Source organism: Streptomyces sp. XD-27 (assembly GCF_030553055.1).
In the GTDB taxonomy this organism is placed as follows: domain Bacteria; phylum Actinomycetota; class Actinomycetes; order Streptomycetales; family Streptomycetaceae; genus Streptomyces.
In genome coordinates this window covers 6389522-6502545 of sequence record NZ_CP130713.1, presented here as the reverse complement: position 1 = coordinate 6502545, position 113024 = coordinate 6389522, and the positions used below count along the sequence as shown (strand labels likewise).

Sequence of the window (113024 nt, the reverse complement as noted above, 5' to 3'; positions counted from 1 at the left end):
TCCTGGAACTCACGGCTGGCCATCTGGCTGACCTTGGCCTGGTGCGCCCGGCGGTCCTGCGCTCGCTTCTTCGCCGGGCAGCACTCGGTATCGACATCCCCTGGGGGCTGATCGAACCGCTTCTCGGCACCGAACTGTGGCTTCGCACTACCGACACCGCAACCGCGAGGGTTCGATGGGAGAAGAGGCCGTGAGGGTACCTGTCCCTACTCGGTACACCCGTACCGCACTCGCCGCATCGGTGGGCGTGGTCGTCAACTACCGGACCGGCACGACGGTGGTCCTTACCGGCGACTCCCTGAGCCGCTGGCTCGATTCGCTGGAGCACAGCGAAGCCCCGGCACCGGTGACTGTTCGCGCCTCCGAGATCTCATGGGGAACCAGCGAGTCGTCCGCCCGTTTGGATACCCCCGCAGCGCCTCTGTGGCCATGGCGTGTCGCTGCGACGGCGCTTCTGGTCACCACCCTCGCGGCGCGTCAGCTCGGGAGAGAACGAACGCGGTTCGGCCGTCTGGTACGTCTCGCAGAAGCGGGCCGTAGCCTCCCGCCCCCGACCCGCGAACATGCGAGTCTGGCGGTGAGGTCGGTCAGATGGGCCGCGCGTGTTCTCCCCGCTCGCGTCGCGTGTCTGGAGGAGTCGGCGGCTGCCGCCTTGCTGTTGGCAGTAGGCGGTCGCGGGGGAGCTTGGCGCCATGGCGTCGCCACAGACCCGATACGCATGCATGCGTGGATCTGCGACAGTCATGGTCAGCCTGTCGAAGAACCCGTTCAGACTGGTGACTACTCGCCCATCAATGGGTCAGAGCCAACGCCGAAGAGGTATAGATGACCGACCCTCACATCCTGCTTCCAGGCAAGCGAGTCAGCCTGGCCATGACCAACCGCGATCACCTGCCCGACTACCACCGTTGGGAGAACGACCCGAGCACGATCCTCGGATTCGGTACGCAGGTCCCTCAGTCTTGGGAGGTCCGTGCCGGCGGTTGGGAAGCCGCAGGACGTAACCGGGACTTCCCGCAGTTCGAGGTGATCACCACTGATGACCGCGCACCGGTCGGCATCACGACTCTCCAGATCGATCAAGCCGTTCGGACTGCCGAGTACGTCATCCTGCTCGCGCCGGAAGCACGGGGCAAAGGGCTGGCCACGGAGGCGACGGCCCTGACGCTCCGGTGGGCGTTCGAGTACGCCGCGCTGCGGATGGTCTGGCTGAAGGTGCTGGAGCCGAACGCGGCAGGGATCACCGCGTACGAGAAGGCGGGGTTCAAACCCGCTGGCCGACTGCGGCAGTCCGGTTACTGGCGTGGTCGACCCTGTGATGAACTCCTGATGGACGCGCTTGCCGAGGAGGCTCCCGCCCCTCCGGTGTCCGGGAGCTGACTCGTCCCGGGACCCTGACTCGATCGGTAAGCCAGGGTCCCGGAGCACGTCGCACGCCCCTGTGCGCCTGTCTCAGGCGCTCTCTGCCAGGTGGCGGTCGTCGTCCATTACGGACGGGCGTCCACCGACGTTGCCCTTGCGGGCCGCAGTGTCCAGCCCCGGCGCGAAACCGTCTGCACTTGCCGGAGAACTTCCGGCTGCACGACTGGCAGGCGTCGAAGATCACGAACGATCTGGACGCCCACGAGAACCCGGTAGAGGTCTCGGCCAACGCCCGGCACCACTCGCCGGGCTACACCATGGCGCGCTACGGCAGGCGTCGCGCCGAAGGGGCGAAGAAGCTGGCCGCGTCCGGCGCCAGCCGGATCGGCCTGTCATCCCTGGTCTGACCAGGAGATTCGCTCGGCTGTTGGTCACGTGGTTGGTCACGCCACAGCCGGAGAAACAGAAAAACCCCAGCTCAGCTGGGGTTTCTCAGTGGTGTCCGAGGGGGGACTTGAACCCCCACGCCCGATAAAGGGCACTAGCACCTCAAGCTAGCGCGTCTGCCATTCCGCCACCCGGACCAGGTGTGCTCCGCGGGTCTTCCCCGCGGCGACATGGGTAACGATACCAAGGTTTTGGAGCGCGTTTCACCTGCGTATCCGTCTGGTTCGCGCCCATAAGGGCGGTTTATGGGGGAGGCGGCCCGGGGGGCCGGGCCGCGGGTGGGTGGGTGGGCAGGCAGGTGGGGCGGTGCTCAGGTGGGCATCAGGTGGTAGTCGGGGAAGTTGCCCGGCAGGCGTTCCCCCGGCGGGCCCTGGGTGACGGCGCGTACCAGGAGGTCTCCGCCGACGAAGGCGCCGCGCCAGGACGCGCCGAAGCCGCCGAAGAGCTCCTCGCGGTCGCCGCGGGAGCGGGGGGTGCCGTGGCCGATCTTGAAGGCGCGGATCTGGGGTGCCAGGCGGCGGTATGTGGCCTCGTCGTCACAGGAGAGGGTGGCGACCAGAGCGCCGTTGCTGGCGTTCATCGCGGACAGCAGCTCCGCCTCGGTGTCGACCAGCACGATGGAGTCCACGGGGCCGAACGGTTCGGCGTGGTGCAGGGGCGAGGTGGAGGGCGGGTTGAGGAGCGTCACGGGTGGGACGTATGCGGATGTGTCCTGGCCGGGGAGGAAGGGGGCGGTGGCCAGGTCGCCCCGGTGGAGGGGGACGGCGCCCCTGTCGATCGCCTCTGCCACCTGGTCGGTCAGCTCCTTGGCCTTGGCGGCGTTGATCAGGGGGCCGAAGTCGAGTTCGGGGAGGGGGTCCGTGGGGTTCTCGACGGCCAGGGGGTGGCCGACCTGTACGGAGCGCACGGCCGGGAGGTACGCCGCCAGGAAGGCGTCGAAGGCGGAGCGCTGGACGACGAACCTCGGATACGCGGTGCAGCGCTGCTTGCCGTAGTCGAAGGTCTTGCGGATGCGCCCCGCCAGGGTGGTCCAGTCGGTGTACTGCCAGATGCCCCAGGTGTTCAGGCCCTCCTGTTCGAGGATGTGCCGCTTGCCGAGGTCGGCGACGGCCGTGGCCACCCGGGCGCCGGTGTCGCGGCCGCCGACGAAGGAGACGCAGCCGATCTCGGGCGCGCGGACCAGGGCCTCGGACAGTTCGCCGCCACTGCCGCTGACCAGCGTGACGGGCAGCCCCTCGCGGGTGGCGAGCGCGGCCGCGACGGTGAGGCAGGCGACCCCGCCGTCGGTGGGCGTCTTGGCGATCACGGCGTTGCCCGCCAGGGCCTGCACCAGCATCGCGTGGACCAGGACGCTCATCGGGTAGTTCCAGCTCGCGATGTTGCTGACCGGGCCCGGCAGCGGGGTCCGGCCCGCCACCATGCGGTCGATCTCCGCCACGTACCAGCGGACGCCGTCGATGGCGCGGTCCACGTCCGCCTGCGCCAGCCGCCAGGGCTTGCCGATCTCCCAGACGAGGAGGAGGGCGAGGAGGTCGCGGTGCTCGGTGAGGGCGTCGAGCGCGGCGGCGACCCGGGCCTTGCGCTCGGGGAGAGCGGTGTGCCGCCACGCGCGGTGCTGGTCGAGGGAGGCGCGTACGGCGGCGTACGCGGCATCCGCGGCCAGGCGCGGCGGGCCGGCGATCGGGGTGCCGTCCACCGGGTTGGTGGCCGGCAGGGTGCGGCCGTCGGCGTGCCAGCCGCCGGCCCACAGGTTGAGCGCGCGGTCGTCGCGGAACGCCTCGGGCGCGGCGGCGAGGGCGCGCTGCCAGGCGTCGGCCCAGGCGGTACCGGGCTTGAGGGTGAGGGTGGTTGCCATCTGCTGTCTCCGCTCTCGTTGCACGGTCTCGTTGCCGGTCTCGTTGCACGGGCAAGGCGGGAAGGTGGCGCTTGTACGGGGAAGGTAGTGGCACCGGCGTCGGGTCGGCCGGGGTTTCCGTGCGCGTATGGCTCACATCACGTCCGCCCGCCATGCAGGACAATGAGACCGGCCAACCACCATCCGCGCAGACAGAGCAGACAGGACCGGTGCTGATCGATATGGGACGGGTCACCGAGCGGCGCCGCGTCATCCGCGTCCGGGACGGCGCGGTCGACACGCGCCCGGACACCCTGGTCGCCGAGGAGCCCCTGGAGATCCGGCTCAACGGCAGGCCGCTGGCGATCACCATGCGCACTCCCGGCGACGACTTCGCGCTGGCCGCCGGGTTCCTGGTCAGCGAGGGCGTCCTCGGGCGGGCCGACGAGCTGGCGAACATCGTGTACTGCGCGGGTGCGACGGACGAGGGCCGCAACACGTACAACGTGGTGGACGTGCGGCTGGCCCCCGGCGTTCCCGTCCCCGACATCACCCTGGAGCGGAACGTCTACACCACCTCGTCGTGCGGGCTGTGCGGCAAGGCGAGTCTGGACGCGGTGCGGACCACGGCGCGCTGGCCGGTGGGCGACGACGCGGGGGCGCCGGTCCGGGTCACACCCGCGACGCTGTCCGCGCTCCCGGACCGGCTCCGCGCCGCGCAGCGGGTCTTCGACCGGACCGGGGGGCTGCACGCGGCCGCGCTGTTCACGCCGGACGGCGAACTCCTCGACGTGAGGGAGGACGTGGGGCGGCACAACGCGGTCGACAAGCTGGTCGGACGCGCGTTGCAGCAGGGGCTGCTGCCGCTGTCGGGCGCGGTGCTGCTGGTCTCCGGCCGGGCCTCGTTCGAGCTGGCGCAGAAGGCGGTCATGGCCGGGATCCCGGTGCTGGCGGCGGTCTCCGCCCCGTCCTCGCTGGCGGTGGACCTGGCCGCCGAGACCGGGCTGACGCTGGTCGGCTTCCTGCGCGGCTCCGCCATGAACGTGTACGCGGGCGACCACCGGGTCGTCCTACCGGCCGCCGCACGCGGCTGAGCCGGGGCCGCGGGCTGGCGGCCCTACGGCCCCCGATCCCCGGCCCCCGGCCCGGCCCGATCCCGATTCTCCGGCCCCGGCCCCGGCCCCGGCCCCGCAACGCGACCATCAGCTCCGGGTGCCGCCCGGCGTCAGCTCCGAGTGCAGCCCCGCTCGGCTCCCGCGCGCACGCCTCGTCGGCTGCGACTCGCGGCCCGCGTCAGCTCCGCATCGGCTCCCCCGCGCACCCCGCTCCCGGATCGGCGATACGGGTCAGCAGGTCGATCAGCTGGGCGCGTTCCTCCGCGGTGAGCGGCGCGGTCAGCTCGTCGTTCGCCTCGTCCCCCAGCTGCTGGGTGCGGCGCAGCCGCCGCTTTCCGGCCGCGGAGATCGCGATGGCGTTCTTGCGCCGGTCGGCGGGGTCGGGGCCGCGGGTGACCAGTCCCTCGGCCACCAGGTCCGTGACGATCCCGACCATGTCCTTGGGGTCGATCCGCAGGCTGCGCCCCAGTTCCGCCTGGGAGACGGGCCCGAGTTCGGCGACCGTCGACAGCACCGCGTGGTGCATCATCCGCATGCCCTCGCGGGCCAGCGCCTCGGCGACGAGCCGGTGGCCGCGCGCGGCGGCGCGGCCGAGCAGCCAGCTGGGCAGCGCGCGGATCCGGGCGGGGGCGAAGGGGGTTTCGGCCATGCGCCCATCCTACCGGGAAACCATTGGACTTCCCAACGATCGAGGGGTTAGCGTTGGGGCACCCAACGATTTCCGTCGGGTGTTCCCGCGTTTTCTGGAGGTGCTGTGCGCCGCGTCCGGTTTCATGAGTACGGCGGTCCCGAGGTGCTCCGGGTCGAGGAGGCCGAGCCGCCGGTGCCCGAGGCCGGGCAGCTGCTGGTCCGTACCGAAGCCATCGGAGTGACCCTGCCGATGGTGCGGAAGGTACGCGACGGCGGGCTGCCGCTGCCGGGAGCGCTGAGCGGCGAGGTGGCGGGCCAGGTGGTCGCGCTCGGCCCGCAGGTGACCGGCTTCGCGCTCGGCGACCGGGTCACCGCCCTGTGCTTCCGCGACGCCTACGCCGAACAGGCCGTCGTCGCGGCCGCGATGGCCAGTCCGGTGCCGGACGGCGCCACCGCCACCGACGCGGTGGCCCTGGTGCGCGGCGGCCTGGTGGCGCTCGGCGCGTATGCCGCGGCCCGCCCGGAGCCCGGCGAGTCGGTCCTGGTCACGGCCGCCGCGAGCGGCGTCGGGCACCTGGCCGTGCAGCTGGCGAAGGCGCGCGGCGCCGCCCGCGTCGTCGCCGCCGTGAGCTCTCCGGCCAAGGCGGAGTTCCTGCGCGGGCTGGGCGCCGACGAGGTGGTGAGCTACGACGACGAGTCGTGGGGCGCGCCGGTGGACATCGTGCTGGACGCGGTCGGCGGCGGGCTGCTGCCCCGCGCGGTCGCCGCCCTCGCCCCCGGCGGCCGGCTGGTCGCGTACAGCTCGGGCGGCGGCACGCTCTCCGCGTACGACCTCCTGGTGGGCGGCAAGAGCGCCATCGGCTTCCAGATGGCACGGATCGCGGCGGAGCAGCCGGATCGGGTGGAACGGTGGCGGCGGGAGCTGTGGAGCCTGCACGCCCAGGGTCGGCTGCGGGCCGCCGTGCACGCGCGCCTGCCGCTCGCCGACGCCGCCGAGGCCCACGGGATCATCGAGGCGCGCGCCAACCTCGGCAAGGTCGTCCTGGTCCCGTGACCCGGTGTCCGCAGGGGCGGCAGCCCGCCCACTCCCCCAACCGGCCCATTTCTATGGAAATGTGACGCACGGTCCTTGTGGGGTCGCGCACCGGGCGGGAGACTTCGAAGCAGCGCACTCGGGACGTGGGATGTCTTGATGTCCATATGCCTTCGAAGGGTCGGTCGGACATGACGTCAGATCTTCGTGCTCACCCCAGAAGACCGTGGCGGCTCCGAGCGGCGGCGTTACTCACCGCCGCGGGGCTCGCTCTCCTCCCCATCCCGGTACGGGCCGTGGACGCATCTGACTCGGCGTCCGCGGCCCGTGCGGATTTCGAGCAGCAGGTGCTCTTCAAGTCTTCCCAGGAACAGGGGTATTCCTGCTTCCGTATCCCGGCGATCGTGAAATCCACCAACGGCACCCTATTGGCCTTCGCCGAGGGCCGGGTGGACAACTGCGGAGACGCCGGGGACATCGACCTGGTCCTCAAACGCTCCACCGACGGCGGCCGCACCTGGGGTCCGCTCCAGGTCATCGACGACGGCGAGGGCGACACCCATGGCAACCCGGCCCCCATCGTCGACACCCGTACCGGCCGGATCGTGCTGGCCAGCACGTACAACACGGGGCGGGACGACGCCGCGAGCTGCGACGTGCCCTGTGACCGCAGCCCGCACTTCCAGTACAGCGACGACGACGGGCGCACCTGGTCGCGGCCGCGCGACCTGAGCGACTCGATCATGCCGGCGCACTGGAACTCCTGGTACGCCACCGGGCCCGTGCACGGCATCCAGCTCACCCACGGCAGGTACAAGGGCCGGCTGGTCTTCAGCGTCAACACCGAGACCTTCGACGGCGTCCGGGTCACGCACAACCACGCCGGTCTCGTCTACAGCGACGACGGCGGCGAGCACTGGCGGATCGGCGCGGTCGACAGCTATCCGGTGGCCACCGACGGCACCTTCCCCCAGAAGCCGTCGGAGATGACGCTGGTGGAGCGCGCGGACGGTGCCATCTACGTCAACGGGCGGGAGCAGGACGGCACCGGCCTCGGCCACCGCGACTACGCCGTCAGCCGGGACGGTGGCGCCACCTTCGCCGCGCCGTTCCGCACCATCCCCGATCTGTACACGCCGCAGGTGCAGGGCTCGGTGCTGCGGCTGCGCAGCACCGAGCGGGACGGGTACAGCCGGCTGCTGTTCGCCGCCCCCGCCGACCCCGACCGGCGCCGCACCATGATGATCCGCTCCTCCTGGGACGAGGCGCGCACCTGGGACCCAGTCGACCGTGGCAAGGTGGTGACCACCGACTGGTCCGGCTACTCCGACATGGTCGCCGTCTCCCACGACGAGGTGGGCCTGCTGTACGAGGGCGGGACGGCCGACGCCCGCGACGAGATCCGCTTCGCGCGCTTCACCGAGGACTGGCTCGGTCCGCGCCGGGGGCCGGACCCCACCACCCAGGACCTGGCACCGTGGGCCCGCGCCGCCACGGTGGTCGGCGGGGCGCGGGAGACCGAGGGCCGGTTCGGCTCGGCGCTGGCCCTCGACGGCGTGAACGACGCCGTACGGCTGCCGTACCGGACCGCGCTCCCGCTGGGCGCCCGGGACTTCACCGTCAGCCTGTGGTTCCGCTACCACGCCACCTCCGGCCAGCACCCCTTCCTGTGGATGGGCGGCATCGGCAACCGGCAGCCGCAGATCTGGCTGCGCGGCGAGCCGGGGAGCAACCGGATCCGCGCCCTGATGACGACGGCGACCGGCACCGCCGCCCCGCGCACCGCCTCCGTCAGCACCGCGGGGGCGTACAACGACGGGCAGTGGCACCACGCGGCGCTGGTGCGGACGGGCGGACGACTGTCGCTCAGCGTGGACGGCGACCCGCCCGCCTCGGTCCTCGACGTGCCCGGCACGGTCAGCCGGACCTCCCCGTTCGGCGTCCACCTGGGGCAGGCCCTGGACAGCCGGTCGCACGCCGCGGGCGCGCTCGACGAGGTGCGGGTGTACGGGCGCGCGCTGACGGACACCGAGCTGCGGCACGTCCGCGAGTTCAACGCGCCGCTGGACGACGCGTACGGCGGCCTCGTGCTGCGGCTGCCGCTGGACAAGGTGCGGCGGGCGGGTGGCTGAGCCGTCCGCCGTCACCTCGGCCGGGGCCCCACCGCGGGCCCCGGCCCCGGTACGGCGGCCGGTGCCGGGGCCGCCTGGGCCGCGAACCGCTTGGCGAGCACCGCGCACACCATCAGCTGCATCTGGTGGAAGAGCATCAGCGGCAGCACCGCCAGGCTCGCGTCGGCCCCGAACAGCACGCTGGCCATCGGCAGCCCGGCGGCCAGGCTCTTCTTCGATCCGGCGAAGACGATGGCGATCCGGTCGGCGCGGTCGAAGCCCAGCCGTCGCGACCCGTACGAGGTCAGGGACAGCATCACGGCCAGCAGCACCGCTTCCACCCCGAGCAGCGCCAGCAGCCGGACGCCGGAGACCTGGTGCCAGACCCCGGCCGCCATGCCCGCGCTGAACGCGGCGTAGACGACCAGCAGGATCGACCCTCGGTCCACGCAGCCCAGGGGGCCGCGGTGCCGGGTGACGAACGGCCCGATCCAGCGGCGCAGCAGCTGCCCGGCCAGGAAGGGCACCAGCAGCTGGCACACGATCTTCACGACGGAGTCCGCGTCGAACCCGCCGCCGTCCTCCCCCAGGAGCAGGGCGGCGAGCAGCGGGGTGAGGACGATCCCGACCAGGCTGGAGAAGGACCCCGCGCAGATCGCCGCCGCGACGTTGCCCCGGGCGAGGGAGGTGAAGGCGATCGAGGACTGGATGGTGGACGGCACCAGGCACAGGAACAGCAGGCCGGTGTACAGCGGCTGGGTCAGCACGTACGGGACCAGGCCCCGGGCCGCCAGCCCCAGGGCCGGGAAGACCGCGAAGGTGCAGGCCAGCACGGTCAGATGGAGCCGCCAGTGCCGCAGGCCGTCCAGCGCCTCCCGGGTGGAGAGCCGGGCGCCGTAGAGGAAGAACAGGAACGCGACCGCGGCGGTGGCGGCCCCGTCGGCGACGGGGGCCGCGGCGCCCGTGGCGGGCACGAGCGCGGCCAGCCCGACGGTGCCGAGCAGCGCGAGGATGTAGCCGTCCACGGGCAGCCGGGCGGGTATCGGGAGCTTGACGCTGCGCATGCCACCAGCCTGCCGCGCCCGACGATCATCGGGAATCCCGCTCACCGTACTCACTGCCATCACGGATCGCGATGAGCGGCCTAGACTGGCGACGTGTTCGACCCGGTCCAGCTGCGCACCTTCCTCACGGTCGCCCAGACCCTGAGCTTCACGCAGGCCGCCCACCGGCTGGGCCTGCGGCAGTCCACGGTGAGCCAGCAGGTCCGCAAGCTGGAGGCCGCGGCCGGGCGTCAGCTGTTCGCCCGCGACACGCACGGCGTGGAGCTGACCGAGGACGGCGAGGCCATGCTCGGCTTCGCCCGGACGATCCTGGAGGCGAACGAGCGGGCGGCGGGCTGGTTCGCCGGGACGCGGCTGCGCGGGCGGCTGCGCTTCGGCGCCTCCGAGGACTTCGTCCTCACCCGGCTGCCGGAGCTCCTGGAGGGCTTCCGCCGCGACCATCCCGAGGTCGACCTGGAGCTGACGGTGGAGCTGTCGGGCACCCTCCACCAGCGGCTGGGTCAGCTGGACCTCGTGCTCGCCAAGCGGTCCGCAGGGGGGCCGCAGGGGCGGCTGGTGTGGCGGGACAAGCTGGTGTGGATCGGCGGGGAGCGGCTGCGGATCGACCCGGACCGGCCGCTCCCCCTGATCGTCTTCCCACCGCCGGCGCTCACCCGGGCCCGCGCCCTGGAGGTGCTGGAGCGGCATCGCCGCCCCTGGCGCATCGCCTGCACCAGCGGCAGCCTCAACGGCCTGGTCGCGGCGGCCCGCGCGGGGCTCGGGGTGATGGCCCACACCCGCGGCCTGATCCCGCCGGGCCTGGTCCGGGTGCCGGAGCGGGCCGGGCTGCCGGAGCTGGGGCCGGTGGACTTCGTCCTGCTGCACGGTGAGCGTGAGCGCGGCGGCCGGGACGCCGCCGGGGCCCAGGCCGCGGAGGCACTGGCCGCCGCGATCCTCGCGAGCGGCGACCGCCTCCAGCGACCGCTGGGCGGCTGAACCGGGCCCTGCCGGCATCCCGGAGCCACCCCCGGACGGGGGTACGCGCACGGCCGAAAACCGACGGAACATGTGCCGTGCCCGAAGGGATTCCGTGAAGAAACAGGACGCACGGGACGCCGCCCGCGGTCCGCGGATGCCCGGCGTTCCCCGGAGTAACCCGGTTTACCCGACTGGCCTGGGCATATGCCGTCCGTCCCGGACGCGGGTGACCCCTCCCGCGACCGTCCGGTATCGGGTACGGTCGCGGCCCTGTGCGGAAGCGCGTCGAGGAGCACGTCATTGCGCGAGATCACCGTCCCCCGTTGGCGACGGCCCCCCTGGTCGGCGGACTGGCGGACGCCGTCTACGACCATGCGGCGGATGACCCGGGCCGGGTCGTGCTCGCCCGCAGGACGGCGGACGGCGGCTGGCAAGACGTGACATCGAGCCAGTTCCGCGACGAGGTGCTGGCGCTCGCCAAGGGCCTGCTGGCCCAGGGCATCCGGTTCGGCGACCGCGTCGCGATCATGTCCCGCACCCGCTACGAGTGGACGCTGTTCGACTTCGCGATCTGGTCCATCGGCGCCCAGACCGTCCCGGTGTACCCCACGGCCTCCGCCGAGCAGGTCTACTGGACGCTGTACGACGCGAACGTGGCCGCGTGCGTGGTGGAGCACGAGGACCACGCCATGACCGTCGGCTCGGTCATCGACCGGCTGCCGCGGCTGACGAGCCTGTGGCAATTGGACGCGGGCGTGCTGCCCGCCCTCTTCGACGCCGGACGCCGGATCGAGGACGACGTGGTGGACCGGCACCGGATGGCCCTGACCCCCGACGCGCCCGCGACGATCATCTACACCTCGGGCACCACGGGCCGCCCCAAGGGCTGTGTGATCACGCACGCCGCGCTGATGGCCGAGTGCGACAACGTCGTCGCCCGCTACGAGGACGTGTTCCACACCAAACCGGGCGACGAGGCGGCGACCCTGCTGTTCCTGCCGCTGGCGCACGTCTTCGGCCGCATGGTGCAGGTCGCCGCCGTCCGCGGCCGGGTCAAGCTCGCCCACCAGCCCAATCTCAGCGCCGCCGCGCTCCTTCCGGACCTGCGCAGCTTCAGGCCCACGTTCATTCTGGCGGTCCCGTACATCTTCGAGAGGGTCTTCGCGGCGGCCCGGCGGAAGGCCGAGGCGGAGGGCAAGGCGGGGCCGTTCGACAAGGCGGTGGAGGTCGCGGTGCGGTACGCGGAGGCGCAGGAGGCCAAGGCGTTCGGCACCGGCCACGGCCCGTCCGCCACGCTCCGCGTCCAGCACCAGCTCTTCGACAAGCTCGTCTACAGCAAGGTGCGCGAGGCGATGGGCGGCCGGGTCCGGCACGCGATGTCCGGCGGCTCGGCCATGGACCGGCGGCTCGGGCTGTTCTTCGCGGGCGCGGGCGTCACCATCTACGAGGGCTATGGCCTGACCGAGACCACCGCCGCCGCGACCGCCAACCCGCCGGAGCGCACCCGGTACGGGACGGTGGGCGTCCCGATCCCCGGCACCACCGTGCACATCGCCGACGACGGCGAGGTCTGGCTGCGCGGCGGCCAGCTGTTCACCGGCTACCTCGGCGACCCCAAGGCCACCGACGCGGTGCTGCGGGACGGCTGGCTGGCCACCGGCGACCTGGGCGCGCTGGACGAGGACGGCTATCTGACCATCACCGGGCGGAAGAAGGAGGTGCTGGTCACCTCCGGCGGCAAGACCGTGTCCCCGGTGCCGCTGGAGGACCGGGTGCGCTCCCACCCGCTGGTCTCCCAGTGCGTCGTGGTCGGCAACGACCGGCCGTTCGTCGCCGCCCTGGTGACCTTGGACCCGGAGGCGGTCGAGCACTGGCTGCGGATGCGGGGCAAGCCGGACATGCCGCCCGCCGAACTGGTCCGGGACCCCGATCTGGAGACCGAGATCCGGCGGGCCGTCGTCGCCGCCAACACGCTTGTCTCGCAGGCCGAGTCGATCCGTACGTTCCGGATCCTGGCCGCGCAGTTCACCGAGGAGCAGGGCCTGCTGACGCCGTCGCTGAAGCTGAAGCGGAAGGCGATCGAGAAGGCGTACACGGCCGAGGTCGACGCGCTCTACCGGCCGTGAGGCGCCGCGGGACCGGCGGTGAGCCGACGCGCGGGAATGCGGCGGGCCCGCCGAACGTTGATCGTGGAGATGTCCGCACCCCCACGACGTAAGGACGACCTCTCGTGACCAAGGTCCCCTTCATCACCCTCAACAACGGCGTCAGGATGCCGCAGCTGGGCTTCGGCGTCTGGCAGGTGCCCGACGACGAGGCGGCGGCCGCGGTCGGCACCGCCCTGGAGGCCGGGTACCGCAGCATCGACACCGCGGCGGTGTACGAGAACGAGAAGGGCACGGGCCAGGCGATCGCCGCGTCCGGCATCCCGCGGGACGAGCTGTTCGTGACCACCAAGCTGTGGAACAACGAGCACGGTTACGACGCCGCCCTGCGCGCCTTCGACGCCTCGCTCGACAAGCTCGGCCTGGACTACGTGGACTTGTACCTGATCCACTGGCCGGTGCCCTCCCGCGACGCCTACGTGGACACCTGGAAGGCGCTCGAGAAGATCCACGCCGACGGCCGGGCCAAGGCCATCGGCGTGTCCAACTTCCACCCCGCCCACCTGGAGCGGCTGTTCGCCGAGACTTCGGTGGTCCCCGCCGTCGACCAGGTCGAGCTGCACCCTCAGTTCCAGCAGGCCGAGGTGCGCGCGGTCAACGCCCGGCACAACATCGTCACCGAGGCGTGGTCCCCGCTGGGCCAGGGCAAGGGCCTGCTGGACAGCCCGGTGCTGGCCGCCATCGGCCACAAGCACGGCCGGACCCCGGCGCAGGTGGTGCTGCGCTGGCACCTCCAGCTGGGCAACGTCGTCATCCCCAAGTCCGTGACGCCGTCGCGGATCCGGGAGAACATCGACGTCTTCGGCTTCGAGCTGGACGACGACGACCTCGCGGCGATCGCCGCGCTGGACTCCGGCAACCGGCTGGGCCCGGACCCGGAGACGTTCGACATGGCCTGAGCCCCGGCCCGGCCCCGGCCCGTCCGCCCTACGGCCGCACCGCCGTGTGCACGGTCTGCGCGCTCAGCAGGAACACGTCCGGGCGCCGCAGGAGCCCCGCCTCGTCGTCCGGGTCCAGGAGTCGGCCGAGAGTGGTGAGGTCCTCGGCGTCCAACCGGTCCCCGAGTACCTCGTGGAACCGGGTGAGTTCGGCGTGCAGATGGGCGCGGACCCGCGCGTCCGCCGGTGCCGGCAGGTCGAGCAGGAACGTACGGCTGCGGACGTGTCCCAGACCCGCCGCGCGGAGCATCGCGGGCCAGTCCTCGACGGTGTCCGCGGTCTCGGGCAGCGCGCCGCGCATCGCGGCGAACCAGTCCTCCATGACGGCGTCGAGCCGTGCTTCGAGACCGGGCCGGCCGATGCCGATGTCGCGCGGCAGTCGCCGGGTGGGCAGTCCGCCCTCGGCGACGGCCAGCAGGCCGCCGGGGCGCAGCCGTTCGGCCAGGCTCGCCAGGGCGGCCCGCTGGTCGCCCATATGGTGCACCGTCTTGCTGGTCCAGATCAGCTCCGCGGTACCGGCCCCGCAGAGCCCCCCGGGCAGGTCGGCGGTGTGGGTGCGCAGCCGGTAGCCGATGCCCAGGCGCATGGCGCGGGCGCGGGCCCGCCGCAGCAGGGCGTCCTCGCCGTCCACGGCCAGCACCTCGGCGGCGGGGAACGCCTGGGCCAGTCGGCAGGCGGCGACGCCCGGCCCGCTGCCCACGTCCCACACCTGGCCGATCGCGGCGGCCCGTTCGGAGCCCAGCAGGTCGTCCCGCAGCCAGGCGATGGCCTGGTCGAGGGCGGGAGTGTTGATCTCGGCGCCCTGTTCCAGGAGGGGGGCGAGCTCCTCCCAGTCCAGCTGCGTGTGGTCGTGGTGGTGGTGAGAGGCCATCAGAGGTCCTTCGCCGTCCGGCGGGCCCGGCGGGGCCGCGCGTGGGTGTGCGTCTGGTGCCTCAGAGCGTCTCCTCCCGCCGACGCGGGATCAACGTTCGTTGCCGGTTCGGCAAAACCCGCGGTCAGCGGCGCAGCGTCGGGTGGGCGGAGGCGGCCTCCTCCACGCGGTGGGCGAGGGTGAAGTCCAGCTCGGTGATCTTTCCGCCGACGCTGTGGGTGTTCACCGAGACGGTGACGGTGTCGTAGCCGAGCAGCACGTCGGAGTGGTGGTCGAGCTCGTCCTGGATCCGGGCGATCTGGCCGACCAGGCCCGCCGCCGCCAGATGGCCGTCGAAGGCGTAACGGCGGGTGAGCCGGTCCTCCTGCTCCGACCAGCCCGGAAGGTCGCGCAGGCGGCCCTCGATCTCCTCGTCCGTCAGCGGCTCGACTGTCATGCGCCGTCATCCCCTTGTCCATGCGCGTCGGGTACGGGTCGGCACCAGCCTGCCACGGGGGCGGCGGCACCGCGCGCGGACCGCGACACGCGTTCGGTTACCTTTCAGGTCATGACGACTGCCACGGTCGCCCCGGGGGTGGGCGCGCTGCTGCGGGAATGGCGGGACCGGCGCCGGATGAGCCAGTTGGAGCTGGCGCTGCGCGCGGACTCCTCGGCCCGCCACATCAGCTTCATCGAGACCGGCCGGTCCCGGCCGAGCCAGGAGATGGTCCTGCGGCTGGCGGACCATCTGGACGTCCCCGTGCGGGAGCGCAACGCGCTGCTGATGGCGGCCGGTTACGCGCCGCACTACCCGGAGACCGCCCTGGACGCGCCCGCGATGGGGACCTTGCGCGCCGTCATGGAGCGGCTGCTGACGGGTTTCGAGCCGTACCCGGCGATCGTCGTGGACGGTACGTACACCGTCGTGGCGGCCAACCGGGCGGTCTCGCTGCTGCTGGCCGACGTCGCGGACCATCTGCTCCAGCCGCCGATGAACGCGATGCGCCTCACCCTGCATCCGCAGGGCATCGCACCGCGCATCCGCAACCTGCGCCAGTGGCGCGGCCATCTGCTGGACCAGATGGAGCGGCAGTTGGCGCTGCTGCGGTCGGCGCCGCTGCGCGCGCTGTACGAGGAGGTCAGCGCCTATCCGGTGCCCGACGGGGCGGCCGACGAGACGGCCCCCGGCGGGGAGGACGCGCCGTTCGCGCTGCCGATGATGATCGAGCACGGCGGGCGGGTGCTGTCGTTCATCTCGACGATCGCCACGTTCAACACGCCGATGGACGTCACCGTCTCCGAGCTGGCCATCGAGACCTTCGTCCCGGCGGACCCGGAGACGGCGGCGTATCTTCAGCGGCTCATGTCCTGAGGGCGGCACGCAGCGCGCCGTACTGCAGGGTCGCGAAGCCCGCCACGGTGGCGGCCTGCATCGGGATCCAGACGGTTCCGGCGGTGGTCGGCGACAGCCACAGGGCCAGGGCGGCGATGCTGAGTGCCGCCCACAGCAGATTGGACTCGACGACGAACCGTACGCCCAGGGCGGGCGGCTGCGGCCGGGAAGCGAGGTAGCCGACCGCCGCGGCGAACGCGGTGAGGAAGGCCCCGAGGCCGACGAGCAGCGTCCGGTCGACGCCGAGCAGGTCGCCCAGCGGCCCGGACAAGGCCAGGTAGGCCAGGCCGTTGCCGCCGGTGACGACCGCGTCGAGGGCCAGGAAGCGGCGCAGCCAGGTCCGGGCGGCGGTGGCGTCGACGGACTGAGGGCGAGTGGTCAACTGCGTGGCGGACATGGCGGATCAACCTCCGGCGGCATGGGTGCGCTGGTCAGGGGCGGGTTCCGGCCGAAGTGAGCCGACCGGAACCCGATGCCTCCACCCTGCCGCCGATGACGGTGGGGGTCGATTACCGCACAGGTAATGCCGGATGCCGCCTCAGTTCGCGGTGGCCTCGGCCACCGCCGGACCTTCGGCCTCCACCGCGGCCGGGGCGCCGTCCTCGGCCGGCTCCGCCTGGGCCTGGCGGCGGCTGCGCGCGGCGATGACCGCGTAGACGAGGACGCCCGCGAAGAGGAACAGCGTGCCCTGGTAGACGGCGGCGTAGCCCGCGCCCGACACCAGCCAGAAGGAGAACCCGAAGCCGGCGAGGGCCAGCGCGGCGTCCCAGGCCAGGCGGCCTCGGCGGACCTCCTCGTGGCGGCCGGAGAGCAGGAAGTACAGCTGCGCGCCGCAGGCCAGCAGATATGGGACCGTCGCCGAGAAGGTGGTGATCAGGACCAGGGTCTCGAAGACCTTGTCGGAGTTCGAGGTGTAGTTGATGACGGTCAGCGCCGAGGCCAGCACGACGCCGACGAGGACGCCGTAGGTGGGCACGCCGCGCCGCTTCACGGTGAAGAGCGCCGGGAACAGGCCGTCCTTCGCGGCGGCGTACGGGGCCTGGGCGCTCATCAGCGTCCAGCCGTTGAGCGAGCCGAGGATGGAGATCACCGCGGCGGCCGCGATGAGGGTGCCCGGTTCCAGGCCGCCCCAGTGCTCGCCGAACATCGCGGTGACGGCGTCGGAGAACGGGGCGTCGGAGTCGACCAGCTTCTCGTGGGAGACGGTGCCGAAGACCGCCACGGTGCCCAGCAGGTAGACGAGCGCGGCGGCGATGGTGCCGAGGACGCTGGCGCGGCCGACGTTCCGCTCGGGGTCGCGGACCTCGCCCGCGCTCATCGCCGCGGACTCCACGCCCACGTACGAGTACAGCAGCAGGGCGGCCGCGGCGGACAGGCCGCCCATGGCGCTGCCGCTGCCGGCGTTGAACTCCCCGAGGTTGGCGGGGTCGAAGAAGAACAGTCCCACCACGGCGACGAAGAGCAGCGGCAGGTACTTCAGCACGGTGGAGACCACCTGGACGGCGCCCACCCAGCGGGTGCCGGCGAAGTTGGCCAGCGCCGGGAGCCACAGGGCGAGCAGCGCCGTGGCCAGCTTGGCGCTCTTGGACATCTCGCCGGGGAGCATGACGTCGATGTAGCCGACGGCCCCGAAGGCGAGGGCGGCGTTGCTGACCCACGCCATGGTCCAGAACGACCAGGCGGACAGGAAGCCGGCGAAGTCGCCGAACGCCTCGCGGGCGTAGATGTACGGGCCACCGGTGCGCGGGTCGCGCCGCGCCAGCCGGCCGAAGACCAGGGCGAGCGCGATGGCGCCGACGGTCAGGACGGCGAAGGCCAGCAGGCTGACGGTGCCGTACGGGGCGACCGAGGCGGGCAGCAGGAAGATGCCGCCTCCGATGATGTTCCCCGTGACGAGCGCGGTTGCTGTGGGCAGCCCGAAGCGACGGGTGGAGCGGTCGTGCATGGGGGTGGTGCGCCTTCCATTGTGCTGATCACTCGGTCACAGGGGTGGGTGCCGAGCGCCCAGACATGGTCACCGGACGGCGCTGACCGTACCAAATCACGGACTTTCCTCCGGTGTGAGTCTGGTCACGACAGGAAATGGTGCGGCTAGGGGTTGAGTTGGCGGGAATTCCTCCGCGGGGACCTGCGGGCCGTGGGTCTCGCGCAGCCAGCGCCGCAGCACCGTGTGCACCTGCTCGGCGCCCACCAGCTCCGCCCCGTCGTTGGTCGGCGGGGTGAGGTCGTTCGGCCACAGCAGGAAGGGGTGGCCCTGCGGGCCGCCGAGGCCGCCGTGCGAGCCGATCTGCTCCTCGAAGGCGTGCACCTCGCCGGTGTCGGGGCGGCAGGCGGAGTTGATCATGATGTCGGGGGCGTTGCGGAAGCCCGCGGTGCGGCTTACGGCGTCGGCGGCACCCGGCCCGAAGGGCTCCAGCGGGCTCGTCCCCCCGATGACCAGACCGGTCTCCAGGTGGTGCTCGGCGCCCGCCGGGCCCAGCGCGACGGCGCCGTGCTCGGCGGAGTGGACGAGCAGGAAGCCCACTCCGGGGTGGTCGGCGAGGGTGCGCAGCAGCGCCGGGTGGCGGGCGTCGATCTCCTCGCGGGTCATCCGGCCGGGGACGTCGGGGAAGGAGACCAGGCCCAGGTTGCCGGAGGCGAGGACGACGGGGCCGGTGGGGCCGCGGCCCTCGCGGGCCTTCCGGCCGTCGGCGCCGTCCTTCTCGGGGCGGTGCAGCGCGGCGCGGGCCGCCTCCCGCGCCTCCGCGCCGCTGGGGGTGCGGCCCGCACGCCGGGAGACGGGCAGTCCGCACCCGGCGCGCACCAGGTCCTCCAGGGTGAGCCCGAACCGCGCGGCGAAGGTCTCGCCGGGGCTCTGGCCGTGGTCGGACAGCAGCACGATGCGGTAGTCGCGGGGCGCGTGCTCGGTGATCTTGGCGATGAGCGCGACGGCGCGGTCCAGTCGGCGCAGTACCTGGTGGGTGTCGCGGCCGCGCGGCCCGCTGTGGTGGGCGACCTCGTCGTAGGCGACCAGGTCGGCGTAGACGGCGCCGCGGCCGGAGAGCACGTCGCCGAGGACGGCCGCGACGACGACGTCGCGTTCGACGACGGTGGCGAAGGCCCGCAGGAACGGGTAGAGGCCGCCGCGTGTGACGCGCGGCCGCTCGCGGCGCAGGCGGGCGCGGGCGGACTGGCCGAGCTCCCGGAAGACCTCGGCGACGAAGGACCCGGCGGTTCGGGTGGCGTTGGCGGGGTCGGAGAAGTAGGCGAAGTAGCCGTAGCGGGAGCGGTTGTGCCGACCGCGCCGGGCGGCGACGGACAGCACGAGCGCGAGCTGGTCGGCGCCGCCGCTGAACAGGTTGCCCCGGCTGGCCCCGTCGACGGTGAGCAGTCCGCCGTCGCGGGTGCGGGCGACGGCGCGGCGCTGGAGCTCGGCCGCGCTGGTGGGCCGGTTGCTGACCATGACCTGCCCGCGCTCCTTGTCGTACCAGCGGAAGGCGGGGACGTCGGCGTTGGTGCCGTGCAGGATGCCGAGCTGGCTGGCGCCGGTCTGGCTGGACCAGTCGGTGCGCCAGGGGGTGAGCGTGTGGGTGCGCTCCGCCCAGCCCGCGACGGTCTCCATCAGGGGCCGCTTGCCGGACAGGGCGTCGCGCAGCACGTCGTGGCCCACGCCGTCGAGCTGGAGGAAGACGATGCCGGGCGGCGGCCGGTGGCCGTCGGTGCCGCCCCTTCCGCGGCGCTTGCGGTCGGCCATGCGGGCGAGCCGCCGCCGGTAGGCGCCGTCGTCGCGGACGGTGAGGAAGGTGCTGGTGGCGGAGGACGCGGCCGACATCGCGGCGGCGACGACCACGGCGGTCTCCGGCTCGGCGGCACCCCGGCCGTCCGGCACCAGGCTGAGGGCGATCAGCAGCAGGGAGCCGTTGAGGACGAAGACCAGCAGGCCGAGGACGAAGGCGGGCATCAGCAGCAGCGCGCGCACCAGCAGCGGCCACACCAGGGCGCTGAGCACGCCGAACGCGCCGGCGCCTGCGGCCGCGGTGATGCCGATACGGGTGGCGCTGTCCCCGTCGGCGGACTGGAGCCGGAAGTCGGGGAGGAGCCCGGCGAGCACCAGCATGGTCAGCGTGCTCACGCCCCAGACGGTGACCACCCTCAGCAGGGCTGCGCCCACGGCTGTCCAACGAGGCATTCGCACGGTCCGTCCACCTCACGTCGCCGCGCCCGCGCGCGGGCTCGTCCACCAGCGTGTCACAGGCAGGACGGCCTAGGCTCGGGAGCCGGGGGTCCGTGTGGGGACAGGAGGGGTGCCGGTGCCGGTGGAGATCACCTGGTGGGGCCATGCCACCGCCACGGTGCGCGACTCGGGCGTCGCCGTGCTGACGGATCCGCTGTTCGTACGGCGGCTGGCGCATCTGCGGCGGCGCAGGGGGCCGGTGCCGCCGCCCGCCGCCGCCCGGGCGGATATCGCCGTCGTCTCGCATCTGCACGCCGACCACCTCCACCTGGGGTCGCTGGCCAGGCTGGCGCCGGGCACCCGGCTGCTGGTGCCGTGGGGTGCGGGGCGGGCGGTGCCCGGGCTGCGCCGGGTGGCGGGGGTCCGGGGGCTGCGGGTCACCGAGGTGCGGCCGGGCGACGAGGTCGCGGTCGGGGCGGTGCGGCTGCGGGCGGTGCCCGCCGCGCACGACGGCCGCCGGCTGCCGTACGGGCCGCGCCGGGTCCCCGCGCTCGGCTATGTGGTGCACGGCGAGGCCACGACGTACTTCGCCGGTGACACCGGGCTCTTCGACGGCATGGCCGAGGCCGTGGGGCCGTGCGATGTGGCGCTGCTGCCGGTCGGCGGCTGGGGCCCGTATCTGGGGCACGGGCACCTGGACGCGCGCCGCGCGGCGCAGGCGCTGGCCCGGCTGGGGGCGGTCAGCGCGGTTCCGGTGCACTACGGCACGTACTGGCCGATCGGGATGGACGCGGTACGGCCGCACGAGTTCCACGCGCCCGGCGACGAGTTCGTCCGGCACGCGGAGCGGTTGGCGCCGCTGGCGTCGGTGCATCTGCTGGGGCACGGCGAGAGCGTGCGGCTGGAGGCCGCCAGGTGATCGGTGAGCTCGCCGGGCTGGCGCGGAGCCTGCCGCCCGAGTCGACGCAGCAGGCGGTGGGCTATCCCTCCCTGTTCCTGCTGGTGGTGGTGGGCGCGCTGGTCCCGGTGGTGCCGACCGGCGCGGTGGTGAGCTCGGCCGCGGTGGTGGCGGTCCATCAGACGTCGCCGTTCTCGCTGCTGTTCGTCTTCGTGGTGGCGTCCGCGGCGGCGTTCCTCGGCGACGTCGGGCTGTACTGGCTGGGCCGCCGCGGGTTCCGATCGGCGAACGGCTCGCGCTGGTCGGCCCGGCTCCGCGAGCGCGCCGCGCCGGAGCGGCTGGCGGCGGCCCGCGCCCGGCTGGACGAGCACGGGGTGGTGGTGCTGGTGCTGTCCCGGCTGGTCCCGGCGGGCCGGATCCCGGTGATGCTGGCGTGCCTGCTGGCCCGGATGCCGCTGCGGCGCTTCGCGCGCGGCGCCGCCCCGGCGGCCCTGGCGTGGGCCGCTACGTACCAGCTGGTCGGCATCCTGGGCGGCTCGCTGTTCGCCGAGCCGTGGGAGGGCGTGGTGGCGGCGGTCGCCCTGGCCCTGCTGATCGGCGCGGTCCCGGCGGTCTGGCGCCGCCTGCGGGGCGCCCGCCGGGCACCGGCGGGCTGAGGCGGCGGGCTGAGGGACTGAGGCGGCGGACTGAGGGAGCCGCGCGCCGCTTCCCCGGACGCTCCCGGGCGCGCGGGGCGTCACCGCAGGCTCAGCACCGTCCTCAGCGCCCCGTCGAGCGTCTCCTCCGGGTCGGGTACGGCCTGCTCGGAGCGCCATGCCACGAAGCCGTCCGGCCGGACCAGGACCGCCCCGTCCTCGCGGGTGCCGTGCGCGCGGGCCCAGTCGGTGTCGGAGTCGGGGTCGGGGGTCAGGTCGTGGTCGGCGGTGGGGCCGATGCGATGGCTGGTCAGGGGCACGGGGAGGTGCTCCGCGAGCCGCGCCGCCGCGCGGTGCCAGGCCGCGCCCTCGGTGCCGGTCAGCAGGACGCAGGACCGTTCGTACAGGTCCAGGGTGGACAGCCGGGTGCCGTCCCGCCGCAGCCACAGGTGCGGGGCGCGGGTGCCGGGGGCACCGGTGGACTCGAAGCGGTCGGGTACGGCGGGGGCGGCGGGGTCGGCGCCCAGGACGGCGCCCTTCGGGTAGCGGTAGCCCATCGCGACCGCGAGCACGTCGCTCTGGCGCCCTCCGCCCGCGCCGGGCGGCGCGGCGTAGCCGGGGTGCCGGTGCTCGGCGGAGCGGGCGGCGGCGCGGGCGCTGGTGGCGCGGGCCACGGGGCGCCGTTCGGCCTCGTAGGTCCGCAGCAGTTCCGGGCCCGCCCAGCCGCCGAGGACGGCGGCGAGCTTCCAGGCGAGGTTGTGCGCGTCCTGGATGCCGGTGTTGGAGCCGAAGGCGCCGGTGGGCGACATCTCGTGGGCGGCGTCGCCGGCGAGGAAGGCCCGGCCGTCGCCGTAGGACTCGGCGACCCGTTCGGCCGCGTGCCAGGGCGCCTTGCCCGTGATCTCGATCTCCAGGTCGGGGATGCCGACCGCGGTGCGGATGTGCCGCACGCAGCGCTCGTCGGTGAAGTCCTCCAGGGTCTCGCCCTGTTCGGGGTGCCAGGGGGCGTGGAAGACCCATTCCGCGCGGTTGTCGACCGGCAGCAGCGCTCCGTCCGCCTCGGGGTTCGTCAGGTAGCAGGCGATGAAGCGGCGTTCGCCGACGGCGTCGGCCAGACCTTTGGCGCGGAAGGTGACGCTGACGTTGTGGAACAGGTCGCCGCGGCCGGTGTGTCCGATGCCGAGGCTCGCCCGTACCGGACTGCGCGGTCCGTCGGCGGCGACCAGGTAGGCGGCGCGTACGGTCCGGCGCTCCCCCGTCGCGCGGTCGCCGACCACGGCGGTCACCCCGTCGGCGTCCTGGTCGAACGAGATCAGTTCGGTGCCGAAGCGCAGGTCGCCGCCGAGCGCGCGGGCGGCCCGCACCAGGACGGGTTCGAGGTCGTTCTGGCTGCACAGGCACCAGCCGGCGGGGCTGATCCGCCGCAGGCCGCCGCCGGGATCGATCTCCTTGAACAGCCATTCCTGGTCGGTTCCGGTGAGCGAGCGGGCCTGCAGGATGCCGTGGTTGTCCGCGAGCACCGACGCGGCCTCGCGGATGGCGTCCGCCACCCCGGCGGTGCGGAACAGCTCCATGGTGCGGACGTTGTTCCCCCGGCCGCGCGGGTGGCGGGAGGTGCCGGCGTGCTTCTCGACCAGGACGTGGCCGACGCCCAGCCGGCCCAGGAACAGCGACGTGGACAGCCCCACGAGGGATCCGCCCACGATGAGGACCGGCGTTGACTCGTCGATCCGGGTGTCGATCTGGGTCATCTTGCAGCTATGCCCGGAATGCCCATTACCGGGGCACGGCCGCGGGGCTCGTTCACCCGAATGGACCACACATCTCGCGCCACCTGTGGGAGCGCTCCACGATCGGGAAGCGGGCGACGTTCCCCTTGTTCACGTTTTCAAGGAGATGTTTCCCCCTTCAAGGAGTGGTGGCATATGAGCACCCTGCCCGACTCGCGCCTGCGGGTCGTTCTGCTGCTGGAGGTCCGCAACGGAGCCCAGCGGCGCTTCCTGGACGCCTATGACCAGCTCTGCCGGCAGGTGGCCGCCGTACCCGGCCATGTGAGCGACCAGTTGTGCCAGTCCATCGAGAACCCCTCCCAGTGGCTGATCACCAGCGAATGGGAGAGCGCCCAGCCGTTCCTGGCGTGGGTGGACAGCGAGGCGCACCGGGAGATGGTCAAACCGCTGCACGGGTGCGTGAACGACACCAGGTCGCTGCGGTTCACCATCATGCGCGAGACCGGTCACGGGGCCGCGGGCGTGCGGACCTCGGACGGCCTGCTGGCGGAGCCGCGGGTCGGCGACGGTGTGGTGCGGCACGCGCTCACCTTCACCGTGCGGCCCGGCAGCGAGCAGGCCGTGGCCCGGATCCTGGCCGACTACGAGCCGCCCGAGGCGCGGGTGGACGACACCACCCGGCTGCTGCGCACCTCGCTGTTCATGCGCGGCAACCGGGTCATCCGGGCGGTCGAGGTCAAGGGCGACCTGGTGGCGGCGCTGCGCCACGTGGCACGGCAGCCGCAGGTCCGCGCCGTCGAGGAGGCGATCAACCCGCATCTGGAGGTCGACCGCGACCTCGACGACCCCGACTCGGCGCGCGCGTTCTTCATGCGCGCGGCGCTGCCCGCCGTATGGCACCGGGCCGCGGGCGGCGGACCGTACGCCGCGGGGAACGGCGCGGACGACGACGCGAAGGTGCGCCGGCACGCCCTGCTCTACCCCGTCAAGTACGGCTGCGGCGGAGCGGTCGCCACGCTGCTCAGGCGCCAGGACGAGCTGGTCGCGCGGGACCCGGCGAACCCGGTCCTGGCCGCCACGGTCTTCCACCGCGACGACCTCGTCATGCGGATGGTCGACATCACGGGGCCGCTGGAGCGGCACGCGGCGGTGGTGGCCGGAGTCGGTGGCGGCCGGCGCGCCCCGGCCGTGCTCGGCCGCCTGGTCGAGCTCGGCCCGGACGGCGCGCTGTCGGACGAGGCGGGGCTGCGCCGCTTCGTCGCGCACTGCGCGATGACCCCGGTCACCGACCGGCGGGCGCCCGGCAACTGAGCACCGGCCACGGCCGGCGGCCGAGCCGCTGACGTCACGTCAGCAGCCGTGCCGCGCCCGCCGGGTGGCCGACCGGCCCACGCCAGGCATTCACGGAAGGAACCGACATGAGCAGCCAGACCTCACCGTGCATCGTGAGTCTTGACGAGGTCCCGCCCAACCGCCGCAGAGGCGGTGATCTGCGCACCCTGCTCACCCCCGCCACCGTGGGCGCCACCAGCGGCTTCATGGGGGTGGCCCTGCTCGGCCCGGGGGAGCGCATCGGCGAGCACTACCACCCGTACTCGGAGGAGTTCGTGTACGTCGTCAGCGGCGAGCTGGAGGTGGACCTGGACGGCAAGGCGCATCCGCTCCGCACCGACCAGGGCCTGATGATCCCCACCTTCATGCGCCACCGCTTCCGCAACGTGGGGGACGCCGAGGCCAGGATGGTGTTCCATCTCAGCCCGCTGGCGCCGCGCCCGAACATGGGCCACGTGGACACCGAGGACGCCGAAGCGGCCCAGGTCCCGTCATGACCCGGCGGGTGTCGGTCACCGGGGTGGGCGTCGTCGCCCCCGGCGGCGTGGGGGTACCGGCGTTCTGGGACCTGCTCGCCGCGGGCCGCACCGCCACCCGCGGGATCACCCTCTTCGACCCGGCCGGCTTCCGGTCCCGGATAGCGGCCGAATGCGACTTCGATCCGGCCGAGCACGGCCTGTCCCCCGACGAGGTGGCGCGCGCCGACCGGTACGTGCAGTTCGCGATGGTCGCCGCCGACGAGGCGGTCCACGACGCCGGTCTGGACCTGCGCGACGAGGACCTGTGGCGGGTCGGGGTCTCGTTGGGGACCGCGGTGGGCGCCACCACCCGGCTGGAACACGACTACCGGCTGGTCAGCGACGACGGCGGGCACTGGTCCGTGGACCACCGCGCGGCGGGCCCGCACCTGGACCGCGCGTTCTCGCCCAGCGCCCTGGCCGCCGAGGTCGGGGGGCGGTTCGGCGCCCGGGGCCCGGTGCAGACGGTCTCCACCGGCTGCACCTCCGGGCTCGACGCGGTCGGCTACGCCCTGCACACCATCGAGGAGGGCGGCGCGGACGTGTGCATCGCGGGTGCCGCGGACTCCCCCATCTCGCCGATCACCGTCGCCTGCTTCGACGCGATCAAGGCGACCAGCGCCAACAACGCCGACCCGCGGCACGCGTCCCGGCCGTTCGACGCCTCGCGCGACGGCTTCGTCCTGGGCGAGGGCGGCGCGGTGCTGGTCCTGGAGGAGCGGGAGCACGCGCGCCACCGGGGCGCGCGCGCCTACTGCGACGTCGAGGGGTTCGCCACGTTCGGCAACGCGTACCACATGACCGGCCTGACCCGGGAAGGACTCGAGATGTCGATGGCCATCGACTGCGCACTGAGACACGCTCATGTCGAGGGCACCGACATCGACTACGTCAACGCGCACGGCTCGGGCACCCAGCAGAACGACCGGCACGAGACGGCGGCCGTGAAGCGCTCGCTGGGCGCGCACGCCTACGTCACGCCGATGAGTTCGATCAAGTCGATGATCGGCCATTCGCTGGGCGCGATAGGCGCCATAGAACTCGTCGCGTGCACGCTGGCGCTGCACCACGGCGTCATCCCGCCGACCGCCAACTACCGCGACCGGGACCCCGCGTGCGACCTGGACTACGTGCCCGTGACCGCCCGCGCGGCGGCCCTGCACCAGGTGCTCTCCGTGGGCAGCGGCTTCGGCGGCTTCCAGTCCGCGGTGGTCATGGGCCGGGACGACGGGAGGTCGCGATGAGCCTCGGCGGCGGGTCGGCCGGGAGCCGGCCCACGGGAAGCCGGCAGGCGGAGCGCCGGTCGGCGGTCATCACCGGCCTCGGCGTCATCGCGCCGAACGGCATCGGCGCCGAGGCGTTCTGGAAGGCGGTCCGGGAGGGCGTCGGCGTCCTGGACCGGATCAGCCGGGAGGGCTGCCAGGACTACCCGCTGAAGGTGGCGGGGGAGGTCAGGGCCTTCGATCCGGGGGCGGCGGTCGAGGACCGGTACCTGGTCCAGACGGACCGGTTCAGCCATTTCGCGATGGCGGCGGCGGACATGGCGCTGGCGGGCGCCGGACTGCGCTCCGACAAGGAGTCGCCGTACGCGGTGGGCGTGGTGACCGCCGCCGGGTCGGGCGGCAACGAGTTCGGCCAGCACGAGCTGGAGCGGCTGTGGGGGAAGGGGCCGCAGTTCGTCGGCCCGTACCAGTCCATCGCCTGGTTCTACGCGGCCAGCACCGGACAGATCTCCATCCGCGGCGGCTTCAAGGGCCCGTGCGGGGTGGTGGCCGCCGACGAGGCGGGCGGCCTGGACGCCATCGCGCACGCCTGCCGGGGCATCCGGCGCGGGGCGGACGCGATGGTGGTGGGCGCCGCCGAGGCGCCCCTGATCCCGTACTCGATCGTCTGCCAGCTGGCGTTCCCGGAGCTGAGCCGGGCCACCGAGCCCGACCACGCCTACCTGCCGTTCTCCGCCGGCGCCTGCGGGTTCGTGCCCGCCGAGGGCGGCGCGATGCTCGTGGTGGAGGAGGAGTGGACGGCCCGGCTGCGCGGGGCGCCGATCCGGGCCCGGGTCGCCGGGCACGGCGCGACGTTCACCGGGCCGCCGGGCTGGCCCGGCACCCGGGAGGGGCTGGCGCGGGCGGCGCGGATGGCGCTGGAGCGGGCCCGGTGCGCACCGGAGGAGGTCGACGTGGTCTTCGCCGACGCGCTGGGCGTGCCGGAGGCGGACCGGGCCGAGGCGCTGGCGCTCGCGGACGTCCTGGGGCCGCGCGCCGGGCGGGTCCCGGTGACCGCGCCGAAGGCCGGTTACGGCCGGGCCTACTGCGGCGCTCCCCCGCTGGACGTGACCTGCGCGGTGTTCGCCCTGGAGCACGGCATCGTGCCGCCGACCCCCCGGGTCACCGAGACCGCCTGCGACCTGGACCTGGTGACCGGCCGGGCCCGCCGCGCCGAGCTGCGGACGGCGCTGGTGCTCAGCCGGGGACTGATGGGATCCAACGCGGCGCTCGTCCTGCGCCGCGCGGAAGGAGATGACTGATGTCCACGCAACTCAGCTATGACTACGACGCGCTGGCCGCGCTGATGAAGAAGTGCGCGGGGGTCACCGTGGACCCGCAGGCGCTGCGCGCCGCCCCCGACACCCTGCTGACCGACTTCGGCCTCGACTCCCTCGGCCTGCTGGCGATCGTCAGCGAGCTGGAGCAGCGCCACGGTGTGGCGTTCGACGCGACGGCCGAGGGCTGCAAGACCCCGGACGACTTCCTGAGCGTCATCAACGAGACCCTGGCGATCGGAGCCTGACATGTCCGCACGCACCGACAACGAGATCGTGATCGCGGCGCCCCTGGGCGTCGTCTGGGACATCACCAACGATCTTGAGCACTGGACCGAGCTGTTCAGCGAGTACGCGGCCGTCGACGTGCTGCGGCGCGAGGGCGACACCACGACCTTCCGGCTGACGCTGCACCCGGACAAGGACGGCAAGGTGTGGAGCTGGGTCTCGGAGCGCGAGGCCGACCGGGACGCGCGCACGGTGTGGGCGCGCCGGGTCGAGACCGGCAACTTCACCTACATGAACATCCGCTGGGAGTACGAGGAGGTGCCCGAGGGCACCCGGATGCGCTGGACGCAGGACTTCGAGATGAAGCCCGAGGCGACGATGGACGACGTCGCGATGGCCGAGCGCATCAACCGCAACTCCAGGACCCAGATGGAGTTGATCCGGGACCGGATCGAGCAGCGCGTCCGCGAAGGCGTGGAGGCGTGAGCGACCAGGACCGCGGGAGCGGGCACCGCGCGCTGATCGTCGCCCGGATGCGGCCCGACTCGGCGGACGACATCGCCACGGTCTTCGCGGACTCCGACCGCGGGGAGCTGCCGGGGCTGATCGGCGTCACCGGGCGCAGCCTCTTCCAGTACGGCGAGGTGTACCTGCACCTCATCGAGGCCGAGCGGCCGCCGGGCCCGGAGCTGGCGCGGCAGTCCGAGCACCCGGAGTTCCAGGACATCAGCCGGCGGCTGGCCGTGTACGTGGACCCGTACGACCCCGCGACGTGGCGCGGCCCGCGGGACGCCGTGGCGCGGGAGTTCTACCGCTGGGAGCGGGGCCGGCGCACGTGAACCCGACCCGAGAAGGACACCGGAAGGAGGCCGCCCCATGACCGCGACGGATGACCGGTCCGCCGCCGCCCGGACGCCGGAGTGGGTCAGATGCGAGCGCTGCGCCGCCCTGATCTACGGCAAGCGTTTCCGCCGCACCCTGGGCGTCTGCCCCGAGTGCGGCCGGCACAGCCCGCTGACCGCGCCGCAGCGGCTGGAGCATCTGCTCGACCCCGGTTCCGCCTCGCCGATCGACGAGACGGAGCCGGTGCGGGATCCGCTCGGCTTCGTGGACGTCCGCCCGTATCCGGACCGGCTGGCGGCGGCACGGACCGACACCGGGCTGCGGGAGGCGGCGATCGGGGCCCGCGGCCGGATCGCGGGCCGGCCGGTGGTGGCGGCCGTGATGGACTTCCGCTTCCTGGGCGGCAGCCTGGGCTGCGAGGTCGGCGCGCTGATCACCGAGGCGGCGCGGACGAGCCTGCGGGAGCGGGTGCCGCTGCTGATCGTCACGGCGTCGGGCGGGGCGCGGATGCAGGAGGGCGTGCTGTCCCTGATGCAGATGGCCAAGACCGCGCAGGCGCTGGCCGAACTGGACGAGGCGGGCGTCCTGACGGTCTCCTTGGTCACCGACCCGACGTACGGCGGCGTCGCCGCGTCCTTCGCGACCCTCACGGATGTGATCCTGGCGGAACCGGGGGCCCGGATGGGCTTCGCGGGGCCGCGCGTCATCGAGCAGACGACGGGCGAGCGCTTGCCGGAGGGCTTCCAGACGGCCGAGTTCCTCCTGGCGCACGGCCTCTTGGACGACGTCGTCCCCCGCTCGGCCCTGCGCACCACGCTGGGCCGCCTGCTGTCCCTGCCCCGGAGCCACGGCACGGCGCCGGGCGGCGGCCAGGTGCCGGGCGGTGGCGAGGAGCCGAGGGTCGCGAAGGCCGCCGCGTCGGAGGCCGCCCCCGTGGCGGGGGCGGCGGGGCCCGCGGTGCTGCGGCGGGTCGAGGAGGTGCCGGACTGCGAGTCCTGGGACGCGGTACGGCTCGCCCGGCATCCGGACCGGCCCGGGACCCTCGACTATGTGAGCCATCTGCTGGAGGACTTCCACGAGTTGCACGGCGACCGGATCGGTACGGACTGCACGGCCATCGTCGGCGGGCCCGGACGGCTCGGCGACCGGACGGTGATGCTGATCGGGCACCACAAGGGCGGCCCCGACCTCGCCGAGCGGCAGCGCCGCAACTTCGGGATGCCCACCCCCGGCGGCTACCGCAAGGCCGCCCGCCTGATGCTGATGGCCGCCAAGCTCCGGCTGCCGGTGGTCACCCTCATCGACACGCCGGGCGCCTACCCGGGCCCGGAGGCCGAGCGCGGCGGCCAGGCCGTCGCCATCGCGGAGAGCCTGCGGCTGATGTCCCGGCTGCCGGTGCCGGTGGTGACCGTGCTGACCGGCGAGGGCGGCAGCGGGGGCGCGCTGGCGCTGGCCGTGGCCGACCGGGTGCTGGTCAGCGCGCACGGCGTGTACTCCGTCATCAGCCCCGAGGGCTGCGCCGCGATCCTGTGGAAGGACCCGCAGGCGGCGCCACGTGCCGCGGCGGCGCTGCGCGTCCACGCCCGGGAACTGCTGCGCCTGGGCGTCGTGGACGGCGTCGTCGCGGAGCCGCCGGGCGGCGCGCACCTCGACCACGCCGCCGCGGCGCAGCTCCTCGGTGCCGCCGTGACGGCGGCCCTCGACGAACTGGAGCCCTGGGGAACGGACCGGCTCCTCGACGCGCGGCGCCGCCGGTTCCACCGCTTCGGCGCCGCGGACCCCGCGCCCGCTCCGCACGGAGCGTCGTGACCTCATGTGACCTCGTATGTCCCAAGGACCCAAGGAGCATCGTGACTTCGGAGAGCACCACCCAGCACGAGCATCAGACCGAGCAGCACGAGAACGGGCACGTACCCGGCGCGGCGGCCCGCGTGCCGCTCATCCAGGTCAGCCTGGAGTCGGTCTGCCGTACCGTCGCCGAGCTGGCCGGCTCCTCGGCCGGACCGCCGCGCCGGGTCAGGGTCCAGCACGGGCAGACGACCGTGGAGGTGGAGTGGGCCGATCCGGAGGCCGGTCCGACCGCGGCGGCTCCCACCCGTACCGGCGCGGATACGGGCATGGGGGCGGCCGCGGTCCGTACGGCGCCGGAGGCCGTCCCCACCGGCGCGGAGGCCGTCCGCACCGGCCCGGAGCCCGGCGGGCCGCCGGAGGCCGGGGGCCACTTCGTGTGCGCCCCGACCGTCGGCACGTTCTACCGCTCCCCCGAGCCCGGCGCGCCGCCGTTCGTCTCCGTCGGCGACACCGTACGGGCGGGTCAGCCGGTCGGGATCCTGGAGGTCATGAAGATGATGAGCCGGGTCGAGGCGGACACCGCCGGGCGGGTGGTGGAGATCCTGGCCTCGGACGGGCAGCCGGTGGAGTTCCAGCAGCGGCTGGTCCGGCTCGAACCGCTGCCCGGGGACGCGGGCGCGGCCGGCAGGGGGTGATCCGGCGTGTTCTCCACGGTGCTGGTGGCCAACCGGGGCGAGATCGCCGTGCGCGTGATCCGCGCCTGCCGTGAGCTGGGGGTGCGGACGGTCGCGGTGTACTCCACGGCGGACCGCGACTCGTCGGTCGTACGGCTGGCGGACGAGGCCGTCCACATCGGCCCGCCGCAGGCCAAGGGCAGCTATCTGAGCGTGCCCGCGATCGTGGAGTCGGCGCTGCGCACCGGGGCGCAGGCGATCCATCCCGGCTACGGCTTCCTGTCGGAGGACCCGGACTTCGCGGAGGTCTGCGAGGCCCATGGGATCGCCTTCATCGGCCCGTCGCCGCGGGTGATGCAGCAGTTGGGCGACAAGGCGGCGGCACGGGCGCTGATGGCGGAGGCGGGGCTGCCGGTGCTGCCCGGGAGCACCGGCGCGGTGGCCTCGGCGGCCGAGGCCAAGGAGATCGCGCGGCGCACCGGCTATCCGGTGATCCTCAAGGCGGTGGCCGGCGGCGGCGGCCGCGGCATGGCCGTGGTGCGCGAGCCGGGCGGTCTGGTGCACGCCTTCGAGCGCACCCGCGCGCACGCCCGCGCGGTCTTCGGCGACGAGCGGCTGTATCTGGAGCGGTTCGTGGAGGACGCCCGGCACATCGAGGTCCAGGTGATCGGCGACGGGCAGGGCACCACGATCCACCTGGGCGAGCGCGACTGCTCGGTGCAGCGGCGGCACCAGAAGATCGTGGAGGAGGCCCCGGCCCCGAACCTGCCCGTGGCGGTGCGGGACGCGCTGTGCGCGGCGGCCGTGCGGGGCGCGGAGGCGGTCGGCTACGTCGGCGCGGGCACCTTCGAGTTCGTGCTGGCGCCGTCCATGGACTTCCACCTGATGGAGATCAACTGCCGGCTCCAGGTCGAGCATCCGGTCACCGAGATGATCACCGGCGTCGACATCGTGCGCGAGCAGCTCCTGATCGCCGCCGGGCAGCGGCTGTCGCTGCGTCAGGAGGACGTGGTGCGGCGCGGCGTGGCCGTGGAGTGCCGGGTCAACGCCGAGGACCCGGAGCGGGACTTCAGCCCGGCGCCGGGCCGGCTGACGGAGTTCGTCACCCCCGGCGGTCCGTTCGTGCGCGTCGACACGCACGCCTACCCGGGCTTCCTGGTGGGACCGCATTACGACTCGCTGCTGGCCAAGACCGTGGTGTGGGCGCCGGACCGCGAACAGGCGCTGGCCCGTATGGACCGGGCGCTGGGCGAGTTCCGGGTCGGCGGCGAGGGGGTGCGGACCACGGTGGGCTTCCTGCGGCGCACGCTCGCCCGCCCGGAGTTCCGGTCCGCCACCCACACCACCGGCCTCATCGGCGCCTGACACGCCGTAAGGCCACCCGAAGGGCGCACAGCATCCACCCGAATGCCGCTACACCGAGTGGCGGCCTGGTCACGGTTGGCTGACGGTGGGAGCGGTGGCTCCGCCAGATCCCCCTTATCTGACGGATGGTCAGTAATCGGCTGGAGCACCGAAAGGATGGATCATGCGTTCGACTCGCACTCTCATAGCCGGCGCGGTGCTGGGCACCGCTCTGACCCTGGGTACCCCTGCCGCGGCCCTCGCGGACGTCGTCACCGACCCGGGAACCGACGAGGGCTACACCCAGACCCAGCCCCGCGACCCGTCCAGCCCCATCACGGACCACGGTGCCCAGCCGAGTGGCGATGAGGCCGACGGCGCACTGCCGGACAAGGACAAGGACGCGGGCGACATGACCAAGGGTCAGTCGACCAAGGGCATGGAGCAGGATGCCACCGCGGGCCAGTCCAAGGGCGACGAGGGCCAGCACCCGGCCCAGCACCCGGCCCAGCAGCCGGCCAAGGGCCATGAGGGCCAGGTCCCCGGCAAGGGACACGAGGGCATGCCGCCCGACGAGGGCCATGAGGGCAGGGAGCCCGGCAAGGGACATGAGGGTGTCAGCCCGGACGAGCAGCAGCGGCCGCACGGCGGCGTGCAGACCGGTGGCGGCGGCATGGCCCTCGACAGCGGCGCGGGCATGGCCGCCGGAGCGGTCCTGCTGGTCGGCGGCGTGGGCGCCGGTGCCTACGTGCTGCGTCGCCGCACGCCGTCGGGCACGTCCGTCTGAGGCGACTCCCCCGCCGTATACCGATGTGCTGTGGCCATCGCCGCGCGGCGGCGGTGGCCACGGTGCTGCCGGCCACCGCCCCCGGCCCGAGAAAGGCGACGCTCCATGGGCAGAAGTCAGGACCCCGCACAGGACGCGGGCCCGGCGCCGGGCCCGCAGGGCGCCGACGGCGGCTCCCGCGCCCTCCGCTGGGCCGCGGCGGCGGCCCTCCTCGGCGCGCTCTTGATCTACAACCACGTCGACGCGCCCTCCGAGGCGACCGCGCCGCGGCCCGCGCCGGCGCCCGCGGCGTCCCCGCCGCCGGCGCCGGAGACACCGGGCATACCCCGGCACGGGCCCGCCCTGCCGCGTTCCGCGCCGGTCCGCCTGGCGATCCCCTCGATCGGGGTGAACGCCCCGTTCACCGAGCTGACCCTGGACGGCGCGGGACGGCTCAACGCGCCGCCCGCCGACGACGGCAACCTCGTCGGCTGGTTCCGCGAGGGGGCGTCACCCGGCGAGCCCGGCAACGCGATCGTCGCCGGGCATGTGGACACCCGGACCGGCCCCGCGGTCTTCTGGCCGCTCGCCTCCCTCAAGCCGAAGGAGAAGGTCACCGTCACCCGTGCCGACGGCATCGAGGCGACCTTCACGGTGGACGGCGTCGAGACGTACCCCAAGAACGCCTTCCCGGACGAGAAGGTCTACGGAGAGACCGAGGACGCCCAGTTGCGGCTGATCACCTGCGGCGGCAGCTACGACCACGCCGCCCGGGACTACACCGCCAACGTGGTCGTCTTCGCCCACCTGGACTCGTTCACGTGGGCCTGACGGGCCACCGAACAGGACCGTGACGTGCCGTCAGACGGAGCCGTGGAACGCGTGCAGATACGCGTTGACGGGCTGGATCTCCCCGACGTCCAGCCCGGCTTCCGTCATGTGCGCCACCAGGCTCTCCTTGGTGTGCTTGCGCCCTCCCACGTTCAGGAGCAGCAGCAGGTCCATGGCGGTGGTGAACTTCATCGACGGGCTGTCGTCGACGAGGTTCTCGATGACCACCACCCGGGCGCCGGGCCGGGCGGCGGCGACCACGTTGCGCAGCGTGCGGCGCGTGCTGTCGTCGTCCCACTCCAGGATGTTCTTGATGATGTACAGGTCGGCGCCGGCCGGGACCCGGCTGCGGGCGTCGCCGGGGACCAGCCGGACCCGGTCGGCGAGCGCGCCGCCCTCCCGCAGCCGCGGGTCGGCCTGGGCGACGACCTCGGGCAGGTCCAGCAGGGTGCCGCGGATCACCCGGTTCCGCTCCAGCAGGCTCGCCAGCACATGGCCCTGGCCGCCGCCGATGTCGGCGACGTGCCGCACCCCGGACAGGTCGAGGAGATCGGCGACGTCCTCGGCGGACTGCCTGCTGGAGGCGGTCATGGCCCGGTCGAAGACCTGGGCCGACTCCGCCGCGTCGTGGTGCAGGTAGCTGAAGAAGTCCTTGCCGTACAGCGTGTCGAAGACGTGGCCGCCGGACCGGACGGCCTCGGTGAGCAGCGGCCACGCCTGCCAGGTCCACGGCTCGGTGCACCACAGCGAGATGTGGCGCAGGCTGTTCGGCGCGTCCTCGCGCAGCAGCCGGGACATCTCGGTGTGCCGGAACCGGCCGTCCGGGGTCTCGGCGAAGACGCCGTGGCAGGACAGCGCGCGCAGCAGCCGGCGCAGCGCCCGCGGCTCGGCGTCCAGCGCGACGGCCAGTTCCCCGGCGGTGGCGGGGTCCTCGCCCAGGACGTCCGCCACCCCCAGCCGGGCGGCGGCGCGCACCGCTGCGGCGCGCGCCGCGCCGAAGACGATCTCCCGCAGTTCCATGGCCGCCCGGGGCGGATCCTGCCCGACCCGGGTCGGCGCGGTGGCGGTCACTGCTTGCAGCACCACCCCTCGGGTACGGAGTGGTCGCAGTGGTTGCCCCTGACCCTGTTCCCGGGTCCGCGGTCCTTGTCGATGATGTCGGCGGGCTTGTTGCCCATGACCTCGTTGCGGAAGATGGTGTTGCGGGCGTTGATGGCGCCCACGACGCTCGGGTACAGCACGATGCCGCCGGACATCGGCGACTTCCCGACGTTGCCGCGCACCCGGTTGCCCGCCACCCAGGTCTCCTCGGCGCCGGTGAGCAGGATGCCGGTGCCCTGGATGAAGGGGAGGCGGGCGTTCGGCCGGCAGTACTTGTTGTTGCGGGAGACGTCGTTGCCCCGGATGGACAGGGCTCCGGCGCGCGGCCTCGACTCGTCGCTGACCACGAACACCCCGCCGCAGTTGCCGCTGACGGAGTTGCCCTCGACCGTCATCCTCCGCAACCGCCGGATGGTCACCCCGATCCGGTTCCCGGTCAGATGGTTGCCGCGGACGATGGTGCCCCTGGTGTTGAGGGCCGCGCCCTCCTTGTTGACCACGTTGGCCAGGAAGATGCCGGACTGGCCGTTGTTCCGGGCCCGGTTCCCGGCCAGGTGGGAGCGGCAGGAGTGCTGCAGGCTGATGCCGTGGTCCTCGTTGTCCTCGGCGCGGACCGCGAAGATGCGCAGCCGGTCGGTGTAGTCGGCGTCGATGCCGTTCTTGGCGAAGCCGGAGACCGTCAGGGAGCTGATGGTGACGTCGGTGACGGGCCGTCGGGCCGTTCCGGTGACGCAGATGCCGTTCCCGGCGGCGGCGCACTTGTCGGCGTTGTGGCCCTCTCCGTTGCCCCCTTTCCCGCCCCCGCAGCCCGAGCCGCCACCACCCGGGGGTCGTCCTCGTCACCGCCGCCACCTCCACCGCCTCCGCCTCCGCCCCACCGCCGCCCCCACCGCCGCCTCCACCGCCTCCGCCCCCTCCGCCCCCTCCGCCTCCGCCGCCCCCGCCGCCGCCTCCACCGGGGCCGCCGCCCCGCCGCCCGGATCATCCCCGTCACCTCCGCCGCCTCCGCCGGGGCAATTGCCACGGCCCGGCTCCCGCCCGCCGGCCGGCTCGTCGGCCCCGCCCGCGTCCGCGTCCTGCGAGGTGTGCACGGTTCCGGGCTTCAGTACGGTGCCCCGGCCCACGCCGCGCAGGGTGATGTCGGAGTCCGAGATCTGGACGCTCTGCCGGTAGGTGCCGGGCATGACCAGGACGGTGTCACCGGGGCGGGCGTCGTCCACCGCCTCCTGGATGGACTGGCCCGGGCGGACGATGTGGGTCCTGCGGGGGGCCTCGGCGGCCGCGGCGGGCAGCGAGCCGGCCTCCAGCGCGAGGAGGGCGGTGAGGGCGGCAGCGTACCGAATATGACGTGTGTGCATGCCTGGAAGTTATGAGGGAATCTCACACACCGCCACTTATGCCCCGATTACGGGTGATGGCAACTACGGGATGCCCCCGGACGGGCGCGCGAGCTCCCGGAAGACCTCCGCGAACCGGTTCAACGCGTCGGCCACCCGGGTGAGTTCGAGCGGGTCCCCCGCCTGGAGGGCCTGCTCCCGCTCCTCGTCGTCCGCTCCCAGCAGCGGCGGTGTCGTCAGCCGTACGCACAAGGTGTGCGGGGCGTCGCCGAACCGGTCGCCGCCGGACACCGGCCACCCGAGCCGCCGGGTGAGATGGTCCGCCAGCTCCACCGAGTCGGTGATGCCCCGGGTACCGAGCGCCTCGCGCAGCTCGGACAGGTCCGCGTACAGATGGCGCCCGGCATGCGGGGGCAGGCAGAGCACCCCGACCCCGGTGAGCGCGTCGTGCGCCGCCGTGGCGACGGCCCCGTACGCCCGGGCCGCCGCCCGCGCGCGCTCCCGTGCGGGATCCGGTTCGGTGAGGGCGTACGCGGCCGCGGCGGCCACCGGCGCGGGCAGGTCGGCGCGCAGCGCGCCGATCGTGGTCAGCACCCGGTCGCGCAGCTCCATGCCGCGGCCGGTGGCGGGGAAGCGCGCGACGGCGGCGGGCCAGCCGGTGGGGGCGTGGCCGCCGGCGAGGTCGGCGAGCACGATGACGTGCTCGGGGAGCATCTCGGCGGGGCTGACCAGGACCGTGTCGTGCGGGTCGTGCAGGGTGTCCCGCCAGGTCTCGTCGCTCACGACCAGCAGCCCCTCCCCCACCGCCGCCTCGCACACCTCGTGCAGCAGCTCGGGCGGGGCGACGGTGCCGGTCGGGTCGTCGGCGACGGAGAGCACCAGGACGCGGGGCGCGCCGCCCTCGGCGCGCACCCGGCGGACGGTCTCCAGCAGCGCGAACGGGTCCGGGACGCCGCCGCACTCGGCGGGCGCCGGGGCGTGGTAGGCCGGGCGTCCGGCGAGCCGGGCCAGCGGCGCGTACCAGGCGGCGCAGGGGCGGCTGAGCAGCACGTCGCCGCCGGCCGCCGCGAGCAGCGCCAGCAGCAGCGGCTGCGCGCCGGGGGCGGCCACGACGTGGTCCTGGTGGGTCCACAGCCCGCGCCGCGACCAGTAGCCGCAGGCGGCGGCGCGCAGCCGCGGGCCGCCGCCGGAGGGCTCCGGCGCGGTGTCGGCGGCGGCCGCCGCGAAGTGTGCGGCGAGTTCCGGGAGCACCGGCAGACCGCCGTGCGGGTCCGCCGCGGCCGGAGCGGGCCGCTGCCGCTGCTTCGTCACCTGCTCAACGTCCCTTCGCCGCCGCGTACGGGGCCTCGTCCCACCTTCGCAGATCGCCCTGGCGGGGCGCCGGGCGACGCGCGGTTTCGTCGGGGCCCAGGGGGCAACCCGGCACTCGGGCGGAGTGTGCGCGTCTCGGGCGAGTGTGCTCGGCGCGGGCGGACCGTGCGCTCCTCGGGTGTGTGCGAAAGGACGTGAGGCCGTATGAAGGTGGCGTTTCTCGTCGCGCCGAAAGGCGTGGAGCAGATGGAGCTGATCCGGCCGTGGGACGCGGTCCGCAGCCACGGCGGCGACCCTTACCTGGTCTCCACCAAGCCGGGCACGGTCCAGGCGTTCCGCCACCTCGACCCGGCCGAGGCGTACGAGGTCGACCGGGTCGTCGGCGAGACGTCGGCGCGGGACTACGACGCGCTGGCGCTGCCGGGCGGGGTCGCCAACCCCGACGCTCTGCGGATGGACGCGCGGGCCGTCCGCCTCGTGAAGGAGTTCTTCGACGCGGGCAAGCCCGTCGCGGCGATCTGCCACGCGCCGTGGATGCTCGTGGAGGCCGACGTGGTGCGCGGCCGGACCCTCACCTCGTGGCCGAGCCTGCGCACCGACATCCGCAACGCGGGCGGTACGTGGGTGGACGAGCAGGTCGTGGTCTGCGAGCGCGGGCCCAACACTCTGATCACCAGCCGGAAACCGGCGGATCTGCCGGCGTTCTGCGAGACCTTGGTCCACGTGTTCTCCAGGGCCGCGCAGACGGCGCAGTCGGTGCTGTGATCGGTGCTGTGAGGGGGCGACGCAGGGCCGTGCCGGGGTGACGCGAGCCGCGGGCCCGCGTCAGACCCGGCGGCCCAGCAGGGCCAGCAGCTTGGTCTGGACGTCGGCCCCCGCCGGCGGTTCCACGGGGGACGCGAACAGCCCGCTCTTCTCCAGGTCGGCGGCGTACGGCGTGACCTCCCGGACCGTGAAGTCGACCAGGGCGGCGGGGAGCCGCTCGTCCGCGCCGATGCCCCGCGACAGGTCCCAGGCGTGCACCACGGCGTCGCTGATCATCTGCGCGCAGTAGTCGGACGCGGGGGTGTCGCCGTACGACAGACGGACGGTCCGCTCGATGGCGCCGGGGGCAGCGAACGCGGCGCGCGCCTCGGCGGCGGCGCGATCCCAGGCGGCGACCGGGTCGTCGCCCAGCACGTCCCCGTCGAAGGCGTCGCCCTGCTCCTCGATGGTCGACCCGTCGCGCACCAGCGGCGGCACCCACAGCTGCTCGGCGGTCAGGTGGTTCACCAGGTCGCGGACGGACCATTCGGTGCACGGCGTCGGAGCGTCCCACTGGTCCGGGCGGATCGCGTGGACCCGGTCGGTGAACAGGTCCAGCGCCTCGCCGTGCCGGGTCAGAAGCGGGTTCTTGGCGCTGCGGTCAGCCATGGCAGCCATTCTCCCCGCCTCGGCCGGACCCGGCGAGTGCTGAGCGGTATAACCGGTGTCATCCTGGTTTGACCGGGTATTCGAACAGTACGTGACACGGGGGCGACCAGTACGTGGCACCGGGGGGCGGCACGAGGAGGACGGCATGCAGCGAGGCAGCGACCGGGTGAGTGCGCACAAGGACGACGAGCTGAAGCACGAGCTGGACGGGCTCCTGCGCTCCGGGCACCCCACGCGGGCCGAGGAGTGGCACGACCCCAACCCCGAGCCCGCCGCGGACGACGATCCGACGGCGACCTTCGGCCCCCTGCCGCGCCGCGGCTCCCGCGGCGAGTACGAGGCGATGCGCTTCGAGATCGCCCGCCACCTGGCGCGGACCGCGTTCCCGGGCAAGCGCGGGGAGCTGCTGCGCACCCTGCACGAACGGCACGCCCCGGACCGGGTGATCGCGCTGGTGGAGTCGCTGCCGCCGGACCGCACCTACCGCACGGTCGAGGATGTCGCCTCGCACGTGCGGGTGCCCGAGTACTGAGACGCAACTCCCGCCATTCGAGACGGCGGCGTAGCGTGGGAACCGACGATCACCGGTCGGTTCGAGGGGGATTCCGCCATGCCGAAGGACACCGCCGTCTACACCCACGGGCACCACGAGTCGGTGCTGCGCTCGCACACCTGGCGTACGGCCGCGAACTCCGCGGCCTACCTGCTGCCGGAGCTGGAGCCGCACATGCGGGTCCTGGACATCGGGTGCGGGCCCGGCACGATCACCGCGGACCTCGCCGAGCTGGTCCCCCAGGGGCATGTCACGGCGGTCGACGCCGCCCCCGGCGTGCTGGAGCAGGCGCGTGCGGTCGCGGCCGAGCGCGGCCTGGCCAACCTCGACTTCGCCGTGGCCGACATCCACGACCTGGACTTCCCCGACGACTCGTTCTCCGTCGTCCACGCGCATCAGGTGCTCCAGCACGTCGGCGACCCGGTCCGCGCGCTGCGCGAGATGTACCGGGTGTGCCGCCCCGGCGGCGTCGTCACGGCCCGCGACGCCGACTACGCGGCGATGACCTGGTACCCGGACGTGCCCGGCATGGCGCGCTGGCAGGAGCTGTACGGGCGGGTCGCGCGGGCCAACGGCGGCGAGCCAGACGCCGGCCGGCGGCTGCTGTCCTGGGCCCGGCGGGCCGGGTTCACCGACGTGACGGCCACCGCCGCCGTCTGGTGCTTCGCCGCCCCGGAGGACCGGTCGTGGTGGAGCGGCATGTGGGCGGACCGCACCGTCGCCTCCTCGTACGCGCGGATGGCGGTGGACGGCGGGCACGCCACGGACCGGGAGCTGGCGGACATCGCGGACGCCTGGCGGGCGTGGGGCGCCCGGGAGGACGGCTGGTTCACCGTCCCGCACGGCGAGATCCTGTGCCGCAAGCCGGTCCCCTCCGCGGGCTGAGGAGCGTCGGCGAACCCCGCCGGGTGAGGATCGCCGGCAGACCCGCCACACGCCCGGAAGCGATCAACTAGGCTCGCCCGCATGGACATTCTGGGGACATCACTGCGGGTGTGCGTAGCCGATCTCGACGAGGCGATCACCGTCTACGAACGGCTGACCGGGGCCGAGGCGCTGCGCTTCCAGCGGGGCGGGGTCGCGGTGGCGGCGGTCGGCTGCTTCTTCCTCATGAGCGGCCCCGAGGCGGAGCTGTCGATCCTGCGGAAGGTCACGGCGACGCTCGCGGTGAAGGACGTGGACGAGGCCGTGGCCGATCTGCGGGCCGTGGGCGCGGAGATCATCGCCGGGCCCCTGCCCACGCCCATCGGCCGCAACCTGGTCGCCCGTCACCCGGACGGGTCGGTCTTCGAATACGTCGACCGGCAGGCGGCCTGACCGCCCGCGACCCGACCCTCCGCGGCCGGACCGCCCGGCCGCATCCGGTACTCGTAGGCCTCCGGCAGCGGGTGCGCGGCGCGCGCCCGCTGCCGTACCTCCTCGGTGACCGCTCCGCCCGGCCCCGCGACGAGCCGCTCGGCCGTCGCGAACCAGGTGTCGCTCAGGGACTCGTCGCCCTCGCGCAGGTCGGCCACCTCGATGCCGGCGTCGAGCAGCGCGCGGGCGGCGGGCGCGTCGCCGCGCGCCAGCAGCACCTGGGCGCGGAGCAGCCGGAACCTGCCGCGGTCGCGCACGGCGGGCCGCAGCGCGTCGAGGACGGCCCCGGCGTCGGCGGCGCGGTCCGCGGCCAGCAGCGCGCCGACCGCCTCACGCGCCAGGGCCGCCTCCAACGCGACGTCGTAAGGCCCCGCTGCGGCAGCGGGCGGTGACGGGGCGTCATACGGTGCCGCGTCGTCGTACAGGGCCCCGTCCAGCACCAGCCGTACGGCGCGCAGCAGCCGGTCCGCCGCGCGCTCGGTGTGCCCCGAGGCGGCGTCCGCGACGGCCAGGCAGCGCAGCGTCCACGGCGTCTCGGCGTGCAGCAGCGATCGCTCCCAGCTGCGCGCGGCCTGCGCCCGGTCGCCCGCGTGCCACTGCGCGACCCCCAGGTGGAAGTCGGCGGCGGCGCCGGACGGCGCGGTCTCCAGCAGCTCGCGCCAGGGCGGTGCGACCAGCGACGCGCCGGGTCCGGTCGGCGCCGTCCATTCCGGCAGCGCGCCGGTGCGCAGCAGGGCCCGCCAGGGCTCCTGCTCGGCGCCCTGGGTGGCCGGGTCGAACGGGGTGCCCGGCAGGTCGAACCCGGCGCGCTCGGCCTCCAGGGCGCCCCAGCCGGAGCCGGTCGCCAGCGTCTCCTTGGGCTCGTTGTCGGCGCACGGCAGCCAGGCGGCGTACGCCGCGTCGACCGCGGCGCGCGGCAGGTCCGCAGCGAGCCGGACCTCGACGGCCGCGCGGGCCGCCGCCCAGTCGGCGCCGTGCACGGCGGCCGGGTCGGCGGACACCGGGCCGTACGCCTCCAGCCAGCTCAGCTCCTGACCGGCCTCCAGCGGAAGGTGCTCCAGCTGGGTGCGGGCGAGCCCGGCCTGGATCTCGGCGTAGCCGCCGGTGCCCGGCTCGGTGAGCCAGCGTTGCCAGTGGCGGCCGCCCGCTCCCGCGCCCCAGGCGAAGAGCTTGCGGCCGCGCAGCAGGTCGGTGGAGGTCTGGACGAGGCCGTGCCCGTCGCCGTCGACCGCCGCGATCCAGCGGCGGGCGGTGTCGGGCACCTCGTAGAAGTAGTCGGCGGCGTGCTCGCCGCGCAGCGGGTACGTGACGTCGGCGCCGCCCCACTCCGGTACGGGCACGTGGCGCAGGTCGCGGCGGTAGCCGAAGTGCCAGGCGGCGTCGGCGGGCACGAGCACGCGGGTGCGCCCGGTCTCCGGGACGGCGGTGTTGGACCACCAGTAGACGGGCACCCGGTGGTCGTGCGGATTGCGGATCCGTACGCCGACATGGAGGAAGTCGGAGCCGTCCGGCAGCCACAGATCGACCTGGAAGGGCAGGTCCCGCAGCCGCTCCCACTCCCACAGCCGCACCATCTCCCCGCCGTCGGGGGCGGCCACCCGGGCGGCGTGCAGCGGGGCGCAGGACAGCGCGCCGTGGCCGGTGGCGCCGATGTTCCACTCGATGCCGCCGGAGAACCAGGCGCCGTTCAGCGCGAAGTCCGCGGGCTGGAACACCGGGTTGCGGTAGAGGAGTTCGCGGTCGGTCGGCTTGTGGTGGAGGGAGTGGATCCGGCCGCCGAGTCCGGGCAGCACGGTGGCGCGCAGCCGGTCGTTCTCGATGACGATCGCGTCGAGGTCGCAGGGGGCGCGGCGCCGCCCGTACCCGTCGCGCAGCCGCACCGGCAGCACCGACCGCAGCCGCCCGTAGCCGATCTGCCGGGCCGCCTCGGCGGGGAGCGCGGCGCGTGCGTCGTCGCCGACCCGGTGCACCTCGTCCAGGGGCCGCAGGGCGGGCAGCGGGTTCTCCGGCCCGAGCGGGGCGGCGGGGAGGGTCAGCACGGTACGTCGCACACTCGTGGCCACAGCGGCACTCAGTCCTTCGCCCAGGGCCACCTCGGCTGCGGCGACCGTCAGATGACCATGGAACAACGGCCGGGGCCGTGTGAACAGGGCCTCCGCCGGTCAGAGTTGCGCAAAGACGATCTACGACTCGTTCTGTGCGGAGGTGTTGACCATCTCGGCGTGATCGCCCAGCGGTTGTGGTCGCGCCAGGCCGCCACATCGGCGACGGGCCGCCCCCGGCCCACCGGGCACGTCGCCTAGCGGCGGCGGACCAGGAGGACGCCGCACAGCACACCGACGACGCCCACGGCGAGCAGGGCGAGCCACAGCGGCATGGTCACCTCGGGGACCAGCAGCCGGATCTCGACCTCCTTGGTGTTCTCGAAGACGAAGACGAGCGCGAGGACGGCGGCGGCGAGCGCGGTGATCCTGCGCGGGGTCAGCTCTCCCCTGAGGCCGCCCGCGCGGTCGCCACCGGTCTTCTTCGTGGTCGTGGGGCTCATGGCAGGACCCTCCCGTCGGGAGCCGGAGGTGCGGGCCGGGCGCCGGTGGGCCCGGCCCTCTCCCTCCAGGGTCCGGCATGGGCGGCCGGGCCGCCCGCGCACGGCCTACGAGGTCACTGGACCGGCCGCGCCAGGACCGCCCGGGCGGCCGCGTAGCCGGGCCGGACGTCGCCGACGGGCAGGTCGGCCAGCGTCCAGGAGCCCACCGGCACGGGGTGGGGGCCGGAGCCCACGTAGTCGATGGCCGGGTCGCGGGACAGGCCCGTGCCGAGCCCCTTCAGATAGGCCTCCTTGCGGGTCCAGCAGCGGGCGAACGCGGCGGGCCGGTCGGCGTCGGGCAGGCCGGCCAGCTCGGCGCGCTCCCTCGGATGCAGGCTCGCGGCGACCTGGTCGACGACGGAGACCGGCTGTATCCGCTCCACGTCGGCGCCCACCGGGGCGTCGGCGAAGGCGAAGAGCACCAGGTCCCCGGCGTGCGACATGTTGAAGTGCAGCGGGGTCCCGGTGACCGCCGGGCGGCCGTGCGGGGCCCCGCAGCCGGGGCACGGTTCGCGCATGAACGGCACCGCCGCGGGATCCAGGCCGAGATACGCGCCGAGCAGCCGGCGCAGCCCCGCGTGCGCGGCGCGATACCGCTGCCGGTCCTCATCCCGGACGAACGCGGCCGCCCGGTCGCGCTCCTCGGCGTCCAGGATCGTGTCGGCGAGCGCGCCGTCCGGTCCCGCGGCGTACTCGGAGACGCTCAGCAGCCAGGTCTGCGGCTCCCCCTGCCAGCCGTCGGGCACGGCGTCCGGCAGCGCGTCCCGGCCCAGCATCCTGATCTCGGTCATCGGTGGCTCTCCCCCTGTGTGTCGGCGACGACGTATCGCTGTCGATCACGCTACCGCCTCGCCGATACCGGCTCACGTGGTCAGGGTCAGCACCGGCACGTCCGGCCGGTCGAAGCCGAAAGCCTGCGCGTACAGGGAGAGTTCGGCCTCCAGCGCCCGGATCATCGTCTCCTCCTTCCGGAACCCGTGCCCCTCCCCGTCGAAGGTGAGATACGCGTGCCGGATCCCTCGCCCGCTGATCTCCTTGAGCAGGCGCTCGCACTGCTCCGGCGGGCAGACCGGGTCCGCCAGGCCCTGGAGCAGCAGGAACGGGGCGGTGACACGGTCGGCGTGGTGGATCGGGGACTGCTCCCGGTAGCGGTCAGGGTGCGCGTCGGCGGGGCCGAGCAGGCCGTCCAGGTAGCGCGACTCGAAGTCGTGGGTGCCGCCCGAGGCCCACTCGGCGGGGTCGAGCACCGGGTACTTGATCGTCCCGCAGGCGTACAGGTTGGTGGTGCCGAGGGAGACCGCCGCAGTCCAGCCGCCGGCGCTGCCGCCCCGGATCGCCAGCCGGGCGCGGTCGGCGGTGCCCTCGTCGGCGAGCGCCTCGGCGACGGCGGCGCAGTCCGCGACGTCCACCACGCCCCAGTTCTCCCGCAGCCGCTCCCGGTAGGCGCGGCCGTAGCCCGCCGAGCCGCCGTAGTGCACCTGGGCGACGCCGATCCCGCGCGAGGTGAAGTAGGCGATCTCCAGGTCCAGGACGAGCGGGTCGCGGCAGGTCGGGCCGCCGTGCGCCCACACGAGATACGGCGGCAGCTCCCCGTCGGGGCCGGTGCGGCCGGGGTGGTGCGGCGGGTGGACGTCGGCGTGGATCTCCCGCCCGTCGGGGCCGGTGAAGGTGCGGGAGCGCGGGCGGGAGTAGTAGGCGGGGTCGACCGGGTCGGTGTGCTCGGCGCCGATGACGCGGGCCCGGCCGGTGCGGGTGTCCAGTTCGACGACCTCGTATCCGCTGCGCGTGCTCGCCGCGACGCCGACCACCCGGGTGCCGGAGGCCGCGAGGGTGGCGTCCCACTCCGTCCAGGGCCCGGAGGCGTCGGCGAGCTCCCCCGTCCGCGGGTCGAGGATGCCCAGGACGGCCCCGCCCCGGCCGTGGAGGACCGCGATCAGTCCGCTGTCGAGCGGCAGGAACCAGCGCCGCCCGATGCGCCACAGGGGCCCGGCGAACTCCTCGGCGCGGGGGCACAGGCCGATCGACCCCGCGTCGTCGGCGTCGGGGTCGATCCGCCGCAGGTTCCACCAGCCGCTGACGTCGGAGACGTACAGCAGGGTGCCGTCGGCGGCCCATTCGACCTGTGCGACCGCCTCGCCGTCGCCGCCCACCAGCGGGCGGGCGCCCGTGAAGGTGCCGTCCTCGGTGACGTCGGCGAGCATCACGACCGTGCCGTCCCAGGGCATCCGCGGATGGTCCCAGGCGAGCCACGCGGCCCGCCGCCCGTCCGGGGAGAGCTTCGGGCCGGTGACGAACCGGTGGGCGCCGTCGGTCAGTTCCCGCAGCGCGGCGCGGTCGTCGGCGGCCGAGCCGTCCAGCGGCACGGCGGCGAGCACCCGGCGCACGTCCGTTGCGGCCTCGCCGGTGAACTCCTCCAGCACGCCCCACACCTCGCCCCGCTCCGGGTGCGGTCGCAGGTCGGCCCAGCGCAGTCCGCCGCCGACCGGGGAGAGCGGGGTCAGCGGCCGCGGCGGGGCACCGCTGTCGGGCTCGTACGCGTACAGCCGCTGGTCGGCGAAGTGCGCGAAGACGATCAGCGGGCCGCCGGCGGCCCGCGGCGTGCCGGTCCAGGGGGTGCCGCCGTACTCGATCACCCGGCTGCGGACGTTCCACGGCGCCGGCAGCGCGGACTCCTCGGTGCCGTCCGCGCGCCGCCGCACCAGGGTGCGGCGGCCGCCCTCGGCCGGGCGGGGCGCGGTCCACCACACCTCGTCGCCGACCACGCCCACGTATTCCGGGCGGCCGTCGCGCGACGCGGCGAGCGCGGCGCCGATGGGTGAGCTCCAGGTCCCGTACGGGGCCGTGGACACCATGGGTTCATGCCTCCTGCAGGAAGTGGTCGAGTACGCCGACGCCGAAGCGCAGGGCGTCGACGGGCACGCGCTCGTCCACGCCGTGGAAGAGCGCCTGGTAGTCGAAGCCCTCGGGGAGCTTGAGGGGAGAGAAGCCGTATCCGGCGATGCCGAGCCGGGAGAACTGCTTGGCGTCGGTGCCACCCGACATGCAGTACGGCACGACGTGGCCGCCCGGGTCGAAGTGCTCGACGGCCGCGCGCATCGCCGCGTACGTCGGGGAGTCCACCGGGGCCTGGAGGGCGACCGCCCGGTGATGGAACTCCCAGTCCACGTCGGGCCCGGTGAGCCGGTCCATGGTGGCCCGGAACTCCTCCTCGCCGCCGGGCAGCAGCCGTCCGTCGACATAGGCGGTGGCGCTGCCCGGGATCACGTTCACCTTGTACCCGGCCTCCAGGACCGTGGGGTTGGCGCTGTTGCGGACGGTCGGCTCGACCAGGGCGGCGGCCCGCCCGAGCTTGGCGAGCAGCTCGTCGACGTCGAAGCCGGGGGCGTCGAGGTCGGCGGTCACGCCCTCCAGCTCGGCGAGTGCGGTCAGCGCGGCCCGCACCGTCGGGGTCAGCCGCACGGGCCAGCGGTGGGCGCCGATCCGGGCGACGGCGGAGGCCAGCCGGGTGACCGCGTTGGCGGGGTTGTTCTTCGAGCCGTGGCCCGCGGTGCCGCGCGCGGTCAGCCGCAGCCAGGCCGTGCCGCGCTCACCCGCGGCGATCGGGTAGAGGCGGCGGCCGGGACCGGCGTGGAAGGTGAAGGCGCCGGTCTCGCCGACGCCCTCGGTGCAGCCCTCGAACAGGTCGGCGTGCCGGTCGGCGAGGAAGCCGGAGCCGACGGCGGCGCTGTCCTCCTCGTCGGCGGTGAAGGCCAGCACGATGTCCCGGCGGGGCCGCACCCCGGCCCGGGCCCAGGCCCGGACGACGGCGAGGATCATCGCGTCCATGTTCTTCATGTCGATCGCGCCGCGGCCCCACACCACGCCGTCGCGGATCTCGCCGGAGAACGGGTGCACGGTCCAGTCGGCGGGCTCGGCGGGCACCACGTCCAGATGGCCGTGGAGCAGCAGCGCGTCCGCGCCCGGATCGGTGCCCTCGACGCGGGCCACCACATTGGTCCGGCCCGGCGCGCACTCCAGCAGCGTGGGGGCGATGTCCGCCTCGCTGAGCTGCTCGGCGACGTACTCGGCGGCGGGTCGCTCGCGGCAGTCCCCGCTCCCCCGGTTGGTGGTGTCGATCCGGATCAGGTCGGAGGTGAACCGCACCACCTCGTCCAGCGCGGTCGCGTCCATGGCGTCGTACCGGTCAGCCATACTGCTCCTCCACCGCGGCGGAGACGACGGTGGTGACCGCCTTGAAGCAGCGGATCGCCTCGTACATGGTCGGCGAGGTGTACGCCACGCGGCGCTCACCGCTGCGCTCGACCCCGGGGACGACGGTCGCCGCCCCGGCCAGATGCTCGGCGTCGAACTCCAGCTCCAGGGCGAACGGGCCGCCGCGCGCCGGTTCGTGCCGCACCGCGAACGCCGCCGCCTCCTTCGCCGCGGACCGGATCTCGGCCGCCGTGGCGGCGGGGGTGCGGCACACCGCCGCGTACCGGGAGACGTAGTCCTTGACGGCGACGAGGCGGGCGTCCGGCGCGTACGCCCGCGCGTCCTGGCAGGTCCGGTCGTCGCCGGTCACGAGCACCACCGGCACCCCGTACTCGGCGACGACCAGCGAGTTCAGCAGGCCCTCGCTCGCGCGGACCCCGCCGACCCACACGCCGGTGACGGAGTTGGCGAGGTAGGTGTGGGCCAGGACGCCCTCGGTGCCCGCGCCGGTGTGGTAGCCGACGAACGCGACACCGTCCACGTCACCGTGCTGCACGCCCTCGACCATGCTCAGGCTCTTGTGCCTGCCGGTGAGCATCCGCGCCCGCTCGTCCAGCTCCTCCAGCAGCAGGTTGCGCATGTCCCAGTGCGCCTCGTTGACGAGCACCTCGTCGGCTCCGCCGTCGAAGAACCCGGTGATCGCGGCGCTCACGTCCGAGGTGAACAGCCTGCGGCAGCGCTCCCACTGCGGCGTGCCGGGCAGCACGTCCGCCGGCCAGGTCACCCCCGTGGCGCCCTCCATGTCCGCGCTGATCAGGATCTTCACGGGTCTCTCCGTTCCCCGGGCCGGCCGATCGTCTCGACATGACTATGCCCATGATGACCCGCGCGGCGCGGGGAGACCCGCGGTTCAGCGTCGTGTTGGCCCTGTCAGTACGTGAGTTGGCGCCGCCGGCGCGTCCGGCTGCCCGACCGGGTCCTGGGCCGGCTGCCCCGGCGCCTCCGCCGCGGCCGGGGCCGAATGCCGCCGCATGTCCTCCAGGCCCCGTTGCAGCGACCGCCGCAGCGCCCGGCCCAGCGGGCGCTCGACGCACCGGTGCAGGACCCAGGCGGCCAGCAGCATCACCGCGATGACCGCGAGCACCAGCACCGGCGCGGGCATGCGGCCCTGGAGCCAGTGGATCAGCGTCAGCCCGATGTACTGGTGCACCAGGTACAGCGGGTAGGTCAACGCGCCCGCCGTGGCGAGCCGGCGCCACCGCACCCGGTCGAACGCGCCCAGGGCGACGCCCGCCATGATCGCGAACATCACGGCGATCGCCAGCCGCGCGGGCCAGAACGGGATCGGGTCCTCGGTGTCGGTGAGGTTGTCGGCGATCCGCTTGCCCACGTGGTGCTCGGCCAGCAGCAGGGAGACGAGCACCAGCGCCCACAGCAGTGCGTTGGGCCGGTAGCGGTGCATGAGATAGAACGCGATGCCCGCGACGAAATAGGGGGCGAAGAGCGGCATAGCCCACATGTCGAGCAGTTTGTTGTCCGCCGTGGGTGCGATGACCGCCGCCGCCGTCCAGATACCGCAGAACATCACGCACCTACGGTAAGTGACCCCGGTGGCCACCACGATCGCGAAGAGCGCGTAGAACTTGAGCTCGATGAAGAGCGTCCAGTAGACGCCGTCGACATCGGATACGCCCAGGCCCTGCTGGAGCATGGTGAGGTTGGTGACCACCTCGTCCCAGCCGGCCACGCTGCGGACCTGCGGCCACAGCGTGACCACGGCAGCGGTCAGCAGGACCGCGACCCAGTAGGCGGGGTAGATGCGGGAGATCCGGGACACCACGAAGTCGCCCAGCGTCCTCCCCCAGGTGCTCATGCAGATGACGAACCCGCTGATCAGGAAGAACAGCTCGACGCCCAGCCAGGCGTACTGCAGGCCCTGGTGGAGGCTGGGGAAGATCGTCCGGGGGTCCTGGTCCCAGCCCCCGTACAGGGCGACGTAGTGGTACATCACGACCATGAGGGCCGCGAGGAGACGCAACAGGTCCAGAACATAGAGTCTTGGTGCCGACCGCCGGAGGGTCGCCCCGCCATCGAGATCGCCTCGTCCGGCGAATCGCATATCGTCGTCTCCTCCTCACTCGCGGGATGATGCACTCCCGCGCGGAATCATTTCCGGTGCATGCTGACATACGAAAGCCCGAACCGCCGTAACAGGGGTCTCCGAGGGCCTCATTGCATCGCTTCGCCGAAAATTCGGATAAAAATTCCGCAATAAGCGGAACCGAGCGGCCCGGTCCGTCATCTGAGGTCCTTATGGCGGCGAATGCGGCGCGATATTCAGGGCCGGGCGTCGATGGCGCCGGCGGCGTTCGCGGTGTCGTCCGCCGCCTCGGTGCGGAACGCCAGTCGGTCCTCCGCCACCGCGACCCGCACCCGCTGGCCGCCGGCGAGCCGGCCCTCGAGCACCATCTTGGACAGCGGGTTGTCGACCTCGCGCTGGATGGTGCGGCGCAGCGGCCGGGCCCCGTACTCGGGCTGGTGGCCGCGGTGGACGAGCCAGTCGACGGCCTCCGGGGCGAAGTCCACGCCGATGTCCTGCGCCCGCAGCCGGCGGCGGGTCTCCTCCAGCAGCAGGTCGGTGATCTGGTGCAGCTGCTCGTCCGCGAGCCGTCGGAAGATGACGATCTCGTCGATGCGGTTGAGGAACTCGGGCCGGAAGTGCTCGCGCAGCGGGCGCAGCGCCCGGTCCCGCGCGGCGACCTCGTCCGCCTCGGCGCCCTCGGCGCCGAACCCGAGGATGCCGCGGCCGCCGACCGCCTCCGAGCCGAGGTTGCTCGTCATCACGATGACGGTGTTCTTGAAGTCGACGGTGCGGCCCTGGGCGTCGGTCAGCCGCCCGTCGTCCAGCACCTGGAGCAGCAGGTTGAACACGTCCGGGTGGGCCTTCTCCACCTCGTCCAGCAGCACCAGCGAGTACGGGTGGCGGCGTACGGCCTCGGTGAGCTGCCCGGCGTCCTCGTGGCCGACGTAGCCGGGCGGGGACCCGACGAGCCTGCTGACGGTGTGCCGCTCCCCGTACTCGCTCATGTCGAGCCGCACCATGCGCTCCTCGCTGCCGAACAGCGCCTCGGCGAGCGCCCGCGCCAGCTCGGTCTTGCCGACCCCGGTGGGTCCGAGGAAGAGGAAGCTGCCGATGGGCCGGCTGGGGTCGGCGAGACCGGCCCGGGAGCGCAGCACCGCGTCGGCGACGACGGTGACCGCCTCGTCCTGGCCGATGACCCGCCGGTGGAGGTGATCCTCCAGGCCGAGGAGCCGGTCCTTCTCCTCCTGGGTCAGGCTGCTGGCCGGGATGCCGGTCTGCCGGGAGACCACCTCGGCGATGTCCTCGGCGGTGACCTCGATGACCAGCCCGTCGCCGGTCGGCTCGCCCAGCCCCGCCCGGATCCGCCCCTCCAGCGCGACGATCCGGTCGCGCAGCTCGGTGGCCTGCTCGTAGCTCTCGTCGGCGACCGCCTGGTCCTTGTCGCGCTGGAGCTGTTCGAGCTCGCGCTCCATGGCCCGTACGTCGGTGGCCGGAGCCTTGGCACGGAGCCGGACCCGGGCCCCGGCCTGGTCCATCAGGTCGATGGCCTTGTCGGGCAGGAAGCGGTCGGTGATGTAGCGGTCGGACAGCTCCACGGCGGCCAGCAGCGCCTGGCCGGTGTACCGCACCTGGTGGTGCGCCTCGTAGCGGTCCTGGAGCCCGCGCAGGATCTCCAGCGTGTCCTCGGCGGTGGGCTCGGGGACGAGGACCGGCTGGAAGCGGCGGGCGAGGGCCGCGTCCTTCTCGATGTAGCGGCGGTACTCCTCCATGGTGGTGGCGCCGATGACGTGCACCTCGCCGCGGGCCAGCGCGGGTTTGAGCAGGTTGCTGGCGTCCATCGCGCCGCCCTCGGAGCCGCCGCCCGCGCCGACGACCGTGTGCAGCTCGTCGATGAAGATCACGAGCTGGTCGGTGTGGGTGCGGATCTCCTCGATGATGCCGTTCATCCGCTGCTCGAAGTCGCCGCGGTAGCGGGTGCCGGCGACGACGCCGGACAGGTCCAGCGCGATGACCCGGCGGCCGACGAGCGTGACGGGCACGTCGGCCGTGGCGATCCGCTGGGCGAGCCCCTCGACGATCGCGGTCTTGCCGACGCCGGCGTCGCCGATGAGCACCGGGTTGTTCTTGCCCCGGCGGGAGAGCACCTCGACGGTCTGCTCGATCTGCAGCTCGCGCCCGATCACCGGGTCGATCTGGCCGGCCCGGGCCAGATCGGTCAGATCGCGGCCGTACTTGTCGAGCAGCGGCGTCTCGCTCGCCGCGGGCCGCTGCTCGGCTCCGGCGGGCGGCGTGCTCTTCGGCTTCGCGGCCGCGGCCGGGTCGAAGTGGGCCGCGTTGAGGATCCGGCCCGCGGCCGAGTCGGGGTTGGCGGCGAGCGCCCTGAGCACATGCTCCGGGCCGATGTAGGAGACGCCGTTCGCCTGCGCCAGGTCGTGGGCGGCGAGCAGGGCGCGCTTGACCGCCGGGGTGACCGATATCGCGGACTGCGGCGGCCCGTCGCCGACCGTGCGGTCGATCTCCGTGACCAGCGTGTCGGGATCGGCACCGGAGCGCGCCACCAGGCTTCGGGTCGGCTCGGTGGTGAGCGCCGCCCTGAGCAGGTGCTCGGTCTCCAGGTCGGTGCTGCCGTGCTCGGCCGCGTACGCGGCGGCACCCGCGACCAGCTGCCGGGCGGGCTCGCTCATCAGTCGGCCGATGTCGATCTGCCGGGGCCCGGACCGCGGCCCGCCGGGCACGCCCGTCGTGCCGCCGAAGAAACGCGAGAGGAACTCTTCGATCGGATCCCGGCCGGAGCCCTTCGGACCCATTGACCCGCTGCTCATACGTGTCCGATCCGGTGTCCCGACTCCCCGAGCGGGCTCCTGTCCGGCTGCCCCGGCCGGGACACACAGCGCTGATAGACGTGGTCTTCCCGAGCCGAGTGCCCCGGCCGATCTCGGTTACACCTACGGCTCGGGCGCCGGGCCGCTACCCGCCGGTTCGCGGTGGAAGTCGGCGAGGTCCAGGCGCCGGGTCCGACGCCGGTAGGCGAAGGTGAAGCCGGGCCAGTTGTTGGTGTTCCTGCCCGCCGCGTTCGTGTACCAGCTCATGCAGCCGCGATCCCAGGCGGTGGCCCGGATGCGTCGCCGCACCTCGTCGTTGAAGGCGCCCTGCACGTCGGCGCGCACCTCCAGCCACCGGGTCCGGCCCCGGCCGAGCTCCGCGACGGCCTGCATGACGTAGGCCATCTGGCTTTCGAGCATGAAGATGATCGAGCTGTGGCCGAGGTTGGTGTTGGGCCCGTACAGCATGAACAGGTTCGGGAATCCGTGCACGGTGAGCCCGAGATAGGCCTCGGCGCCGTGCCGCCAGGTCTCGTGCAGATCGCGCCCGTCCCGGCCGCTGATCCTCATCGGCGCCAGGAAGTCGCCGGCGTGGAAGCCGGTGCCGTAGATCAGGACGTCGAACGCGCGGGTCGTGCCGTCCTCGGTGACCAGCCCGGTCGGGGTGACCTCGGTGACGCGGTCGTCCACGACACGCACGTTCGGCCGGTCGAGCGCGGGATACCAGTCGTCGGACAGCAGCACCCGGGCGCAGCCGAGCGGACTGGTCGGGGTGATGCGCGCGCGCAGCCCCGGGTCGCCGACCTTTCTCCTGAGGTGGCGTCCGACGCGCAGCGCGTACGGCGCGGCGAGCTCCGGGAACCGGGTGAGTCCGAGCGCCCGGGACTCGAGCGTCCAGTAGGTGGCCCAGCGGCTGAGCCGTTGGAGGGCGGGGACCCGGGTGAGCAGCCGGGTGACCGCCTTCGGGTACCGGTAGTCCGGCTTGGGCAGCACGTGCGGCGGGTCGAGCTGGAACACCGTCACCGACGCCGCGGTCCTGGCGATCTCGGGGACGAACTGCACGGCGCTCGCGCCGGTGCCGAGGACCGCGATCCGCTTGCCGGCCAGCTCGGCGTCGTGCCGCCAGGCCGCGGAGTGGAACTGCGGGCCCGCGAAGGACTCCCGGCCGGGGAGCGGCGGGATCGCCGGCCGCGACAGCTGGCCGGTCGCGGTGATCAGGACCTCGGCCCGATGGACGGCTCCGTCGGCCGTGGTGAGCGTCCAGACGCCGTCGGCGAAGTCCGCCGCCGCGATCTCCGTGCCCAACCGCAGGTGCTCGCGCAGCCCGAAGCGTTCGACGCAGTCCCGCTGGTACGCGTGGATCTCCCGCTGCCCGGCGAACCGGCGGGACCAGCGGGGATTGGGCGCGAACGAGAACTCGTACAGATGCGAGGGCACGTCGCAGGCGGCGCCGGGATACGTGTTGTCCCGCCACACTCCGCCGACGTCCGCGGCCTTCTCGAAGACGGTGAACGCGGTGATGCCGGCCTGGCGCAGCCGGATGGCCGCGCAGAGGCCGCCGAAGCCCGCGCCGACGACGGCTATGCGGGGTGGGGCCGCCGATCGGGACTCCGTCACGGGCACACCCGGTCGTGCCGGCTGATCTCCACGACGGGGTAGCCGAGTTCGCGCACCTGCGCGACGATCCGCCCGGCCGCCGCGGGGCCCATGCCGGGGAGCATGTCGGGCAGCCGCTCGGCGAACTGTCCGGCGGCGGGGGACTCGGTGTGCGGCGCGAAGCCGGGCGAGAACCGCGCCCGGTCGCGACCGTCGCCGTCCGGGTCGACCCGGGCCGCGTCGACCGCGAGCACCAGCAGCCCCTCGGCACTCGGGCAGACCAGCGGATACGCCCACCAGAGCACGTCGACCGGGCCGCCCGCGCGATCGCTCATCCGGGCGCGGCCTGCGGTGGGGCAGTACGTCTCACCGTCCGGGCAGCCGTCGAGGTCCAGGCAGCGGGAGCCGAGGCCGCGCAGGGCTCCCGAGACCGGCATCAGATCGGCGGCCGGGAATCCCACGGCCGCCTCGCGGCTCGCCCCGAAGAGTCGGCGGGCGCCGCTGCTCCAGTGCGTCACCAGCCCGTCCGCGCCCACCACGACGACAGCAAGCGGAATCCGTCCGGACACCGGCATCAGAGGAAGGCTCCTTCGCACACGACGATCTGCGGCACCGCATACACATACACCGTACGGGGGCGACGGGGCGCGGCGGGAGGCATTACCCGAACTGACGACGCGCCCCCGCGCGCGCCCGCGCGCCGCGGCCCGCCACAGGGCGCGGGCGGCTGAAGCCTCAGTCCTCGTAGCCGAGTTGGAGGTCGCGTTCCGTGCGGCCGCCGCCCGCGACCTGGAGTACGGTCGCCACCGGCGGGTAGCCCGCCGCGATCACCGTGTACTCGCCCGCCGACAGGTCGATGAAGCGGAACGCGCCGTCGGAGCCGGTGGTGACCGTGTCGACCACGTTGCCCGCGGCGTCCAGCAGCGTGACCCGCGCGTCCTCCACCAGCCGTCCGCCGGTGGCGGTGACGACCCCGCGCAGCACCGCGCCGCCGGCCAGTTCGATGTCCTGCCGGGTCTCGCGGGCGGCCTGGACGGTCACCGGCAGGGCGGCGGGCCGGAAGGCGGGGGCGCTGGAGGCGAGGGTGTACTCCCCGGCCACCAACTCGCCGATCACGTAAGCGCCTTCGCGGCCGCTGCGGGTGGACGCCACGACCTCGCCGCGGACGTCGGTGAGGGTCACCATGGCGTCCCGTACGGGGGTGCCGTCGGCGGTGTGCACGGTTCCGGCGAGCCGCCCGGCGCCACCGAGGACCACGTCGAGCTCGACGGGCCGGTCGCCGACCGTGACGGTGACGGCCTGCGGCTGGTGTCCGCCCGCCGCCGCGATGAGGACGTAACTGCCGGCGCCGGGGGTGGCCAGCGCGTAGCGGCCGTCCTCACCGCTGGCGCCGCGCCCGATCTGCCGTCCACCCACGTCGATCAGGGTGAGCGCGGCGCGCGGGACGGTGCTGCCGTCGTGGTGCTGCACGGTGCCGCAGACCGGGATGCCCGCGACGTAGCCGGAGGCGGGCCCGGCGGCGGTGGCGGTCCCGGCGGCCGGGGCGGGCGCAGCGGCGACCGGGTTCACGGGGCGGCGACGGTGACGGTCGCGGCGGAGAAGCGGGCGCTCGGTACGCCCTGGTCGGCCGTGGCGGCGGGTTCGGTGGTGGACACCAACGGTTTCTCCTTGAGGAGGAAGGCGAGCAGGAAGCCCAGGACGAGCACCGGCCCGAGGTAGAGGAAGATCCGCGGCATGGCGTCGGCGTAGGCGGTGATGTAGCCGTCGCGCAGCGCCGAGGGCAGCGCGTGCACCATCTCCGGGGTGATCGACTTGGGGTCGGGCAGCCGTTCGTCGGCGGGGAGTTCGGCCGCCAGCCGGTCGGCGAGGCGGTCGGCGAGCAGGGTGCCGAAGACCGCGGCGCCCATGCTGCCGCCGATCTGCCGGAAGTAGTTGCTCGCGCTGGTGGCGGCGCCCAGGTCGGCGGGGTCCGCGGAGTTCTGTACGGCGAGGGTGAGCACGGGCATGACCATGCCGACGCCGAGCCCGAGGACGCCCATCGCCACGCTGTACTCCAGCCGGGAGGTGTCCTCGTCCAGCCGGGACAGCAGCCACATGCCCGCGGCGGAGGCGGCGCAGCCCGCGATGGGCCAGATCCGGTAGCGGCCGGTACGGCTGGTCAGGGCTCCGGAGACGCAGGACGCCACGACGAGGCCGCCCATCATCGGCAGCATCAGCAGCCCGGACTCGGTGGCGCTGACGCCGTCGACCATCTGCAGGAAGGTGGGCAGGTAGCTGCCGGCGCCGAAGAGCGCGACCCCGATCAGGGCACCGATGACGCCCGTGACGTTGAAGATCGAGTCGCGGAACAGCCGCAGCGGGATGACCGGTTCGGGGACGAAGTGCTCCACGAGGACGAAGAGCAGGACGGCGCCGAGCGCGCCGGCCGCCAGCGCGAGGATGACGCGGGACTTCCACGCGTACTCGGTGCCGCCCCAACTGCTCAGCAGCACCAGGCAGATGGTGGCGGCGGTCAGCAGCAGCGCGCCGAGGACGTCGAACCGGGCCCGGCGGACGGGCCTGGGCAGCTTGAGGCCGAGGGCGATGACGAGGAGGGTGGCCAGCGCGATGGGGAGGTTGATGTAGAAGCACCAGCGCCAGGAGGCGTGGTCGGTGAAGAAGCCGCCGAGCAGCGGTCCGGCGATCGAGGCGAGCCCGTAGACGCCGGTCATCAGGCCCATGAAGGGGCCGCGCCGGCGGGGCGGCACGATGTCGGCCGTGATCGCCTGGATGCCGATCATCAACCCTCCGCCGCCCGCGCCCTGGACGGCCCGCGCGACGATCAACTGGTCCATGGTCTGCGCCCAGCCCGCGAACGCGGATCCGGCGGCGAAGACGACGAGCGCGAAGAGGAAGACGCTCTTGCGGCCGAGGAGGTCGCCCGCCTTGCCGTAGATGGGCAGGACGACGGTGGTGGCGAGGAGGTAGGCGGTGACGATCCAGGACATCTTGTCCAGGCCGCGCAGATCGCCGACGACCTCGGGGAGGGCCGTGGCCACGATGGTCTGGTCGAGGGCGGCGAGCGACAGCGTCAGCATCAGGCCGACGAAGATCACCCGCACCCGGGCGGGGCTGAGCGGTGCCGGCGCCGACGGCACGGCGGCCCGCACCCCGGAGGGCTCGTTGACTGCCTGCTCGTGGACTGCCTGCTCGTGGACTGCGGGCTCGCCGACGGCGGCGTCCGGCTCGGCCGGGATCCGACCGTCGCGCGGCTCGCCCTCGGCCTCGGTGCCGTACCTCACGTCGTAGACGATGTGGCCCTGACCGCCGATCAGGCTGGTCGCGACCGCCTCCGCGGAATCCCTCGAAGCCCCCGAGACCTCAGGGGCCCCGGGTGCCTCCGCGGGCTCCGGGCCCTGTGCGGGCGCGGCCGGACTCCCGCCGCCGTTCACCAAGGTGGTCCCACCCACGTGCCTCTCCCCTATCGTCGCGCCTGCGCCGCCGCCCATTTCTCGCATTACGCGACAACAACGAGCAAGCGCGACGATTTATCGGAGAGAAGGACACAAACCGCCTTCTGGCCGGTCGGAGCGGCTACGACGGACCGCTGAGCCGCCGGGAAAACCACTCGAACCGGTGAGTCTGCCGGGAGTCCCGGCCGACGATCACTTCTCCACTTCGGCCGCCAGGTTGGCCAGCAGCGCGTCGTAGATGCGGCCAAGCCCCTTGGGCGCGAAGGTCCTCTCGAAGAATCCGCCGATGCCGCCCGCGCCGGTCCACGTCGTGGTGACCACCACGCGCGACCGCCCCTCGCCCGCGGGGGTGACCGTCCAGGTGGTGACCATCGAGGAGTTGCGGTCCTTCTCGACCAGCTGCCCGTCCGTCGGTTCGGTGACCTCCAGCAGGCAGTCGCGGACCCGCTTGCTGGTGGCCTGGAGCTTCCAGTGCACCAGCGTGCCCTCGCCGTCGCCGCCCTCGCGCACCTCGTACTCGCTGAAGTGCTCCGTCAGCAGCTTGGCGCGGGTGTCGCTGTAGTCGGCGAGGGCATCGAACACGTCCTCGGGCTTGCCCGTGACGATCCGCTCCGTGGTGGCCTCGACCTGGCCCATGTGCTGTTCCTCCTGCACGCGTCTGCCTGTGGCGTATTCGCCTCGCGGCAAGCCAACCACCTGACGGGCGACCGCCCAAATCCAGGGTTGACGCGAGACATGGGAACGTATGTTCTATTCTTTCGTACAGAGACTGAGGAGGTGTGCCATGCGCTGGGACAACCTGAACCCCGACGGCACCGCCGCCGCCCCCGCCCTCTTCGGCACCGACGGGGTCGTCACCCGCACCTTCGACACCCCCGAGTTCCGGGGGATCACGTTCCACGAGATCCGGGCGAGGTCGATCGTGAACAAGGTGCCCGGCGCCTCCCGGATGCCCTTCGAGTGGACGGTCAACCCGTACCGCGGCTGCACGCACGCCTGCGTCTACTGCTTCGCACGCCGGACCCACAGCTACCTGGACCTCGACACCGGGCTCGGCTTCGACACCCAGATCGTGGTCAAACTCAACGCCCCCGAGCTGCTCCGCCACGAGCTCGCCTCCCGCCGCTGGCGGGGCGAGCACATCGCGATGGGCACCAACGTGGACTGCTACCAGCGCGCCGAAGGCCGCTACCGGCTGATGCCCGGCATCCTCACCGCCCTCACCGAGCGCGCGAACCCGTTCTCCATCCTCACCAAGGGAACCTTGATCCTGCGCGACCTGGAGCTGCTGCGCCGCGCCGCGGCGGTGACCGATGTCGGCGTCTCGGTCTCCGTCGGCTTCACCGACGCGGAGCTGTGGCGCACCGTCGAGCCGGGGACCCCGTCCCCCGAGCGGCGGCTCGACGTCGTACGGACGCTCACCGACCACGGCATCCCGTGCGGGGTGCTGATGGCCCCGGTCATCCCGTACCTGGGCGACACCCCGGCGCACCTGCGCGCCACGGTGCGGGCCGTCGCGGCGTCCGGCGCCACGTCGGTGACCCCGCTGGTGCTGCATCTGCGACCGGGCGCGCGCGAGTGGTTCATGGCCTGGCTGACCCGGCACCATCCGCGTCTGGTGCGCCGTTACGAGGCGCTGTACGCGGACGGCGCGTACGCCCCGAAGTGGTACCAGCGGCGGGTGACCGGCCAGGTGCACGAACTGGCGGCGGAGTACGGCATCGGCCCGTGGCGGCCGGGGGCGGCCCGCGGCCTCCCGGAACCCGCGCCCGAGCCGCCGCCCGCCACCGCGCCCGAGGCCACCCAGCTGTCGCTGCTGTGAGTGGTGGTCAGCGCTGTGAGCGGTCGTCAGTGCCGTGGGCGGTGATCGTCCCGGGCCGTACGACCGTTGGGCGCCTGATCATGCGCGACGGCGTCCGGCTCGGCTAGCCGTCCAGGTCGTCGAGGGCGTGGGCGAGCCGGTCCCGGACCGCCGTCTGCGCGGCGATCCGGGCGTCCAGCACCGCGAGCCGGTTGCGCACCACCCGCAGGCCCGCGGGGCCGGGCGGGGCGCTGGCGAGGTCGCCGTCCAGGCAGGGCAGGAAACACCGCACGTCGTCGAGGGTGAGCCCGGCCTCCAACAAGTACCTGATGTTGCGGACACGCCGGACCGCCGCCTCCGGGTAGTCGCGGTAGCCGTTGTGCGCGCGGTCGGCGCTGATCAGGCCCGCCTCTTCGTAGTGGCGCAGGGCGCGCGGCGTTGCCCCGGTCGCCCGCGCCAGTTCTCCGATGCGCACCCCGTCCCACCTTCCGGCCCCGTCTCCGGGCCCTGTTCTAGCAGACTGGCCGCGCGGGACGGTCAGCCGACCACCGCGCCGCCGTCGACGGGCAGCACGACCCCGGTGACGAAGGACGCGCCGGGCGAGGCGAGTTCCGTGATGGCCCAGGCCACCTCCTCCGGGCGGCCGATGCGGCCGGCCGGGGTGTGCGCGAGCTGCCACGCCCGGGCCTCGGCCCGCTGCTCCGGTGTGAAACCCGAGTGGTCGGCGATCGGGGTCTCGATCGCCCCGGGCGCGACCGCGACCACGCGCACGCCGCGCGGCGCGAGCTCCACCGCCCAGCTGCGGGTGAGCAGGTCCACCGCCGCCTTGGTCGAGGCGTAGACCCAGCGGCCCGGCCAGCCGCGCTGGCCCACCGCCGTGCTGACGTTGACGATCACGCCGCCCGCGGCCTCCAGCGCGGGCAGCGCCGCCTGGGCCAGCAGGGACGGTGCGATCACGTTGGTGGCCATCTGGGACTCGTACAGCTCGCGGGTGACGGCGCCGAAGGTGCCGCCTCGCACGATGCCCGCGTTGTTGACCAGGATGTCGAGCCTGCCGTGGTCGCGCAGGGTGTGCCGGACGATGTCCTCGGGCCCGGTGGCGGCGGTGATGTCGGCGGGCAGCGCATGGATGCGCGGGTGGCCGTCGACGGTCTCGTCCAGGGGCTCCGCGCGGCGTCCGACGGCCACCACCTGGGCGCCCGCGCGCGCCAGGGACCGGGCGGTGGCCCGGCCGATGCCGGTGCCGGCCCCGGTGACGACGGCGACCTTGCCGTCCAGGGCGCCGCCCTCGTACTCGTTCTGCTGGGTGTCGGTGTCGTTGGCGTGCTTCATGCCGGCCATCGTCGAACCCTGCCGCTGGCGTCAAGGTCAAGTCCGAGCCCCGAAATCCGGTTGTACAGGCCCCCTATGGTGGTGCGTATGAGGGTTCGGGAGATGGCGGAGACGGACATCGACGCCGTGGCGGAGGTGCGGGTGCGCGGGTGGCAGTCCGCGTACGCCGGGCTGATGCCGCAGGCGCATCTGGACGCCCTGAGCGTGGCCGAAGACGCCGCCCGGCGCCGGGAGTTCTTCTCCCTCGGCCTGGGCGACGTGGTCAACCTCGTCGCGGAGCGGGCGGACGGCGACGTGGCGGGCTGGGCCTGCTTCGGCCCGTACCGCGAGCCGGACCTGCCCAGCGGGGACGCGGAGCTGTACGCCCTCTACGCCCGCCCGGAGCTGGTCGGCACCGGCGTCGGCCGCGCGCTGCTGGGCGAGACGCTCGCGCGGGTCGCCGAGCGCGGCTTCCCCCGGGTGCGGTTATGGGTGCTCAAGGGGAACGCGCGGGCGCGGCGCTTCTATGAGCTGGCGGGCTTCACACCGGACGGTGGGGAGGTCGCCTCCGACGTGGACGGCGTCGCCGTGCCCGAGGTGCGCTACGTGTTGGAGTTGGGGCGCTTCCCCGACTGAGGCCGGGCATCGGGGCGGTTCCGGGGCGCCGGGGGCTGGGCCTGCGACACGGGCTGCGGGCGGGCGCCGGGCACACGGCGGCCCGCCCCCGGCTGCTGTGCACGCTCCCCCGGCCCGGCGGACCGCTGGGGCCGCAGGCCGGGGCGGGCCCGGGCACCGGCCTCGGCCTCGCCCCCGGTCCCGGACTCGACCCCGGACTCGGCGCGGGCCAGTGCCGCCGAGGCCGCCGCCGTCAGCTGCGGATACTCGCTGGCCTTGGTGAGGACCGGGATGGCCCGCGGGTCGCCGAGCGCGCCCAGCCCCTCGACACACGCACGGGCGATCGGCCAGTGATGATCGTTGGAGGACAGCAGCCGCTCCAGGGTGGCGATCAGGGCGGGGGCCGACTCCGGGGCGCGCAGTTCGACCAGCAGCCGGATGGGATGCAGGGCGTAGTGCGTGCGCACCGGGTTGGTGGCCAGGGCCGCCGCCGCCCGCGCGGTGCGCGGGTCGCCGAGCCGGGCCAGCGCCCGCGCGGCGGTGACGCAGCGCACCGGGTCGCGGTAGTTGAGCATGAGCACGAGCGTCTCGAAGGCCCGGCGGTCCCCCGCGCTGCCGAGCACATACGCGGCGGTCTCCCGCGCCCACAGCGGCTGCTCCGGTGCGACCAGCACGCGGGCGAGCTCCTCGCGCGCGGCCGGGGTGCGCTCGCGGACGAGGCCGAGCAGCCGGACGTACGCCGCCGTCTCCTGCGGGGACGTGAGCGAAGCGCGCACCCTGTCGGCCAGGGCGCGGAAATCGTCTTCCATGAGCCGGTGCCTCCCCAGTGGCTGTACGCAGTGGCGCGCGCCACAGCGCTTGAGTTACGAACGAGCTCTGGCTTTCTCGGTTACCCGCGAGTTAAGCTCCGGGACACGAGCAGCACTCGTGCTCGGGCGGCCTGGTGACGCAGCCGCCATGAGTGAAGTCGGTTCGGCACTCGAAGTAGGGCACGGCCCCGGGACAGGGTCGGCCGCACATGTTGCTCGCGGGTTTCTACGACCAGTGGTGCCCGCCCAGCAGCGCCTAACTCCCTTTCCGTGTAACGCCGATGGCGTCTTCACGCGGAACCGGAGCTCCTTCAGTCGTCACCTCTCCCCATGCCCGGGGAACACCCTCTGGAGTCTCGCGATGGACCGTCAGTCCACCCCAGATCCCTCCTCCGCCCCCTCCTCCGCCCTGAACGTGGTCGCCGTCGTCGGCCTCGGCACGATGGGCACCGGTATCGCCGAGGTGCTCGCCCGCGCCGGCCGCCAGGTGGTCGGCATCGACATCAGCGCGGCCGCCGCCGAGCGGGCCGCCGCCGCCCTGGACGCCTCGACCGCCCGCGCCGTGCGCCGGGAGCGGATCACCGAGGCCGAGCGGGCGGAGATCCTCGCCCGTTTCCGCACCTCCACCGAGCTGGCCGCCGCCGCCGAGGCGGACCTGGTCATCGAGGTCGTGCCGGAGGACTACGCCACCAAGCACGAGGTCTTCACGGCCCTGGACGCGGTCGTCCGGCCCGACACCGTCCTGGCCACCGGCACCAACGCGCTGTCGGTGACCCGGCTGGCCGCGGACTCCGCCCGCCCCGAGCGGGTGCTGGGCCTGCATTTCTTCAACCCCGCACCCGCCATGAAGCTGGTGGAGGTCGTCTCCTCGGTGCTGACCGCGCCCGCGGCCGTCACCGCCGTCACCGAGCTGGCCCGCGAGCTGGGCAAGGAGCCGGTGGCGGTCGGCGACCGGCCCGGCTTCGTCGCCGACGGGCTGCTGTTCGGCTACCTCAACCAGGCCGCGGCGATGTACGAGTCGAAGTACGCCACGCGCGAGGACATCGACGCCGCGATGCGGCTGGGCTGCGGGCTGCCGATGGGGCCGCTGGCCCTGCTGGACCTGATCGGCGTCGACACCGCCCGTACCGTGCTGGAGGCGATGTACGCCGCGTCCGGCGACCGGCTGCACGCGCCCGCGCCGATCCTCGGCCAGCTCAGCGAGGCGGGCCTGACCGGCCGCAAGGCGGGCCGCGGCTTCTACACCTACGCGGCGCCGGGAAGCACGGAGGTGGTGCCGGACGCGGAGACGCCGGGGGACGCGCACGAGCTCTCGGCGGGCCGCACGGTGCGCAGCGTCGGCGTCGCCGGCTCCGGCACCATGGCCAGCGGGATCGCCGAGGTCTTCGCCAAGGCGGGCTTCACCGTGGTGCTCGCGGCCCGCACCCAGGAGAAGGCGGACACCGCCAAGGCCCGGATCGCGAAGTCGCTCCAGCGCTCGGTGACCAAGGGGCGGATGACCGCCGAGGCCCGGGAGGAGACGCTGGCGCGGATCACCCCGGCCGGTTCGCTGGACGCCTTCGCGGAGGTGGACCTGGCGGTGGAGGCGGTCGCCGAGGACCTGGCCGTCAAGCAGCAGCTGTTCCAGACCCTGGACAAGGTGTGCAAGCCGGGCGCGGTGCTGGCCACCACGACCTCCTCGCTGCCGGTGATCGCCTGCGCCCGTGCCACGTCGCGGCCGCAGGACGTGATCGGCATGCACTTCTTCAACCCGGCGCCGGCGATGAAGCTCGTCGAGGTGGTGCGCACGGTGCTCACCGGCGACGACGTGCACGCGACCGTGCGCGCGGTGTGCGCGGCGGTCCGCAAGCACCCGGTGGACTGCGGCGACCGGGCCGGGTTCATCGTCAACGCGCTGCTGTTCCCGTACCTGAACAACGCGGTGAAGATGGTGCAGGAGCACTACGCGTCGCTGGACGACATCGACGCGGCGATGAAGCTGGGCGGCGGCTACCCGATGGGCCCCTTCGAGCTGCTGGACGTCGTCGGCCTGGACGTGTCGCTGGCGATCGAGAAGGTGCTGCACCGCGAGTTCCGCGAGCCGGGCCTGGCGCCCGCGCCGCTGCTGGAGCACCTGGTCGCGGCGGGCTGCCTGGGACGTAAGACGGGGCGCGGCTTCCGCGAGTATGCGAAGGCCTGACGAGCTCCCGGGGTGGGGCGGACTGCTGGAGCCCGTCGGCGGTCCGCCCCGGCATACGCACTCGTCGGCGTGTTACGTTCCCCACATGTCCCAGCCCGTGAAGTCCGCACGTGTGAACCGCAGCACCTCCTCGGAAGGTCCGGAGAGCGCCGGTTCGCGCCGCGCCGCCGCCCAGCGGCTGTCCATGCGCCGCAAACTGGCGGCCGCCGCGATGGAGTTGTTCGCGACGAAGGGCTACGAGGCGACGACGGTCGACGAGATCGCGGCCGCGGCCGGGGTCGCCCGGCGCACGTTCTTCCGCCACTTCCGCTCCAAGGAAGAGGCGATCTTCCCCGACCACGACGACACCCTGGTGCGGGCGGAGGCGGTCCTGGAGGCCGCGCCGCCGCACGAGAACCCGCTGGACACCGTGTGCCGGGGCATCAAGGAGGTCATGAAGATGTACGCGGCCTCCCCGGCCGCGTCGGTGGAGCGCTACCGGCTGACCCGCGAGGTGCCCGCGCTGCGGGAGGCCGAGATCGCCTCCGTCGCCCGCTACGAGCGGCTGTTCACCCGCTATCTGCTGGGCCACTTCGACGAGGGCGCGCACCACGTCGGCGACGACGACCCGCTGCTGGCGGAGGTCGCGGCGTCCGCGGTGGTCACGGCGCACAACCATGTGCTGCGGCGCTGGTTGCGCGCGGGCGGCCAGGGCGATGTGGAGGCGCAGCTGGACCACGCCTTCGCGATCGTGCGGGAGACGTTCGGGACCGGCATCGGGGCGGGGCGGACGGCGCCGGGCGGCAGGGGTCCGGCTGCCACTGCCTCCGCCGAGGGCGAGGTGCTGGTGGCGGTGGCGCGTACGGACGCGCCGCTGGCGGAGGTCATGCGGACCATCGAGCGGGCACTCAAGCGCGACTGATCGATCAACTTATCGCACACAATCACACACAGACAGAAGCGGCCGCCCCGCCACGGGGCGGCCGTTTTGCTCATGCGAGCACGGCGAACGCCACCTGAGGGAAATTGTTGGCACCCAGTGTCTTGTCGGATGGCACGCGGTGCCATAGCTTGAGTGGTGTCCGGGCGGCCGGCGCGTAGAGAACCGTCGCGCGTCGGCTGTCCCCGCAACCGTTGCGTTGCGCGCCCGGACGCCTGCGTCACAGGCAATTCCACAGCGCCCCACCCCGCGCACCGCCGAGCACCACCTCCGCCGAACCGACGGCACCGTCAGCACCACCTGTCATCGACCCCAGCGTTCCCTCAAGCGTTCCCAGACGCTTCGCCGGAGGCCCCAAGTGAACGAGATCCTGGACGCGATCCTCGCGACCGACAGCACGCCAGCGGACTTCGCGGCACTGCCCCTGCCCGACTCGTACCGCGCGATCACCGTGCACAAGGACGAGGCCGAGATGTTCGCCGGCCTCCCCACCCGGGAGAAGGACCCCCGCAAGTCCCTCCACCTGGACCAGGTCCCGGTGCCCGAACTGGGCCCCGGCGAGGCGCTCGTCGCCGTGATGGCCAGCTCGGTCAACTACAACTCCGTGTGGACCTCGATCTTCGAGCCGCTGCCGACCTTCGGCTTCCTGGAGCGGTACGGCAAGCTCTCCCCGCTCGCCAAGCGGCACGACCTCCCGTACCACATCATCGGCTCCGACCTGGCGGGCGTCGTGCTGCGCACCGGACCCGGCGTCAACGCCTGGAAGCCGGGCGACGAGGTCGTGGCGCACTGCCTGTCGGTGGAGCTGGAGAGCGCCGACGGCCACGACGACACGATGCTCGACCCCGAGCAGCGCATCTGGGGCTTCGAGACCAACTTCGGCGGTCTGGCCGAGATCGCGCTGGTGAAGTCCAACCAGCTGATGCCCAAGCCGCGGCACCTGAGCTGGGAGGAGGCGGCCGCGCCGGGGCTGGTCAACTCGACCGCGTACCGGCAGCTGGTCTCCCGCAACGGCGCCGGGATGAAGCAGGGCGACAACGTCCTGATCTGGGGCGCCAGCGGCGGACTCGGCTCCTACGCCACCCAGTTCGCGCTCGCCGGCGGGGCCAACCCCATCTGCGTGGTCTCCAGCCCGCAGAAGGCGGAGATCTGCCGGTCCATGGGCGCCACGGCGATCATCGACCGCAACGCCGAGGGCTACAAGTTCTGGAAGGACGAGCACACCCAGGACCCCAGGGAGTGGAAGCGCCTCGGCAAGCGCATCCGCGAACTGACCGGCGGCGAGGACGTGGACATCGTCTTCGAGCACCCCGGCCGCGAGACCTTCGGCGCGTCGGTCTACGTCACGCGCAAGGGCGGCACCATCGTCACCTGCGCGTCCACCTCCGGCTACAACCACGAGTACGACAACCGCTACCTGTGGATGTCGCTGAAGCGGATCGTCGGCTCGCACTTCGCCAACTACCGCGAGGCGTGGGAGGCCAACCGCCTGATCGCCAAGGGCAAGATCCACCCGACGCTGTCGAAGACGTACTCTCTGGAGGAGACGGGCCAAGCGGCGTACGACGTGCACCGCAACCTCCACCAGGGCAAGGTCGGCGTGCTGTGCCTGGCCCCCGAGGAGGGCATGGGCGTGCGCGACCAGGAACTGCGCGACCAGCACATCGACGCCATCAATCGCTTCCGGAATGTGTGAGACGCACGCATGACAGAACGTCGTAAAGACCGTCCGTGGCTGATGCGGACGTACGCCGGGCACTCCACCGCCGAGGCGTCCAACGAGCTGTACCGGCGCAACCTCGCCAAGGGCCAGACCGGTCTGTCGGTGGCGTTCGACCTGCCGACGCAGACCGGTTACGACCCCGACCACATCCTCGCCCGCGGCGAGGTCGGCCGGGTCGGGGTCCCGGTCTCCCACCTCGGCGACATGCGGCGGCTGTTCCAGGACATCCCGCTGGAGCAGATGAACACCTCGATGACCATCAACGCGACCGCCATGTGGCTGCTCGCGCTGTACCAGGTCGTCGCGGAGGAGCAGGGTGCGGACATCGCCAAGCTCCAGGGGACGACGCAGAACGACATCGTCAAGGAGTACCTGTCGCGCGGGACGTACGTCTTCCCGCCCGGTCCGTCCCTGCGGCTGACCACCGACATGATCACGTACACGGTCAACCACATCCCGAAGTGGAACCCGATCAACATCTGCAGCTACCACCTGCAGGAGGCGGGGGCCACTCCGGTCCAGGAGATCTCGTACGCGATGTCCACCGCGATCGCCGTGCTCGACGCGGTGTTCGCCTCCGGCCAGGTCCCCGAGGACCGCAGGGGCGACGTGGTCGCGCGCATCTCCTTCTTCGTCAACGCCGGGGTCCGGTTCGTCGAGGAGATGTGCAAGATGCGCGCCTTCGGCCGCATCTGGGACAAGGTCACCCGTGAGCGGTACGGCATCGAGAACCCCAAGCAGCGCCGGTTCCGCTACGGCGTCCAGGTCAACTCCCTGGGGCTGACCGAGGCGCAGCCGGAGAACAACGTCCAGCGCATCGTCCTGGAGATGCTGGCCGTCACCCTCTCCAAGGACGCCCGCGCGCGTGCCGTCCAGCTCCCGGCCTGGAACGAGGCGCTGGGGCTGCCCCGCCCCTGGGACCAGCAGTGGAGCCTGCGCATCCAGCAGGTCCTCGCGCACGAGAGCGACCTGCTGGAGTACGACGACATCTTCGCCGGCAGCCACGTCATCGAGGCCAAGGTGGACGCCCTGGTCACCGAGTGCCTGGCCGAGATCGACCGGATCCAGGAGATGGGCGGCGCGATGGCCGCCGTCGAGTCCGGCTATCTGAAGTCGGAGCTGGTCTCCTCGCACGCGCAGCGCCGCGCGCGGATCGAGGCGGGCGAGGAGAAGATCGTCGGCGTCAACTGCTACGAGTCCACCGAGCCCAACCCGCTCACCGCCGACCTGGACACCGCGATCATGACGGTGGACGCGGCCAACGAGGAGCGCGTGGTCGCCGCCCTGCACCGGTGGCGCGACGACCGCGACGAGGCGCTGGCCCAGGAGTCGCTGTCGGCGCTGAAGAAGGCCGCGGCGGGCGAGGAGAACATGTTCGCCGCCACGCTCGCCTGCGCCCGCGCGGGCGTGACGACCGGCGAGTGGGCGTGGGCGCTCCGGGACGTCTTCGGCGAGTTCCGCGCCCCGACGGGGGTGAGCAGCGCCCCGGTCGCGGTCACCGCGGAGGCCGGCACGCCGCTGGCCGCGGTGCGGGAGAAGGTGGCCCGTACCGCCGAGGAGCTGGGCTCCGGCAAGCTGCGGCTGCTGGTCGGCAAGCCCGGTCTGGACGGCCACAGCAACGGCGCCGAGCAGATCGCCGTACGGGCCCGTGACGCGGGCTTCGAGGTGGTCTACCAGGGGATCCGGCTGACCCCGGAGCAGATCGTCTCCGCCGCCGTGGCGGAGGACGTGCACTGCGTCGGCGTCTCCATCCTCTCCGGCTCGCACGCCGAACTCGTCCCCGACGTCCTGGTGCGGCTGCGCGCGGCGGGGGCGGGTGACATCCCCGTCATCGCGGGCGGCATCATTCCGTCCGCCGACGCCGCCGCGCTGCGCGAGGCCGGAGTCGCGGCCGTCTTCACACCCAAGGACTTCGGCATCACGGAGATCATCGGCCGTATCGTCGACGAGATCCGGAAAGCGAACAAGCTCGACCCTCTGGAGGTCCCCGCATGACCGTCAACCGTCTGCGTCCGCGCCGCTCGTGCCTGGCCGTCCCGGGCTCGAACCCGCGCTTCCTGGAGAAGGCCCAGGGGCTCCCCGCCGACCAGGTCTTCCTGGACCTGGAGGACGCGTGCGCGCCGCTGGCCAAGGAGGGCGCGCGGCACACCATCGTGGACTTCCTGAACAACGGCGACTGGACCGGCAAGACCCGCGTGGTGCGGGTCAACGACTGGACCACCCACTGGACGTACCGGGACGTGATCACGGTCGTGGAGGGCGCGGGCCAGAATCTCGACTGCATCATGCTGCCGAAGGTGCAGGACGCGCAGCAGATCGTGGCGCTGGACCTGCTGCTGACCCAGATCGAGAAGACGATGGGCTTCGAGGTCGGCCGGATCGGCATCGAGGCGCAGATCGAGAACGCCAAGGGCCTGGTGAACGTCGACGCGATCGCCGCCGCCTCGCCGCGGCTGGAGACCATCATCTTCGGCCCGGCCGACTTCATGGCCTCGATCAACATGAAGTCGCTGGTCGTGGGCGAGCAGCCGCCGGGCTACCCGGCGGACGCGTACCACTACATCCTGATGCGCATCCTGATGGCGGCCCGCACCCACGACCTCCAGGCCATCGACGGCCCGTACCTCCAGATCAAGAACGTGGACGGGTACCGCGCGGTGGCGGGCCGGGCGGCGGCGCTGGGCTTCGACGGCAAGTGGGTGCTGCACCCGGGCCAGGTCGAGGCGGCCAACGAGGTCTTCTCCCCCACCCAGGAGGACTACGACCACGCCGAGCTGATCCTGGACGCGTACGAGTGGTGCACGTCCGAGGCGGGCGGCAAGAAGGGCTCGGCGATGCTCGGCGACGAGATGATCGACGAGGCCAGCCGCAAGATGGCGCTGGTGATCGCGGGCAAGGGCCGCGCCGCCGGTATGCAGCGCACCAGCAAGTTCGAGGCCCCGGAGGCGTAACCGATGCAGTTTGGCCGCACCTACGAAGAGTTCACCATCGGTGACGTCTACAAGCACTGGCCGGGGAAGACGGTCACCGAGTACGACGACCACCTCTTCTGTCTGCTCACGATGAACCACCACCCGCTCCACATGGACACCCATTACGCCGAGAAGACGACGGACTTCGGCAAGAACGTGGTGGTGGGCAACTACATCTACTCGCTGCTGCTGGGCATGTCCGTGCCGGACGTCTCCGGCAAGGCGATCGCCAACCTGGAGATCGAGTCGCTGCGGCACGTGGCGCCGACCTTCCACGGCGACACGATCTACGGCGAGACGACCGTGCTCGACAAGACGCCGTCGAAGTCGAAGTCGGACCGCGGCATCGTGTACGTCGAGACCAAGGGCTACAAGCAGGACGGCACGCTGGTCTGCGTGTTCCGGCGCAAGGTGATGGTGCCGACCGCCACGTACATCAAGGAGCGCGGCGGCGAGCAGCCGGGCCGCCCCGAACTGCGCGAACGGGAGAAGTGAGATGGGGCGTCTGGCACAGACCGACGGGCTGACCGAGATCCAGCAGGAGATCCTGCGCACGGTCCGTGACTTCGTCGACAAGGAGATCCTGCCGGTCGCCACCGACCTGGAGCACCGCGACGAGTACCCGGCGCAGATCGTCGAGGGGCTCAAGGAGCTCGGTGTCTTCGGGCTGATGATCCCGGAGGAGTACGGCGGCCTCGGTGAGTCCCTTCTCACATACGCGCTGTGCGTGGAGGAGATCGCGCGCGGCTGGATGAGCGTGTCGGGCATCATCAACACGCACTTCATCGTGGCCTACATGCTCAAGCAGCACGGCACGCAGGAGCAGAAGGACTATTTCCTGCCGAAGATGGCGCTGGGCGAGATCCGGGGCGCGTTCTCGATGTCGGAGCCGGGCCTGGGGTCCGACGTGTCGGCGATCAGCACCAAGGGTGAGCGGGACGGGGACGACTTCATACTCACCGGTCAGAAGATGTGGCTGACCAACGGCGGCACGTCGTCGCTGGTGGCCGTGTTGTGCCGGACGGACGAGGGCCTCTCCCCCGAAGAGGCCGCCGCCAAGCCGCACAAGTCGATGACCACGTTCCTGATCGAGAAGGAGCCGGGCTTCGGCGAGGTCAGGCCGGGCCTGACCATCCCCGGCAAGATCGAGAAGATGGGCTACAAGGGGGTCGACACCACCGAGCTCATTCTCGACGGACTGCGCATTCCGGCCGATCGTGTGCTCGGCGGGACCACCGGACGCGGTTTTTACCAAATGATGGACGGCGTCGAGGTCGGGCGGGTCAACGTGGCCGCGCGTGGCTGCGGCGTCGCGCAGCGTGCCTTCGAGCTGGGCGTTGCGTACGCACAGCAGCGAAGCACCTTCGGGAAGCCGATCGCCCAGCACCAGGCCATCCAGTTCAAACTGGCCGAAATGGCCACAAAGGTCGAAGCCGCTCATGCGATGATGGTGAATGCGGCCCGGAAAAAGGACTCGGGCCAGCGCAATGACCTCGAAGCGGGCATGGCCAAGTACCTGGCCTCGGAGTACTGCAAAGAGGTCGTGGAGGACGCCTTCCGCATCCACGGCGGGTACGGGTTCTCCAAGGAGTACGAGATCGAGCGCCTCTACCGGGAGGCCCCGATGCTTCTCATCGGCGAAGGTACCGCCGAGATCCAGAAAATGATCATCGGACGACGACTGCTGGAGGAGTACCGCATACTGGGCTGAATGTCTGCTTCGGGATGGTATCGGCGAGAAGAAGATCACATCCCGCCAGGGGACTTCGGCCACCGACTGGCCCCGGCGCTTGCCCAGTTACCGCCCGCAACCGATACCATCCCGGAAAGCCGCCGTCCCCGTTTTCGCTACGCGGCATCCTCCGCTACGAAGGTCATCCATGCCCCACAGCTCATCCTCTGCACAACGCGACAGCCTCTTCGGTGTACGCCTCGCGCGCGGAGCATCGCCGTGGCTCCTCCCGACCGTCGCCTCGGCGGCGGTCAGCCTCACGGCCGCCCGCGCCCGGCGCTCCGGGCGCTGGGCAGCCGTCGCCGTGCCCACCACCGCGCTGGCGGCGGGCATGCTGTGGTTCTTCCGCGACCCTGAGCGCGAGATCGCCCAGGGACGTGTCATCTCCCCGGCGGACGGCGTGGTGCAGAGCATCATGCCGTGGAAGGACGGGCGCACCCGCGTCGCGATCTTCATGAGCCCGCTGAACGTCCACGTCAACCGCGCTCCGCTGGCGGGCACGGTGACCTCCGTCGAGCACATCCCCGGCGGTTTCGTTCCGGCGTTCAACAAGGAGAGCGAGAACAACGAGCGTGTCGTCTGGCACTTCGACACCGAGCTCGGCGACATCGAGATGGTGCAGATCGCCGGCGCCGTGGCCCGCCGCATCGTGCCGTACATCCCGCAGGGGACCAAGGTGGAGCAGGGCGAACGCATCGGCCTGATCCGCTTCGGCTCGCGCGTCGACATCTACCTCCCGGAGGGCGTGGACGTCGCGGTCGAGGTGGGACAGGCCACCGTCGCGGGGGTGACTCGCCTTGACCGTGATTGATCCGGAAACACAAGCCCCGACCTGGGTGCCCGAGGCCGACGAGGACGAGGACACCGAGGACATGCCGCTGTCCACGCGGCTGTCGATAGCGGACACGCTCACGCTCGGTAACGCCACGTGCGGCTTCATGGCGGTGTACTTCACCACGACCGGCGTCCTCATCCCGCACATGACGGGCAACGAGGACGGCGGCATGGCGCGGCACAGCGCCGCCACCGCCGTGATGCTGATGCTGCTGGCGTCGGTGTTCGACCTCTTCGACGGCCTGGTGGCCCGCAAGCTGCGCAGCTCGGCGATGGGGGCCGAGCTGGACAACCTCTCCGACCTGATCAGCTTCGGGCTCGCCCCGGCGTACTTCGTCCTCGTCTGGGGCATGGTCGCCGACGGCGCGCACCAGCGGGTCTCGGCGGTGGCGGCGATCGTGGTGCTACTGGCGGTGGTGCTCAGACTCGCGAGATTCTCCTGCGTGACGCTCCGGGACGGCGTCTTCCAGGGCATGCCGAGCCCGTTCGGGGCGCTGACGGTGGTCTCCGTGGTCCTCTTGGGCCTGCCCTTCATCCCGACGCTGCTGGCGATCGTGGGCGTGGCGTGGCTGATGGTGAGCCGCGTGGAGTACCCGAAGCCGCGCGGGCGGCTCGCGGTGGCGATGCTCAGCTGGATCGTCACGAGCATGGGGCTGCTGGCGGCGTGGGCCTTCGAGGCACCGGGCGGCGAGCTGCTGCTCCAGACGGCGTGCTCGCTGCAGCTGGTGATGGGCGCGGTGATCCCGCTGTTCGCGACGGCGCGGCGGGTGAACGCGTTCCGCGACAACCGACGCGAGGCGAGGGCGGCGGAGGCGCCGTAGGCGCCTTTGGCTTGGCTACGGAGGGCCCGGGTGATCGTCAGATCACCCGGGCCCTCCGGCGTGTACGGGGCACGCCCTCCCGCCGGCCCGCACCCGGCGGCGGTGCGCCGCCCCCGCCGGGGCGTCCCGTTTCGCGCGCGACTGCGGGCCGGTGGCGGTTTGTGCCCACCCGTTCCGCCCACGGAACATCTGCCCACAAACCGGCGGCGGTGCGCCGGCCTCGTCAGGAAAGGCAGTCCGCTGCCAGCTGCTCCGCCGCGCGTTCCAGGAGGGGGCCTGCCTCGGCCATGCAGCGGGCCGCGTCCGGCTCCAGGTCCAGCAACGCGTACGCGCGCTCGATGCCCGCCGCCGTCAGCGCGGCATCGTCGATCGCCAGGCGGCCGCAGACCGCGACGACCCGCTTGCCGCGGGCCCGGGCCGCGGCGGCCACGCCCGCCGGGGCCTTGCCGTGGAGGGTCTGCTCGTCCAGCGAGCCCTCGCCCGTGATCACCAGGTCGGCGCGCTCCAGGGCGGGCGTGAAGCCCAGCACGTCGAGCATGACGTCGATGCCGGGGCGGAAGGCCGCGCCGAGCGCCACCAGCGCGCCGTAGCCGATGCCGCCGGCCGCGCCCGCGCCCGGGGCCTGGGCCCGGCCGGCCGCGCGCGGGCCGACCGCGGCCTCCAGGACCTGGGCGTAGTGGGCGAGGGCGGCGTCCAGGGCGGCCACGTCGGCCTCGGTGGCGCCCTTCTGCGGGCCGTACACCGCCGGCGCGCCCTTGGGGCCGGTCAGCGGGTTGTCCACGTCGCTGGCGAGGATGATCTCGGTGTCGGCGAGGCGCGGGTCCAGGCCGGTCAGGTCGGCGGTCGCCAGGTCGCGCAGCGGGCCGCCGCCCGGGGCGACCGGCTCGCCGTCGGCGGTCAGGAAGCGCGCGCCCAGCGCGCTGAGCATGCCCGCGCCGCCGTCGGTGGTGGCGCTGCCGCCGACCCCGAAGACGATCGTCCGCGCGCCCGCGTCGAGGGCGGCGCGCAGCAGCTCCCCGGTGCCGTAGGTGGTGGCTGACAGCGGCGCGAAGACGCCGGGCGGCAGGTGGCGCAGCCCGGAGGCCTCGGCCATCTCGACCACGGCGGTGCCCGCGCGCAGCGCGTACGCCGCGGTGACCGGTTCGCCGAGCGGGCCCGTCACCCGTTCCGCGCGCCGCTCGAACCCGGCCGCCACGGCCGCGTCGACCGTGCCGTCGCCGCCGTCGGCGACGGGCAGCGCCTCGACCGCCACGGTGCCGGACGCGCCACGCCGCAGTCCGGCGGTGACGTGCTCGGCGACCTGCACGGCCGTGAGTGAGCCTTTGAACTTGTCCGCGGCGATGAGCACCCGTGTGTCCGTCACCTTGCTACCCCTTGCTGTTTCCAGGAGTCGCGCCGCTGCGACCCTATACGGAGCGCCGCGTCCGGTACACCTGTGCCATGAGCGCACTCGCGGACCGGATCCTCGGCGGCTGGCTCGGCCGGATCTCGGGGAACATGCTGGGCAAGCCCGTGGAGCGGGGCGACTACTGGACGCGGGAGCGGATCGACCGCTATCTGCGGGCCACCGGCGCCCTGCCGCTGACCGACTACCTGCCCCGCCGCCGTCGGACCGGCTCGCGGAGTACGCGCTGCGCCCCGAGTGGCCGGAGTGCGTACGCGGCCGGATCCACGGCAGCTGCCGGGACGACGACATCGACTACTCGATCCTCGGGCTGCATCTGCTGGAGACGTACGGCCTGGGGTTCACCACCGAGCAGGTCGGCGAGCTGTGGCTGCTCCGGCTGCCGTACCTGCAGACCTTCACCGCCGAGCGCGCCACGTACCGGAACCTGGCGGCCGGGTTGAAGCCGCCGGTCTGCGCGACGGTCGACAACCCGTACCAGGAGTGGATCGGCGCGCTGATCCGCGCGGACGTCTTCGGCTGGGTGTGCCCCGGCGATCCGGGCCGGGCGGCGGCCCTGGCCCGCCGGGACGCGGTGCTCTCGCACACCGGCAACGGCGTCTACGCGGCGATGTGGGCGGCGGCGCTGGTCGCCGCGGCGTTCACCGCCGACGGGCCACGGGACGCCGTGGGGACGGCGCTGGACCGGATCCCACCGGGATGCCGGCTGGCGCGTACGGTGCGGCGCACCGTGTCCCTGTACGAGGCGGGGCTGAGCTGGGCCGACACCCTGGCCGAGCTGGACGCGGAGGCGCGGCGGCTGCACTGGATCCACGCGGTCCCCAACGCGGCCGTGATCACGGCCGGGCTGCTGTACGGGGAGGGCGACTTCACCGCGACCATCGCGCTGACCGTGCGCGGCGGCCTGGACACCGACTCCAACGGGGCGACGGCCGGGTCGGTGGCGGGCGTGCTGTGCGGGGCGGCGGCCATCCCGCCGCAGTGGACCGAGCCGCTCGAGGACCGGGTGCGCAGTGCGGTGTACGGCTTCGACGGGGCGCGGATCAGCGAGCTGGCGAAGCGCACGGAGCGGCTCGCCGCCGCGGGCGGCGGAGCCTGATCGGCACGCCCGGGCCGGGGCGCACCGGCGGCGGGGCCTGACCGGCGCGGAGAACCGGCGGCGGAAAAGGCAGTCGCACACCGCCCGGCACGCTGCGTACGCTCCCGCCATGAGCAGCGACGCGACGCGACGCCCCCTGGTGGCGATCTTCAGCGGCGCCGGGATCTCCACGGACTCCGGCATCCCGGACTACCGCGGCCCGCAAGGGCTCTGGCGGCGGGACCCGGAGGCCGAGAAGCTCGTCACGTACGACTGCTACATGTCCGATCCGGAGATCCGGCGCCGGTCCTGGCTGATGCGCCGGGACAGCCAGGCGCTGCGGGCCCGGCCCAACGCCGCCCACGAGGCGGTGGTCCGGTTGGAGCGCTCGGGCGTACCGGTGCGGGTGATCACCCAGAACGTGGACGGTCTGCACCAGCTCGCGGGGATGCCCGCGCGGAAGGTCCTGGAGCTGCACGGCACGGCCCGCGCGGTGCGGTGCACTCGCTGCGACCGGCGCTCCGACATGGCGGAGGCGTTGGAACGGGTGGCGGCGGGCGAGCCCGATCCGGCCTGCCGGGAGTGCGGCGGCATCCTGAAGTCGGCGACGGTGATGTTCGGCGAGAGCCTGGATCCGGTGGTGCTGGGCGAGGCGGTGGCCGTGACGAAGGCATGCGAGGTCTTCATCGCGGTGGGCAGCAGCCTCCAGGTGCAGCCGGCCGCGTCGCTGGCCGGAATCGCGGTCGAGCACGGGGCGCGGCTGATCATCGTGAACGCCGAGCCGACGCCGTACGACGCGCTCGCGGACGAGGTGCTCCGCGAGCCCATCGGCACGGCGCTACCAGAGCTGCTGGCCGGGCTCGCGGAGGGCTCTCTCCCCTGACCCTCGCCCAGCGCGCGCCTAGAACAGCCCCGCCTGCGCCACGGCCGCGCGCCGTTCGAAGTCCAGCAGCCGCCGCTTGCGGTCGATGCCGCCGCCGTAGCCCGTGAGGCTGCCGTCCGCGCCGACCACGCGATGGCAGGGGACGATGATCCCGATCGGGTTCTTCCCGTTCGCCAGGCCCACCGCGCGGGAGGCGGTCGGCTGGCCCAGGCGGTCGGCCAGCGTGCCGTAGGAGATCGTCTCGCCGTACGGGATCCGCCGCAGCCGCTCCCAGACGCGCAGCTGGAACGGCGTGCCGGACAGCTTCAGCGGCAGGTCGAAGTCGGTCAGCTCGCCCGCGAAGTAGGCGGCGAGCTGGCGGGCGGCCTCGGTGAACGGCGTGTCGTCGGGCGCGCCGAAGCTCTCCTCCGGGGGGGCGGTGCCGCTGGTCGGTCATGTAGAGCCCGGACAGGACGCCGTCGTTGGCGACGAGGGTGAGCGGGCCGTACGGGCTGTCGAGGACGGTGTGGACGCGGGGCATGAGGGTGTTCCGTATCGCTCGGGAGGCGGTGACGTGTGTGGTCACGTGCGCGGTCAGTCGGTGGGCAGGTGGTTGATCGGGTGGTCGTCGGTGGCCCACAGGTACTGCACGGCGTAGGCGCGCCAGGGCCGCCAGGCGGCCGAGTGCCGGATCAGCGCCGCCGGGGTGGCGGGCAGGCCCAGTTCCCGTGCGGCGCGGCGTACGCCGAGGTCGGTGGCGGGGAAGGCGTCGGGGTCGCCGAGCGCCCGCATCGCGACGATCTCCACGGTCCAGGGCCCGATGCCGGGCAGGGCGGCCAGTCGCCGGCGCGCCTCGTCGCGGTCGCCGCCGATGTCGAGGGCGAGTTCCCCGGTGGCGAGTGCGCCGATCAGGCGGGTGAGGGTGGCGCGCCGGGCGGCGGGCATGGCGAGGGCGGCCGGGTCGAGTCCGGCCAGCGCCTCCACCGCCGGGAAGAGGTGGGTCAGGCCGCCCTCGGGGTCGTCGACCGGTTCGCCGTGCGCGGTGGCCAGGCGTCCGGCGAGGGTGCGGGCGGCGGCCGTGGAGACCTGCTGGCCCAGGACGGCGCGTACGGCGAACTCGTCGGCGTCCACGGTGCGCGGCACCCGCCGCCCCGGCGCCTTGTGGACCAGGGGGCTGAGTCCGGGGTCGGCGGCGAGCGCGGCGTCGACTGCCTCGGGGTCGGCGTCGAGGTCGAGCAGCCGGCGGCAGCGGCTGATGGCCCCGGCGAGATCCCGCAGGTCGGTGAGGGACAGTCGGCACTCGATGTGGTCGGGGCGCGGCCGCAGGGCGGCCACGCCGTGCCCGTACGACAGCCGCAGGGTGCGCCGGTACGCGCCGTCGCGCCATTCCTCCACGCCGGGGACGGCGGTGGCGGCGAGGTGGCCGAAGAGGTTGTCCGGGCACAGCGGCGCGCGGAACGGCAGCCGCAGGGCGAGCACGCCGGGGGCGCCGGGCCCGGTGCCGCGCCCGCCGCGGGCACGCCCGCGCAGCTCGGTCGGGGAGAGCGCGAACACCTCCCGTACGGTCTCGTTGAACGCGCGGATGCTGGCGAACCCGGCGGCGAAGGCGATGTCCGCCATGGGCAGGGCGGTGGTCTCGACCAGGAGCCGGGCGGTCTGGGCGCGCTGGGCGCGGGCGAGCGCGAGCGGCCCGGCGCCGAGTTCGGCGCGCAGCTGCCGTTCGATCTGGCGGGTGCTGTAGCCGAGTCGGGCGGCGAGCCCGGGGACGCCGTCGCGGTCCACGACGCCGTCGGCGATGAGCCGCATGGCGCGGGCGACGGCGTCGGCGCGCTGGTTCCAGTGCGGGGAGCCGGGCGCGGCGTCGGGCCGGCAGCGCTTGCAGGCCCGGAATCCGGCCTGCTGGGCGGCGGCCGCGCTCGGGTAGAAGGTCATGTTCTCGACCTTGGGCGGGACGACCGGGCAGCTGGGACGGCAGTAGATGCGGGTGGTGAGGACGGCGGTGAAGAACCAGCCGTCGAAGCGGGCGTCCTTGGACTGCACGGCGCGTACGCACCGGTCGTGGTCGGTGTGCATGGCATCAAGCATCGGGCACCGGGCGCGCGGGCGGCTGGCGGAAATCCGACATGGCCGTGCCGAGCGTCCTGCGGATCTTGCCGCAAACCGGGGCCGGGCGGGGCGCTCTTCCGCGATGATGGCGTGCGTGACCGACTACACCGAGCTGTCGCTGTCCGACGGCACCTCCGTACGGCTGGAAGTGGTCCCGGCGCCGCCGCCTGACGGCGGGTTCGGGGGCGTGTCCCCGGTGGGCCGTGGACCGTCGTCCGCCGCGCTGCGGGCCGCCGAGGCGGCGCGTACGGTGCTGCGTCCGCTCGGTCCGCTGCTGCAGGAGGTGCACGACGCGGTGTCGTCCGGCGCCGTGCCGCCCGACGAGATCAGCGTGCAGTTCGGGGTGCAGGTGGGCCAGGATCTGAAGCTGGGGATCGTCGGCGCCAACGGGCAGGCCAGCCTGACGATTTCGGCGACCTGGCGCATGGGACCGGACCGTACCGGACCGGCCGACCGCGCGGGCGCAGGCGCCGTGCCGGGCACGGGCACGAGCGCGGGCACAGGCGGCAGCATGGGCGCCGCGCCGGGCGCGGGCCGAACGGACTGAGCGTATGGGGTGGTTCCGGCCTCGTGGCGGCGATTCGCGGCCCGCCGCCGTGTCCGTGCTCAGCGACCTCGACGGCAAGCCGGTCGGCTCGGCCGTCCTGCTGCCCGAGCAGCACCTTCTCACCTGCGCACACGTCGTCAACGGCGCCTTCGGCAAGGACGAGTTCGCCGCGGAGGACCCCGGACCGGTGCGTTTACGGGTCCGCGTCCACGGCCCGGACGACACCGTGGAGCGCGTGGCCCGGCTGACGACGTGGATAGCACCGCGCCTCGGCGGTGGGGGCGTCGGGGCGTACGAGTGGCAGGGCGATCTCGCGGTGCTGCTGCTCGACGAAGCGCTGCCGGAGGCCATCCAGCCGCCCCGCTGGCACCCGATGGCGGAGCGGCAGGTGGTGCGGGCGTGGCACGGTACGGGTGAGCGCGGCTGGTTCGCGGATGCCGAAGTGACCGAGTGCAACGGCCGGTTCGGCTACGTCGACGGGCTGCGGGACAAGCTGCCGGTGGAGCGCGGGTTCAGTGGCGGCCCGCTGTGGTCGCGCCGGGACCGGGCGGTGGTCGGGCTGGTCACGGCCAAGCTGGAGGCGCGCGGCGGGCTGCACCGCGCCTGGTGCGTCCCGTGGCAGCGCGTCCGCGCCGAGCTGGCGGCGACCGGGGCGGCGCGGCTGACGGCACCGTACGACGACGGTCTGCGGGACCGGACCGAGTACACCGACCTCGTGGCACTCCTCGACGGCCTGCGGTTCTCCGGGGGCGCCGAGGGATGGGCGCGCTGGGCCCGGTCCGTGGCGCGCGAGTGCGGACTCGACCACCCGGAGGGCGGGGGCCCGTCCGCCGAGGAGTTCGCCCACCTGCTGCTGACCCGGGAGCGGGCGCTGCCCGCCCTGACGGGCCTGGTGCGCCGCGGCGCGGACCCGGCCGCCGCCGACGCGCTGCTCGACATCGGCCGCAGGGCGGGGCTGCGGCGGCTGCTGTCGCCCCGCGAGCACCGCGAGTTGGTGGGCCTGCTGGGCGGGCTGCCGGCTTCCGGCGCGGCCCGCATCCCGACGGCCGTACGGGCGGCGCTGCTCGCCCCGGTGCCCGCCGGGCTGCTGGCCGACGGCGGACGCGTCGAGGAGCTGACGGGGTATCTGGAGCAGCTGCCCGGCGACAGCATGCCGTCCCCGGGAGGCGCCGGTCCGGTGCCCGCGCTGCTGCGCGCGGCCGAGTTCATCGCCGCCGGGTGCTGCCCGCCCGGGGCGGCCGACGGGACGGGCCACAGGGCGGGTGACGGAACGGCCGACGGCGACGGAACGGCCGACGGGACGGGCGGCCCGCGCGCGGAGCTGCGGCGCTGGAACGAGCGGGTCGCGGAGCGGCTGGGAGTGCACACGGCGGCGCTGCGGGAACGCCGCAGGGACGCCGCCGACTGGGAGCGGCGCGCACGGCACCCGGTGCCCAGGGTGCTGGCGGCGCTGGACTCCTGCGGCCCGGCCGCCGACCGCTACCGGCTGCGCCTGTGGTGCGACGACGGCACCGGGCCGCGCCGGGTCTCGGAGGACGAGAACCGGCCCCGGACGGCCACGGAAGCGGCCCGGGAGATACTCGGCGCGGTGGGCTCGCTGCGCCGCCCGCAGCCGCGGGGGCCGCTGCCGGTGGTGGAACTCATCGTGGACCGGGACGCGTTGGAGGTCCCGTTCGACGACTGGGACGGCGATCCGCAGGGCGTGCTGCCGCGGATCCTCGGGGTGGAGTACCCGGCCGTGGTCAACTGCCCCGAGCTGCGGGAGCGGGCCGGTGCGGATCTGCTGGCGGACTGGCGTGAGCGGTGGCGGCGGCTGCACGAGGAGGAGCCGCTGCGCGTCGACGGCGGCTGCGGTGACACGCGGGCGGTGTACGGGCTGCTGATGGAGCGGCGGTTCGCGGCGCGGGTCGACATCGACGTGCCGGCGGCGGCCCGTTCCGGCATCGTGCAGGTGTGCCTGTCGGCGGGGGTGCCCGTGGTGCTGTGGGACCGCGGCGGCGCGCCGGGCTCCCCCGCCGTGCGGTACGCGGAGCGGGTGCCCGCGCACGGACTCGCGGAGGCGGTCCGGGTCTACCGCAGCAAGACCTTGCAGCGCCCGGCCGACTATCCCGGCCGTCCGGTCCTGGCCTGGGCGGACGCGGACCGGCCGCTGCCCGCGCTGGAGCTGGCGGACCCGGCGGACGAGGCCGCTTCGGCGCCGTCCGGCTCGTACGGGTCGTACGGGTCGGCGGAGCTGTTCGACGACGCGGGTGGCGCCGCGTTCGCCCCCGCGCCGTCGGCCGATGAGTTGCTGTCCGATCCGTCCGACACGGAGGTTCTTCGATGAGTACGCAGCAGGGGTGGCGGCTGTTCCACGGGGACGGCCGGCGGCGCGAGGTGGCGATGCCGCCCGCCCCGCCCTGGCGGCGGTTCGGAGACCAGCCGGAGGACCGGTCCGGGGAGCGGTCCGACGCGGTCCGGCGGCCGACGCAGCCGTATCTCATCGCGCCGCACCACGCCGACGTGGTCAACGCCGCCCTGCATCTGCGGCGCCCGCTGCTGGTCACCGGCGCCCCGGGCACCGGCAAGTCGTCGCTGGCGCAGGCGGTCGCCCAGGAGTTGGGGCTGGGCAAGGTGCTGCACTGGCCGATCAACAGCCGCTCCACGGTGCAGGACGCGCTGTACCGCTACGACGCGATCGGCCGGCTGCGCGAGACGACCCTCAGCCGGGACCGCGACGAGGCCGAGCCGTCGATCGGCACCTTCGTCCGGCTCGGCCCGCTGGGCACCGCGCTGGTGCCCGGCTACGAGCCACGGGTGCTGCTGGTGGACGAGCTCGACAAGGGGGACGTGGACCTGCCCAACGACCTGCTGACGGTCTTCGAGGAGGGCGAGTTCGAGATCCCCGAGCTGGCGCGGCTGCCCGAGGAGCAGGCGGAGGTCGCGGTCCTCACCGAGCGGCCCGGCGAGCAGGCCACGGTGGAGCGGGGGCGGCTGCGCTGCCGGGAGTTCCCGGTGGTGGTGATCACCAGCAACGGCGAGCGGGACTTCCCTCCCGCCTTCCTGCGCCGCTGCGTCCGCCTGGAGCTGCCCACCCCGGACGAGGAGCGGCTGCGCGCGATCGTCACCGCCCATCTGGGGCCGGCGGCGCTGGTCGAGGTGGACGATCTGCTGGACGCCTTCCTGCGCCGCCGCGCGACCCGCGAACTGGCCACGGACCAGCTGCTGAACGCGGTGTTCCTGCGCGCGGGCGGAGCGGACCTGTCGGCTGACGGCCTGCTGGACGCGGTGCTGCACCAGCTCGGCGGGGCGGTGTAGCGATGGCGGGCGGCGACGACCCGACCGCGCGGCGGGCGTCCTCCGCGGTTCCGGCCGAACTCGCCCCGTACCCCGCGGTCATGGCCCTCGTCCAGTCAGGGAGGGCAAGGGGCCGGGTCGGCATCGACGAGGTCCTCCTCGCCTTCGAGGTCGACCGGGTGCCGCCGGACCTGCGGCAGAGGACGCTGGCGGGCCTCGCTGCGGCGGGCGTGCAGTTGGTGGCCGACGCCCAGGGCAGCGACGCCCAGCTCGCCGCGCTCGAGGCGGGGCTCGCGGCGCTGAGGGCACTGGCGGACGCCCAAGTGGGCGGCGCCGCGATCGCCGAGATCGAGGCGGGGCTGAGGGCGCTGATCGCCGACGCCCGAGGCGGCAGCGCCCCGCTCGGTGCCTCGGGCAGCGGCGGCGCCGGGTCCGGTACGGGGCGTACGGCGGCGCTGGGGCAGCTCGACGCCGTACGGGCGGTGCTCGCGGCGAGCGGTGCCGAGCTGTCGCAGGAGGAGCTGCTCGACGCGCTGTGGCTGGCCACCCGGCTGCCCGCCGGGGCGGCGGACGCCCCGCTGGAGCGGGCGCGGACGGTACGGGACGACGACGGCGTGCAGCGGGCGACCGTTTCGCACGGCCCCGTCGCCGCATCGGGCAGCGAGACATCGGCCGTCGCCGAGGGCCCACCGACGACCCCGCAGGTGCCTCCCGGGTCGTCTGGGCGTCCCCCGCCCTACGAGGCGGGCCCCGGCGGCGCGGCCTGGGCGCTGGGCCGGGGAGCGGCCGCGGGCGCAGGGAGCACCGGGCCGCGTGGCACACACGGCGCCGCGGGGACGCTTCCGGGGGGCCGCGGCCGGCCCGCCAGCGGGCTGTACGGCGCGCCGGACATGCCGCTGATGTCCACCGTCACGCGCCGCGCGCGGCCGTCGTCGCACCGCGCGGTGCCGCTGCGGGTGCCGGAGGGCAAGGCGCTGCCCGCCGAGCTGTCCCTGGGCCGCGCCCTGCGCCCGCTCAAGCAGCACCGCCCGAACCCGCTCAGACGGGAGATGGACGAGATCGCGACGGCGGCCGCGCTCGCCGAGACGGGGCTGCCGGATGTGGTCACCCGCCCGGCTCGGGAACGCTGGCTGGATCTGGCGCTCGTCGTGGACGACGGCCTGTCGATGCTGCTGTGGCGGCGGCTCGCCGTCGAACTGCGCACGCTGATGCAGCGCTCCGGGGCGTTCCGGGCGATGCGCGTGCACGGCCTGCGGTCGCGCGGTGCCGGTACGCCCGCGTTGCGCGCCAAGCCGTACGCGCCCGGCGCCGCGACCCTGCCCACCGCCGCGGTGTCCGACCCGTCCGGGCAGACGCTGGTGCTGGTGGTGAGCGACGGGGTGGGCGCGGCCTGGCGGGACGGGCGGATGACGACCGTGCTGGAGCGCTGGGCGGCGCACGGGCCCACGGCGGTGGTGCACGCCCTGCCGCCCCGGCTGTGGCAGGGCTCCGGCATCCGCGCCGAGCGCTGGCGCGTGACGACGCGCAGGCCGGGTGCGGCCAACGTGGACTGGAGCGTCGCCGACCCGGTGCTGCCTCCGGAACTCGCCGCGTTCGACGGCGTTCCGGTGCCGGTGCTGGAACCGGCCGCCGAGCCGATGGCGGACTGGGCCCGGCTGCTGTCGTCCCCGAGCGGAACGGCACTGCTGCCGCTGCTGTCCCGGCCGCGACCCGCGCGCGGGCCCGCGCGGGCGGCGGGCACGGGTGCCACGCCGAGCGCGGGGAGCGCGGGAGGCGTGGCGAGTTCGGGGAGCCCGGCGAACGCGGGCGGCTTGGGGGGCGCATACACCGCGGGGAGCGCGGGAGGCGTGAGAAGCACGGCAGGCACGGGCCATGGGGGAAACGCCGGAATGGCGGGAAGCGCGGGGACCGCGGGACGCGCAGGGACTACAGGACGCGCGGGGAGCGCGGGAGGCGTGGCGAATGGCGCGCGGGGGCCGTGCCGCGCGCCGCTCCGTCCGCCCGGGACGACCTGCGCCACCTCCAGCGGTTCCGCGACGCCGCCTCCCCCGAGGCGTACCGGCTGGCCGCGCATCTGGCCGCCGTGGCACCGCTGTCGGTGCCCGTGATGCGGCTGGTGCAGTCCTCCGTGGAGTGGCAGGCGGACACCGGCCATCTGGCGGAGGTGTTCCTGGGCGGGCTGATGCGCCCGGCCCCGCCGCCACCCGAAGCCGGGCCTGAGCCCCTGCCCGTACAGCACCGGACGTTCCAGTTCACGCCCGCCGCCCAGGAGGCGCTGCTGGACGCCGTGCCGGTCGGCGAACTGCTGCGTACCGGCGAGGTCGTGGGCCGGCAGCTGGCGCGGCTCGCGGGGCGCTCCCCCGACTTCCCCGCCTGGCTCGCCCACCCCGACGGCCCGGACCATCTCCCGTCGGCGGGGCGGCCGTTCGCGACGGTGGAGGCGCGGCTCGCGGCCCGCTTCGGCGCGTCGGGGCGCCGTTCCCCCGCGCCGCGCCTTCGCGCCACGATGGCCGACGGCTGGGCGCCGCTGCTCCCCACCGACCCCCGCACCCTGGGGCCCTACACGCTGCTGACGCGGAACGGCACGGGCGCGCGGACCCTGGCCTTCATGGGGTACAAGCCGGCGGGCGAGACCGCGGTCGTGCGGACCGTGGCACGGTGGGCCGACGACGCCCACCATCTGCTGCGCACGGAGAGCGAGGCGCTGCGCAGGATGGCCGGACGTCACGCGCCGAGGCTGCTGGCCACCGGCCTCGACCAGGACCCTCCGTGGCTCGCGGAAGAGGCCAGAAACGACACCCGGCGGTTGTCCGCCGCGGTCTCCCGTGCCGACTGGGACGCCGGGACGGCGTTCGCCATCGCCCGGGAGCTCGCCGACGCGGTCCGCGTCTGTGCCGAGGAGGGCCTCGTACACGGGGATCTGCACGCCGAGACGGTGCACGTGGCGGGGTTGGACGTGGTACTGACCGGCTGGTCGTCGGCGATCATCGACGGTGTGTCGGCCTCCGGTTCGGATACGGGCCATGAGACCAACATCCGGGACCTGGGCCTGCTGCTGTGGACGATCGGGGGCGGCGAGTACGACCGCACGGCGACGACGGACACGGTCAGCCTGCCGCGCTGGCCAGGCGCCCAGTGGGAGCCGCTGCGCCGCCTGGTGGCCGCCTGTCTGCGCCGGGACACCGACGAGGGGCCGACGATCCACGAGGTCTGGGGCGTCTTCGAGCGGTACGAGCGGATCGGCACCACCGCCGACGGCGCCCCGGTCTACTCCCCGCCACGCCCGGCGGAACCGCCTGCGCGGCCCGTTGCGCAGGCGCCACCTTGGCCGTTGCGGATGGTCTGGGACCCGGCAGTCGAGCAGTGGTTGCCGCTGTCGTCCCAGTCCCAAGCCCCGCGGTCCGATGCCCCGTCCGATGCCCCACGGTCGCCGTCGGGCCCCGCCGCCTATTCGGCCCCACCGCGGATGCCCCAGGAGCCCCCGTCCTCCGAGGCACCCCCGCCGCCGACCTCCGAGGCACCCTCGCCGCCACCACCGCCCACCGACACGTCCCCGCTGCCACCGCCGCCCGCCGCTCCCGCCGGCGAGGCGCCGCACGGATCTCCGCTCATCGCCGCCGATCCGGCCCACTTGGGCCCGTACCGGCTGCTCGGCCGCCTGGCCCCCGGCCCGAACTCGTCCGTCTACGTGGCCCGATACGAGGCGGAGGACGGCGACGCCTACGCGGCGGTCCGCACGCGCACCGTCGCCTTCCGCCCGTCGTCCCCTGATCTCAGCGATCTGGAGACGGAGGCGGAGGCCCTGCGCCGGATGGCGGGCCGCTACGCACCGAGGTTGCTGGGGCACGATCTGAACGACCGCCCGCCCTGGGTCGCCAGGGAGCTCTTCGCGACCTCCGCGGCCCGGTCGGTCCGCACCCTGAAGGAACTGCTGTCCGGCGGCGTCGCACTCGACGCCCGCACCGCGGCCACCCTCGGATGGCAGGTGGCGGAAGCGGTGAGCCTGTGTGCGGAGGAGCGTATGGCACACGGCAGTCTGTCGGAGAGCACGGTGCTCATCGTGGACGGTGCGGTGAAACTCGACGGCTGGGCCAGGGCGGTGATCGACGGTGGCGTCCCCTACCGGTACCGGTATGGGGTTGCCACCCGCCTGGACGACGTGGCCGCTCTCGGCGAGATCTTGCTGCTGCTGGCCGGTGCGCGGTTTGTCCGTTCCGCAGGAGCGAGGCGGCCGACCATCGACTGGTCGGCCTCCCCGTGGCGGAGTGGGGGCTGGGCGCCGGTGCGCGAGATCGCCGAGGCCGCCTGGAGCAATCCCGAACGCCCGACGGCGCGTCACGTCGCGGACGTGCTGGCCGAGCACGTCGCTGACAGCCACGTCTCCCGGATCCGCGCTCCCCTGAAGCACAGCCAGCACATCGCCGTGTTGACTTTCCGGCCCGCGGCCGGCAAGGCCACCACCGCGCTCGCGTTGGGCGCCACGCTCGCCCGCCTCCGCCGGGACCCAGTAGTGGCGTTCGACGCCACCCGGCCCGGCAGCAGCCTGTCGGTACGGACTCGGAACATGGCCGAGGAGTCGGGGCGGGCGTTCGAGCTGTTCGACGCCCGGCACGATCTGTGGCTGCTGGGCGGAGAGGGGCTTGGACAACTGGATCTGCTCGTCCAGGGCAATACGGCGCTCACCACCAGGATGTTCGACGGGAGGGCCTACACCCGCACGCTCGTCGCGCTGCGGCTGCGGTACCCGATCATCATCAGCGAGGCGGGACCCAACATGGAGCGGGCGACCTCCCTCGGAGTCTTCGACCACGCCAACCAGTTGATCGTCGTCTGTTCCGCCGACGACGAGAGCAAGAGCCACGGCGACCTTTATCGGCTGACCCGTTCGCGGTTCTCAAGGCTCGCCAAGCGTGCCATCATCGTGGTCGCCGCACACCGTCCGCTGGAACCGGCGGAGATGCTGACCGCGGTGGCCCGTTACAAAGGGCTGTGCCGCGCAGTCGTCCCCGTGCCGTTCGACCCCGAGCTGTGGTCGTACCCGGAGCTGGACCTCGACCGGCTGACCCCCGCCACCCGTGACGCGTTCGTGCGCCTCGCCGCCCTCCTCGCCCAGGGCTTCCCCGTCCGGCAGCCGGACAGAGCCCGGCAACTGGACCAGACGGACGAGTGAGGCGACGGCCCCGGCGCCGCACGCCCTATGGTGTACGGCATGCCCACCGCGTCAGGCTCCGCGCCCGCCACCATCCGCATCGTCTCCCGGTCCTCCCCCATGGCCCTGGCCCAGGTGGAACGGGTACGTGGCGAACTGGCCGCCCTGCACCCCGGTACCCGTACCGAGGTCGTTCCCGTGACCACCTCCGGTGACCGGTGGATGGGGGACCTGGCGGCGCTCGGCGGCAAGGGCGCGTTCACCAAGGAGGTGGACGCCGCGCTGCTGGCCGGTGAGGCCGATCTCGCGGTGCACTGCGTCAAGGACATCCCCGCCGACCGGCCGCTGCCCGCGGGGACGGTCTTCGCCGCGTATCTGAAGCGGGACGACATCCGGGACGCGCTGGTCCACCCCGGCGGGCTGACCCTCGACGAGCTGCCCGCGGGTACCCGGATCGGTACCTCCTCGGTGCGCCGCAGCGCCCAACTGGCCATCTCGCACCCGCATCTGGAGTGCGTGCCGATGCGGGGCAACGCCAACCGGCGGCTGGAGAAGCTGGACGCGGGTGAGGCCGACGCGCTGCTGCTCGCGGTGTCCGGGCTGGAGCGGATCGGCGTCACGGACCGGATCAGCGAGGTGCTGCCGGTGGAGACGATGTGCCCGCCGATCGGGGCCGGGGTGCTGGCGCTCCAGTGCCGTGAGGAGGACACGGCGACCATCGAGGCGGTCACCGCGCTCGGTGACACGGACGCCTGGCGGGAGATCACCGCCGAGCGCATGCTGCTGCACGTCCTCCAAGGGCACTGCAACTCGCCGATCGCGGGCTACGCCAGGGCGGAGCGGGACGGCCGGCTGTCGCTGCGGGCCCGGGTGTTCACCCCGGACGGCAAGACGGTGCTGGACGCGCACGAGTGGGCCGGGCCGCTGGACCCGGCGACGCTGGGCACCTCGGTGGCGGTGTCCCTGCTGCGCCAGGGCGCACGGGAGTTGATCGACGGGATCCCGCACTAGGGCGGGACGGGCACCGGGCACAGGCCCGGGTCGGCCCCGGCGGTCAGCTGTCCGCGCGCAGGCGCCGCCACACCGCCCGTGCCGCGTGGTGTCCCGACATCCCGTGGACGCCGGGGCCGGGCGGGGTCGCCGAGGAGCACAGGAAGACGGCGGGGTGGGCGGTGGTGTACGGCACGGCCCTGAGCTTGGGGCGGAGCACCGCCTGGAGGCCGGTGAAGGCTCCGCACGCGACATCCCCGTCGACGTAGTTGGCGTTGCGCGCGGCCAACTCCCGCGGCCCCGCGACAGCGCGGGCCAGCACGCGGTCCCGGAAGCCCGGCGCGAAGCGTTCGATCTGCCGCTCGACGACGTCGGTGGCGTCGCCGGTCCAGCCGCTGGGCACATGGCCGTACGCCCAGAACACGTGCTTGCCTTCCGGGGCCCGGGTGCGGTCGATCAGCGACGGCTGGGCGGTGATGAGGAAGGGTACGGACGGGTCGCGGCCCTGGACCGCCGCCCGCAGGGCCGCCTCGATCTCACCGCTGGTGGGGCCGATGTGGACGGTGCCCGCACGCCGGGCCTCGGGCGCGGTCCACGGCACCGGCCCGTCCAGCGCGTAGTCGATCTTGAAGACGCTCGGGCCGTACCGGTAGCCCCGGTAGGCGTTGCCGAGCCCGGCGATCCGGGCCAGGGCGGTGGGCGAGGTGTCGAAGACGTACGCGCGGGCGGGCGGGAGGTCGTCCAGGCGCTTGACCTCGAATCCGGTGTGCACGGCGCCGCCGCACTCGCGCAGATGGCCGCCCAGGGCGTCGGAGATGGCCTGGGAGCCGCCGCGCGGCATCGGCCAGCCGACCTCGTGCGCGGCGAGGGCGAAGACGAGGGCGATGCCGCCGGTGGCCAGGCCCGTGGTGGGGGCGATGGCGTGCGCGGCGAGCCCGGCGAGCAGGCCCCGGGCCTTCTCGTCGCGGAAGCGGAGGGCGGCCATGAGGGCGGCGGGCTGGACGGCGTTGAGGCCGAAGCGGATCCAGGTGGCGGGGTCGCGCGGCAGCCCCAGCCACTGGGTGCGCAGGAAGTCGGGGCGAGGGTGTCCCAGCGGCCGAGGAAGGGGGCCAGGAGCCGGCGGTAGGCGCCCGCGTCGCGCGCGCCGAGCGAGGAGGCGGTCTCCCCCACGGAGCGGGCGAGGACGGCGGCCGTGCCGTCCGGGAACGGGTGGGCCAGCGGCAGTTCGGGGTGCAGCCATTCCAGTCCGTGCCGGGCGAGCGGCATGGCCCGGAACGCCGGCGAGCCCACGCCGAGCGGGTGCACGGCCGAGCAGGGGTCGTGCCGGAAGCCGGGGAGGGTGAGCTCCTCGGTGCGGGCGCCGCCGCCGATCCCGTCCGCGGCCTCGAAGACCTCCACGGCCAGGCCGCGCCGGGCGAGTTCGGCGGCCGCGGTCAGTCCGTTCGGCCCGGCACCCACCACCACCACGTCGAGCATCGACGGCACGTGACAGTCCTCCTCGACGTTGCGGGGTCGTCTGCTGGCGCCGCCGGGCCGTGCGCGCGCCGGGGGTGTGTCGCTCCGTCAGCGCGCGCCCGACAGCAGGGCCAGGATATGCCGCGCGGTCTCCTCGTCCCGCGCCGCGGTGAAGGGCAGCGCGTTGCCGCCCGCGATGCGGAAGGGCTCGTCCGCGACGGTGGCGCTGAAACCGCCCGCCTCGGCGACCAGCAGCAGCCCGGCCGCGTGGTCCCAGGCGTTCTCCCAGGTGAAGGCGACGGCGTCGAGTTCGCCTCGGGCGACGTGCAGATACTCCAGTCCGGCCGAGCCGCACGGCCGGGTCGCGACGCCCGGGGTCTCCAGCCCGGTCAGGGACCGCTTCTCCTCGTCGTCGGTGAAGTCGAAGTGGGATATGGCGACTTCGAGGACCTTGCCGGGCTGCGGGGAACCGGCGTGCAGCCGGTCGCCGCCCAGCCACGCGCCCTGGCCGCGGCGGGCGACGGCCATGAGGTCCAGCGCGGGCGCGTACGTCCAGGAGGCGAGCAGTTCGCCGCGGTGGGCGAGCGCCACCAGCGTGGCGAAGCCGGGGTCGCCGTGCACGAACTGGCGGGTGCCGTCGACCGGGTCGACGATCCACACCGGCAGGTCCCCGCGCAGCCCCGCCAGGACGGCGGGGTCGGCGTGCACGCCCTCCTCGCCGACCACGGTGGAGCCGGGCAGCAGGGCCGTCAGCGCGGCGGTGAGGTGTGCCTCGGCGAGCCGGTCGGCGACGGTGACCAGGTCGTGCGGGCCGTTCTTCTGGACGATCTCGTCGTCGGCCAGCTGCCGGAACCGCGGCAGGATCTCGGCGGCGGCCGCCTTGCGGATCGCCTCCTCGACCTCGGACAGGTCACCGGTGAGGAATGCATCGATCATTCCCCCATGGAACCATGCCCCTCCGACAATAGGGATCGCCGCGGAGGCACCACGGTGTCCTGCGCGTGAACGGAGCCCTCCGGTCCCGGCTCGGCAGCCGACCGGCGCCCTCCGGTCCGCGGCTCCGCGGCCGACCGGCGCCCTCCCGTCCGCGGCTCAGCGGCCGACCGCGTAGCCCTGCATGCCGCGCGGATTGGCGCCCGCCGACAGCACGCCGGTCTCCGGGTCGCGGGAGACGGCGCACAGCCTGCCCTCCGACCAGGGGTCGCCCACGGTCACCCGGTGCCCGCGCCGCCGCAGGTCCGTGATGGTCTCCTGGCCGATGCGCGCCTCGACGGTGACGGACCCGGGGCGCGTCCGGCGCGGATGGAAGGAGCTGGGGAAGGCGTCGGTGTGCCAGTTGGGGGCATCGATGGCGGCCTGCAGCGGCAGCCCGCCGCGTTCCGTCCCGCCGAGTGCCACGGCGAGGAAGAAGTGCACCTGCCACTGGTCCTGCTGGTCACCGCCGGGGGTGCCGAAGGCCAGCACCGGCACCCCGTCGCGCAGGGCGAGGGAGGGGCTGAGGGTGGTGCGGGGGCGGCGGCCGGGGGTGAGGGAAGCGGGCAGGCCGGGCGTCAGCCAGGTCATCTGGAGCCGGGTGCCGAGCGGGAAGCCCAGTTCGGGGACGACGGGGTTGGACTGGAGCCAGCCGCCGCTGGGGGTCGCGGAGACCATGTTGCCCCAGCGGTCGACGACGTCGAGGTGGCAGGTGTCGCCGCGGGTGGCGCCGTCCCCGCCGACGGTCGGCTCGCCCGCGCCCGGGGGCGGCCCCGGCGAGCCGGGATCGTCCGAGGCGGCGGTGTGCGGGCCGAGGACGGGTGCGCGGCCGTCGGGGCTGCCCGGCCGCAGCTCGTACGAGGCCGTGGCCCCGATCAGGGCGCGGCGGGCGGCGTTGTACTCGGGCGACAGCAGGGCCTTCACGGGTACGTCGGCGGAGTCGCCGTACCACGCCTCGCGGTCGGCCATCGCGAGCTTCGTGCCCTCGACGAGGGTGTGGACGTACTCGGGGGTGCCGCGGAGGCGGTCGAGGCCGTCGGGGAGGAGGGCCAGCTGCTGGAGGAAGGCCGGGCCCTGGGACCACGGGCCCGCCTTGCACACGGTCCAGCCGTGCCAGTCGTACGTCACCGGGGTCTCGTAGCAGGCCTCGAAAGCGGCCAGGTCGTCGCCGGTGAGGGTGCCGGTGTGGCGCTTCCCGCTGGTGTCCATGGTGGGGCGGGCGGCGGCCGCGGCGAGCGCCTCGGCGATGAAGCCCTCCCGCCACACGCGGCGCGCGGCGTCGATCTGCCGCTCGCGGCCACTGCCCGCGGACTCGGCCTCGGCCAGGAGGCGGCGCCAGGTGGCGGCGAGGGCGGGGTTGGTGAACAGGCGGCCCGGCGCCGGCGGCCGCCCGCCGGGGAGGTAGACGGCGGCGGAACTGGTCCACTCGGTCGTGAGCAGCTCACGGACGGTGGCGACGGTCCGGCCGAGGCCTTCGACGGGCGGATGGCCGGACTCCGCGTAGCCGATGGCGTAGCGCAGGACGTCGGCGAGGCGCCGGGTGCCGTGGTCGCGCAGCAGCACCATCCAGGCGTCGAAGGCGCCGGGTACGGCGGCGGCCAGCGGGCCGGTGCCGGGCACCAGGTCGAGGCCGAGCGAGGTGTAGTGCGCGATGGTGGCGCCGGCCGGGGCCGGGCCCTGGCCGCACAGCACCCGGACCGGGCCGCCGGCGGGCGCGAGCAGGATGGGTACCTCCCCCGCCGGGCCGTTGAGGTGCGGTTCGACGACGTGGAGGACGAATCCGGCGGCGACGGCGGCGTCGTAGGCGTTGCCGCCGTCCTCCAGTACGGCGAGCGCGGTCTGGGAGGCCAGCCAGTGGGTGGAGGAGGCCATGCCGAAGGTGCCCTGGAGGGTCGGCCGGGTGGTGAACGCTGTCATCTGGCTCCTGTCGCCCGTGCCTGTCATCTGGCTGGTGTCGCCCGTGACTGCCATCTGGCTGGTTTCGCCCGTGCGTGGCCTCGTCCTGGACGCTCTTGATGATCTCGCCGTCGGCGCGGCGGCGCCCAGGGGGCGTAACGTGACGTAGAGGTCTCCTTCGGAGCGGCACCCCCGGAGTGTGCGTGATGAGCCGACTCCGCTTCACCCGGTCCCAGGCGCCGAGCGGCGAGGAACTGCTGAACACCCTCGTCAAGCTCACCGGCGACGTGCTGGACGGGATCAAGCTGCAGCAGGCGCGCGTGGAGCTGGCCACGGCGCTGCAGCGCCTCATGCTCCCGTCCGAGCTGCCGCAGGTGCCGGGCCTGCGCACCTCGGCCCGGTACGTGCCCGCCCGGAAGGGGCTGGACATCGGCGGCGACTGGTACGACGCCTTCACCATGGGGGACGGGACGTTCGGCGTCGCCATCGGGGACGTGCAGGGGCACGACGCCGAGGCGGCGGCCTTCGTCGGGCAGGTCCGTACCGCGCTGCGCGCCGTCGCGGGCGGGACCACCACCGATCCGGGCGCGGTGCTGGCCCGGGTCAACGACCTGCTGGTGGCCATGGCCTGCGGACTGTTCGTGACGTGCTCCTTCCTCCGCTTCGACGCTTCTGCCGGCGAGCTGGCGGACGCCCGCGCCGGGCATGTCCCTGCGGTCTGGGCGGACGCCGACGGCCGTTCGGACATCGTGCTGGACGCGGGCGGGCTGCCGCTGGGCATGTTCCCCGGCGAGGAGTACCCGGTGACCCGGCATCCGCTGAGGGCGCAGGGGGCGTTCGTGCTGCTGACCGACGGGGTGGTGGAGGGCCCGGAGTTCCCGATCGAGCGCGGGCTGGAGGCGGTCGCCAAGCTGGTCGGCGCGGGCTTCGACGCGGACCCGGACCTGCTCGCCACGGAGGTCCTCAAGGTCGCCGACCTGACCGGCCATGACGACGACGCCGCGGTCGTCGTCCTCCGGTACGACGGGCGGCGCGGGTAGCCGGGCGGCCGGGGCGGCGGCTGCCGGGGCGGCGGCGGTCGGCCCGCGTACGGCGGGGCGGAGCACGGGCCGCGCGTGTCGTCGAGGACCCGCGGCCGGCTCGTTGTCTGATGGCTGGCATGGCGTTCAACCGACCGCTCCCCCGGTACCCGGCCGAGGCCCTGCGGACCTGCGTCATCGCCGGGGCCTACTACGGCTCGGCGAAGGTGGGCCTGCTGCAGGAGCTGGTCCGGGGGCAGGTGACACCGCTGTGGCCGCCGACCGGCATCGCGGTGGTGTGCCTGCTGTGGTGGGGGGTGCGGGCGGTGCCGGGCATCGCGCTCGGCGCCTTCCTGGTCAACGTCACGATCGGCCCGACGGCGCTCGCCGTGCTCGGCATCGTGGCGGGGAACACCCTCGCCCCGGTGTGCGGCTGGTTGCTGCTGCGCCGGGCGGGCTTCCGTACCGAGGTGGACCGGCTGCGGGACGCCCTGGCGCTGGTGTTCCTCGCCGCGCTCGTGGCGATGCTGGTCAGCGCCACCGCGGGCACGGCGGTGCTGGTGGCGGCCGGCGGTATCCACGCGGCCGACTTCTGGGCGACGTGGTCGGTGTGGTGGACCGGCGACGCGATGGGGGTGCTCGTGGTCGCCCCGGTCCTGCTGCTCGCGCGCGCCGTGCGGTGGCCGCGGGAGATGCCCCCGTACCGCTGGGCGGAGGCGGCGGCGCTGCTGTGCGGTACGACGGCCGTCACGGTGGTGACCGCGCGGTCCACCGTCCACCTGCTCTTCCTGGTGTTCCCTTTTCTGATCTGGGCGGCGCTCCGCTTCCAGCGGGCCGGGGCCGCGCCGTGCGCGCTGGTCGTCTCCGTGCTGGCGATCTCGGCGGCGGCGGACGACGCGGGCCCGTTCCGGGGTCACGGGCTGGCGGCCCAGATGCTGACCTTGCAGGCGTTCAACGGGACGGTGGCGATGACCGCCCTGCTGCTGTCCGCGGTCATCACCGAGCGCAACCGCACCCACCTGGAGATCGCGTACGTGTGCGGTCTGCTCGCCACCGCCGTGAACCGGCTCGGCCCCGGCGGTGGCACCGGCCGTTGAACGGTCAGTCGGACAGCGCGGGGATCACCAACTGTCCGTACGCGTCGATGGTCGCCTCCTTCGCGTCGTGCATGGCGTAGACCGCGAACTGGTCCACGCCCAGGTCCGCCAGCCGCCGCAGCTTCTCGATGTGCGCCTCGGCCGGGCCCAGGAGGCAGAAGCGGTCGACGATGTCGTCGGGGACGAAGGCGGTGTCGGGGTTCCCGGCGCGCCCGTGGTGGCGGTAGTCGTAGCCCGTGCGCCGCTCGATGTACGCGGTGAGCTCCTCGGGGACGGCGCCGGAGTGCTCGCCGTACCGTGCGACCAGGTCGGCGACGTGGTTGCCGACCATGCCGCCGAACCACCGGCACTGCTCGCGCGCGTGGGCCAGGTCGTCGCCGATGTAGGCGGGCGCGGCGACGCAGACGGTGACCGCGTCCGGGTCGCGGCCCGCCTCGGCGGCGGCGGTGCGGACGGCCTTGACCATCCACTCCGTCAGGAACGGGTCGGCGAGCTGGAGGATGAAGCCGTCGGCCTTCTGCCCGGCCAGCGCGAGCGCCTTCGGCCCGTAGGCCGCCATCCACACCGGCAGCCTGCCCTCCTTGACCCACGGCAGCCGCAGGGCGGTGCCGTCCACGACCGCCTCGCGGCCTTCCGCCAGGTCGCGGATGGCGTCGATGGCCTGCCCCAGCCGGGCCAGGGTGTGCGGTGTGCGGCCCGCCACGCGCATGGCGGAGTCGCCGCGGCCGATGCCGCACACCGTGCGATTGCCGTACATGTCGTTGAGGGTGGCGAAGGTGGAGGCGGTGACCTCCCAGGTGCGCGTGCCGGGGTTGGTGACCATGGGGCCGACGGTCAGCCGCTCGGTGTGCTCCAGGATGCGGCTGTAGATGACGAAGGGTTCCTGCCACAGCACGGCCGAGTCGAACGTCCAGCCGTAGCGGAAGCCGTTGCGTTCGGCGCGCCGCATCAGCCCGACGAGGGCAGAGGCGGGCGGGTCGGCCTGCAGGACGAGTCCGAAGTCCATACTCACTCCCCGGTTCAGCTGAGGTACTGGCAGGTGTCGCGGGGGACGAAGCGGCCGTGGCCCGCCTGTCCGGTGAACCGCCGCCGGTCGATGACCGTCTCGCCGCGCGAGAGGACGGTGACGACCTGTCCGGTGACCCGTCGGCCCTCGTACGCCGAGTAGTCGACGTTCATGTGGTGGGTGTCGGCGGACAGGGTCTGCTGGGCCGCCGGGTCGTAGAGGACGATGTCGGCGTCCGAGCCGGGGGCGATGGTGCCCTTCTTCGGGTAGAGGCCGAACATCCGGGCGGGGGTTGCGCAGGCGACCTCGATCCAGCGGCGGCGCGTGAGGTGCCCGTCGACCACGGCCTGGTGGAGCAGGTCCATCCGGTTCTCCACCCCGGGGAGCCCGTTGGGGATCTTGGAGAAGTCGCCGCGGCCGAGCTCCTTCTGGCCGGTGAAGCAGAAGGGGCAGTGGTCGGTGGAGACGACCTGGAGGTCGTCGGTGCGCAGGCCCCGCCAGAGCGCGGCCTGGTGCTCGCGGGGCCGCAGCGGTGTGGAGCACACGTACTTGGCGCCCTCGAAGCCCGGCTCGGCCAGGTTGTCGGAGGACAGGAACAGGTACTGCGGGCAGGTCTCGCCGAAGACGGGCAGCCCCTTGTCGCGGGCGGCGGCCAGCTCGGCGACGGCCTCCTCCGCCGAGACGTGCACGACGTACAGGGGCGCGCCCGCCACACGCGCGAGCTGGATGGCGCGGTGGGTGGCCTCGGCCTCCAGCAGCGCCTTGCGGACCTCGCCGTGGTGGCGGGGGTCGGTGCGGCCCGCGGCGAGGGCCTGTTCGACGAGGACGTCGATGGCGATGCCGTTCTCGGCGTGCATCATGATCAGCCCGCCGTTGGCGGCGGAGCGCTGCATGGCGCGCAGGATCTGCCCGTCGTCGCTGTAGAAGACGCCCGGGTACGCCATGAACAGCTTGAAGCTGGTGACCCCTTCGCCTATGAGGGCGTCCATCTCCTTGAGGGAGTCCTCGGTGACGTCGGAGAGGATCATGTGGAAGGCGTAGTCGACGGCGCACGTGCCGTCCGCCTTCGCGTGCCAGGCGTCCAGGCCCTCGCGCAGGGAGCGGCCCACCGACTGGACGGCGAAGTCCACGATGGTCGTGGTGCCGCCCCAGGCCGCGGCGCGGGTTCCGGTCTCGAAGGTGTCGGAGGCGAAGGTGCCGCCGAACGGCAGCTCCATGTGGGTGTGCGCGTCGACGCCGCCCGGGATGACGTAGTGGCCGGTGGCGTCGATCGTGCGGTCGGCGGTCCAGCCTTCGGCGTACGCGCTGCCCTGCGCGGCGAGCGCGGCGACGCGCCCGTCCTCGATCAGGACGTCGGCGCGGACCTCGTCGGCGGCGGTGATGACGAGTCCGCCGCGGATGACGGTGCGGGTCATGACGGCTCCTTCCCCGCGATCGTGTCCTGTGCCTGGCGCAGTGCGGTGTCGAGGATGGCCGCGCCCTCCTCCGCCTCCCGGACGGTGAGGGAGAGCGGCGGGGCGATGCGCAGGATGTTGCCCGCCAGGCCCCCCTTGCCGATCAGCAGGCCGTTCTCCCGGGCGGTTTCGAGGACGGCGGTGGCGGCGTGCGGCGACGGCGACCCGTCTCGCTCGACCAGTTCGATCCCGATCATCAGGCCGCGGCCGCGCACCTCCCGTACGGCGTCGTTGCCCGCGCAGGCGGCCCGCAGCCGTTCGATGAGCAGTCCGCCGACCCGGCGGGCGTTGCCCTGGAGGTCGTTCTCCAGGAGGTACGCGAGGTTGGCGAGGCCCGCGGCCATGGTGACGGGGCTGCCGCCGAAGGTGGAGATGGAGTTGGCGTCCAGGCAGTTCATGACCTCGGCGCGGGCCACGACGCCGCCGATGGACATGCCGTTGCCGATGCCCTTGGCGAAGGTGAGCATGTCGGGCGGCCCGGCGGCGGCGTGGGCCTGCCAGCCCCAGAAGTACTCGCCGGTCCGGCCCCAGCCGGTCTGCACCTCGTCGGTGATCCACAGGATGCCGTGCCGGGCGAGGACGTCGCGGAAGGCCGCGTACAGCCCGTCGGGCGGGGCGGTGAACCCACCGACGCCCTGGATCGGCTCGGCGATGAGGGCTGCGACGCTGCCGTGGGCCTGGCCGAGGACGTCTTCGAGGTCGGCGACGCACGCGTCGATGAACTCGCTGTCGGACAGCGCCGCGAACGGGCCGCGGCCGCGCACCCCGCCGTGTACGTAGTACGTCTGGAGCGGGGAGAGGCTGGTGGGCGACCAGGAGCGGTTCCCGGTGACGCCGACGGCCGAGAAGGACCGGCCGTGGTAGCTGTTGCGCATCGCCAGGATCTGGTTGGAGCGGCGGTAGGCGGTCGCGAGCAGCAGGGCGGTGTCGTTGGCCTCGGTGCCGGAGGTGGTGAAGAAGACGCGCGCGTCCGGGATGCCGGAGAGCCGGGCGACGCGTTCGGCCAGCTCGACCATGGGCCGGTTGAGGTAGAGGGTCGAGGAGTGGATGATGCGGCCGGCCTGCTCCGCGACGGCCTTGGTGACCTCGGGCAGGGCGTGGGCGGTCATGGTGGTGAGGATGCCGCCGAAGAAGTCGAGATAGCGCTTGCCGTCGGCGTCCCAGACGTGGCGGCCCTCGCCGTGCGTGAGCTCGATGGGCTCGCGGTAGTAGAGGGCGAGCCAGTCGGGGGCGACGGCGCGGTGCCGGGCGTGCAGCGCGGCGTGGGTGTCGCTCGTGGGTCCGGGATTGCCGCTGGTGGCCGTGGGGGTGCCGCTCGTGGATCCGGGATTGCCGCTCGTGGCGGCGGGGGTGTCGCTCATGGCCGCACCAGCCCCTCGTACGCGTCGGGTCGGCGGTCCCGGTAGAACGCCCACTGCTGCCGGACCTCGTCGATCAGCCCGAAGTCGAGGTCGCGGACGACCAGCTCCTCCTCCTTGTCGCTGGCGACGTCGCCGACGAACTGCCCGCGCGGATCGACGAAGTAGGAGGTGCCGTAGAAGTCGTTGTCGCCGTACTCCTCCTGGCCGACCCGGTTGATCGCGGCGATGAAGTACTCGTTCGCGACGGCGGCGGCGGGCTGCTCCAGCTGCCACAGGTAGGCGGACAGGCCGCGGGAGGTGGCGGACGGGTTGTACACGAGCTGGGCGCCGCCGAGGCCGAGCTGCCGCCAGCCCTCGGGGAAGTGCCGGTCGTAGCAGATGTAGACGCCGACCTTGCCGACGGCGGTGTCGAAGACGGGCCAGCCCGCGTTCCCGGGTTTGAAGTAGTACTTCTCCCAGAAGCCCTTCACCTGCGGGATGTGGTGCTTGCGGTACTTCCCGAGGTAGCTGCCGTCGGCGTCGATGACGGCGGCGGTGTTGTAGTAGAAGCCGGACTGCTCGACCTCGAAGACCGGCACGACGACGACCATGCCGGTCTCGTGGGCCAGCTCCCGCATCCGGCGCACGGTCGGGCCGTCGGGCACGGGCTCGGCCCAGCGGTAGTGCTCGGGCTCCTGCACCTGGCAGAAGTACGGGGCGTTGAAGACCTCTTGGAAACCGATCACCTGGGCACCCTGCGCGGCGGCCTCGCGGGCGTGCGCCTCATGCTTCGCGATCATCGACTCGGTATCACCGGTCCAGGTGGCCTGGACCAGGGCTGCACGGACAATCTTGGCCATGAGCGGCTCCTTTGACTGCACGTCAGAAGCATCTACGCACGTAGACACCGGGCGTAGATGGAGAACGTACGACCCGGCCTCCACGGTGACAAGACCGCCCGCGTTAAGCAACGAAGCCGATCACGTTTCCGGCGGCGCGTCTCGCGCCGTGCGCCCCGGCGCGCGCCGCGGGGCGATCGCGGGCCCGCTCAACGGTGCCCCGGGGCAGGCACCAGCCCATCAGCGACGAGACCGGCGAGCACCGCCTCCCCCAGGGCGTGTACCGCCGACTGCGGCCGCACCATCACCGTGAACTCCTTGATCCTGCCCGCCTCGTCGAGGTGGAGCAGGTCGATGCCGTGGATCTGCCTGCCGTTGACGGCGGCGCGGAACAGCAGGGCGGCCGACGGGGCCTCGGCGCCCTCGGCACCGGCCTCGGCCGCGCCGTCGAAGCGCCCGACGTAGCGGAACCCCTCGAAGGTGCGCAGCAGCACGCCGAAGAGGCCCAACACCATCGGCCTGCCCTCGAAGGGCGTGAACTTCACCGGGCTGTAGAAGCGGATGTCCTCCGCGAACAGACCCTCCAGAGCGGCGAGGTCGCGGCTTTCGACGGCGGCACGGAAGCGGTCCGCGGTGTGCATGGCGGCGTGCATGACTCCTCCTCGATACTCAAGAATCTGACTAGTCACTTTCTTGAGTAGTACCATGAGGGGCGCCGGGCGGACAGAGGCGAGCAGACACCGGATGCGAGCAGACCGAGGCGACACGGAAACGAGGAGGCACCCGCGATGGCCCTGCGCCACGCCGTGCTGGCGGCGCTGCTGGACGAGCGGCTCAGCGGATACCAGCTGGCCAAGGCGTTCGACATGGGGGTGGCGAACTTCTGGCACGCCCTGCCCCAGCAGCTCTACGCCGAGCTGGCCAAGCTGGAGAGGGAGGGGCTGGTCACAGGGCGGGAGGTGGTCCAGGACACCCGCCCGAACAAGCGCGTTTTCACGGTCACCGAGGCCGGTGCCGCCGAGTTGGAGCGGTTCGCGTCCACGGCCGCCAAGCCGTCGTTCATCCGCGACGACCTGCTCGTCAAGGTCCAGGCCGTCGACCACGTCGACACCGGCGAGGTGATCGCGCACCTCATGGAGCGGGCCGCCTTCGCCGAAGCCAAGATCGAGCTGTTCGACACGCTGCTCCGGCAGATGCGGGGCGACCGGAGCGAGGAGGAGTTCCTGCGCACCGGCGACCGGATCGGCCCGTACCTCACCTGCCTGCGCGGTCTCGCCTTCGAGCAGGGCAACCGGGACTGGTGCCACCGCGGCGCCGCGGTCCTGCGGGAGAGGCGGGCAGCCCATGCCGGCCGGTGAGTACGTGCGGTACGTGGCCCTGGGCGACAGCCAGACCGAGGGGCTCGGCGACGGGGACGACACGACGGGCCTGCGCGGCTGGGCGGACCGGCTGGCCGAGCGGCTCGCGGCGCTCGACCCCGACGTCCGCTACGCCAACCTGGCCGTGCGCGGACGCGTCGCCGCCCAGGTCCGCGCCGAACAGCTCGGCCCGGCCCTCGCCCTGCGCCCCGATCTGGCCACCGTCGTCGCCGGGGTCAACGATCTGCTCCGGCCGCGGTTCGACGCCGACGAGGTGGCCGCCCATCTGGAGGCGATGTTCGCCGAACTCACCGCCCAGGGCGCCCATGTGGCGACGCTGACCTTCCCCGACGTCGCGCGGATCACCGCGCTCGCCCGCCCGATCGGCTCCCGCGTCACCGCCCTCAACCACCGCATCCGCGCGGCGGCCCACCGGCACGGCGTCACCGTCGCCGAGACCGCCCACCACGCGGTGGTCGCCGATCCGCGCCTGTGGAGCCAGGACCGGCTGCACGCGAGCCCGCTGGGGCACGCACGGATCGCCGCCGCCGTCGCCCACGCCCTCCGGCTGCCCGGCAGCGGCGACGCCTGGACCCACCCCCTGCCGCCCCCGCCGGCCCCCGCACCCACCGGCTGGCGCGCCGCCCCCGCCGAACTGCGCTGGGCCGCGTCCTTCCTCGGCCCATGGCTCGGCAGGCGCCTGCGGGGCCGTTCCTCGGGCGACGGCCGCACGGCGAAACGCCCGGAGTTGCTCCCCGTCACGTGATCACGCGGGAAGCCCTCCCCCGCAAGAAGCCGACCCCGTGAGCGATGGCTCTCGTCACGCCTGGGCGCCACCGGGGCGCAGGTCGTGGCGTACCCACACATTGGGCTCGACATAGACGGCACGGTCGAAGGCGGTGTCGCAGTGCACCGGGACCAGGGCGCCGGGAACCTCGACGGCGCCGTCGCGGTCGAAGGGCAGCCCGGTCCACGCACGCCACTGGGCCAGACCGCCGCTGACCGTCATCGACGCCGGCGCCACCTTCGCGATGACGCCCCCCGCCTTGACGTGGACCCGCAGCCAGGGGTCCTGGGGGAGCCCGTCCTCGCGTCGCCGGCCGATGTACTCGGCCATGGAGACGCGGGGCGCCAGGTGTTTGGCCGTCGGACGGACCGGGGCCAGCAGCACACTGTGCCCGTGGCGGCCCGCGGCTTCACGAAGCGCCCGCAACATGCCGTACGACAGACCACGACCGAGGTACTCGGTGTCCACCGTGATCTCCAAGGCGCTGGCCGCCGTCGGCGGAAGCTCGCGGTGCCGGTCCCGGAACGCCCAGGACAGGACCCGGTCCCAGCCCTGGTCCGGCATCTCCTCACGGCCGTCCGCCTCGGCGTTGAAGGGCACGGCCAGTCCACGTGCCACCACTCGGTCGCCGTCGGTCGCCACCGCGCAGTACTGCGGGAACTCCTCTACGACCCGGCTCAGCAAGCCACTGCCGACCAGGTCGTGCGGGGTGAACACGGGCCACGTCTCGTTGATCTCGTACACGCGGGAGATCAGCGAAGGACGGTCGGCGAGCGAGGTGATCGTCAAGGCGGATATGTCTGTCACGGCAGGCACCCTGTCACAGCCGGCGCGTGCACAGCCACTTGTTTCCCTGGTCAGGGGCATGGCGGGCCCTCACCGGGGAAGTCACCCCAGGCCCGCGACGCGCAGGGCGTGGGCCAGGTCGTGGTGTCTGCTGGAGGAGACCGTCCGGGCGGCGGACAGCAGGAGGGGGATGAGTTGATCGGGTGCGTCGGCGGCCGCTTGGGCGGACTCCTCCGGGGTACGGGCCCGGACCAGCGCCTCCAGGAGGAAGTCCGCCTCCGGGGTCTGCCCGGCCGCGCGCAGCGCCAGGGCCGTTCGGGCCACCTCGGCGACCGGGCGGGCCACGCTCTGCCGCAGCAGTTGGGCGCAGTCGCGGGTGCGGTCCGCGGCGGCCAGGGCGGATGCCGCCGCCGCCAGCGCGGTGGGCGGCAGGCAGGCGGCCTCCCACAGCAGGGTCGCGACATCGGCGGCGAGACCGGCGCGTTCGAGCCGGGCCGCGAGTAACGGCAGGCGCTCGGCGGGCCAGGCGGCGGCCTCGCAGAGCAGTTCGTGCGCCTCGCCGCCCCGGTGTTCCGCCCGCAGCCGCGCGAGCCGGGTCACGGCCTCCTCGGCCGCGTACCGTGCCGCCGCGATCCGCTCCAAGTCGGCGGCCTCGGCCCCCGCCCCCGCTCCCTTCGGCATTGCCGCCCTTCCCGCTGCTCCCGTCCCGTTCGCCGCTGCCGCCGCCGTGGCCGCCTCGGTCGCCTGTGCCTCCTTGCCGCGTTTACGGCGTCCGCCGCGGGGGCCGCCATCGCCCTCCACCCCGGCGAAGCGCGCGCCGCGCGGCGTACCCGCACCTGCGGAGACGGCCTGCGGGACGGGCAGGGGGGCGGGCATCGCGGCTGCCGCCGCGGCGTCGGTCTCCGTGTCCGTGGCCTCGACCCCGGCGAAGCGCGCGCCACGCGGCCGCCGCCGGGCCGGGGCGGACACGGATGAGGATGCGGGCGCGGATAGGGGTGCGGGCGCGGATGGAGATGCGGGTGCGGGTGCGGGTTCGCTCGCGGGCATGGGCGCGGGTTCGCTCGCGGGCATCGGCTCGTGCGCGCTCTCGGGTGTGCGCGCGGCCGCCGGGGCCGGCCGGGTGCCCGCGGGGCTCGGCCCGGCCCCGTACGCGGCTCCCTGGGCACCGCCTGCACGCGGGTCGGCCGCCGCCTCCGACGCCGCGCTCCCGCGCGGATCGGCGGCTCCCGGTGCCCCACCCCAGCGCGGACCGGTTGCGGCTCCCGATGTCCCGCCCCGCGCGGGTCCGCCCCGAGCGCGGTCAAGCGGGCCGCCAGTTCCTCGCAGCGGGCCGTCGCGCGCTCGCGGTCGTCGCGGGCCCAGGCGAGTTCGGCGGTGAGGCCGGAGGCGGGCTCGCCGGGGGGCGTCGTATGCAGCGCCTCCGTCAGGTCCCCCTCGCGCCGCGCCGCGTACCGCTGTTCGCGGAGCATCAGCCGCAGCCGGTTGCGGAGGTCCTGGACCGCGCCGGGGCGGGCGTCGCGGGTGGCGACGGCCGCCCGGTAGAGGGCCGCGGCCCGGTCGGCGGCCTGGCGGGCGGTGTCCGGACCGCACCGGGCGGACAGGTCCTGGAGCAGCGCCCGCACCACGTCCCAGGGCGGCACCTCGCGGCCGTCCAGGCAGGCCCGTATCCCGTCCGGGTCGCGCCGCGCGAACACGCCGTACCAGCCCGCGTCCGGGTCCAGCCGGCCGGTCAGTGCCCGCAGGTACCGCGCGAAATCCGTTTCCGCCGTCGGGAGTTGGCCGTCCACCATCTCCACTCCTCCCCCGTGGCCGGTCGGCCGCGGTGCGCAGGCATTGGACCCCGGGCGTGTTACGGAACGGGGCACCGGCGTGCTACGGGCGCTTTTCCGGACGCGCACACGAGGATGAAACCGGGTGAGTCCCGATATTTACCGCCGTACATGCCTCAGCGGTACGCGCCTCAGCCGCACGCGCCCCTTCAGCGCGCCTCCCCCGTCGGGTGGACCACCATCGCCGAGCCGCCGCCCCGCCGTACCGTCTCCGCCGCCGCCAGCCAGCGGCCGTCCGGCAGGCGCTGCACTCCCGTGGCCGCCCCGATCTCCGGGTTCTGCTTGAACGTGTGCCCCAGCGCCTCCAGTCGGGCGCGGAGCGGGCTGTTCCACAGGGCGGGTTCCAGTTCGGTCGCGGCCGCGTTGCGCTGGCTGGCGCGCGGCGCGGCGATCGCGTCGACCAGCGGCAGCCCGCGGTCCAGGTGGCCGATGAGCGTCTGCAGCACGGTGGTGATGATGGTCGAGCCGCCGGGCGAGCCGAGCGCAAGCACCGGGCGGCCGTTGTCGAGGACGATCGTGGGCGACATCGAGGAGCGCGGCCGCTTGCCGGGTCCGGGCAGGTTGGGGTCGTGCACGGCCGGGTTGGCGGGGGCGAAGGAGAAGTCGGTCAGCTCGTTGTTGAGCAGGAAGCCGCGACCGGGCACGGTGATGCCGCTGCCGCCGGTCTGCTCGATGGAGAGGGTGTAGGCGACGACGTTGCCCCACTTGTCGGCGACCGTCAGGTGCGTGGTGTTCTCGCCCTCGTACGTGGTGGGGGCGGCCGTTTCCCCGCTGCCGCACGGCTTGCTGTCGCGCGGGTCACCGGGCGCGACCGGGCTGGCCAGCACCGCGTCGTCCTTGATCAGGCACGCGCGGGCGTCCGCGAACCGCTGCGAGAGCAGGCCGCGGGTGGGCACGTCCTCGAAGGCCGGGTCGCCGACCCAGCGGCCGCGGTCGGCGAACGCGACCCGGCTCGCCTCGATGTAGCGGTGCAGGTACTGCTGCTCGCTCAGCTTCGCCAGGTCGGTGCGCTCCAGGAGGTTGAGCGCCTCGGCGACCGTCGTACCGCCGGAGGAGGAGGGCGCCATGCCGTAGACGTCGAGTCCGCGGTACGAGGTCCTGGTCGGGGCCTGCCGCTTCGTGTCGTACGCCCGCAGGTCCTTCGCCGTCAGGTCGCCGGGGCGTACGACGCGGTCGGCGCCGGGGCGCACCGGCGGGTGCTGGACGGTGGTGACGATGTCGCGGCCCAGCTCGCCCTTGTAGAGGGCGGCCGCGCCCTTCTTCGCGAGCAGGGCGTAGGTGCGGGCCAGGTCGGGGTTCTTGAAGGTGGAGCCGACCTTGGGCAGCTCGCCGCCGGGCAGAAAGAGTTCGGCGCTGGCCGGGAAGTCGGCGAAGCGGGCCTGGTTGCCGGCGGTCTGCTGACGGAAGGTGGCGTCGACGGTGAAGCCGTGCCGGGCGAGCCGCTCGGCGGGCCGCAGGACGTGCGCCAGCGAACGCGTGCCCCAGGCGTCGAGGGCGCGGTCCCAGGTCGCCGGGGCGCCGGGCGTGCCGACGCTCAGTCCGCTGGTGACGGCCTGGTCGAACGGGATCGGCTTGCCGTCCGCGCCGAGGAAGAGGTTCCGGTCCGCGCTCAGCGGCGCGGTCTCGCGGCCGTCGATGGTGAACACCTTGCGGTGCTTCGCGCTGTAGTAGACGAAGTACCCGCCGCCGCCGACGCCCGCGGAGTACGGCTCGGTGACGCCGAGCGCGGCGGCGGTCGCCACCGCCGCGTCCACCGCGTTCCCGCCGCGTCGCAGCACCTCGATCCCGGCGGCCGACGCGTCGGGGTCGACGCTGGAGACGGCGCCGCCGTAGCCCGTGGCGACCGGGGTCTTGGGCGGGGTGACGGTGGCGTTGGCGTTGGTGGTGGCGGACAGTGCCGAGGTGGAGGGCGCCGAGGCGGACCGTGCCGCGGAGGCGGTGGCCGGTACGGCGCCGAGGCTCGCGACCAGCAGGGTCGTCGCGGCGAGAACGGGCAGCCGCCGCCGTGTGGATACGGGCAGCCGCCGTGCTGGGGCGGCCGTGGGTGCGGTTGCGCGCGCGGCACGTGCCATGCATACCTCCATACGAACGGCGTGACGACCGGAGGGCCGGAGAATACTCGCCGCACCACCGGATCCGACAGGGGCGCACGGGCACGCGCCCGCGCACGACCGGGAGTTACGCCCGTACGGGTCCAGCCCCGCCGCCCGCCGGACCACCCGCCGGACCATCGGTAGAGCACCCGCCGGACCACTGGTGGGAGCACCACCGAACCACCCGCCGGACCACCGGCGAAGCACCCTGCAGACCACCGGCGAAGCACCCGCCGCTCGAACACACACCCGCATCACCGCTACCATGCGCGGCCATGACTGACACCGTGCAGGACCTGATCGCCTCCGCCGCCGCCCTGGTGGTGGGCCTGGCCCTCGGCTGGGCCGTGCGGGCTGCCGCCGCCCGCCGCGGCCGCACCCGCGAGCAGCGGTTCTTCGGTCTGCCGGACGGCTCGGAGTGCGTGCTCGTCACCCACCGGGACACCGCCTCGGCACACTGGAGCATCCCGCGCCACGACGCGCTGGCACTGCTGGGCCTCGCGGCGGCCGTGGAGAACTGCGGGGCGCACGCCGAGATCGCCCCGCACGACACCGGGTTGCAGGGCTTCGGCGCGCGTACGGAGTTCTGCGTCGGCGATCCGACAGCCCACCGGCGCCTTGCCTCCCATATGGCGAACCTGCTGCCGGGGGTCGCGGTGCATCCGGGCGACGAGACGGGCGCGGACCGGGGCACGTTCACGGTCGGCGGCACGGCGTACCGGGCGGAGCCGGGGGCGGTGGAGTACGTGCTGGTGGCCCGACTGACGGGCGGCGAGGGCGGCCGACCGGTCTTCCTGGCGGCGGGGCAGCGACCGGTCACCCACCGCGCGGCGGTCCGCCACCTGGTGCGCAACCGGGCCCGGCTGGCGCGCAAGTACGGGGTGGACGGGTCGTTCTGCCTGCTGCTGAAGATCAGCAACTCCCAGGCGTACGGGCCGGATGTGGTGGAGGTGGTCGCGGACGTGACCAAGACCGCGATGTCCGTCACCCCGCCGTCACGGCGCGCCGGGAAGGGCGACTGATCGGCGCCACCGCGCCTCACGACCGAACCGCGCACCCTTCCCCCGCCGATCCGCGCGCCCCCCACCGATCCGCAGCCGCCGCAACCCGCTCTCCGTATCGTTACCCAGGCGTAACTTGCCGACCTATTACCGGCGGTAAGCCCTGAGGTTACCGTCAGGTCACATCGCACCGCCGTACCGCCATGCCTCCCACGGCATCCATGTCAGGAGCGACAGTGACCCACGCCCGCATACCTCTGCGCGCCACGGCCGCGGCCGCCGTCTCGGCGACCCTGCTGGCCGGTGCCGCGCTCGGCGTCGCCCCATCCGCCGCCCAGGCCGCGCCCAGCGCCCAGGTCGGCGCCCCGGCCGGCGCCCCCCTGGCCCGCTCCGGGGCCACCGTGAAGTTCGTCGACATCCCCGGTGACGGCGGCACCAAGCTGGCCGCCAACGTCTTCACCCCGGGCGGCGCGGACGGCACCCGCCGCTACCCGCTGATCGTGCTGCCCACCAGTTGGGGCATGCCGCAGATCGAATACATCGCGCAGGCCAAGAAGTTGGCCGAGTCCGGATATGTCGTGGTCGGCTACAACGCCCGCGGGTTCTGGCAGTCCGGCGGCGAGATCGAGACGGCCGGGCCGCCGGACATCGCCGACGCCTCCAAGGTCATCGACTGGGCGCTCGCCCACACCGCCGCCGACCCCGACCGCATCGGCATGGGCGGCGTCTCCTACGGCGCCGGGATCAGCCTGCTGGCCTCCGGGTTCGACCCCCGGATCAAGGCCGTCGTGGCGATGAGCGGTTGGGCGGACCTGACCGAGGCCATCTACGGCAACCGCACCCAGCACGTCCAGGCCGGGGCGCTGCTGGGCGCCGCCGGAGCGCTGACCGGCCGCCCGAGTGCCGAACTCAAGGAGATCATGGCGGCGTTCCTCGGCTCGGACCTGTCCAAGGAGCAGCAGATGCTCGCGTGGGGGAAGAAGCGCTCCCCCGCCACGTACCTCGACCGCATCAACGCCAACGGCGCGGCCATCATGCTGGGCAACGCCTGGGGCGACACGATCTTCCCGCCCAACCAGTACGCCGACTTCTACGAGAAGCTGACCGGGCCCAAGCGCCTGGAGTTCCGGCCCGGCGACCACGCCACCGCCGAGGCCACCGGCCTGTTCGGGCTGCCCAACGACGTGTGGACCAACGCCCACCGCTGGTTCGACCGCTACCTCAAAGGCGACCGCAACGGCATCGACCGCGAGCAGCCCGTGCAGTTGACGTCCCGTACCGGCGACGGCCACGAGGGCTACCCGAGCTGGTCGGCCGTGCCCGCCGCCCACCGCCGCATCCCGCTCGACGGCACCCGCCGGATCGCCGCGAACATCGACTCCGGCGCCAACGGCGGCGTCGTCATGCTCTCGAACGCCCTCGACCAGTTCCTCAAGCTGCCTCCGGTGGCCTCGATCCCGCTGCTGCCGCGCGCCTTCGCCGCCGTCTGGCAGAGCGAGCGGTACGCCACCGAGCAGCGCGTCCGCGGCGCGGCGCGGCTGCACACCACCGTCACCAGCGACAAGGCCGACGGCACCGCGGTCGCCTATCTGTACGACGTGGGCCCGCTGGGCATCGCCAAGCTGGTGAGCAACGCGCCGTTCACCTTCCACGACAAGGTGCCGGGGCAGCCGTTCGGGGTGGACCTGGAGCTGTTCGCCACGGCCTACGACGTCCCGGCCGGGCACCGGCTCGCCGTGGTCGTGGACACCGTCGACCCGTTGTACGCCGAGTACAACCCGATGGGCGCGCACCTGACCTTCTCCTCGCCGCAGGACGACCCGTCGTATCTGTCGGTGCCGCTGCGCGACCGCTGAGACGCGCCGGGCCGACGGGTGCCGTGAGCGGTGCGGGAAGCCGACGGGTGCCGTGAGCAGGGCGGTAAGTCGCCACAGAGCAGCCACTTCCCCGTCGCACCCCGTTCACCGACTGTCGTGACCATGACCGAAGCAACCGGAGCGGCGAGGCGCCGACCAGCCTCGTCGCTCCAACGAGAGTGAGGGATAGAAGATGACAGGACGCGGTGTGCGTCACCGGATCGGCGCGGTCTCGGTTGTACTGGCCCTGGGACTCGGGGGAACGGCGACCGCCACGGCCTCGGCGACCGCGGCCCCTGCGGCCGCCCCGGCCCTGAGCACGGCGGCAACCACGCAGGCGTCGGCAGACGTCGACTACGCCACCTGGCAGCGCGACGTCAAGGCCGTCATCGACCAGGCCAAGCCGTACATCGAGCAGCGCACGGCCAACGCGCAGGGGCAGAAGCTCGCCCTCGTCTTCGATATCGACAACACGACGCTGGAGACCGACTTCCACCCCTGGTACCAGCTCCCCACCCCGGCGCTCAAGCCGTCGCTGGAGCTGGCGCGTTACGCCGAGTCCCGGGGCGTCGACATCATCTTCGTCACCGCGCGGCCGGGCATCATCCACAGCCTCACCAAGTGGAACCTCGAGTCGGTGGGCTACCCGGTCACCGCCGTGCACGTACGCGACCTGCCGGACCTCTTCGAGGAGGTCAGCGCCTACAAGACCGCCGAGCGGGCGAAGATCGAGGCGCAGGGCTACACGATCATCGCCAACGTCGGCAACCGCGAGACCGACCTGGTCGGCGGCCACGCCGAGCGCACGTTCAAGCTGCCGGACTACAACGGCCAGCTGTCCTGACCGACGACGCGCGCGCCGGACCGGCTGAAACGTTCAGCCGGTCCGGCGCGTCCGCTTGTGCGCCCGCCACTCCGGCGCGAGCACCGACCAGATCTCCTCGTCGTGCCGCTCCCCCCGGTACAGGTAGCTCTCCCGCAGCACGCCGTCCTTCGTCATCCCCAGCCGCCGGGCCACGGCGATGCTGGGCTCGTTCCCCGTCGAGACCCACCACTCCACGCGGTGGACGCCCCGCTCCTCGACGGCCCAGTCGATGATCAGGCGCACGGCCCGGGTCACCAGCCCCTTGCCCACCGCCGACGGCTCCAGCCAGCACCCCGCCTCGGCGGTGCCCTGCTTCACGTCCATCGTCCGGAAGACGACCGCGCCGACCAGCGTGCCGTCCGCCCAGATGCCGTGGATCCGCCCGGTGTCGGCCGCGGCCTTGTCCGCGTAACCCTGGAGGAACGCCCGGCTCGACGCCAGGTCCGTGACCACGTCGGGCAGCGCGTTGTACCGCCCGATGAACTCCCGCCCCCGGTCGATGTGGGCCAGGAACTCCTCGGCCTGCCACGGCTCCAGCGGGCGCAGCTCCGCGCCGTCGTCGCCCAGGGATATCGCGTACATCGTCGCCCTCCACGGCCGGAACCCCGCTGCTCCTGCGATTACTGCGAAGCGATCTTCGCACGGGTCCGGCCCTGCTCGGCGGCGAAGGCCGCGAGCCAGGCCAGGGGGGCGTTCCAGTTGATGGTCACCTCGTTGGTGGAGTACGAGTGGAGGTCGTCGATGTAGCAGGCGGCCGGTGCGCAGCCCTTGAGCTTGTCCTCGGCGACCGGGTCCTGGAGCGCCGCGTTGGGGCCGCCCGCGAGGGAGCCGGCGGGCGGGTGGGGCAGAGAGGCGTCGGCCTGGTGGGCCCAGAACCGGTGGTGCTGGTTCCGCGCGAACCGCTTGCCGTAGCCGGTGACGTAGGACAGGTCGAGGGTGTTGCGGCCCAGCAGGTAGTCCAGGGACTCCAGTACACCGGTGCGGTAGCGCGGGCGGGCGGTCAGCTCGTACGCCGTGGCCAGGACGATCGCGTTGTTGGTCACCTGGCTGTTGGAGCCCCACACGTACGCGTCCGTGGGGAGGGGCACGGCGTAGCCCTGGCCGGCCATCGTCGCCAGGTGCGTGTCGGCGGCCTCGGCCACGGAGCCGCGCAGCCGCGCGAGGTCGGCGGCGGGCAGCGCGTTGGGAGCCGTGGCCAGGGTGAGGCGGCCGAGCGCGGCGGTGTCGGCCCAGCCGAAGCCGGACGCCGTGAAGGCGTCGGCGGACGTGTGCCAGGGCGAGGACGTGACGGCGTCGCGGTAGGCCGGCATGCCGGTGGTGGCGTACAACTCGCTCGCCGCCCAGTAGAACTCGTCGCTCACCTTGGTGTCCCCGTAGGCGCCGCCACCGGTGCTGTCCGAGTCCGGGGCGATCATGTCCGGGTGGGCTCGGGCCGCCCTCCAAGCCTGCTGCGCGGTCCGGAGGCAGCGGGCCGCGTAGACGGGGTCGTACGCGGCGTAGACCCTGGCGCACTGCGCGGTGACGGCCGCCAGGTTGAGCGTGGCCGCCGTGGAGGGCCGGTGGATCTCCCGCGGCTGGTCGTCCTGGTGCGGATGCGTGGGGATGCCGGTCCAGGCGGCGTCGTGGATCTTGTGGAACGCCATGCCCGCGTGCGGCTCGCCCGCCGGCACCTGCATGCGCGTCAGGAAGTCGATCTCCCACCGCGCTTCGTCCAGGATGTCGGGCACCCGGTTGCCGCGCTCGGGGACGGCCAGGGTCGAGTCGCCGAGCGCGTCGCCGGTGCCCGCGCGCCGCGCGCGCTCGAAGGAGTTCACCAGCAGCCAGGCGGAGATGCCGCCGTTGACCACGTACTTGCCGTGGTCCCCCGCGTCGTACCAGCCGCCCCTGACATCGTGCGTGTCGTCGCAATCGCCCTGCCGGCAGGGGACGCGGGTGTCGCCCTGGTTCGGCGCGGCCCCGAGGTGGCCGGCGGGGCGGGCGTACTCCTGTCCGACCAGCGACGCCTCGATGGGGATGCCGCTGCGCTGGTGATAGAAGAAGGCCAGCGCGTCGGAGCGCAGGCCGTCGTAGAGGTCGGCGCGGATGTCGAAGGGGTGGCTGCTCCGCCCGTCCACCGTGAGCGTGTATCCGGTGCCGGTACCGGTGTACGAGGAGAAGTCCAGCAGATGCGCCGAGTCCCGGGACGCCGCGTCGGTGCCGTACGCCGTGGTGGCGCCCGAGGCGACCACCGAGCCGGCGGAGTCACGCAACTGCCAGGCCAGC

The 113024-nt window shown here is 73.6% G+C and carries 94 protein-coding genes, 1 tRNA gene and 6 pseudogenes (2 of these 101 running past the window's edge); 54 read left to right on the top strand and 47 right to left on the bottom strand.

Annotated elements, in window-relative coordinates; all coding sequences use genetic code 11:
- The 4 genes from Q3Y56_RS28340 to Q3Y56_RS28325 form a co-directional block, all read left to right on the top strand.
- On the top strand, nt 1-194 hold the 3' portion of the coding sequence (locus tag Q3Y56_RS28340) for an albusnodin/ikarugamycin family macrolactam cyclase (protein ID WP_304464630.1). It extends 1504 nt beyond the left edge of the window; the window shows 194 of its 1698 coding nt (coding positions 1505-1698); its start codon lies beyond the left edge, outside the window; the stop codon is at nt 192-194.
- Entirely contained in the window at nt 176-829 is a 654-nt protein-coding gene (locus Q3Y56_RS28335) for a lasso peptide biosynthesis B2 protein (protein ID WP_304464629.1), read from the top strand. The genes Q3Y56_RS28340 and Q3Y56_RS28335 overlap by 19 nt, the downstream gene beginning before the upstream one ends.
- Nucleotides 826-1380 (top strand): GNAT family N-acetyltransferase, encoded by a 555-nt coding sequence (locus Q3Y56_RS28330; protein WP_304464628.1) that lies wholly within the window; start codon nt 826-828, stop codon nt 1378-1380. Before Q3Y56_RS28335 ends, Q3Y56_RS28330 begins: the two co-directional genes overlap by 4 nt.
- A gap of 179 nt (nt 1381-1559) precedes the next feature.
- Complete coding sequence (locus tag Q3Y56_RS28325; RefSeq protein WP_304464627.1) at nt 1560-1769, top strand: hypothetical protein; 210 nt, start codon at nt 1560-1562, stop codon at nt 1767-1769.
- A gap of 89 nt (nt 1770-1858) precedes the next feature.
- Here the strand turns inward: Q3Y56_RS28325 and Q3Y56_RS28320 are convergent.
- A tRNA-Leu gene (locus tag Q3Y56_RS28320) sits at nt 1859-1946 on the bottom strand.
- A 173-nt stretch (nt 1947-2119) separates the two neighbouring features.
- Nucleotides 2120-3664: an aldehyde dehydrogenase family protein gene (locus tag Q3Y56_RS28315; protein ID WP_304464626.1), complete on the bottom strand. Its 1545-nt coding sequence runs from the start codon at nt 3662-3664 to the stop codon at nt 2120-2122.
- 221 nt (nt 3665-3885) lie between these two features.
- Between Q3Y56_RS28315 and fdhD the strand changes: the two genes are divergently transcribed.
- Nucleotides 3886-4737 carry a formate dehydrogenase accessory sulfurtransferase FdhD gene (gene fdhD, locus Q3Y56_RS28310; protein ID WP_304465834.1) on the top strand — a complete coding sequence of 284 codons (852 nt, stop codon included), beginning with the start codon at nt 3886-3888 and terminating at the stop codon, nt 4735-4737.
- Nucleotides 4738-4936: 199 nt separating this feature from the next.
- Here fdhD and Q3Y56_RS28305 read toward each other — a convergent pair whose 3' ends face one another.
- Nucleotides 4937-5407, bottom strand: a complete 471-nt coding sequence (locus tag Q3Y56_RS28305; protein WP_304464625.1) for a MarR family winged helix-turn-helix transcriptional regulator — start codon at nt 5405-5407, stop codon at nt 4937-4939.
- 105 nt (nt 5408-5512) lie between these two features.
- On the opposite strand from Q3Y56_RS28305, the gene Q3Y56_RS28300 reads away from it, so the two are divergent.
- Together Q3Y56_RS28300 and Q3Y56_RS28295 are read left to right on the top strand one after the other, a co-directional pair.
- On the top strand, nt 5513-6442 hold the full coding sequence (locus tag Q3Y56_RS28300) for a zinc-binding dehydrogenase (protein ID WP_304464624.1): 930 nt from the start codon (nt 5513-5515) through the stop codon (nt 6440-6442).
- 170 nt (nt 6443-6612) lie between these two features.
- Nucleotides 6613-8553 (top strand): sialidase family protein, encoded by a 1941-nt coding sequence (locus Q3Y56_RS28295; RefSeq protein ID WP_304464623.1) that lies wholly within the window; start codon nt 6613-6615, stop codon nt 8551-8553.
- A gap of 11 nt (nt 8554-8564) precedes the next feature.
- On the opposite strand, the gene Q3Y56_RS28290 is transcribed toward Q3Y56_RS28295, so the two are convergent.
- A complete protein-coding gene (locus Q3Y56_RS28290) occupies nt 8565-9596 on the bottom strand; it encodes a bile acid:sodium symporter family protein (RefSeq protein WP_304464622.1) in 1032 nt (343 codons plus the stop codon).
- A gap of 93 nt (nt 9597-9689) precedes the next feature.
- On the opposite strand from Q3Y56_RS28290, the gene Q3Y56_RS28285 reads away from it, so the two are divergent.
- From Q3Y56_RS28285 to Q3Y56_RS28275, 3 genes are all read left to right on the top strand, one after another.
- Entirely contained in the window at nt 9690-10571 is an 882-nt protein-coding gene (locus Q3Y56_RS28285; RefSeq protein WP_304464621.1) for a LysR substrate-binding domain-containing protein, read from the top strand.
- A 305-nt stretch (nt 10572-10876) separates the two neighbouring features.
- Complete coding sequence (locus Q3Y56_RS28280) at nt 10877-12679, top strand: long-chain fatty acid--CoA ligase (protein WP_304464620.1); 1803 nt, start codon at nt 10877-10879, stop codon at nt 12677-12679.
- Nucleotides 12680-12783: 104 nt separating this feature from the next.
- Nucleotides 12784-13617: an aldo/keto reductase gene (locus Q3Y56_RS28275; protein WP_304464619.1), complete on the top strand. Its 834-nt coding sequence runs from the start codon at nt 12784-12786 to the stop codon at nt 13615-13617.
- Nucleotides 13618-13645: 28 nt separating this feature from the next.
- Here the strand turns inward: Q3Y56_RS28275 and Q3Y56_RS28270 are convergent, their stop codons facing one another.
- Both Q3Y56_RS28270 and Q3Y56_RS28265 read right to left on the bottom strand, forming a co-directional pair.
- Nucleotides 13646-14527: a trans-aconitate 2-methyltransferase gene (locus Q3Y56_RS28270; protein ID WP_304464618.1), complete on the bottom strand. Its 882-nt coding sequence runs from the start codon at nt 14525-14527 to the stop codon at nt 13646-13648.
- Nucleotides 14528-14651: 124 nt separating this feature from the next.
- A complete protein-coding gene (locus Q3Y56_RS28265; RefSeq protein WP_304464617.1) occupies nt 14652-14963 on the bottom strand; it encodes a 4a-hydroxytetrahydrobiopterin dehydratase in 312 nt (103 codons plus the stop codon).
- Nucleotides 14964-15074: 111 nt separating this feature from the next.
- Between Q3Y56_RS28265 and Q3Y56_RS28260 the strand changes: the two genes are divergently transcribed.
- Nucleotides 15075-15878 carry a helix-turn-helix domain-containing protein gene (locus Q3Y56_RS28260; protein ID WP_304464616.1) on the top strand — a complete coding sequence of 268 codons (804 nt, stop codon included), beginning with the start codon at nt 15075-15077 and terminating at the stop codon, nt 15876-15878.
- Here the strand turns inward: Q3Y56_RS28260 and Q3Y56_RS28255 are convergent.
- From Q3Y56_RS28255 to Q3Y56_RS28245, 3 genes are all read right to left on the bottom strand, one after another.
- Nucleotides 15868-16296: a hypothetical protein gene (locus Q3Y56_RS28255; protein WP_304464615.1), complete on the bottom strand. Its 429-nt coding sequence runs from the start codon at nt 16294-16296 to the stop codon at nt 15868-15870. The genes Q3Y56_RS28260 and Q3Y56_RS28255 overlap by 11 nt on opposite strands.
- Before the next feature lie 141 nt (nt 16297-16437).
- Nucleotides 16438-17844 carry an amino acid permease gene (locus tag Q3Y56_RS28250; protein ID WP_304464614.1) on the bottom strand — a complete coding sequence of 469 codons (1407 nt, stop codon included), beginning with the start codon at nt 17842-17844 and terminating at the stop codon, nt 16438-16440.
- A gap of 96 nt (nt 17845-17940) precedes the next feature.
- Nucleotides 17941-20067, bottom strand: a complete 2127-nt coding sequence (locus Q3Y56_RS28245; protein WP_304465833.1) for a phage holin family protein — start codon at nt 20065-20067, stop codon at nt 17941-17943.
- A 121-nt stretch (nt 20068-20188) separates the two neighbouring features.
- Here Q3Y56_RS28245 and Q3Y56_RS28240 point away from each other — a divergent pair, with 121 nt between their 5' ends.
- Nucleotides 20189-20971: an MBL fold metallo-hydrolase gene (locus tag Q3Y56_RS28240; protein ID WP_304464613.1), complete on the top strand. Its 783-nt coding sequence runs from the start codon at nt 20189-20191 to the stop codon at nt 20969-20971.
- Complete coding sequence (locus Q3Y56_RS28235) at nt 20968-21606, top strand: DedA family protein (protein WP_304464612.1); 639 nt, start codon at nt 20968-20970, stop codon at nt 21604-21606. Before Q3Y56_RS28240 ends, Q3Y56_RS28235 begins: the two co-directional genes overlap by 4 nt.
- Before the next feature lie 80 nt (nt 21607-21686).
- Here the strand turns inward: Q3Y56_RS28235 and Q3Y56_RS28230 are convergent, their stop codons facing one another.
- Nucleotides 21687-23336 (bottom strand): FAD-dependent monooxygenase, encoded by a 1650-nt coding sequence (locus tag Q3Y56_RS28230; protein WP_304464611.1) that lies wholly within the window; start codon nt 23334-23336, stop codon nt 21687-21689.
- A gap of 174 nt (nt 23337-23510) precedes the next feature.
- On the opposite strand from Q3Y56_RS28230, the gene Q3Y56_RS28225 reads away from it, so the two are divergent.
- The 12 genes from Q3Y56_RS28225 to Q3Y56_RS28170 all read left to right on the top strand — a co-directional run bounded on the left by Q3Y56_RS28225 (nt 23511) and on the right by Q3Y56_RS28170 (nt 34181).
- The gene (locus Q3Y56_RS28225; protein WP_304464610.1) at nt 23511-24626 is read left to right on the top strand and encodes a SchA/CurD-like domain-containing protein; all 1116 of its coding nucleotides are present in this window, start codon (nt 23511-23513) and stop codon (nt 24624-24626) included.
- 107 nt (nt 24627-24733) lie between these two features.
- Entirely contained in the window at nt 24734-25144 is a 411-nt protein-coding gene (locus tag Q3Y56_RS28220) for a cupin domain-containing protein (RefSeq protein WP_304464609.1), read from the top strand.
- Nucleotides 25141-26409, top strand: coding sequence for a beta-ketoacyl synthase (locus Q3Y56_RS28215; protein ID WP_304464608.1), 1269 nt, complete (start codon nt 25141-25143; stop codon nt 26407-26409). The genes Q3Y56_RS28220 and Q3Y56_RS28215 overlap by 4 nt, the downstream gene beginning before the upstream one ends.
- A complete protein-coding gene (locus Q3Y56_RS28210; RefSeq protein ID WP_304464607.1) occupies nt 26406-27689 on the top strand; it encodes a beta-ketoacyl synthase N-terminal-like domain-containing protein in 1284 nt (427 codons plus the stop codon). Before Q3Y56_RS28215 ends, Q3Y56_RS28210 begins: the two co-directional genes overlap by 4 nt.
- A complete protein-coding gene (locus Q3Y56_RS28205; RefSeq protein ID WP_304464606.1) occupies nt 27689-27952 on the top strand; it encodes an acyl carrier protein in 264 nt (87 codons plus the stop codon). The genes Q3Y56_RS28210 and Q3Y56_RS28205 overlap by 1 nt, the downstream gene beginning before the upstream one ends.
- Before the next feature lies 1 nt (nt 27953).
- Complete coding sequence (locus tag Q3Y56_RS28200; RefSeq protein WP_304464605.1) at nt 27954-28418, top strand: SRPBCC family protein; 465 nt, start codon at nt 27954-27956, stop codon at nt 28416-28418.
- Complete coding sequence (locus tag Q3Y56_RS28195) at nt 28415-28771, top strand: TcmI family type II polyketide cyclase (protein ID WP_304464604.1); 357 nt, start codon at nt 28415-28417, stop codon at nt 28769-28771. The genes Q3Y56_RS28200 and Q3Y56_RS28195 overlap by 4 nt, the downstream gene beginning before the upstream one ends.
- A gap of 37 nt (nt 28772-28808) precedes the next feature.
- Nucleotides 28809-30584, top strand: a complete 1776-nt coding sequence (gene accD / locus Q3Y56_RS28190) for an acetyl-CoA carboxylase, carboxyltransferase subunit beta (protein WP_304464603.1) — start codon at nt 28809-28811, stop codon at nt 30582-30584.
- 41 nt (nt 30585-30625) lie between these two features.
- On the top strand, nt 30626-31261 hold the full coding sequence (locus tag Q3Y56_RS28185; protein WP_304464602.1) for a biotin/lipoyl-containing protein: 636 nt from the start codon (nt 30626-30628) through the stop codon (nt 31259-31261).
- Nucleotides 31262-31267: 6 nt separating this feature from the next.
- Nucleotides 31268-32605: an acetyl/propionyl/methylcrotonyl-CoA carboxylase subunit alpha gene (locus Q3Y56_RS28180; RefSeq protein WP_304464601.1), complete on the top strand. Its 1338-nt coding sequence runs from the start codon at nt 31268-31270 to the stop codon at nt 32603-32605.
- 163 nt (nt 32606-32768) lie between these two features.
- Complete coding sequence (locus Q3Y56_RS28175) at nt 32769-33371, top strand: hypothetical protein (RefSeq protein ID WP_304464600.1); 603 nt, start codon at nt 32769-32771, stop codon at nt 33369-33371.
- Nucleotides 33372-33476: 105 nt separating this feature from the next.
- Entirely contained in the window at nt 33477-34181 is a 705-nt protein-coding gene (locus tag Q3Y56_RS28170) for a class F sortase (RefSeq protein WP_304464599.1), read from the top strand.
- A gap of 30 nt (nt 34182-34211) precedes the next feature.
- On the opposite strand, the gene Q3Y56_RS28165 is transcribed toward Q3Y56_RS28170, so the two are convergent.
- From Q3Y56_RS28165 to Q3Y56_RS28150, 5 genes and pseudogenes are all read right to left on the bottom strand, one after another.
- Nucleotides 34212-35201 carry a methyltransferase gene (locus tag Q3Y56_RS28165; RefSeq protein ID WP_304465832.1) on the bottom strand — a complete coding sequence of 330 codons (990 nt, stop codon included), beginning with the start codon at nt 35199-35201 and terminating at the stop codon, nt 34212-34214.
- A 47-nt stretch (nt 35202-35248) separates the two neighbouring features.
- The gene (locus Q3Y56_RS28160) at nt 35249-35782 is read right to left on the bottom strand and encodes a right-handed parallel beta-helix repeat-containing protein (protein ID WP_369696819.1); all 534 of its coding nucleotides are present in this window, start codon (nt 35780-35782) and stop codon (nt 35249-35251) included.
- Between the two features lie 9 nt (nt 35783-35791).
- Nucleotides 35792-36019: pseudogene (locus Q3Y56_RS33625) on the bottom strand (right-handed parallel beta-helix repeat-containing protein); the annotation flags it as partial.
- 102 nt (nt 36020-36121) lie between these two features.
- A complete protein-coding gene (locus Q3Y56_RS33620; protein WP_369696818.1) occupies nt 36122-36640 on the bottom strand; it encodes a hypothetical protein in 519 nt (172 codons plus the stop codon).
- Nucleotides 36641-36703: 63 nt separating this feature from the next.
- A complete protein-coding gene (locus Q3Y56_RS28150; RefSeq protein WP_304464598.1) occupies nt 36704-37930 on the bottom strand; it encodes an aminotransferase class I/II-fold pyridoxal phosphate-dependent enzyme in 1227 nt (408 codons plus the stop codon).
- 204 nt (nt 37931-38134) lie between these two features.
- Here Q3Y56_RS28150 and Q3Y56_RS28145 point away from each other — a divergent pair, with 204 nt between their 5' ends.
- Nucleotides 38135-38695, top strand: coding sequence for a type 1 glutamine amidotransferase domain-containing protein (locus Q3Y56_RS28145; RefSeq protein ID WP_304464597.1), 561 nt, complete (start codon nt 38135-38137; stop codon nt 38693-38695).
- Nucleotides 38696-38755: 60 nt separating this feature from the next.
- Here the strand turns inward: Q3Y56_RS28145 and Q3Y56_RS28140 are convergent, their stop codons facing one another.
- Nucleotides 38756-39343 (bottom strand): TIGR03086 family metal-binding protein, encoded by a 588-nt coding sequence (locus tag Q3Y56_RS28140; RefSeq protein WP_304464596.1) that lies wholly within the window; start codon nt 39341-39343, stop codon nt 38756-38758.
- Between the two features lie 145 nt (nt 39344-39488).
- Here Q3Y56_RS28140 and Q3Y56_RS28135 point away from each other — a divergent pair, with 145 nt between their 5' ends.
- The 3 genes from Q3Y56_RS28135 to Q3Y56_RS28125 all read left to right on the top strand — a co-directional run bounded on the left by Q3Y56_RS28135 (nt 39489) and on the right by Q3Y56_RS28125 (nt 41213).
- Nucleotides 39489-39875: a DUF2795 domain-containing protein gene (locus Q3Y56_RS28135; protein ID WP_304464595.1), complete on the top strand. Its 387-nt coding sequence runs from the start codon at nt 39489-39491 to the stop codon at nt 39873-39875.
- A gap of 78 nt (nt 39876-39953) precedes the next feature.
- Nucleotides 39954-40781 carry a class I SAM-dependent methyltransferase gene (locus tag Q3Y56_RS28130; protein ID WP_304464594.1) on the top strand — a complete coding sequence of 276 codons (828 nt, stop codon included), beginning with the start codon at nt 39954-39956 and terminating at the stop codon, nt 40779-40781.
- Nucleotides 40782-40862: 81 nt separating this feature from the next.
- Nucleotides 40863-41213, top strand: a complete 351-nt coding sequence (locus Q3Y56_RS28125) for a VOC family protein (RefSeq protein ID WP_304464593.1) — start codon at nt 40863-40865, stop codon at nt 41211-41213.
- Here the strand turns inward: Q3Y56_RS28125 and Q3Y56_RS28120 are convergent.
- The 12 genes and pseudogenes from Q3Y56_RS28120 to Q3Y56_RS28065 all read right to left on the bottom strand — a co-directional run bounded on the left by Q3Y56_RS28120 (nt 41165) and on the right by Q3Y56_RS28065 (nt 58616).
- On the bottom strand, nt 41165-43315 hold the full coding sequence (locus tag Q3Y56_RS28120) for a DUF5107 domain-containing protein (protein WP_304464592.1): 2151 nt from the start codon (nt 43313-43315) through the stop codon (nt 41165-41167). The genes Q3Y56_RS28125 and Q3Y56_RS28120 overlap by 49 nt on opposite strands.
- 236 nt (nt 43316-43551) lie before the next feature.
- Nucleotides 43552-43797 (bottom strand): DUF1049 domain-containing protein, encoded by a 246-nt coding sequence (locus Q3Y56_RS28115; protein WP_304464591.1) that lies wholly within the window; start codon nt 43795-43797, stop codon nt 43552-43554.
- 113 nt (nt 43798-43910) lie between these two features.
- On the bottom strand, nt 43911-44627 hold the full coding sequence (locus tag Q3Y56_RS28110) for a 4'-phosphopantetheinyl transferase superfamily protein (RefSeq protein WP_304464590.1): 717 nt from the start codon (nt 44625-44627) through the stop codon (nt 43911-43913).
- A 72-nt stretch (nt 44628-44699) separates the two neighbouring features.
- Nucleotides 44700-46688, bottom strand: a complete 1989-nt coding sequence (locus Q3Y56_RS28105) for a prolyl oligopeptidase family serine peptidase (protein ID WP_304464589.1) — start codon at nt 46686-46688, stop codon at nt 44700-44702.
- Nucleotides 46689-46692: 4 nt separating this feature from the next.
- Entirely contained in the window at nt 46693-48027 is a 1335-nt protein-coding gene (locus Q3Y56_RS28100) for a M20/M25/M40 family metallo-hydrolase (protein WP_304464588.1), read from the bottom strand.
- Nucleotides 48020-48853: a M55 family metallopeptidase gene (locus Q3Y56_RS28095; protein WP_304464587.1), complete on the bottom strand. Its 834-nt coding sequence runs from the start codon at nt 48851-48853 to the stop codon at nt 48020-48022. The genes Q3Y56_RS28100 and Q3Y56_RS28095 overlap by 8 nt, the downstream gene beginning before the upstream one ends.
- Nucleotides 48854-48937: 84 nt before the next feature.
- Nucleotides 48938-50065: an acyltransferase gene (locus Q3Y56_RS28090; RefSeq protein ID WP_304464586.1), complete on the bottom strand. Its 1128-nt coding sequence runs from the start codon at nt 50063-50065 to the stop codon at nt 48938-48940.
- A gap of 299 nt (nt 50066-50364) precedes the next feature.
- The gene (locus Q3Y56_RS28085) at nt 50365-52932 is read right to left on the bottom strand and encodes an ATP-dependent Clp protease ATP-binding subunit (protein WP_304464585.1); all 2568 of its coding nucleotides are present in this window, start codon (nt 52930-52932) and stop codon (nt 50365-50367) included.
- A 123-nt stretch (nt 52933-53055) separates the two neighbouring features.
- The gene (locus Q3Y56_RS28080) at nt 53056-54549 is read right to left on the bottom strand and encodes an NAD(P)/FAD-dependent oxidoreductase (protein WP_304464584.1); all 1494 of its coding nucleotides are present in this window, start codon (nt 54547-54549) and stop codon (nt 53056-53058) included.
- Entirely contained in the window at nt 54546-55103 is a 558-nt protein-coding gene (locus Q3Y56_RS28075) for a hypothetical protein (RefSeq protein WP_369696817.1), read from the bottom strand. The genes Q3Y56_RS28080 and Q3Y56_RS28075 overlap by 4 nt, the downstream gene beginning before the upstream one ends.
- Before the next feature lie 160 nt (nt 55104-55263).
- Nucleotides 55264-57677 (bottom strand): annotated as a pseudogene (locus tag Q3Y56_RS28070) (MFS transporter).
- 495 nt (nt 57678-58172) lie between these two features.
- Nucleotides 58173-58616, bottom strand: a complete 444-nt coding sequence (locus Q3Y56_RS28065; protein WP_304464583.1) for an SRPBCC family protein — start codon at nt 58614-58616, stop codon at nt 58173-58175.
- A gap of 148 nt (nt 58617-58764) precedes the next feature.
- Between Q3Y56_RS28065 and Q3Y56_RS28060 the strand changes: the two genes are divergently transcribed.
- Nucleotides 58765-59802 (top strand): Rv2578c family radical SAM protein, encoded by a 1038-nt coding sequence (locus Q3Y56_RS28060; protein ID WP_304464582.1) that lies wholly within the window; start codon nt 58765-58767, stop codon nt 59800-59802.
- A 103-nt stretch (nt 59803-59905) separates the two neighbouring features.
- Here Q3Y56_RS28060 and Q3Y56_RS28055 read toward each other — a convergent pair whose 3' ends face one another.
- Both Q3Y56_RS28055 and Q3Y56_RS28050 read right to left on the bottom strand, forming a co-directional pair.
- A complete protein-coding gene (locus Q3Y56_RS28055) occupies nt 59906-60256 on the bottom strand; it encodes a MerR family transcriptional regulator (RefSeq protein WP_304464581.1) in 351 nt (116 codons plus the stop codon).
- A 62-nt stretch (nt 60257-60318) separates the two neighbouring features.
- Nucleotides 60319-61113 carry an SDR family NAD(P)-dependent oxidoreductase gene (locus Q3Y56_RS28050; RefSeq protein ID WP_304464580.1) on the bottom strand — a complete coding sequence of 265 codons (795 nt, stop codon included), beginning with the start codon at nt 61111-61113 and terminating at the stop codon, nt 60319-60321.
- An 87-nt stretch (nt 61114-61200) separates the two neighbouring features.
- Here Q3Y56_RS28050 and Q3Y56_RS28045 point away from each other — a divergent pair, with 87 nt between their 5' ends.
- Nucleotides 61201-61728, top strand: coding sequence for a GNAT family N-acetyltransferase (locus tag Q3Y56_RS28045; protein WP_304464579.1), 528 nt, complete (start codon nt 61201-61203; stop codon nt 61726-61728).
- 203 nt (nt 61729-61931) lie between these two features.
- Here the strand turns inward: Q3Y56_RS28045 and Q3Y56_RS28040 are convergent.
- A pseudogene (locus tag Q3Y56_RS28040) lies at nt 61932-62516 on the bottom strand (HEAT repeat domain-containing protein); the annotation flags it as partial.
- A 361-nt stretch (nt 62517-62877) separates the two neighbouring features.
- Here Q3Y56_RS28040 and Q3Y56_RS28035 point away from each other — a divergent pair.
- From Q3Y56_RS28035 to pssA, 9 genes are all read left to right on the top strand, one after another.
- Nucleotides 62878-64695, top strand: a complete 1818-nt coding sequence (locus Q3Y56_RS28035; RefSeq protein WP_304464578.1) for a 3-hydroxyacyl-CoA dehydrogenase family protein — start codon at nt 62878-62880, stop codon at nt 64693-64695.
- Between the two features lie 85 nt (nt 64696-64780).
- On the top strand, nt 64781-65596 hold the full coding sequence (locus Q3Y56_RS28030; protein WP_304464577.1) for a TetR family transcriptional regulator: 816 nt from the start codon (nt 64781-64783) through the stop codon (nt 65594-65596).
- A gap of 376 nt (nt 65597-65972) precedes the next feature.
- Nucleotides 65973-67310 (top strand): crotonyl-CoA carboxylase/reductase, encoded by a 1338-nt coding sequence (gene ccrA / locus Q3Y56_RS28025; protein ID WP_304464576.1) that lies wholly within the window; start codon nt 65973-65975, stop codon nt 67308-67310.
- A gap of 9 nt (nt 67311-67319) precedes the next feature.
- A complete protein-coding gene (locus Q3Y56_RS28020) occupies nt 67320-69332 on the top strand; it encodes a protein meaA (RefSeq protein ID WP_304464575.1) in 2013 nt (670 codons plus the stop codon).
- Entirely contained in the window at nt 69329-70288 is a 960-nt protein-coding gene (locus Q3Y56_RS28015) for a CoA ester lyase (protein WP_304464574.1), read from the top strand. Before Q3Y56_RS28020 ends, Q3Y56_RS28015 begins: the two co-directional genes overlap by 4 nt.
- A 3-nt stretch (nt 70289-70291) precedes the next feature.
- Nucleotides 70292-70804 (top strand): MaoC family dehydratase, encoded by a 513-nt coding sequence (locus Q3Y56_RS28010; RefSeq protein ID WP_304464573.1) that lies wholly within the window; start codon nt 70292-70294, stop codon nt 70802-70804.
- A 1-nt stretch (nt 70805) separates the two neighbouring features.
- Entirely contained in the window at nt 70806-72020 is a 1215-nt protein-coding gene (locus Q3Y56_RS28005; RefSeq protein WP_304464572.1) for an acyl-CoA dehydrogenase family protein, read from the top strand.
- Between the two features lie 169 nt (nt 72021-72189).
- Nucleotides 72190-72852, top strand: coding sequence for a phosphatidylserine decarboxylase (locus Q3Y56_RS28000; RefSeq protein ID WP_304464571.1), 663 nt, complete (start codon nt 72190-72192; stop codon nt 72850-72852).
- On the top strand, nt 72839-73696 hold the full coding sequence (gene pssA, locus Q3Y56_RS27995) for a CDP-diacylglycerol--serine O-phosphatidyltransferase (protein WP_304464570.1): 858 nt from the start codon (nt 72839-72841) through the stop codon (nt 73694-73696). The genes Q3Y56_RS28000 and pssA overlap by 14 nt, the downstream gene beginning before the upstream one ends.
- A gap of 223 nt (nt 73697-73919) precedes the next feature.
- Here the strand turns inward: pssA and Q3Y56_RS27990 are convergent, their stop codons facing one another.
- A complete protein-coding gene (locus Q3Y56_RS27990) occupies nt 73920-75059 on the bottom strand; it encodes a glycerate kinase (RefSeq protein ID WP_304464569.1) in 1140 nt (379 codons plus the stop codon).
- 77 nt (nt 75060-75136) lie between these two features.
- On the opposite strand from Q3Y56_RS27990, the pseudogene Q3Y56_RS27985 reads away from it, so the two are divergent.
- Together Q3Y56_RS27985 and Q3Y56_RS27980 are read left to right on the top strand one after the other, a co-directional pair.
- Nucleotides 75137-76200, top strand: a pseudogene (locus Q3Y56_RS27985) (ADP-ribosylglycohydrolase family protein).
- Nucleotides 76201-76309: 109 nt separating this feature from the next.
- The gene (locus Q3Y56_RS27980; RefSeq protein ID WP_304464568.1) at nt 76310-77062 is read left to right on the top strand and encodes a Sir2 family NAD-dependent protein deacetylase; all 753 of its coding nucleotides are present in this window, start codon (nt 76310-76312) and stop codon (nt 77060-77062) included.
- 18 nt (nt 77063-77080) lie between these two features.
- Here Q3Y56_RS27980 and Q3Y56_RS27975 read toward each other — a convergent pair.
- Both Q3Y56_RS27975 and Q3Y56_RS27970 read right to left on the bottom strand, forming a co-directional pair.
- A pseudogene (locus Q3Y56_RS27975) lies at nt 77081-77582 on the bottom strand (methylated-DNA--[protein]-cysteine S-methyltransferase).
- Nucleotides 77583-77635: 53 nt separating this feature from the next.
- Complete coding sequence (locus tag Q3Y56_RS27970; RefSeq protein ID WP_304464567.1) at nt 77636-79114, bottom strand: AlkA N-terminal domain-containing protein; 1479 nt, start codon at nt 79112-79114, stop codon at nt 77636-77638.
- A gap of 118 nt (nt 79115-79232) precedes the next feature.
- Here Q3Y56_RS27970 and Q3Y56_RS27965 point away from each other — a divergent pair, with 118 nt between their 5' ends.
- From Q3Y56_RS27965 to hemC, 5 genes are all read left to right on the top strand, one after another.
- Entirely contained in the window at nt 79233-79694 is a 462-nt protein-coding gene (locus Q3Y56_RS27965; protein WP_369696869.1) for a CU044_2847 family protein, read from the top strand.
- A gap of 49 nt (nt 79695-79743) precedes the next feature.
- On the top strand, nt 79744-82020 hold the full coding sequence (locus Q3Y56_RS27960; protein WP_304464566.1) for a trypsin-like peptidase domain-containing protein: 2277 nt from the start codon (nt 79744-79746) through the stop codon (nt 82018-82020).
- Nucleotides 82017-82991 (top strand): MoxR family ATPase, encoded by a 975-nt coding sequence (locus Q3Y56_RS27955; RefSeq protein ID WP_304464565.1) that lies wholly within the window; start codon nt 82017-82019, stop codon nt 82989-82991. The genes Q3Y56_RS27960 and Q3Y56_RS27955 overlap by 4 nt, the downstream gene beginning before the upstream one ends.
- A gap of 2 nt (nt 82992-82993) precedes the next feature.
- Entirely contained in the window at nt 82994-85078 is a 2085-nt protein-coding gene (locus Q3Y56_RS27950) for an SAV_2336 N-terminal domain-related protein (protein ID WP_304464564.1), read from the top strand.
- Between the two features lie 3101 nt (nt 85079-88179).
- Nucleotides 88180-89130 (top strand): hydroxymethylbilane synthase, encoded by a 951-nt coding sequence (hemC, locus tag Q3Y56_RS27945; protein WP_304464563.1) that lies wholly within the window; start codon nt 88180-88182, stop codon nt 89128-89130.
- Nucleotides 89131-89173: 43 nt separating this feature from the next.
- Here hemC and Q3Y56_RS27940 read toward each other — a convergent pair.
- The 3 genes and pseudogenes from Q3Y56_RS27940 to Q3Y56_RS27930 all read right to left on the bottom strand — a co-directional run bounded on the left by Q3Y56_RS27940 (nt 89174) and on the right by Q3Y56_RS27930 (nt 93453).
- Nucleotides 89174-90594: pseudogene (locus Q3Y56_RS27940) on the bottom strand (phytoene desaturase family protein).
- 78 nt (nt 90595-90672) lie between these two features.
- A complete protein-coding gene (locus Q3Y56_RS27935) occupies nt 90673-91500 on the bottom strand; it encodes an inositol monophosphatase family protein (RefSeq protein ID WP_304464562.1) in 828 nt (275 codons plus the stop codon).
- Nucleotides 91501-91656: 156 nt separating this feature from the next.
- Entirely contained in the window at nt 91657-93453 is a 1797-nt protein-coding gene (locus Q3Y56_RS27930) for a gamma-glutamyltransferase family protein (protein ID WP_304464561.1), read from the bottom strand.
- 185 nt (nt 93454-93638) lie between these two features.
- Between Q3Y56_RS27930 and Q3Y56_RS27925 the strand changes: the two genes are divergently transcribed.
- Nucleotides 93639-94472 (top strand): PP2C family protein-serine/threonine phosphatase, encoded by an 834-nt coding sequence (locus Q3Y56_RS27925; RefSeq protein WP_304464560.1) that lies wholly within the window; start codon nt 93639-93641, stop codon nt 94470-94472.
- Between the two features lie 119 nt (nt 94473-94591).
- Nucleotides 94592-95548, top strand: a complete 957-nt coding sequence (locus Q3Y56_RS27920; protein ID WP_304464559.1) for an MASE1 domain-containing protein — start codon at nt 94592-94594, stop codon at nt 95546-95548.
- Nucleotides 95549-95552: 4 nt separating this feature from the next.
- Here the strand turns inward: Q3Y56_RS27920 and Q3Y56_RS27915 are convergent, their stop codons facing one another.
- The 5 genes from Q3Y56_RS27915 to Q3Y56_RS27895 all read right to left on the bottom strand — a co-directional run bounded on the left by Q3Y56_RS27915 (nt 95553) and on the right by Q3Y56_RS27895 (nt 100828).
- Nucleotides 95553-96554, bottom strand: coding sequence for a TIGR03842 family LLM class F420-dependent oxidoreductase (locus Q3Y56_RS27915; RefSeq protein ID WP_304464558.1), 1002 nt, complete (start codon nt 96552-96554; stop codon nt 95553-95555).
- Nucleotides 96555-96568: 14 nt separating this feature from the next.
- Nucleotides 96569-97969, bottom strand: coding sequence for a dihydropyrimidinase (gene hydA, locus Q3Y56_RS27910; RefSeq protein ID WP_304464557.1), 1401 nt, complete (start codon nt 97967-97969; stop codon nt 96569-96571).
- Entirely contained in the window at nt 97966-99369 is a 1404-nt protein-coding gene (locus Q3Y56_RS27905) for an aspartate aminotransferase family protein (RefSeq protein ID WP_304464556.1), read from the bottom strand. Before Q3Y56_RS27905 ends, hydA begins: the two co-directional genes overlap by 4 nt.
- Nucleotides 99366-100208: a nitrilase-related carbon-nitrogen hydrolase gene (locus tag Q3Y56_RS27900; RefSeq protein ID WP_304464555.1), complete on the bottom strand. Its 843-nt coding sequence runs from the start codon at nt 100206-100208 to the stop codon at nt 99366-99368. The genes Q3Y56_RS27905 and Q3Y56_RS27900 overlap by 4 nt, the downstream gene beginning before the upstream one ends.
- A gap of 188 nt (nt 100209-100396) precedes the next feature.
- Nucleotides 100397-100828 carry a nuclear transport factor 2 family protein gene (locus Q3Y56_RS27895; protein ID WP_304465830.1) on the bottom strand — a complete coding sequence of 144 codons (432 nt, stop codon included), beginning with the start codon at nt 100826-100828 and terminating at the stop codon, nt 100397-100399.
- A gap of 147 nt (nt 100829-100975) precedes the next feature.
- Between Q3Y56_RS27895 and Q3Y56_RS27890 the strand changes: the two genes are divergently transcribed.
- Complete coding sequence (locus Q3Y56_RS27890; protein ID WP_304464554.1) at nt 100976-101545, top strand: PadR family transcriptional regulator; 570 nt, start codon at nt 100976-100978, stop codon at nt 101543-101545.
- Entirely contained in the window at nt 101532-102311 is a 780-nt protein-coding gene (locus Q3Y56_RS27885) for an SGNH/GDSL hydrolase family protein (RefSeq protein ID WP_304464553.1), read from the top strand. The genes Q3Y56_RS27890 and Q3Y56_RS27885 overlap by 14 nt, the downstream gene beginning before the upstream one ends.
- Nucleotides 102312-102365: 54 nt before the next feature.
- Here the strand turns inward: Q3Y56_RS27885 and Q3Y56_RS27880 are convergent, their stop codons facing one another.
- From Q3Y56_RS27880 to ggt, 3 genes are all read right to left on the bottom strand, one after another.
- A complete protein-coding gene (locus Q3Y56_RS27880) occupies nt 102366-103139 on the bottom strand; it encodes an N-acetyltransferase (protein ID WP_304464552.1) in 774 nt (257 codons plus the stop codon).
- An 81-nt stretch (nt 103140-103220) separates the two neighbouring features.
- Nucleotides 103221-104087, bottom strand: a complete 867-nt coding sequence (locus tag Q3Y56_RS27875; protein WP_304464551.1) for a hypothetical protein — start codon at nt 104085-104087, stop codon at nt 103221-103223.
- A gap of 1009 nt (nt 104088-105096) precedes the next feature.
- Nucleotides 105097-107019, bottom strand: coding sequence for a gamma-glutamyltransferase (ggt, locus tag Q3Y56_RS27870; RefSeq protein WP_304464550.1), 1923 nt, complete (start codon nt 107017-107019; stop codon nt 105097-105099).
- 296 nt (nt 107020-107315) lie between these two features.
- On the opposite strand from ggt, the gene Q3Y56_RS27865 reads away from it, so the two are divergent.
- The 3 genes from Q3Y56_RS27865 to Q3Y56_RS27855 all read left to right on the top strand — a co-directional run bounded on the left by Q3Y56_RS27865 (nt 107316) and on the right by Q3Y56_RS27855 (nt 110741).
- Nucleotides 107316-108062, top strand: a complete 747-nt coding sequence (locus tag Q3Y56_RS27865; protein WP_304464549.1) for a hypothetical protein — start codon at nt 107316-107318, stop codon at nt 108060-108062.
- Nucleotides 108063-108277: 215 nt separating this feature from the next.
- On the top strand, nt 108278-109897 hold the full coding sequence (locus Q3Y56_RS27860) for a CocE/NonD family hydrolase (RefSeq protein ID WP_304464548.1): 1620 nt from the start codon (nt 108278-108280) through the stop codon (nt 109895-109897).
- 193 nt (nt 109898-110090) lie between these two features.
- Nucleotides 110091-110741, top strand: coding sequence for an HAD family acid phosphatase (locus Q3Y56_RS27855; RefSeq protein WP_304464547.1), 651 nt, complete (start codon nt 110091-110093; stop codon nt 110739-110741).
- Between the two features lie 33 nt (nt 110742-110774).
- Here Q3Y56_RS27855 and Q3Y56_RS27850 read toward each other — a convergent pair whose 3' ends face one another.
- The gene (locus Q3Y56_RS27850; protein ID WP_304464546.1) at nt 110775-111344 is read right to left on the bottom strand and encodes a GNAT family N-acetyltransferase; all 570 of its coding nucleotides are present in this window, start codon (nt 111342-111344) and stop codon (nt 110775-110777) included.
- Nucleotides 111345-111382: 38 nt separating this feature from the next.
- Nucleotides 111383-113024 carry the 3' portion of a glycoside hydrolase family 9 protein gene (locus tag Q3Y56_RS27845; protein WP_304464545.1) on the bottom strand. 257 nt of this gene lie beyond the right edge of the window, so the window shows 1642 of its 1899 coding nt (coding positions 258-1899); the start codon falls outside the window, past its right edge — the gene reads right to left on this strand; it ends in the stop codon at nt 111383-111385.

What these genes read in the sequence shown, in the direction of transcription:
- Q3Y56_RS28255 (WP_304464615.1), bottom strand. Translation starts at nt 16,296, where the DNA reads ATGTCCGCCACGCAGTTGACCACTCGCCCTCAGTCCGTCGACGCCACC.
- Q3Y56_RS28165 (WP_304465832.1), bottom strand. Translation starts at nt 35,201, where the DNA reads ATGGAACTGCGGGAGATCGTCTTCGGCGCGGCGCGCGCCGCAGCGGTG.
- Q3Y56_RS28020 (WP_304464575.1), top strand. Translation starts at nt 67,320, where the DNA reads ATGACAGAACGTCGTAAAGACCGTCCGTGGCTGATGCGGACGTACGCC.
- Q3Y56_RS28000 (WP_304464571.1), top strand. Translation starts at nt 72,190, where the DNA reads ATGCCCCACAGCTCATCCTCTGCACAACGCGACAGCCTCTTCGGTGTA.
- Q3Y56_RS27965 (WP_369696869.1), top strand. Translation starts at nt 79,233, where the DNA reads ATGGCGTGCGTGACCGACTACACCGAGCTGTCGCTGTCCGACGGCACC.
- Q3Y56_RS27855 (WP_304464547.1), top strand. Translation starts at nt 110,091, where the DNA reads ATGACAGGACGCGGTGTGCGTCACCGGATCGGCGCGGTCTCGGTTGTA.
- Q3Y56_RS28210 (WP_304464607.1), top strand. Translation starts at nt 26,406, where the DNA reads ATGAGCCTCGGCGGCGGGTCGGCCGGGAGCCGGCCCACGGGAAGCCGG.
- Q3Y56_RS28030 (WP_304464577.1), top strand. Translation starts at nt 64,781, where the DNA reads ATGTCCCAGCCCGTGAAGTCCGCACGTGTGAACCGCAGCACCTCCTCG.
- Q3Y56_RS28200 (WP_304464605.1), top strand. Translation starts at nt 27,954, where the DNA reads ATGTCCGCACGCACCGACAACGAGATCGTGATCGCGGCGCCCCTGGGC.
- Q3Y56_RS28115 (WP_304464591.1), bottom strand. Translation starts at nt 43,797, where the DNA reads ATGAGCCCCACGACCACGAAGAAGACCGGTGGCGACCGCGCGGGCGGC.
- Q3Y56_RS27980 (WP_304464568.1), top strand. Translation starts at nt 76,310, where the DNA reads ATGAGCAGCGACGCGACGCGACGCCCCCTGGTGGCGATCTTCAGCGGC.
- Q3Y56_RS28225 (WP_304464610.1), top strand. Translation starts at nt 23,511, where the DNA reads ATGAGCACCCTGCCCGACTCGCGCCTGCGGGTCGTTCTGCTGCTGGAG.
- accD (WP_304464603.1), top strand. Translation starts at nt 28,809, where the DNA reads ATGACCGCGACGGATGACCGGTCCGCCGCCGCCCGGACGCCGGAGTGG.
- Q3Y56_RS28035 (WP_304464578.1), top strand. Translation starts at nt 62,878, where the DNA reads ATGGACCGTCAGTCCACCCCAGATCCCTCCTCCGCCCCCTCCTCCGCC.
- Q3Y56_RS28130 (WP_304464594.1), top strand. Translation starts at nt 39,954, where the DNA reads ATGCCGAAGGACACCGCCGTCTACACCCACGGGCACCACGAGTCGGTG.
- Q3Y56_RS28045 (WP_304464579.1), top strand. Translation starts at nt 61,201, where the DNA reads ATGAGGGTTCGGGAGATGGCGGAGACGGACATCGACGCCGTGGCGGAG.
- hemC (WP_304464563.1), top strand. Translation starts at nt 88,180, where the DNA reads ATGCCCACCGCGTCAGGCTCCGCGCCCGCCACCATCCGCATCGTCTCC.
- Q3Y56_RS28295 (WP_304464623.1), top strand. Translation starts at nt 6,613, where the DNA reads ATGACGTCAGATCTTCGTGCTCACCCCAGAAGACCGTGGCGGCTCCGA.
- Q3Y56_RS28085 (WP_304464585.1), bottom strand. Translation starts at nt 52,932, where the DNA reads ATGAGCAGCGGGTCAATGGGTCCGAAGGGCTCCGGCCGGGATCCGATC.
- Q3Y56_RS27850 (WP_304464546.1), bottom strand. Translation starts at nt 111,344, where the DNA reads ATGTACGCGATATCCCTGGGCGACGACGGCGCGGAGCTGCGCCCGCTG.
- Q3Y56_RS28100 (WP_304464588.1), bottom strand. Translation starts at nt 48,027, where the DNA reads ATGGCTGACCGGTACGACGCCATGGACGCGACCGCGCTGGACGAGGTG.
- Q3Y56_RS28250 (WP_304464614.1), bottom strand. Translation starts at nt 17,844, where the DNA reads ATGCACGACCGCTCCACCCGTCGCTTCGGGCTGCCCACAGCAACCGCG.
- Q3Y56_RS27920 (WP_304464559.1), top strand. Translation starts at nt 94,592, where the DNA reads ATGGCGTTCAACCGACCGCTCCCCCGGTACCCGGCCGAGGCCCTGCGG.
- Q3Y56_RS28230 (WP_304464611.1), bottom strand. Translation starts at nt 23,336, where the DNA reads ATGACCCAGATCGACACCCGGATCGACGAGTCAACGCCGGTCCTCATC.
- Q3Y56_RS28270 (WP_304464618.1), bottom strand. Translation starts at nt 14,527, where the DNA reads ATGGCCTCTCACCACCACCACGACCACACGCAGCTGGACTGGGAGGAG.
- Q3Y56_RS28065 (WP_304464583.1), bottom strand. Translation starts at nt 58,616, where the DNA reads ATGGGCCAGGTCGAGGCCACCACGGAGCGGATCGTCACGGGCAAGCCC.
- Q3Y56_RS27865 (WP_304464549.1), top strand. Translation starts at nt 107,316, where the DNA reads ATGACTGACACCGTGCAGGACCTGATCGCCTCCGCCGCCGCCCTGGTG.
- Q3Y56_RS28140 (WP_304464596.1), bottom strand. Translation starts at nt 39,343, where the DNA reads ATGGCTGACCGCAGCGCCAAGAACCCGCTTCTGACCCGGCACGGCGAG.
- Q3Y56_RS33620 (WP_369696818.1), bottom strand. Translation starts at nt 36,640, where the DNA reads ATGCACACACGTCATATTCGGTACGCTGCCGCCCTCACCGCCCTCCTC.
- Q3Y56_RS27915 (WP_304464558.1), bottom strand. Translation starts at nt 96,554, where the DNA reads ATGGACTTCGGACTCGTCCTGCAGGCCGACCCGCCCGCCTCTGCCCTC.
- Q3Y56_RS28315 (WP_304464626.1), bottom strand. Translation starts at nt 3,664, where the DNA reads ATGGCAACCACCCTCACCCTCAAGCCCGGTACCGCCTGGGCCGACGCC.
- Q3Y56_RS28050 (WP_304464580.1), bottom strand. Translation starts at nt 61,113, where the DNA reads ATGAAGCACGCCAACGACACCGACACCCAGCAGAACGAGTACGAGGGC.
- Q3Y56_RS28170 (WP_304464599.1), top strand. Translation starts at nt 33,477, where the DNA reads ATGGGCAGAAGTCAGGACCCCGCACAGGACGCGGGCCCGGCGCCGGGC.
- Q3Y56_RS27950 (WP_304464564.1), top strand. Translation starts at nt 82,994, where the DNA reads ATGGCGGGCGGCGACGACCCGACCGCGCGGCGGGCGTCCTCCGCGGTT.
- Q3Y56_RS28125 (WP_304464593.1), top strand. Translation starts at nt 40,863, where the DNA reads ATGGACATTCTGGGGACATCACTGCGGGTGTGCGTAGCCGATCTCGAC.
- Q3Y56_RS28245 (WP_304465833.1), bottom strand. Translation starts at nt 20,067, where the DNA reads ATGCCTCGTTGGACAGCCGTGGGCGCAGCCCTGCTGAGGGTGGTCACC.
- Q3Y56_RS28335 (WP_304464629.1), top strand. Translation starts at nt 176, where the DNA reads ATGGGAGAAGAGGCCGTGAGGGTACCTGTCCCTACTCGGTACACCCGT.
- Q3Y56_RS27905 (WP_304464556.1), bottom strand. Translation starts at nt 99,369, where the DNA reads ATGAGCGACACCCCCGCCGCCACGAGCGGCAATCCCGGATCCACGAGC.
- Q3Y56_RS28005 (WP_304464572.1), top strand. Translation starts at nt 70,806, where the DNA reads ATGGGGCGTCTGGCACAGACCGACGGGCTGACCGAGATCCAGCAGGAG.
- fdhD (WP_304465834.1), top strand. Translation starts at nt 3,886, where the DNA reads ATGGGACGGGTCACCGAGCGGCGCCGCGTCATCCGCGTCCGGGACGGC.
- Q3Y56_RS28330 (WP_304464628.1), top strand. Translation starts at nt 826, where the DNA reads ATGACCGACCCTCACATCCTGCTTCCAGGCAAGCGAGTCAGCCTGGCC.
- Q3Y56_RS28110 (WP_304464590.1), bottom strand. Translation starts at nt 44,627, where the DNA reads ATGACCGAGATCAGGATGCTGGGCCGGGACGCGCTGCCGGACGCCGTG.
- Q3Y56_RS27970 (WP_304464567.1), bottom strand. Translation starts at nt 79,114, where the DNA reads ATGCACACCGACCACGACCGGTGCGTACGCGCCGTGCAGTCCAAGGAC.
- Q3Y56_RS28220 (WP_304464609.1), top strand. Translation starts at nt 24,734, where the DNA reads ATGAGCAGCCAGACCTCACCGTGCATCGTGAGTCTTGACGAGGTCCCG.
- Q3Y56_RS28105 (WP_304464589.1), bottom strand. Translation starts at nt 46,688, where the DNA reads ATGGTGTCCACGGCCCCGTACGGGACCTGGAGCTCACCCATCGGCGCC.
- Q3Y56_RS27885 (WP_304464553.1), top strand. Translation starts at nt 101,532, where the DNA reads ATGCCGGCCGGTGAGTACGTGCGGTACGTGGCCCTGGGCGACAGCCAG.
- ggt (WP_304464550.1), bottom strand. Translation starts at nt 107,019, where the DNA reads ATGGCACGTGCCGCGCGCGCAACCGCACCCACGGCCGCCCCAGCACGG.
- Q3Y56_RS28215 (WP_304464608.1), top strand. Translation starts at nt 25,141, where the DNA reads ATGACCCGGCGGGTGTCGGTCACCGGGGTGGGCGTCGTCGCCCCCGGC.
- Q3Y56_RS28265 (WP_304464617.1), bottom strand. Translation starts at nt 14,963, where the DNA reads ATGACAGTCGAGCCGCTGACGGACGAGGAGATCGAGGGCCGCCTGCGC.
- Q3Y56_RS28145 (WP_304464597.1), top strand. Translation starts at nt 38,135, where the DNA reads ATGAAGGTGGCGTTTCTCGTCGCGCCGAAAGGCGTGGAGCAGATGGAG.
- Q3Y56_RS28175 (WP_304464600.1), top strand. Translation starts at nt 32,769, where the DNA reads ATGCGTTCGACTCGCACTCTCATAGCCGGCGCGGTGCTGGGCACCGCT.
- Q3Y56_RS27930 (WP_304464561.1), bottom strand. Translation starts at nt 93,453, where the DNA reads ATGACAGCGTTCACCACCCGGCCGACCCTCCAGGGCACCTTCGGCATG.
- Q3Y56_RS28205 (WP_304464606.1), top strand. Translation starts at nt 27,689, where the DNA reads ATGTCCACGCAACTCAGCTATGACTACGACGCGCTGGCCGCGCTGATG.
- Q3Y56_RS27925 (WP_304464560.1), top strand. Translation starts at nt 93,639, where the DNA reads ATGAGCCGACTCCGCTTCACCCGGTCCCAGGCGCCGAGCGGCGAGGAA.
- hydA (WP_304464557.1), bottom strand. Translation starts at nt 97,969, where the DNA reads ATGACCCGCACCGTCATCCGCGGCGGACTCGTCATCACCGCCGCCGAC.
- Q3Y56_RS28015 (WP_304464574.1), top strand. Translation starts at nt 69,329, where the DNA reads ATGACCGTCAACCGTCTGCGTCCGCGCCGCTCGTGCCTGGCCGTCCCG.
- Q3Y56_RS28260 (WP_304464616.1), top strand. Translation starts at nt 15,075, where the DNA reads ATGACGACTGCCACGGTCGCCCCGGGGGTGGGCGCGCTGCTGCGGGAA.
- Q3Y56_RS28075 (WP_369696817.1), bottom strand. Translation starts at nt 55,103, where the DNA reads ATGCCGGTGTCCGGACGGATTCCGCTTGCTGTCGTCGTGGTGGGCGCG.
- Q3Y56_RS28290 (WP_304464622.1), bottom strand. Translation starts at nt 9,596, where the DNA reads ATGCGCAGCGTCAAGCTCCCGATACCCGCCCGGCTGCCCGTGGACGGC.
- Q3Y56_RS27890 (WP_304464554.1), top strand. Translation starts at nt 100,976, where the DNA reads ATGGCCCTGCGCCACGCCGTGCTGGCGGCGCTGCTGGACGAGCGGCTC.
- Q3Y56_RS28010 (WP_304464573.1), top strand. Translation starts at nt 70,292, where the DNA reads ATGCAGTTTGGCCGCACCTACGAAGAGTTCACCATCGGTGACGTCTAC.
- Q3Y56_RS27900 (WP_304464555.1), bottom strand. Translation starts at nt 100,208, where the DNA reads ATGGCCAAGATTGTCCGTGCAGCCCTGGTCCAGGCCACCTGGACCGGT.
- Q3Y56_RS28060 (WP_304464582.1), top strand. Translation starts at nt 58,765, where the DNA reads ATGCGCTGGGACAACCTGAACCCCGACGGCACCGCCGCCGCCCCCGCC.
- Q3Y56_RS27895 (WP_304465830.1), bottom strand. Translation starts at nt 100,828, where the DNA reads ATGCACACCGCGGACCGCTTCCGTGCCGCCGTCGAAAGCCGCGACCTC.
- Q3Y56_RS28305 (WP_304464625.1), bottom strand. Translation starts at nt 5,407, where the DNA reads ATGGCCGAAACCCCCTTCGCCCCCGCCCGGATCCGCGCGCTGCCCAGC.
- Q3Y56_RS27955 (WP_304464565.1), top strand. Translation starts at nt 82,017, where the DNA reads ATGAGTACGCAGCAGGGGTGGCGGCTGTTCCACGGGGACGGCCGGCGG.
- Q3Y56_RS27935 (WP_304464562.1), bottom strand. Translation starts at nt 91,500, where the DNA reads ATGATCGATGCATTCCTCACCGGTGACCTGTCCGAGGTCGAGGAGGCG.
- Q3Y56_RS28135 (WP_304464595.1), top strand. Translation starts at nt 39,489, where the DNA reads ATGCAGCGAGGCAGCGACCGGGTGAGTGCGCACAAGGACGACGAGCTG.